The 93,808-nt window shown below is 62.7% G+C and carries 92 protein-coding genes, 2 tRNA genes and 1 pseudogene; 60 read left to right on the forward strand and 35 right to left on the reverse strand.

The window, feature by feature from the left end; all coding sequences use genetic code 11:
- A partial coding sequence (locus tag OBACDRAFT_RS02740) for a hypothetical protein (protein WP_043582584.1) occupies positions 1-256 on the reverse strand: 256 nt, incomplete at its 3' end.
- A gap of 189 nt (positions 257-445) precedes the next feature.
- Between OBACDRAFT_RS02740 and OBACDRAFT_RS02745 the strand changes: the two genes are divergently transcribed.
- Complete coding sequence (locus tag OBACDRAFT_RS02745; protein WP_043582585.1) at positions 446-3,541, forward strand: alpha-mannosidase; 3,096 nt, start codon at positions 446-448, stop codon at positions 3,539-3,541.
- A gap of 68 nt (positions 3,542-3,609) precedes the next feature.
- Here the strand turns inward: OBACDRAFT_RS02745 and OBACDRAFT_RS02750 are convergent, their stop codons facing one another.
- A complete protein-coding gene (locus tag OBACDRAFT_RS02750; protein ID WP_043582586.1) occupies positions 3,610-4,134 on the reverse strand; it encodes a nucleotidyltransferase in 525 nt (174 codons plus the stop codon).
- Entirely contained in the window at positions 4,101-4,328 is a 228-nt protein-coding gene (locus OBACDRAFT_RS02755; RefSeq protein WP_148101434.1) for a hypothetical protein, read from the reverse strand. The genes OBACDRAFT_RS02750 and OBACDRAFT_RS02755 overlap by 34 nt, the downstream gene beginning before the upstream one ends.
- A 95-nt stretch (positions 4,329-4,423) precedes the next feature.
- Between OBACDRAFT_RS02755 and OBACDRAFT_RS02760 the strand changes: the two genes are divergently transcribed.
- The 6 genes from OBACDRAFT_RS02760 (at position 4,424) to OBACDRAFT_RS02785 (ending at position 13,173) form a co-directional block, all read left to right on the forward strand.
- The gene (locus OBACDRAFT_RS02760; protein ID WP_043582588.1) at positions 4,424-5,563 is read left to right on the forward strand and encodes a GntR family transcriptional regulator; all 1,140 of its coding nucleotides are present in this window, start codon (positions 4,424-4,426) and stop codon (positions 5,561-5,563) included.
- Between the two features lie 116 nt (positions 5,564-5,679).
- Positions 5,680-7,338 (forward strand): beta strand repeat-containing protein, encoded by a 1,659-nt coding sequence (locus OBACDRAFT_RS02765; protein WP_043582589.1) that lies wholly within the window; start codon positions 5,680-5,682, stop codon positions 7,336-7,338.
- 78 nt (positions 7,339-7,416) lie between these two features.
- Positions 7,417-10,284, forward strand: a complete 2,868-nt coding sequence (locus OBACDRAFT_RS02770) for a glycoside hydrolase family protein (RefSeq protein ID WP_043582590.1) — start codon at positions 7,417-7,419, stop codon at positions 10,282-10,284.
- Between the two features lie 75 nt (positions 10,285-10,359).
- The gene (locus OBACDRAFT_RS02775) at positions 10,360-11,130 is read left to right on the forward strand and encodes a DUF1559 family PulG-like putative transporter (protein ID WP_052360945.1); all 771 of its coding nucleotides are present in this window, start codon (positions 10,360-10,362) and stop codon (positions 11,128-11,130) included.
- A 286-nt stretch (positions 11,131-11,416) separates the two neighbouring features.
- Complete coding sequence (locus tag OBACDRAFT_RS02780) at positions 11,417-12,541, forward strand: LacI family DNA-binding transcriptional regulator (RefSeq protein WP_081721776.1); 1,125 nt, start codon at positions 11,417-11,419, stop codon at positions 12,539-12,541.
- Positions 12,542-12,579: 38 nt separating this feature from the next.
- Entirely contained in the window at positions 12,580-13,173 is a 594-nt protein-coding gene (locus tag OBACDRAFT_RS02785) for a mechanosensitive ion channel family protein (protein ID WP_043582591.1), read from the forward strand.
- Positions 13,174-13,306: 133 nt separating this feature from the next.
- Here the strand turns inward: OBACDRAFT_RS02785 and OBACDRAFT_RS29220 are convergent, their stop codons facing one another.
- Entirely contained in the window at positions 13,307-14,833 is a 1,527-nt protein-coding gene (locus tag OBACDRAFT_RS29220) for a methyl-accepting chemotaxis protein (RefSeq protein ID WP_052360948.1), read from the reverse strand.
- Between the two features lie 350 nt (positions 14,834-15,183).
- On the opposite strand from OBACDRAFT_RS29220, the gene OBACDRAFT_RS02795 reads away from it, so the two are divergent.
- The 3 genes from OBACDRAFT_RS02795 to OBACDRAFT_RS02805 all read left to right on the forward strand — a co-directional run bounded on the left by OBACDRAFT_RS02795 (position 15,184) and on the right by OBACDRAFT_RS02805 (position 17,762).
- Positions 15,184-15,792 carry a hypothetical protein gene (locus OBACDRAFT_RS02795; protein ID WP_043582592.1) on the forward strand — a complete coding sequence of 203 codons (609 nt, stop codon included), beginning with the start codon at positions 15,184-15,186 and terminating at the stop codon, positions 15,790-15,792.
- Positions 15,793-16,047: 255 nt separating this feature from the next.
- Positions 16,048-16,124 (forward strand) — tRNA-Val (locus OBACDRAFT_RS02800).
- A 171-nt stretch (positions 16,125-16,295) separates the two neighbouring features.
- On the forward strand, positions 16,296-17,762 hold the full coding sequence (locus OBACDRAFT_RS02805; protein WP_052360951.1) for a hypothetical protein: 1,467 nt from the start codon (positions 16,296-16,298) through the stop codon (positions 17,760-17,762).
- Positions 17,763-17,918: 156 nt separating this feature from the next.
- Here the strand turns inward: OBACDRAFT_RS02805 and OBACDRAFT_RS02810 are convergent.
- The 4 genes and pseudogenes from OBACDRAFT_RS02810 to OBACDRAFT_RS27820 form a co-directional block, all read right to left on the reverse strand.
- Positions 17,919-18,641 (reverse strand): annotated as a pseudogene (locus OBACDRAFT_RS02810) (DNA adenine methylase); the annotation flags it as partial.
- A 146-nt stretch (positions 18,642-18,787) separates the two neighbouring features.
- Entirely contained in the window at positions 18,788-19,099 is a 312-nt protein-coding gene (locus OBACDRAFT_RS02815; RefSeq protein ID WP_043582594.1) for a hypothetical protein, read from the reverse strand.
- A 57-nt stretch (positions 19,100-19,156) separates the two neighbouring features.
- The gene (locus OBACDRAFT_RS02820; protein ID WP_043582595.1) at positions 19,157-19,660 is read right to left on the reverse strand and encodes a DUF4177 domain-containing protein; all 504 of its coding nucleotides are present in this window, start codon (positions 19,658-19,660) and stop codon (positions 19,157-19,159) included.
- 62 nt (positions 19,661-19,722) lie between these two features.
- Positions 19,723-20,046, reverse strand: a complete 324-nt coding sequence (locus OBACDRAFT_RS27820) for a hypothetical protein (protein WP_157836886.1) — start codon at positions 20,044-20,046, stop codon at positions 19,723-19,725.
- A gap of 88 nt (positions 20,047-20,134) precedes the next feature.
- Between OBACDRAFT_RS27820 and OBACDRAFT_RS02825 the strand changes: the two genes are divergently transcribed.
- The 40 genes from OBACDRAFT_RS02825 (at position 20,135) to OBACDRAFT_RS30490 (ending at position 52,306) form a co-directional block, all read left to right on the forward strand.
- A complete protein-coding gene (locus tag OBACDRAFT_RS02825) occupies positions 20,135-20,314 on the forward strand; it encodes a ribbon-helix-helix protein, CopG family (RefSeq protein WP_043582596.1) in 180 nt (59 codons plus the stop codon).
- Positions 20,311-20,559, forward strand: coding sequence for a hypothetical protein (locus OBACDRAFT_RS02830; RefSeq protein WP_043582597.1), 249 nt, complete (start codon positions 20,311-20,313; stop codon positions 20,557-20,559). The genes OBACDRAFT_RS02825 and OBACDRAFT_RS02830 overlap by 4 nt, the downstream gene beginning before the upstream one ends.
- Positions 20,556-20,699: a hypothetical protein gene (locus OBACDRAFT_RS27825; RefSeq protein WP_157836887.1), complete on the forward strand. Its 144-nt coding sequence runs from the start codon at positions 20,556-20,558 to the stop codon at positions 20,697-20,699. Before OBACDRAFT_RS02830 ends, OBACDRAFT_RS27825 begins: the two co-directional genes overlap by 4 nt.
- Positions 20,700-20,807: 108 nt before the next feature.
- A complete protein-coding gene (locus OBACDRAFT_RS02835; protein ID WP_043582598.1) occupies positions 20,808-21,671 on the forward strand; it encodes a hypothetical protein in 864 nt (287 codons plus the stop codon).
- Entirely contained in the window at positions 21,668-22,333 is a 666-nt protein-coding gene (locus OBACDRAFT_RS02840) for a DUF2786 domain-containing protein (RefSeq protein WP_043582599.1), read from the forward strand. Before OBACDRAFT_RS02835 ends, OBACDRAFT_RS02840 begins: the two co-directional genes overlap by 4 nt.
- Before the next feature lie 8 nt (positions 22,334-22,341).
- The gene (locus OBACDRAFT_RS02845) at positions 22,342-24,309 is read left to right on the forward strand and encodes a helix-turn-helix domain-containing protein (RefSeq protein ID WP_043582600.1); all 1,968 of its coding nucleotides are present in this window, start codon (positions 22,342-22,344) and stop codon (positions 24,307-24,309) included.
- Between the two features lie 76 nt (positions 24,310-24,385).
- Complete coding sequence (locus OBACDRAFT_RS02850; RefSeq protein ID WP_043582601.1) at positions 24,386-25,417, forward strand: AAA family ATPase; 1,032 nt, start codon at positions 24,386-24,388, stop codon at positions 25,415-25,417.
- A 38-nt stretch (positions 25,418-25,455) separates the two neighbouring features.
- On the forward strand, positions 25,456-25,794 hold the full coding sequence (locus tag OBACDRAFT_RS02855) for a hypothetical protein (RefSeq protein ID WP_043582602.1): 339 nt from the start codon (positions 25,456-25,458) through the stop codon (positions 25,792-25,794).
- 5 nt (positions 25,795-25,799) lie between these two features.
- On the forward strand, positions 25,800-26,060 hold the full coding sequence (locus tag OBACDRAFT_RS02860; protein ID WP_157836888.1) for a hypothetical protein: 261 nt from the start codon (positions 25,800-25,802) through the stop codon (positions 26,058-26,060).
- The gene (locus tag OBACDRAFT_RS02865) at positions 26,060-26,431 is read left to right on the forward strand and encodes a hypothetical protein (RefSeq protein WP_043582604.1); all 372 of its coding nucleotides are present in this window, start codon (positions 26,060-26,062) and stop codon (positions 26,429-26,431) included. The genes OBACDRAFT_RS02860 and OBACDRAFT_RS02865 overlap by 1 nt, the downstream gene beginning before the upstream one ends.
- Complete coding sequence (locus OBACDRAFT_RS02870; RefSeq protein ID WP_043582605.1) at positions 26,428-26,856, forward strand: hypothetical protein; 429 nt, start codon at positions 26,428-26,430, stop codon at positions 26,854-26,856. Before OBACDRAFT_RS02865 ends, OBACDRAFT_RS02870 begins: the two co-directional genes overlap by 4 nt.
- Positions 26,837-27,139 carry a MerR family transcriptional regulator gene (locus OBACDRAFT_RS02875; protein WP_043582606.1) on the forward strand — a complete coding sequence of 101 codons (303 nt, stop codon included), beginning with the start codon at positions 26,837-26,839 and terminating at the stop codon, positions 27,137-27,139. Before OBACDRAFT_RS02870 ends, OBACDRAFT_RS02875 begins: the two co-directional genes overlap by 20 nt.
- A 155-nt stretch (positions 27,140-27,294) precedes the next feature.
- Positions 27,295-27,786, forward strand: a complete 492-nt coding sequence (locus tag OBACDRAFT_RS02880; RefSeq protein WP_043582607.1) for a hypothetical protein — start codon at positions 27,295-27,297, stop codon at positions 27,784-27,786.
- A 71-nt stretch (positions 27,787-27,857) separates the two neighbouring features.
- On the forward strand, positions 27,858-28,586 hold the full coding sequence (locus OBACDRAFT_RS02885; protein WP_043582608.1) for a Pam3-gp28 family putative phage holin: 729 nt from the start codon (positions 27,858-27,860) through the stop codon (positions 28,584-28,586).
- Positions 28,583-28,786, forward strand: coding sequence for a hypothetical protein (locus OBACDRAFT_RS02890; protein WP_043582609.1), 204 nt, complete (start codon positions 28,583-28,585; stop codon positions 28,784-28,786). Before OBACDRAFT_RS02885 ends, OBACDRAFT_RS02890 begins: the two co-directional genes overlap by 4 nt.
- Positions 28,783-29,232 (forward strand): hypothetical protein, encoded by a 450-nt coding sequence (locus tag OBACDRAFT_RS02895; RefSeq protein ID WP_232766590.1) that lies wholly within the window; start codon positions 28,783-28,785, stop codon positions 29,230-29,232. The genes OBACDRAFT_RS02890 and OBACDRAFT_RS02895 overlap by 4 nt, the downstream gene beginning before the upstream one ends.
- 5 nt (positions 29,233-29,237) lie before the next feature.
- On the forward strand, positions 29,238-29,441 hold the full coding sequence (locus tag OBACDRAFT_RS02900) for a hypothetical protein (protein ID WP_157836890.1): 204 nt from the start codon (positions 29,238-29,240) through the stop codon (positions 29,439-29,441).
- Between the two features lie 202 nt (positions 29,442-29,643).
- Complete coding sequence (locus OBACDRAFT_RS02905) at positions 29,644-30,036, forward strand: hypothetical protein (RefSeq protein WP_043582611.1); 393 nt, start codon at positions 29,644-29,646, stop codon at positions 30,034-30,036.
- A gap of 40 nt (positions 30,037-30,076) precedes the next feature.
- Positions 30,077-30,337 (forward strand): hypothetical protein, encoded by a 261-nt coding sequence (locus OBACDRAFT_RS02910; protein WP_043582612.1) that lies wholly within the window; start codon positions 30,077-30,079, stop codon positions 30,335-30,337.
- A 24-nt stretch (positions 30,338-30,361) separates the two neighbouring features.
- Positions 30,362-31,024: a hypothetical protein gene (locus OBACDRAFT_RS02915; protein ID WP_043582613.1), complete on the forward strand. Its 663-nt coding sequence runs from the start codon at positions 30,362-30,364 to the stop codon at positions 31,022-31,024.
- 10 nt (positions 31,025-31,034) lie between these two features.
- Positions 31,035-32,618 carry a hypothetical protein gene (locus OBACDRAFT_RS27410; protein ID WP_043582614.1) on the forward strand — a complete coding sequence of 528 codons (1,584 nt, stop codon included), beginning with the start codon at positions 31,035-31,037 and terminating at the stop codon, positions 32,616-32,618.
- A gap of 4 nt (positions 32,619-32,622) precedes the next feature.
- Complete coding sequence (locus OBACDRAFT_RS02925) at positions 32,623-34,188, forward strand: phage portal protein family protein (RefSeq protein WP_112787756.1); 1,566 nt, start codon at positions 32,623-32,625, stop codon at positions 34,186-34,188.
- Positions 34,185-35,027 (forward strand): hypothetical protein, encoded by an 843-nt coding sequence (locus OBACDRAFT_RS02930; protein ID WP_043582616.1) that lies wholly within the window; start codon positions 34,185-34,187, stop codon positions 35,025-35,027. Before OBACDRAFT_RS02925 ends, OBACDRAFT_RS02930 begins: the two co-directional genes overlap by 4 nt.
- The gene (locus OBACDRAFT_RS02935; protein ID WP_043582617.1) at positions 35,024-35,626 is read left to right on the forward strand and encodes a hypothetical protein; all 603 of its coding nucleotides are present in this window, start codon (positions 35,024-35,026) and stop codon (positions 35,624-35,626) included. The genes OBACDRAFT_RS02930 and OBACDRAFT_RS02935 overlap by 4 nt, the downstream gene beginning before the upstream one ends.
- A gap of 46 nt (positions 35,627-35,672) precedes the next feature.
- Complete coding sequence (locus OBACDRAFT_RS02940) at positions 35,673-36,086, forward strand: hypothetical protein (RefSeq protein ID WP_043582618.1); 414 nt, start codon at positions 35,673-35,675, stop codon at positions 36,084-36,086.
- 56 nt (positions 36,087-36,142) lie between these two features.
- On the forward strand, positions 36,143-36,526 hold the full coding sequence (locus tag OBACDRAFT_RS02945; RefSeq protein ID WP_052360953.1) for a hypothetical protein: 384 nt from the start codon (positions 36,143-36,145) through the stop codon (positions 36,524-36,526).
- A gap of 44 nt (positions 36,527-36,570) precedes the next feature.
- Positions 36,571-37,497, forward strand: a complete 927-nt coding sequence (locus OBACDRAFT_RS02950; protein WP_043582619.1) for a major capsid protein — start codon at positions 36,571-36,573, stop codon at positions 37,495-37,497.
- Positions 37,498-37,507: 10 nt separating this feature from the next.
- Positions 37,508-37,954, forward strand: a complete 447-nt coding sequence (locus OBACDRAFT_RS02955; protein WP_112787755.1) for a phage protein Gp36 family protein — start codon at positions 37,508-37,510, stop codon at positions 37,952-37,954.
- Between the two features lie 57 nt (positions 37,955-38,011).
- The gene (locus OBACDRAFT_RS27830) at positions 38,012-38,509 is read left to right on the forward strand and encodes a hypothetical protein (RefSeq protein WP_043582621.1); all 498 of its coding nucleotides are present in this window, start codon (positions 38,012-38,014) and stop codon (positions 38,507-38,509) included.
- 47 nt (positions 38,510-38,556) lie between these two features.
- Positions 38,557-39,366, forward strand: coding sequence for a hypothetical protein (locus OBACDRAFT_RS02965; RefSeq protein ID WP_043582622.1), 810 nt, complete (start codon positions 38,557-38,559; stop codon positions 39,364-39,366).
- 150 nt (positions 39,367-39,516) lie between these two features.
- The gene (locus tag OBACDRAFT_RS02970) at positions 39,517-40,080 is read left to right on the forward strand and encodes a hypothetical protein (RefSeq protein WP_043582623.1); all 564 of its coding nucleotides are present in this window, start codon (positions 39,517-39,519) and stop codon (positions 40,078-40,080) included.
- Positions 40,081-40,083: 3 nt separating this feature from the next.
- Positions 40,084-40,974 (forward strand): hypothetical protein, encoded by an 891-nt coding sequence (locus OBACDRAFT_RS24890; RefSeq protein WP_157836891.1) that lies wholly within the window; start codon positions 40,084-40,086, stop codon positions 40,972-40,974.
- Positions 40,975-41,037: 63 nt separating this feature from the next.
- A complete protein-coding gene (locus OBACDRAFT_RS02980) occupies positions 41,038-41,760 on the forward strand; it encodes a hypothetical protein (RefSeq protein ID WP_043582624.1) in 723 nt (240 codons plus the stop codon).
- A 108-nt stretch (positions 41,761-41,868) separates the two neighbouring features.
- The gene (locus tag OBACDRAFT_RS02985) at positions 41,869-42,456 is read left to right on the forward strand and encodes a hypothetical protein (protein WP_043582625.1); all 588 of its coding nucleotides are present in this window, start codon (positions 41,869-41,871) and stop codon (positions 42,454-42,456) included.
- A 48-nt stretch (positions 42,457-42,504) separates the two neighbouring features.
- On the forward strand, positions 42,505-43,029 hold the full coding sequence (locus OBACDRAFT_RS02990) for a hypothetical protein (RefSeq protein WP_043582626.1): 525 nt from the start codon (positions 42,505-42,507) through the stop codon (positions 43,027-43,029).
- Positions 43,030-43,236: 207 nt separating this feature from the next.
- Positions 43,237-46,245 carry a tape measure protein gene (locus OBACDRAFT_RS02995; protein ID WP_043582627.1) on the forward strand — a complete coding sequence of 1,003 codons (3,009 nt, stop codon included), beginning with the start codon at positions 43,237-43,239 and terminating at the stop codon, positions 46,243-46,245.
- Complete coding sequence (locus OBACDRAFT_RS03000) at positions 46,242-48,071, forward strand: phage BR0599 family protein (RefSeq protein WP_043582629.1); 1,830 nt, start codon at positions 46,242-46,244, stop codon at positions 48,069-48,071. Before OBACDRAFT_RS02995 ends, OBACDRAFT_RS03000 begins: the two co-directional genes overlap by 4 nt.
- A complete protein-coding gene (locus OBACDRAFT_RS03005; RefSeq protein WP_052360956.1) occupies positions 48,071-48,673 on the forward strand; it encodes a hypothetical protein in 603 nt (200 codons plus the stop codon). The genes OBACDRAFT_RS03000 and OBACDRAFT_RS03005 overlap by 1 nt, the downstream gene beginning before the upstream one ends.
- Positions 48,670-51,960 carry a phage tail protein gene (locus OBACDRAFT_RS30485; protein WP_043582631.1) on the forward strand — a complete coding sequence of 1,097 codons (3,291 nt, stop codon included), beginning with the start codon at positions 48,670-48,672 and terminating at the stop codon, positions 51,958-51,960. The genes OBACDRAFT_RS03005 and OBACDRAFT_RS30485 overlap by 4 nt, the downstream gene beginning before the upstream one ends.
- Before the next feature lie 37 nt (positions 51,961-51,997).
- The gene (locus OBACDRAFT_RS30490) at positions 51,998-52,306 is read left to right on the forward strand and encodes a transposase (protein WP_043582634.1); all 309 of its coding nucleotides are present in this window, start codon (positions 51,998-52,000) and stop codon (positions 52,304-52,306) included.
- A 366-nt stretch (positions 52,307-52,672) separates the two neighbouring features.
- Here the strand turns inward: OBACDRAFT_RS30490 and OBACDRAFT_RS03020 are convergent, their stop codons facing one another.
- From OBACDRAFT_RS03020 to OBACDRAFT_RS03045, 6 genes are all read right to left on the reverse strand, one after another.
- Positions 52,673-53,965, reverse strand: a complete 1,293-nt coding sequence (locus OBACDRAFT_RS03020; protein WP_052360957.1) for an aminotransferase-like domain-containing protein — start codon at positions 53,963-53,965, stop codon at positions 52,673-52,675.
- Positions 53,966-54,028: 63 nt separating this feature from the next.
- Positions 54,029-55,045: a peptide chain release factor N(5)-glutamine methyltransferase gene (gene prmC, locus OBACDRAFT_RS03025; RefSeq protein ID WP_043582638.1), complete on the reverse strand. Its 1,017-nt coding sequence runs from the start codon at positions 55,043-55,045 to the stop codon at positions 54,029-54,031.
- 26 nt (positions 55,046-55,071) lie between these two features.
- Positions 55,072-55,899 carry a response regulator transcription factor gene (locus OBACDRAFT_RS03030; protein ID WP_043582639.1) on the reverse strand — a complete coding sequence of 276 codons (828 nt, stop codon included), beginning with the start codon at positions 55,897-55,899 and terminating at the stop codon, positions 55,072-55,074.
- Positions 55,900-56,109: 210 nt separating this feature from the next.
- Positions 56,110-57,324 carry a DUF1015 domain-containing protein gene (locus OBACDRAFT_RS03035; RefSeq protein ID WP_043582641.1) on the reverse strand — a complete coding sequence of 405 codons (1,215 nt, stop codon included), beginning with the start codon at positions 57,322-57,324 and terminating at the stop codon, positions 56,110-56,112.
- Between the two features lie 41 nt (positions 57,325-57,365).
- Entirely contained in the window at positions 57,366-58,091 is a 726-nt protein-coding gene (locus OBACDRAFT_RS03040; RefSeq protein ID WP_052360975.1) for a DUF2293 domain-containing protein, read from the reverse strand.
- 327 nt (positions 58,092-58,418) lie between these two features.
- A tRNA-Asp gene (locus OBACDRAFT_RS03045) sits at positions 58,419-58,495 on the reverse strand.
- A 252-nt stretch (positions 58,496-58,747) separates the two neighbouring features.
- On the opposite strand from OBACDRAFT_RS03045, the gene OBACDRAFT_RS03050 reads away from it, so the two are divergent.
- The gene (locus OBACDRAFT_RS03050) at positions 58,748-59,830 is read left to right on the forward strand and encodes a Gfo/Idh/MocA family protein (protein WP_043582643.1); all 1,083 of its coding nucleotides are present in this window, start codon (positions 58,748-58,750) and stop codon (positions 59,828-59,830) included.
- 101 nt (positions 59,831-59,931) lie between these two features.
- Here the strand turns inward: OBACDRAFT_RS03050 and OBACDRAFT_RS03055 are convergent, their stop codons facing one another.
- A complete protein-coding gene (locus OBACDRAFT_RS03055; protein WP_043582645.1) occupies positions 59,932-60,837 on the reverse strand; it encodes a PIG-L deacetylase family protein in 906 nt (301 codons plus the stop codon).
- A gap of 171 nt (positions 60,838-61,008) precedes the next feature.
- Positions 61,009-62,043, reverse strand: a complete 1,035-nt coding sequence (locus OBACDRAFT_RS03060) for a LacI family DNA-binding transcriptional regulator (protein ID WP_157836892.1) — start codon at positions 62,041-62,043, stop codon at positions 61,009-61,011.
- On the opposite strand from OBACDRAFT_RS03060, the gene OBACDRAFT_RS03065 reads away from it, so the two are divergent.
- From OBACDRAFT_RS03065 to OBACDRAFT_RS03075, 3 genes are read left to right on the forward strand one after another with little or no spacing between them, the layout of a single operon-like run.
- Positions 62,016-63,176: a LamG domain-containing protein gene (locus OBACDRAFT_RS03065; protein WP_157836893.1), complete on the forward strand. Its 1,161-nt coding sequence runs from the start codon at positions 62,016-62,018 to the stop codon at positions 63,174-63,176. The genes OBACDRAFT_RS03060 and OBACDRAFT_RS03065 overlap by 28 nt on opposite strands.
- On the forward strand, positions 63,164-63,934 hold the full coding sequence (locus OBACDRAFT_RS24895) for a type II secretion system protein (RefSeq protein ID WP_232766591.1): 771 nt from the start codon (positions 63,164-63,166) through the stop codon (positions 63,932-63,934). Before OBACDRAFT_RS03065 ends, OBACDRAFT_RS24895 begins: the two co-directional genes overlap by 13 nt.
- Positions 63,935-63,982: 48 nt before the next feature.
- Positions 63,983-66,784: an endo-1,3-alpha-glucanase family glycosylhydrolase gene (locus OBACDRAFT_RS03075; protein WP_052360961.1), complete on the forward strand. Its 2,802-nt coding sequence runs from the start codon at positions 63,983-63,985 to the stop codon at positions 66,782-66,784.
- A 37-nt stretch (positions 66,785-66,821) separates the two neighbouring features.
- Here OBACDRAFT_RS03075 and OBACDRAFT_RS03080 read toward each other — a convergent pair whose 3' ends face one another.
- The 6 genes from OBACDRAFT_RS03080 to OBACDRAFT_RS03105 all read right to left on the reverse strand — a co-directional run bounded on the left by OBACDRAFT_RS03080 (position 66,822) and on the right by OBACDRAFT_RS03105 (position 74,447).
- Positions 66,822-67,775, reverse strand: coding sequence for a LysR family transcriptional regulator (locus OBACDRAFT_RS03080; RefSeq protein WP_157836894.1), 954 nt, complete (start codon positions 67,773-67,775; stop codon positions 66,822-66,824).
- Between the two features lie 84 nt (positions 67,776-67,859).
- Positions 67,860-69,047: a biotin--[acetyl-CoA-carboxylase] ligase gene (locus OBACDRAFT_RS03085; protein WP_232766592.1), complete on the reverse strand. Its 1,188-nt coding sequence runs from the start codon at positions 69,045-69,047 to the stop codon at positions 67,860-67,862.
- Complete coding sequence (gene nadC / locus OBACDRAFT_RS03090; RefSeq protein ID WP_052360969.1) at positions 69,044-70,066, reverse strand: carboxylating nicotinate-nucleotide diphosphorylase; 1,023 nt, start codon at positions 70,064-70,066, stop codon at positions 69,044-69,046. The genes OBACDRAFT_RS03085 and nadC overlap by 4 nt, the downstream gene beginning before the upstream one ends.
- A gap of 132 nt (positions 70,067-70,198) precedes the next feature.
- The gene (locus OBACDRAFT_RS03095) at positions 70,199-72,187 is read right to left on the reverse strand and encodes a hybrid sensor histidine kinase/response regulator (protein WP_052360971.1); all 1,989 of its coding nucleotides are present in this window, start codon (positions 72,185-72,187) and stop codon (positions 70,199-70,201) included.
- Positions 72,188-72,283: 96 nt separating this feature from the next.
- Positions 72,284-73,222, reverse strand: a complete 939-nt coding sequence (locus OBACDRAFT_RS03100; RefSeq protein ID WP_043582651.1) for an HDOD domain-containing protein — start codon at positions 73,220-73,222, stop codon at positions 72,284-72,286.
- A gap of 277 nt (positions 73,223-73,499) precedes the next feature.
- Entirely contained in the window at positions 73,500-74,447 is a 948-nt protein-coding gene (locus tag OBACDRAFT_RS03105) for a phosphatidylserine decarboxylase (protein WP_043582698.1), read from the reverse strand.
- Between the two features lie 144 nt (positions 74,448-74,591).
- Here OBACDRAFT_RS03105 and ffh point away from each other — a divergent pair, with 144 nt between their 5' ends.
- Positions 74,592-75,950 carry a signal recognition particle protein gene (gene ffh, locus OBACDRAFT_RS03110; protein WP_043582652.1) on the forward strand — a complete coding sequence of 453 codons (1,359 nt, stop codon included), beginning with the start codon at positions 74,592-74,594 and terminating at the stop codon, positions 75,948-75,950.
- A 63-nt stretch (positions 75,951-76,013) separates the two neighbouring features.
- Here ffh and OBACDRAFT_RS03115 read toward each other — a convergent pair whose 3' ends face one another.
- The 5 genes from OBACDRAFT_RS03115 to OBACDRAFT_RS03130 form a co-directional block, all read right to left on the reverse strand.
- Positions 76,014-77,372: a sodium:proton antiporter gene (locus OBACDRAFT_RS03115; protein WP_043582699.1), complete on the reverse strand. Its 1,359-nt coding sequence runs from the start codon at positions 77,370-77,372 to the stop codon at positions 76,014-76,016.
- 222 nt (positions 77,373-77,594) lie between these two features.
- A complete protein-coding gene (locus OBACDRAFT_RS27835) occupies positions 77,595-77,741 on the reverse strand; it encodes a hypothetical protein (RefSeq protein WP_157836895.1) in 147 nt (48 codons plus the stop codon).
- A gap of 372 nt (positions 77,742-78,113) precedes the next feature.
- On the reverse strand, positions 78,114-78,881 hold the full coding sequence (locus tag OBACDRAFT_RS24900) for a cupin domain-containing protein (protein ID WP_052360972.1): 768 nt from the start codon (positions 78,879-78,881) through the stop codon (positions 78,114-78,116).
- A complete protein-coding gene (locus tag OBACDRAFT_RS03125; RefSeq protein ID WP_043582653.1) occupies positions 78,878-79,939 on the reverse strand; it encodes a Gfo/Idh/MocA family protein in 1,062 nt (353 codons plus the stop codon). Before OBACDRAFT_RS03125 ends, OBACDRAFT_RS24900 begins: the two co-directional genes overlap by 4 nt.
- 25 nt (positions 79,940-79,964) lie before the next feature.
- Positions 79,965-80,885: a DUF6807 domain-containing protein gene (locus OBACDRAFT_RS03130; protein ID WP_043582654.1), complete on the reverse strand. Its 921-nt coding sequence runs from the start codon at positions 80,883-80,885 to the stop codon at positions 79,965-79,967.
- A gap of 116 nt (positions 80,886-81,001) precedes the next feature.
- On the opposite strand from OBACDRAFT_RS03130, the gene OBACDRAFT_RS03135 reads away from it, so the two are divergent.
- Positions 81,002-81,925: an AraC family transcriptional regulator gene (locus OBACDRAFT_RS03135; RefSeq protein ID WP_043582657.1), complete on the forward strand. Its 924-nt coding sequence runs from the start codon at positions 81,002-81,004 to the stop codon at positions 81,923-81,925.
- A gap of 397 nt (positions 81,926-82,322) precedes the next feature.
- Here OBACDRAFT_RS03135 and ccoG read toward each other — a convergent pair whose 3' ends face one another.
- From ccoG to OBACDRAFT_RS03155, 5 genes are all read right to left on the reverse strand, one after another.
- Positions 82,323-83,747, reverse strand: coding sequence for a cytochrome c oxidase accessory protein CcoG (gene ccoG, locus OBACDRAFT_RS03140; RefSeq protein WP_043582659.1), 1,425 nt, complete (start codon positions 83,745-83,747; stop codon positions 82,323-82,325).
- 86 nt (positions 83,748-83,833) lie between these two features.
- Complete coding sequence (locus OBACDRAFT_RS03145) at positions 83,834-84,406, reverse strand: cbb3-type cytochrome c oxidase N-terminal domain-containing protein (RefSeq protein WP_043582660.1); 573 nt, start codon at positions 84,404-84,406, stop codon at positions 83,834-83,836.
- Between the two features lie 204 nt (positions 84,407-84,610).
- Complete coding sequence (locus OBACDRAFT_RS28825) at positions 84,611-84,769, reverse strand: hypothetical protein (protein WP_198529837.1); 159 nt, start codon at positions 84,767-84,769, stop codon at positions 84,611-84,613.
- A gap of 21 nt (positions 84,770-84,790) precedes the next feature.
- Positions 84,791-87,181 carry a cytochrome-c oxidase, cbb3-type subunit I gene (ccoN, locus tag OBACDRAFT_RS03150; RefSeq protein WP_043582662.1) on the reverse strand — a complete coding sequence of 797 codons (2,391 nt, stop codon included), beginning with the start codon at positions 87,179-87,181 and terminating at the stop codon, positions 84,791-84,793.
- 90 nt (positions 87,182-87,271) lie between these two features.
- Positions 87,272-87,682, reverse strand: coding sequence for a hypothetical protein (locus OBACDRAFT_RS03155; protein ID WP_198529838.1), 411 nt, complete (start codon positions 87,680-87,682; stop codon positions 87,272-87,274).
- 232 nt (positions 87,683-87,914) lie between these two features.
- Here OBACDRAFT_RS03155 and OBACDRAFT_RS03160 point away from each other — a divergent pair, with 232 nt between their 5' ends.
- Positions 87,915-88,388 carry a hypothetical protein gene (locus OBACDRAFT_RS03160; RefSeq protein ID WP_232766593.1) on the forward strand — a complete coding sequence of 158 codons (474 nt, stop codon included), beginning with the start codon at positions 87,915-87,917 and terminating at the stop codon, positions 88,386-88,388.
- Here OBACDRAFT_RS03160 and OBACDRAFT_RS03165 read toward each other — a convergent pair.
- Positions 88,373-89,278, reverse strand: coding sequence for a PocR ligand-binding domain-containing protein (locus OBACDRAFT_RS03165; protein ID WP_043582664.1), 906 nt, complete (start codon positions 89,276-89,278; stop codon positions 88,373-88,375). The genes OBACDRAFT_RS03160 and OBACDRAFT_RS03165 overlap by 16 nt on opposite strands.
- 113 nt (positions 89,279-89,391) lie before the next feature.
- Here OBACDRAFT_RS03165 and OBACDRAFT_RS03170 point away from each other — a divergent pair, with 113 nt between their 5' ends.
- Positions 89,392-90,429: a 2-hydroxyacid dehydrogenase gene (locus tag OBACDRAFT_RS03170; protein ID WP_043582666.1), complete on the forward strand. Its 1,038-nt coding sequence runs from the start codon at positions 89,392-89,394 to the stop codon at positions 90,427-90,429.
- 277 nt (positions 90,430-90,706) lie between these two features.
- Here OBACDRAFT_RS03170 and OBACDRAFT_RS26155 read toward each other — a convergent pair.
- Together OBACDRAFT_RS26155 and OBACDRAFT_RS03185 are read right to left on the reverse strand one after the other, a co-directional pair.
- Positions 90,707-91,470 (reverse strand): IS5 family transposase gene (locus OBACDRAFT_RS26155; protein ID WP_088179267.1). Its coding sequence is split into 2 segments (ribosomal slippage): positions 90,707-91,098 and positions 91,098-91,470, totalling 765 coding nucleotides; the frame shifts between segments, so codons are not numbered across the junction.
- 135 nt (positions 91,471-91,605) lie between these two features.
- A complete protein-coding gene (locus OBACDRAFT_RS03185; RefSeq protein ID WP_052360977.1) occupies positions 91,606-92,040 on the reverse strand; it encodes a hypothetical protein in 435 nt (144 codons plus the stop codon).
- 113 nt (positions 92,041-92,153) lie between these two features.
- Between OBACDRAFT_RS03185 and rpiB the strand changes: the two genes are divergently transcribed.
- Positions 92,154-92,594: a ribose 5-phosphate isomerase B gene (gene rpiB, locus OBACDRAFT_RS03190; RefSeq protein ID WP_043582670.1), complete on the forward strand. Its 441-nt coding sequence runs from the start codon at positions 92,154-92,156 to the stop codon at positions 92,592-92,594.
- A gap of 97 nt (positions 92,595-92,691) precedes the next feature.
- Entirely contained in the window at positions 92,692-93,594 is a 903-nt protein-coding gene (locus tag OBACDRAFT_RS03195; RefSeq protein ID WP_043582672.1) for a hypothetical protein, read from the forward strand.
- The last annotated feature ends 214 nt before the right edge of the window (positions 93,595-93,808 follow it).

Here is a 93,808-nt window from a genome sequence, read left to right on the forward strand (position 1 = left end):
AGGGTTGGAGTTGGGTGAGAAAGGCTTCGGGGGTGAGGACGCGGGGCGGGAAAACGGCTTGCGCGTGCGTGGCGGCGTGGGCGGCGAGGGTTTCGCGGAGGCGGCGGCCAGACTGGCGGGTGGAGGTGATGACGAGGGTGTCGGAGAGGTCGAGCGGGGCGTCGGCACGCCAATCGCGGGCAAGCCAGGCGGCGGCAGCCGGGGCCAGGGGACGGGTCCATGAGAGGGTGTGAAGGCGTGGAGCGGCGGCGGGCATGGTTGTGGTGGAAGGTCTGAAGGTCGAATGTCTGAAGGTCGAATGTCGAGTCCGGGCTTGGCGGCGGGCAAACGTTGCGAGGGGGATGCCCGGCCACGGGGGGGGGGGAGGGCAGGCTTTTTGCAGGCCAAGAACGGTCTGGCTATTTTTTCATTGGTTTTGCCTGCTTGCGGCGTCCTTTCTCTCACCATGCCTCATCCGTTCCAACTTCGTCCGCTCAATTTTGCCGATACGCTGCGGCGCATCCAGGCCGCCGTTTACCAGCCGGTCGCGCCGCTCGCCGTGGAGGCGTGGGTGACGCCGGAACCCGTGTCGTTCTCACAACGCCAGTCGGGGGCACATCGCGCGCTCAAACCGGGCCAGGCTTGGGGGAAATTGTTCGATTGCGCGTGGTTTCACTTCACCGGCACGGTGCCGGCGGAGGCCGCAGGGGCGCATGTCGTGCTCATGATCGACGTCAACGGCGAGGGGTTGGTAGTGGATTCATCAGGACACGCGTTGCAGGGGCTCACGTCGGTGAGCTCGACGTTTGAGCGGCAGCATGGCGAGCCGGAGAAGCGCGAGGTCGAGGTGGCGCGGACGGCGCGCGGCAGGGAGGGCGTCGATGTGTGGGTGGACGTGGGCAACAACGACTTGTTCGGCGAACTCAAGCATGGCGGCGCGCTCGCGCAGGCGGAAATCTGCATCCGGCACGACGAGATGAAGGCGCTTTTTTATGATTTTGAGGTGTTGAGCGAATTGCTGCCGTTGCTCACGCAGACGTCGGCGCGGGCGCAGCGGATCAAGGCGAAATTGTATGAGGCGGGCAATCTGCTCTCACGCTACACGGAGGACGAGGCCCGCGCGGCGCGCGCCGTGCTCGCGCCGGAACTGGCGAGGCGCGGCGGCGACGCGAGCCTGCGTCTCAGCGCCATCGGGCACGCGCACATCGACCTCGCGTGGCTGTGGCCGCTGCGCGAGGGGGTGCGCAAGACGGCACGCACTTTCGCCACCGCGCTCATGATGATGGAGCGTTACCCGGACTACGTTTTCGGCTCCAGCCAGCCGCAGCTTTACCAGTGGGTGAAAGAGAGTTATCCGTCGCTGTATCCAAAAATCAAACAACGCATCCGCGAGGGGCGCTGGGAGGCGCAGGGCGCGATGTGGGTGGAGCCCGACACGAATATCACGGGCGGCGAGTCGTTGGTGCGGCAGTTGCTGCACGGGCGGAGGTTTTTCCGGGAGGAGTTTGGCGTGGAGACGGACCAGCTTTGGCTGCCCGACGTGTTTGGCTACACGGGGTCACTGCCGCAGTTGTTGAAAAAGTCGGGTATCCGGTATTTCATGACGCAGAAGTTGTCATGGAGTCTGGTGAACAAATTCCCTCACCAGACGTTTTGGTGGGAGGGCATCGACGGCAGCCGCGTGCTTGCGCACATGCTGCCGGAGGAGACTTACAATGGTTGCGCGGCGCCGCGGGCGATCCATCGCGCGGAGCACAATTTTCTCGATAGCGCGGTGTGCGAGCAGGCGCTGCTGCTTTTCGGCATCGGCGATGGCGGCGGCGGTCCGGGTGAGGAGCATCTGGAGCGTCTGGCACGCGAGCGCAATCTGGACGGCCTTGCGCCGGTGACGCAGGAGTTTTCAAAGACGTTTTTCGCGCGGCTGGACGCCGACTCGGCGCGGGCGGAGCGGTATCCGTTGTGGCGCGGCGAGCTTTATCTGGAGCGTCATCAGGGCACGCTAACGACGCAGGCGCGCAACAAACGCTTCAATCGCAAACTCGAATACTTGTTGCGCGAGGTGGAGTTGTCCGCCGCGTGGGCGGTGCAGGCGGCGCAGGGGACGGAGGGGGATTATCGGTATCCGCAGGAGGCGTTGGATCACATCTGGCGCGAGGTATTGTTGTATCATTTCCACGACATTCTGCCGGGATCGTCGATCACGCGGGTTTACGATGAATCGCTGGCGCGCTACGCGATTTTGCAACGCGAGTTGGAAGCGTTGTTGAGCGAGGCGGACGAGGTTTGGGTGGGCGGCGGCGCAGAGGGGGAGGGGCGGGGGGCGGATGCTGGTGGTTCGCTGGTGGTGGTTAATTCGCTGAGCTGGCCGCGCCGCGAGTGGCTCAAGGTCGGCGACGGTGACTGGCGTTGGGTGAGCGTGGATTCGCTGGGACGCGCGCTGCTGGCGGCGGAGGATGCGGATGTCGCGCCGTCGGGCGTCAGCGTGAGCGTCCGTGTATCCGAAGATGGAAGACAGCTCGAAAATGAATTGTTGCGCGTGACGTTTGCCGCCGACGGTTCCATCGCCTCGCTCTTCGACAAGCGAGCCGCCCGCGAAACGGTTGCCCCCGGCGAGGCGTTCAACCGCCTCGATCTCTATGTGGACAAGGGCGACGCGTGGGACATTCCGATCGATTTTGACCAGCGTCCGCCTGTGCAGCCCGCGCTCGTGGCGACGGAGGTTTTTCAGGACGGCCCGCGCGCGGGCGTGCGTCATACCTACACGCACGGCGCGTCGCGTTTCGAGCAAGAGGTGTCGCTTACGTCGGGCGCGGGGCGGGTGGAGTTTCACACGAGGGTTGACTGGCAGGAGCGCGACCAGATGTTGCGCGCGCGTTTTCCGGTGGCGGTGCGCGCGCCCGACGTGGTGTGCGACATCCAGTTCGGCACGATCCGGCGTCCGGTGGACAACAATACGTCGTGGAATGCCGCGATGTTTGAAATCGCCGCGCACAAGTGGATCGACCTTTCCGAGCCCGGCTATGGCGTCGCCCTGCTCAACGACTGCAAATACGGCCATCGCGCCAAGGGGCATGTCATGGAATTAACGCTCCTGCGCAGTCCGTGTTATCCGGACCCGAAGGCCGATCTGGCGCGACATGAGTTCGCGTATGCCGTGTATCCGCACAGTGGAGACCATGTGGAGGCGCAGGTGATGCGCGCCGGTTACGAGTTCAACATTCCGCTGCGCGTGGTGGAGGCGCCGGCGACTGCGCCCGAGTCTGCGTTGTTGTCGTCTTCGTCTTCTTTGCCGGCCTGGTTGACGATCGATTCGCCCGCTGTGATTGCCGAGACGATCAAGCGTGGTGAAGACGGCGACTCCATCGTGGTGCGCCTCTACGAGAGCACCGGCGCGCATGTGCGCACGGCGGTGCGCTTCGGTTTCCCGGTGAAAGAGGTCGAACTGGTCAATCTCATGGAAGAGGACGCCCAGCCGCTGGCCATCACTCATGCCGCTTCAGGCGACGCCGTGGAGTTGACGTTCGATCCGTTCGAGATCGTGACGTTGCGGATCGAATCGTAGCAGCGGATGGTTGTGTGTGGTGAAAAAGGGGGGGGGGCAGCGAAACAGGTCATTGTGATGATTGAAAATCACAGTGACCGCCGGCCTTTTTCCGCGGCTTCGCGGCGTGCGTGAATCAATTGTTGAAGGAAACTGCGGTCCCAGGCGTCTTTTTCACGAACGCCTTGTTTCATTCGCAACATGAGATCTGGCCCGGCAAACGGGATTGGAACGCCCTCGATGATTTCGGTTTCAACGCCGTTTTGCGTTTCCTCGAACGTCACTCCGCAAGCCTCGGTCATGAGATCCACTGTAATGTCATCGTTGATACGCACGACCACCCATCTGGCAATGTCCTCATCCCCCAATTCACGGATCGCTTTGTCTGGGAGTATTTCGAGGGCTTTCTTGACGAGCGCCTGATTGGCGAGATCCCTCGCGATGAGGAGATCGATGTCTTCCGTGGCACGCACGAACCCGAGTCGGTTGATCGCCTGGCCGCCGACCACGACATACGCCACGCCGAGGCGGTTGAGTTCCCGTGCGAGGGAAATCAAATCCTGTCCGTTGGGCACACGAGTCAGGCCTTCGTTTTCGGAATCGCGGCTTTCCATTGGTTGGCGTCTTCGTGACTGGCAAATCGATACACGCCTTTGGGGTGGGCGTTGCGGCGTGGAAACTTGGCGAGGGTGCGTTGCAGCTTGTCGAAACGTTGCCAAGGAGTGCTGCGTAACTGGCCGATCACCTTGATGTTTCCCGATGTTTCCATGGGGAAGAGTCTTTCGCAGTCGCTTAGGGCGTCAAGCACTGGAAATAGAGTGAGGTTTTTCGTTTTTTGAAGTTTTTTCAATAAAACCTCACTTTTTTATTGAAAACCTCACTTCTTTCTGGAGGTGTCATGCCATGCCCACTTCCCCAACACCGACTGCTTCGAAGAAAGTCCGCAACATCCACGCCGACTTGCGCGAACGCGTGCTGGCTTGCGAATGGCAACAAGGCGACACGCTTCCGACCGAACTCGAACTCGCAGACCGCTTTGATTGCAGTCCCAACACCATCGCCAAGGCGATGATGCTGCTGGCTAGCGAAGGCTTGGTGGAACGCCGCGCCCGCGCGGGAACCCGCGTGCTCCGCAATACACCCGCGCCCACCTCCGCAAGCGGGACGGAAGAGGGCAACGGTGGTGTGGAACTGGATGCGTTCGCTTTCATCTATCCAAGTGCGCAACACGAAGGCATCTGGCGCACCGTGCAGGGATTCCAGGCGGCGGCGCATGAGTGCAACCGCCGCGCCGTCATGCTGACGACCGGCACCGATTATCGCAAAGAAGCTGAATACATCAGCCGCCTCTCCGAGTTTCACGTGCGCGGCGCCGTGGTGTATCCCAATGTCCTTACACCGGAGGACCAGGCGGCTTTTTCACAACTGCTTGTCTCGGCCAAATTTCCCATAGTGCTCGCCTCAGTCAACCTGCTCGGCCTCGGCTGCCCGGCGGTGACGGTCGATGCGTTTCACGCCGGATACACGATGACCCGGCATCTCATCGACCGTGGTCTCAAAAAAATCGGCTACTTTTCCAACCGCTCCAGCAGCGTTTCAATGCGCGACCGTTATCTTGGCTACCGCAAGGCGATGGAGGAGGCGTCGCTTCCGATGCCTGCCGAGTGGGTGTTTTTGGAGCCAACGATGCACCCTGATTTTGCCGACCCCGTGCGCGAACCCACGGAACTCGCCCGTGGTTATCTGGCTCAGGCACGCGCGGTTGAAGGCGTGGTGTGCAACACCGATTTTCTTGCGCTCGGCCTCATCCAAGCCGCCCGCGAACTCGGCATCAACGTGCCCCGCGACCTTCGCGTGACCGGCATCGACGACTACGCCCTCGCCAGCAAGGGCGACATTCCCCTGACCACCTATCACGTTCCCTACGAAACCATCGGCGCGAAGGCATTTGAAGTGCTCGCCGCTCGTGTCGCCAACAAAGGGACCGGCCCCGTATCGGACATTCAGATACGCGGCGAAATTGTCGTCCGCGCCAGCGCATAGAATATGCGGCCCATATCCTCCCCCCCCCCCCACCCCATACACACACGCTGCGCACACGATTTTCTCTCCTCTCGTTTTTTGAATCTCGTCCGAAAACCCACCACCCGAAACTTACCATGAAAACCAAAAACAACCTGTACACCTATCGGTATATTGCTGGCGTGTTTGCCATCCTCGCCGCTGCACTTCTCCCCGTTGCAATCCGCGCCCAGCAGACATGGACCGGCGGAGGCGGAGCCGATAACAATTGGTCCACGGCGACCAACTGGGACAGCGCCCCCGTTTTTGCGAACAATCCCACGCTTACGCTTACTGGAGCGGCTAATTATACCTCCAACGCCGACGCTGCTGTCACTCTCACCCGGCTCAACTTCAACCCCGCAGGCGGCAACGCCACGCTCACAGGTGAGGAACTCACCTTCAAAGCCGGTGCCGGCGGCACCACCGCTCTTATTTCTGTTGGATCGGGCACGGCAAAGGGCGATGTGACCATCAAAAACAATATCAAACTCCTCGGCACCGGGGCCATTCAGGCCAGCACCCGGAATCTCACCTTGGACGGCGATATCACGCTCACCACCGGCCAAGTGCAATTCAACGCCAACTCCGGCAAATCCATCACGATCAACGGAGAAATCTCAGGCACCACCACCACCCTCGCCTTTACCGGCCATACGGCTGGAACCGGACGCATTTATCTCAATAAAAACAACACCTACACGGGCAGCACTGCGATCTGGACTGGCGGGGTCGTCCTCGCAATTGATACGCTGAACACGGGCGGCGCATTCGGAGCAAACACATCCGCAGTGATGCTCGGCGCCTCCTCCGGCGCGACATTTACCCCCTCGCTCCTGACCGGTGCCAATGTGACGGTTGGCCGTGACATTCGTGTCGTGACCAACACCACAGGAACGACCACCTCGACCATCGGCGGCGAAAGCGCCCACGTTTCCACCTTTTCCGGCGATATCACACTCGGCACCAACAACGCCGCTGCAGCCGCCCTCCGGCTCACCGCCGCCGCCAACGGACGCGTCAACATCACCGGCGACCTCCTCCGCGCCACCGGAGCCACGGGCAACACCGACGCCGTCACCAAAGTCGGAGCCGGCATTGTTGCCATTGCAGGCGATGGCAACATCTACACCGGAGCCACCACGATCACGACGGGCACCCTGCTCGTGAACGGCATCCTCTCCACCATTGCAGGGGATGCGGCCGCCGTCACCGCCAACACCGGCACCACGCTCGGCGGCACCGGCACCATTGGACGCAATGTAAAAATCCTCTCCGGCGCGACTCTCGAACTCGGCGACAACTCCGCCGTCAGCAGCACCGGCACCGCTGCCCCCGTTGCCGCCCCCCTCACGATCAACGGCGACCTCAATCTCGCGGACACCGCCACCGTCAAGTTTGACCTCGGAGCGAACGCCGCGTCCAGCGACCAGCTCATCGTCAACGGCAGCGTCACCCTCGGCGGCTCCGTCACCTTCAACCTCACAGCGCTCTCCCTCGCCGATTTCGGCTCCAGCCCCGCCTACACACTTCTGAGCGCCACCGGAGGCATCATCGGAAACACCGCTGGCATTACCTTCACCGGCGTAAATTTTGGCAATTACAACTACACGCTGCAAATCGACGCCAACAGCATCCGTCTCGTATCCAACACCATGATACCTGAACCGCACGTGACGGCGCTTCTCATCGGCGGCGTATTCCTCGCCGGCATGATTGCGCTCCGCAGCATCCGTGGCAGGCCTTGCACCGCCTGACCGGAGCCCTCCCCCCCCCCCCCCTCCGCTGCCCAATTCTCCTCCCCTGCAATCGCACCGTTACAACGTGCAACGCACATGATACGCACATCCGCCACCCTTCTGGCAGCCATTGCCCTTGCGACAAACGTCTCTGCGGCGCCTCCCGAACGCTACACCCCGGAGCCCTGCGCCGGCATCAGTGCGCTCGTCTCGCAATCGACCACGCCGCTTTTCACTGCTGATTTCGCAGCGCCCGCCGCCGCGTGGATTGCGCCAGCCTCCCATCGCGGCAGCACCCTTCCTCAAGGCTGGCACGATTTCACCACGGACCCGAAAACCGAGGTGCGTTACAGCCGCCTCGTCGATGACGGACTCCCTATGTTGCACATGGTTGCCGGGCGCGCGTCCACCGGCAGCGAAGCCGCCGCCGTCGGCATCAATCTCGGAGACATCCCCGCCGGAACCGCCGTCAAAATCTCACTCACCCTGCGCAGCCCCACGCGCACGCCAGCCCGACTCCTCCTCACCACCCCCGACGCGGACAAACCCCGCTGGCAAAAAACCATCAACGGCAACACCGGCTGGCAAACGCTCGACTACAACTGGCGTCCCACCGCGCTCGTGACCGACGTCCGCCTCGCCCTCGCGCTCGAACGTCCCGGCACCCTCGATGTGAGCGCACTGACCATCGAAACAATCCGCGTCGAAGAACTGAAAAACCTCCTTGCCAGCACCCCCGCGTTTGCCGCGCTTGGCACGCAACCCAATGCCCTCCGCCACACCCGATTTCCGCTCGGCCTGCCCACCGGCTGGGCATATGCGCCCACCACTGCCGACGGCGAAGACCTGACCGCCGAAACCGACCCCGCCACTCCCGGCCCCACCGGCGCGCCCGCGCTCAAACTCACAACCCATGCCGACCGCGACACCGAAGCCGCCCTGGTTGGCGAACACTTCACGCTTCCCCGCTTCTGGCTCCGGCACACCTTTTCGTTATCCATCAAAGGAAATGCCTCCGGTTCGCTCAAAATCGCATCGGGCTTCGACACGCTCGCCACGAAAAAATTTACCGTGACCGAAGCCGGCGGCTGGCAACGCCTCACGCTCTACTTCAACCCGCGCGCGCTTACCGACAGCTATTTCGTGCAACTCGCGCTCACCGGCGAAGCGTGGATCGACGGACTGCGCGTGGCCCCAACCGGCGACGATGCCACGTCAGCCGCAACCTCGGCCAATTACGTCCCCTCCGCCCCCGCCGAACTCGCGCTTGCCAGCCCCGCGCCCGCACGCGTCACCTTCGCTGGCGATTCTGGCGATGCCGCCTCGCGTCGCATCGACTGGACCGTCCTCAGTGACCCTTCCGCGCCCCTGCCTTCCGGAGCCGTTCTCCGTGCAAAAATCGTCAACCTCTACGAACAACAAATCCGCCTGCCCGACACCCCCCTCCCCCCCCCCCCCCTCTCCGGGAAGACAAGCCATGCCGGCTCGTGGACGCTTCCCGAGTTCCCTTCAAAACCCTTTGGCGCACACCGCGTCGAAGCGTGGATCGAAGACACAAGCACCGGAGCGCGCATCGGCGCGCCCGACGAGATTATCATTTATCGCCTTCCGCGTCCCCGTCATTTGGATACCGACGCGCCCGACTCGCCATTTGGCACGCACGTCTATCCCTCGCACCGTCACCTTGCGATGGCCAAGGCCGCCGGCATCAACTGGGCGCGCCTCCACGACGGCGGCACCGTCACATTTACCGGCTGGTATTTTGCCGAAAAAGAACGCGGCCAATGGGCATTTTATGATCGTCCGCTCCAGCGTTACCGCGACCACCACATCATGATCCTCGGGCAACTCGGCACCGCGCCCGCATGGGCCTCCGCGCTCCAGCGCATCGGCCCGCGTTCATGGACCGACCGTTACTATCAGCCCGAAGACCTCGACGCCTGGCAAAACTACGTGCGCACCGTCACCGCGCATTACCGGGGAAAAATCCGCGATTGGGAAATATGGAACGAACCCTGGCTCTCCGGATTCTGGAAAAAGGGTCTGCGCACCGACTCCGCCGGGAGCACCGTCAATGACGCCGGGGACACCGCCCCCGAGGATTTTGCAAAACTCACGCAACGCACCGTTGCCGCTGTTCGCGCGGTTGACCCCTCTCTCACCCTCGTTGGACTCAACACCACCGCCGGCGGACACAGCACCAAGGGACGCAATTTTGCCGGTGATGACTGGACGCGCCGTTACGCCGCCGCCGGTGGCACGGACGGTCTTTCCGCCGTAAGCTACCACCAATACGCCTACGAAAACGCCGGTTATCCCGACGACAGCATCGAACGCGGTTTCAAAACCGCTGTCGGCCCCATCAGCGATGCCGCCACCGGACGCCCCGCCGTGCCGGTCTGGATGACCGAGGGCTCTGTTGTCCAAGGTCACACCGGCCCCGGTTTTTATTATCGGACGCTTCCCTTCGCGCCCTCCGTCGAGGAACGCGGCGAGGCCGCCTCCGACCGCCTCTTGCGTTACATGACCGCACTCCTCGCCGCCGGTGACGCGAAAATTTTCCTCTACGCGATGCACAAGCACGGACGTTTCGACAACGGTAACAAATACCGCGTGCTCCTCGGCGAGGACGGTTACCTGCATCCCACCGCCGTTGCCCACGCGGCGCTCGCGTGGCGCATTGAGGGGAAACCCTTTAGTCGCATCGTGGAACTTACACCCAACACCCGCGCGTATGTGTTTTACAATGACAACGCCTGGGCCGCCGTGCTCATTCCTCGCCCGGGCAAGGGCACCGCTGAAGCTGCTCCGTCCACGGTTTCGTTGCGCGCTCCCGGTGCGCTTGAGATCGCCGACCTCTTCGGCAACCCGATCCTGCCCGGTTCGCCCGCGCCCAATCGCGTTTTCTTTGTCAGTGGCACGGGAGCCTTCACCGAAGCCGCGCTCGTTCCGCTGAAACCTTGATACAGATCCAGAATTCGAATACACTCCAGACATCTCCATCCTCTCTCCCCCCCCCCCCCATTTTTTTCCTCCGTCATGAAAATAACGCCCCGTTTCCATCTCCGCACAGGTTTCACTCTTGTCGAATTGCTCACCGTGATCGCCATCATTGGCATTCTGGCGGCGATCATTCTCCCGACGGTTGCCACGGTTCGTTCCTCCGCGCGCGCCGCGCAATGCAAGTCCAACCTCCGTCAGATCGGCGTGGCGGCCATGATGTATTCGGCTGAGAACAAGGATCTGATTCTTCCCTACGCTTACGATGCCGAACAAGCCAGCACGCCCCTGCACCGGAAAAACTGGCCCGGACTCCTCCTCTCCTATGTTGGCGGGCGTTCACTAGGTAATAATGCCATTTCCAGTTATGATGAGATGCCCGTTTACAAATGTCCTGCCGTAACCGAAAGCGTTTTTGGATATGGACACAATGTTACCTACCTCTGCCGAATCTCAGGCGGCACAGTGACCCAACGCTTTGACATGTCGATGGCCGTGGCGCCCTCGCGGACGATATTGATCGTCGATTCCGGGAAAGGCATTGCGAGCTCCAGTCAGGAATGGCGTCCATACGCAAGAGCGGGTGGGAAAGATGGCAAAGGATTAAATGGCAATGATTTTGTCCCGGTTTTTCGTCACCGGGGGGGCACCTGCAACGCCGTGTTTCTCGATGGCCATGTGGCAGCATTCAAGGAAGCGGACACGGCATTTTCCAGCACGCAGCAGGCCAACAATCACGCCAGCGAGCACAAGCTCTGGAAGCTTGCTCCTGGAAACCAGCAACCGAACAAAGCGCCGGGTGAGAGTTGAACGCGATTCAGAGAACAACCCTATGGGGTCGGGCCGTCATTTGTTGATTCTCGATTTTCCAAAAAATCAGGGACAGGGGGGGGCAAGACAGGATTAGTGACGGGTTGTTACCATCCTTCATTTTCCGTTCGAGTTCGTTTTTCTAAAGACGAGAGGCGGCGGGCAACGTGGCTGGATAACTGATGGTAAGCAGTGGCATGACAATGTGTGTTTCTAAAAACACCATGCACCTCAACGTGGCAGTTTGCATCCGCAGGAATCTCCCGCAGGCTCATTGCGTTTTTCCATGCCAGACGAGTCTCCTGACGCCAATCCCTCCCGAACGCATGTCCCGGCCTCAACGCCTGCCATCGCTGCCGCCATTGCCAGTCGCGTGACGCTGGCGGACATCGCACGCGAGGCGGGGGTCTCGCGCGCGGCAGTGTCGTACGCGTTGCGCGGCGGCAAGGGCACGTCGGCGGATACTCAGGCCCGGATTCGCAGGATCGCGCGCGATCTGGGCTATCGACCGGACCCGGAGTTGACGCGTTTGATGATGCATCTTCACGCCGGTCGCATTGCGCGGCGCGGGGGCGGCGCGGCGCGGTTTGCGGGCAAACTGGCGTTGCTCAACCCGCATTCGGAGGAGCGGTTTGCCCGGCAGGCGGCGGCGGTGGCGGATTTTTTTCGAGGGGTGAGCACGAGAGCCCGTGAATTGGGTTACGAGACGGAGGAGTTTTGGTTGCGGGAGCCGGGACGTTCGCCGCGGCGTCTGGCGCAGATGTTGATCGCGCGGGGCATTCAGGGCGTGGTGCTGGGTTCGACGGCGCAGCATGGATCGGTGGTGGAGTTCCCTTGGGAAAACTTCGCCGCAGTGACGGTGGGCTACACGGTGGTGCAACCGGTGTTGCACCGGGTGGTGACGCATCATTATCGCAACACCCGGCTCGCGCTGGCGCAGGTGATGGCGAGGGGCTGGCGACGGATCGGTCTGGTGGCGGGACGGGAGGCGGAGGCGATCATGGAGGACCTGCATCTGGCGGCGTTCGCGCGTCATCTGGATTCGGTGCCGAAGGGCGACCGGGTGCCTGCGCTGGTTTTTGACAACAAGAAACTGTCGCCGGAGGTGCTTCAAACGTGGTGGCGGGAGCATCGTCCGGAGGTGGTGCTGTCCACGGCGATCGGAGTGGAGGATTTCGCGAAGGCGGGTGTGCGTGTGCCGCAGGATGTGCAGTTGGTAAAACTTCTGCTTTGGGGTGAGCGAGAGGGAACGTCCGGCGTGCTGCCGGGCTACGACCGTCTGGGTACGGCGGCGGCCGAGATGCTGGCCGGGCAACTGGCGCGGGGGGAACTCGGTCTGCCCGCCGATCCCAAGATCGTGCTGGTCGAGGGACGCTGGCGGGATGGGGTGAGTTTGGGGAGTAGAGTTTAGGGTTTGCAGGGAAGCGCGGGGTGGGCGGAGTTGGGAGGATGTTAAGCGAAATATGGAGTCATTTCCGTGAGATTGCAGACCGGGTCATCGACGGGCTGCCGGCTGTGTCGGTCATCGTGATACTGGCGATGGTCGCCCATATCCTGCTCAGGCGTGTGATCGGCTGGGTGGCATCGCGCACGGCGCCGACGTTTGCCCATCCATTGCGGTGGGGTGCCAAGATGCTGCTCATCACGGTCAGCTTGGTGCTGATCGTGAAGGCGCTGGGGTTTGACATCGGCAACATCTGGACCGCCCTGTCCACGGTGCTGGCGATGGTGGCGATCGGGTTCGTGGCGGTGTGGAGCGTGCTGAGCAATGTCTCCTGCACGATGGTCATCATGATGTCGCGCACGTTTGAGTTGGGCGACGAAATCGAATTCACGGACCCCGCCGGCGTGCGCGGGAAGGTGGTCAATTTGAACTTCGTTTACACGACGTTGCGCGACGAGGACGGGCGTCTGATTCAGGTGCCCAACAACATGTTTTTCCAAAAAATCATCAAGCGTCGGCGTGCTGGCGATGGCAGCGTGTCGCTGAGCGAACAACTGACGCGTCAGTCGGACGCAACTGTCACCAAGACTGGAGGATGATTTCCTTTTTGCCGATGTGATGTTGCGCAATGGCAGCGAGGGCGCGGGAGCGGGATGCCGACAGCACTTCACCCCATCAAGCAGGCGACGCTGCGGGGCGTCGCAACGGTTTTTTGGATACAATCGTTCCGGGCTACTTGTTCGCCGGCGTGCTCGTTCCGACGACGGTGGACTGAAGTTCGGCAACGAGCCGGGAGAGTTCCGATGCCTGCTCGTTGAGGCTGGTTGAGGCGGAGGCGAATTCTTCGGCGCCGGAGGCGTTGGCCTGAGTGACCTTGTCCATCTGGGCCACCGCCGTATTCACTTGGCTGATACCCTGGCTCTGTTCGTTGGAGGCGGTGGCGATTTCGGCCACCAGTGCGTCCACGTCGCGGGCAAGGGATACGATCTGCTGGAGCGAGTCGGCGACTTTGCCGGAAATGGCCACGCCGTGTTCGCTCTTGGTTACGGAGTCCTCGATTTTGGCGGAGGTCTCGCGGGCGGCCTCGGCGGAGCGGAGGGCGAGGCGGCGGACTTCGTCGGCCACGACGGCAAAGCCCGCCCCGGCCTCGCCGGCGCGAGCGGCTTCGACGGCGGCGTTGAGGGCGAGGATGTTGGTTTGGAAGGCGATTTCGTCGATGGTGCGGACAATTTTGGATATTTCGCCGGAGGAGGTCTTGATGGCGGCCATGGCGTCGCGCATCGCCTCCATGTCGCCCGCCCCGGTGTCGGCGGCCTGACGGGTGCGGGCGGCGAGTTCCTTGGCTTGGGTGGCGCTTTCGGCGTTTTTTTGCGTCATGCCAGCCATCTCTTCGAGCGCGGCGGAGGTTTCTTCAAGCGCGGCGGCCTGTTCCGTGGCACCCTCGGCGAGCGATTGGCTGGAAACGGAAATCTGTCCTGACGCATTGGATACGTGTCCGGCCCCGGTGGAGAGGCGTTCGATGGCCTTGCGCAGCGGGGCGTTGATGAACGCACGGTTGAAGGTCCAGAACGCGCCGCCCACCAGGAACAACACGCCGAGGGAAACATAGGCCATCATGCGGGAGGTTTCGGCGACCACGGCATCGTCGCCGATTTTCGTCTTCAATATGAAGGCGCCACGGACGTCGCCTTCCTTCATGTTTCCCATGGGAAAACCGAGCACGTCCTTGCCATCGCCGGTCGGGCTGAGGGATGGACTGCCGTGGCAGTCGAGGCAGCTCCTGGCGAGGCGCACGGGGCGGGCGAGGATGATCTCATCGCGTGAGCGGTCGTGGGAAAAATACTCCGGGCTCCCGGAGGCGAAGGTTTCGAACGCTGCGGCGTAGGCTTTGCTCACGTTGTTGGCGGGATTGCGCGCCTCGTGTCCCGGCGAGGCGGAGATGACGAAGTCATAGCCTTCCTTGGCGGCGGCTTTTTCAACTGATTTCCATGTGACGACAATGGGCACGATTTCGTAGAGATCGGTGTCGCGGTAGGCTTCCATCAGGCGACGTCCGCCGATTTGCTCGTGGGCACGTTTGGAGACTTTTTCGAGGTCAAACACCTTGGCGCGGTGCATCAGATCCATCGTCGAGGCGACTTGTTCGGCCTGTTGCAGGATGGTGCTCATCCCATCGTGGATGGCTTGGACGCGGTTTTTCGCCGCGAGGACGCGCACCGTGATAAATGCGCCGAGGGCCGTGATGGCGACCGCGCTCAAGGCTGCGAGTAAGATTTTTATGCCAATTCCAATTCCCCCCCCAATCCCAATATTCATGTGGATGCGTGTAAGCCGTGGACAAATCATGGATGAATGCGCATGGAGCCGCATTTTCCTTCGACACGAACGGGGCGAACTTAACAGGGATTTTACCAAGGCATCTTGTTTTGAATTATATTCCTTAATCGATCAGGCGTGCAGGATCTCTTAATGCGCATATTTTGCCATAACATGAATGGATATTGCCATTTTCACAGATGTGTGCATTGTTCTCAACCATTCCGCGTGCCCCTTGGTTTTCACCGAGGGGATTGTGGGAAAACCAATAACAACAAACCAATAAACAAACCATGAAACGAGTTCTCATTACAGCTCTCGCAGGGGTTTTTGCCGTTGCAGCCTATGCGCAGCAATCGCAAGCCACCGTTAGTACCAATAACGACAGTGCCAGTGTCTTCGGCAAACGCTATGTCGGCGCCGACTGGACCTACTACGATATCAACGATCAAAGCAGCTCCTACCAACTGGGTGCGACCTTCAACCAGCCGGTGCATGAAAACGTGGATGCCTACGCCAGCTATAGCTATGGCTGGGTCGGCGGCCACACCAGCCACGACAGCCAGCAGCTCTCCGTTGGCGCCAATGTCTACTTTGATATTGGCAACAACATCCGTCCCTTCGCGGGTGTGGGCATCGGCTACGCCTGGGGTTCGGAAAATAATGACGACTGGTTCTACACCGGTCGTGTGGGTGGTGAAATCACGCTGCTCCAGAACCTGAGCCTCCTCGCCTATGCGGCTTACACCGATGGTGGCAAAAACTACGGCATCGACGATATCTGGACGGCCACCGCGCAAGCCACCTACTGGCTGACCGAGAAACTCGCCCTTGTCGGCCGCGCCACCTACTTCGAGGAAGGTGACTGGGCCTACGCCATCGGCGCGTTGTTCCGCTTCTAAAGCGCTGAATCTTCGCACCGATCCTGTCAGGGAGAGGCTTTGTTTTCAGAAGACATCTTCTCCCTGCTTATCATCACGCCGGTCTTTTTAGACCGGCTTTTTGGGGGATGGAGCAGGGGGGGGGGGGGGGGGGGACGTGAGTGGCTGGAGACGGGATATTGGAGGGTAAAGAGGAACGAAAATCGGGGATGTTCGAAAACGATGTTGATTTGGTGGATCGGGTTCGCCACGTTCGCGCCCCTTTCCAGCAAAACCGGACGCCTAGCTCAGTTGGTTAGAGCACATCCTTCACACGGATGGGGTCACAGGTTCGAGTCCTGTGGCGTCCACCATCTTACCCCGAAAATCCCCGAAAAAACGTGAGTTGGGAGGGGGTGGCACTTCAACCATTCTACGAGCAGTGCCCGACCCTTTTTTGGGGGCCCGGTTGCAACGCAGATGCTTCAGAGCACGGTTAACGACCTGTCTCCGCAATATTGGGGGACACGTCCGACCTCATCGCCATGAAACCTAACTACCATTCCCATCGCCTGCTTGCGCTCGCGGCGTTCCTCGTGGCTGCCGCACCCCTCGTGCACGCCGCCGCGCAGCCTGATGCCACTACCTCCACAGCCAGCACCACGCCGGCCGATGCGGCCAAGCTCCCCGCCTGGCCGCACCAATTCCAACGCGACGGCGCCACCTACACCATCTACCAGCCTCAGATCGATTCCTGGTCTGGCGACAAACTCGTGGCCCGCGCCGCCGTCTCCGTCCTCCCGCCGGAAGCCGCCGCGTCTGCTTCAACATCGGACTCCGTCAAGCCTGCGCCCACTTATGGCGTGATAAAAATCACCGCCGACACCGAGACCGACCGCAGCGCCCGCACTGTCACCTTTGAAAAACTCACCGTTACCGACGTCAGCTTCCCCTCTGCCGCCGATCACGCCGCCGCGTGGACCGCCCAATTCCGCTCCCTCATCCCGCAGGAACTCCGTGGCATCTCGCTCGACCGCCTCGAAGCCTCGCTCGCCGTCATCAATGCCGCGCACAAGGGCGAGGATAACCCGCTGCGCAACGATCCGCCGGATATCCGGTTTTTCACTACGCCTGCGCTTCTCCTCACCATCGAAGGCGAACCGCAATGGCGGGCGGTCGCCGACACCAACCACCTCGAACGCCTCATCAACACCCGCGCCCTCATCCTGCGCGACAGTTCCGCCCAGCCCGCCCGGCTCCTCCTCCACTTCTGGGATGGCTACCTCGAAGCATTGTCGCTCGACGGACCGTGGAAAGTCTCCACCACCAAACTCCCCGCTGGCGTGGAAACCGCCGAAAAATCCGCCATCGCCGCCCACTCCGTGGACCTCCTCGCCGGCCAGCCCGACCCCAAGACCAAGGAAAAACCCAGCCTGAAAAAAAACAACATCCCGGCCATCGTCCTCGCCACCAAACCCACCGAACTCATCGTCCTGCAAGGCGAGCCCAAGTGGACCCCCATCCCCGGCACTGACCTCCTCTTTATCGAAAACACCCCCGCCCATGTTTTTAAGGAAACCAAGGACCAGTCCACCTACGTCCTCGTTTCCGGACGCTGGTTTGTATCCACCAGCGGCAAGAACTCCGGACTCGACGGTCCCTGGAAATACGTATCCGGTAAAAAATTACCGTCCGACTTCGCCTCCATCCCCGACGACAGTCCGCAGGAAAACGTCAAGGCTTCCATCCCCGGCACCCGCCAGGCGCAGGAAGCCGTCATTGCCAACACCATTCCCCAGACCGCCCAGATCGAGCGCAGCGCGAAACTCTCCCCGCCACCCGTCTACGACGGCGGCGCGCCCAAGCTCGCCAAGATCGACGGCACTCCGCTCCATTACGTCGTCAACACCGCCACCCCCATCATTCAGGTGGACGACAAAACTTGGTTTGCCTGCTACAACGCCGTGTGGTTCTCCGCCACCTCCGCCAGCACGAACCGGGGAAAGGGTTGAAAAGGGTTGAAGCGGGGCGAATGCGTCTGAAACAGGGCGAATCGTCACGCGGGCGGAGGAGAACGCAGGAAAGGGTCAGACATGGCAGCGGAGCAAGGGTCGCGGGCATCTCGCGGCCGATCCGCGAGACGCTTGCGAGGGAGCCGCGATGCCGGCCTATTTGGGCAAGATCACGAGTTCACGATAGCGGGCGTTGCGCTTTTTTTCGGCACGGCCTTCGATGCCGTTTTGCCGCGACACCGGAATGATCCGGCAACCGCTGAACAGGTCACGGGCTTGCGGGCAATCCTGATAGGTCAGGAGCCACGATCCGCGCAGTGTCTGCACGTGATGGGCAAAGGTGGCGAACTGTTCCTCACTCCATCCCGCATAGGCGGAGCCTCCAGCATCAAAATAAGGAGGGTCAAAAAAGTGGAAGGCTTCGGGGTAGTCGTAGAGAGCAAGGAAGCGTTGCCAATCCAGGTTTTCGATGGTGACGGTGGCAAGGCGGCGGGAGAGAGATTGAAGGGCCGTCAGGCGATTTTCCGGAAGAGATGCCCCGCGTGTGCGGGTGGGGGCAAAGGTGCGGCCAAGCCCGCCGAAAGAGAGCCGCTGGCAGACATACCAGCGGGCGACTCGCTGGATTTCGGTTAGGCCAGGCTGGGTAAGGTAATCATGGAAATCACGACGAGAATTGGGGACGGTTTCGATCTCCGTGATCAGGGTGTGGAGGTGGTATTTTACGACCCGATAAAAGGCAATGAGTGTGCCGTTGATATCGTTGATGACTTCCACCTCGGAGCGGGCTTTGGCACAGAAAACTGCGAGTCCGCCGCCGAAGACCTCGCAGTAAGTGCGATGCTCTGGAATGAGTGGCAAGAGGTGCTTGAGCAGCCTCGTTTTTCCGCCCGGCTAGGCGATGACCGGGCGCGGTTTGGCTGGCGCCGGCGTGGTGTCGTTTGGTACGTGTTTGGTGTTCACGCGCCGACTCTAACGGAGCGAGGTGGGGCGCGCATTGGCGCTCCGCTTTTGTATCAGGAATTTCTTTACTTATCGCCGGTGTCGCGGAGGCGATCAACTTCGGTAGCCTGAATGTAAATGACCTTGGGGCCGCGCCGCTCCCATTTGTCACGGTGAATGACACCACTCCGTAGCCAGTCATAAACGGTGCTCATTCCAATAGAGAGGGCGTGGGCGAATTGCTTGGGGCGCAACCAGACGACAAGTTCGCTATCGGGGACAACGCGGATGATGGGATTCCCCTTCGCATCCTCTCCGATGTTTTCCACGCGAGCCCGCGGAAACAGGTGCAACTGATGGAGGTTGTCCTTGTGGTGACGCTTGCGGGGGGAGGGCATTTGGTATGACTGAAATTCGGTCAGTTTGCTGACCGTTAGGGGTGGAGGTTTATCGCATTACTCGATCCAACCCTTCCGTCGTTTGAAAATACATTCATAACTCAGGCTCCCCTCACTCGAAGCACGTCTGGCAGATACCAGCTCCCATCCCTCTTTCCCATATTCATTCATGGCGGCCGAGAATCTGTAGTCGCTTGGGGACTCAATCCTATACTCCCACTTTTCAGCGGGCTTCAGCATAGGGAAAAATAATGCTCCGATGCCTATGAGGAGAAGAATAATGAGGAGAGTTCCCTGCTCCTTGGTTATCCCATTCGATGCTGTTATTGGCGATGTGATGCCTCCTCCGTCAGCTGGTCGCTCGGTCGCATAGCGCGTCAGGCGGTCCACATATTCTGTCGCCTTGCCCTCCTTCATCCCGAAAAGTTGCATTGTGTGCCGAATAGCAGCCGCCCGCCCATCTTCCTGACAAATCTGGAAGATGTCGGCATCGGCTCCTGTCAGTCCAGCAGGGACAGAGACTGGGGCAACAGGGGGAGTTTTTTCGTCTCCGGTTTTCATGGTTAGGTTGAGGTTGTAGTTTATTTTTGGTTACAGATGAAGGTGGATATGCAGGTGTTCGATCACGACTTTCTCGGCGTGGATCGCTTCAACGGAGCCACGGACTTTGATTTTTGGGGGGGGACGGAAATTTTGTCTGCCACGATCCCATGGTTATTCGTGATGGAGAATTTTACCTTTTTCGGCCCAGAATAAGGGGGGCGGGGCAAGACAAGGTCGTCGGGAATTATGACCCCTTCACGAGCCATTTTCTCGGCAATGGCATCTCGGATGAATTGGGATTGGTTTACCCGTTTTTTTTTCAAGTGAGATCGTAAGAGCGAAACGAATTGTTCGTCGGCATAGAACCCCACTGATTTTTGAGACGCACGGCGGTAGCTGTTCATTGTTTAAAATTGTTTAAACAAAATGAAAAAACTTCAAGGGATCGCTTGACAACTCTTTAACTATGTCGCGACATGTCGCGACATAGTTATGAAACCTAATCGAACGAACCAAACCTACATCGGACTCTGGATGCCGATTCCTCTTGTTAAGCAGGTGAAGGTGACGGCAGAGGCCCGTGAAAGCGACATGTCGAAATTCATTCGTGCTGCGATCCGCGAAAAGCTGGAGCGCGTCGCCCCCCAGAAGCTGCGGAAGGAGGCGGCATGAGCATGACCCCGAAGCAACGACTGGATGCCGCAATCGCGGTGACTCGCAATTACACGGAACACGAGGCGGCATCGGCACTCTACTACCTGCAAGGCGCGATGCAGGGACGGGCTCAGTGGCAGCCTTGCCATGCCACGGCGTTCGCAGCGGTGATGGAGACCGCCGTCAAGTGCGTGCGGGAACAACAGGAGCGGTTGCAGGCACAACTCACTGCCGAGCAGCAGGCGATGGGAGCTGCATCATGAACACTCCGCGCCCGCTCCTCCTACCCGATGATCCGCCGACGATCACGCTGCCCCGACGCACGCTGGCCCTGGCGTTCGCCAACGCCTTCGCAGCCGGCTTCCTCACCGCGATCATCGCCGTGATCCTCATCATGCTCTGACCCCGCCCCCATGTTTACCATTGCCCTCTTCTTCCTCTGGGCGGTCGACGCCATCGACGGCGACACCCTCCTCATCCTCTTCCTGCTCCACCTCATTTTCAACTAACCATGCCCGCCAAACCCTCAACCGAACTTACCCGCGAGGAGCACGACCAGCTCACCCGCTGCGAGGCCAACATCGAGCGCGGCCTCACCTCCATCGGCGCAGCCCTCAAAACCATCCGCGATAAGCGCCTTTATCGGGAGACGCATCACAGCTTCGATGTCTATTGCCACGAGCGTTGGCACAAGAGCAAGACATGGGCGACCTACCAGATCGCCGCCGCGATCTTCGCCGAGAAGCATCCAGAGGCCAGCGAGGCCGAGGCGCGGAGGCTCTCGCGTGATAGTTCGCATGAACAAAATTCGGTCACAAATGTGACCGATAAGGGTCAAGCAATCCCCGCCGCCACGCCGGCGAAGCCGACGAAGGCAGACCGTTACCGCGAGCAAATCCGCGCCCTGGCGGAGATGGACCGGGAGGCGCTGGACCGGGCGACGCAGCAGTCGATCGGCAAGCTGGCGGAGACGATGGCGAAGCGGGAGCAGATCAACCTCCACAGCCGCGAGAACAAGGGCAACAAGGCCCTGCGCGACGAATACGAACAGCGGGCGATGGCGAAGCTGGCGCCGGGCGCGCAGATGGCGCTGGCGCAACTGGAGGAGAACCCGGCCCTGTCGGTCTCCCGCGCCTACGTCGGCGTTTTCGGCTCCGTCAAGAAGGGCGACATCCGCGGCGACACGGACCACCTCGGCAACTTCCACGCTGGCCTCCGGAAGCTGGCGACCTCGTTCCCCCATTGGGAAAAATTCTCCCGCGAGGACAGGGCGCATTTCGTGCAACTGTGGGTGGCGTTGCGCTCCACGATGCCGAAGGCGTTCCTCGACGATCTTGAGGCGTTTGCGCCCGCCCGGAAGGGAGGCCGCTCATGAGCCCCGCCCTGCGCGAGAAGCTCGATAAACTGCTGGCGCTGGCCGATCGCGGCACGCCTGGCGAGGCCGCTGTTGCCTTGGAAAAAGCATGGCGCCTGTGCCGGGCGGAGGGCGAGGATCTCGACGCGATCCGCGGGCAGGCCGCCGCCGGCTCGCTGATCGAGCGCAAGGTATGGGAGGGCGCGGCATGGCGCGACGAGCACCGGCAGGCCGCCGCCATCGTCACCGAGTTTTACGGCGTCTCCGTGCGCCTGGATGCGCGCAGCGATCCGTTCGCTCGGCGGGAGCGCACCCTCTGGTCGTGCCACCTCACCGGCGCGCCGGCCGACGTGGATTTTTCTGAATACGTGTTCGGCTTCCTGCACCCGCATTTTGCGTGGTTGTGGACCTATTTTCGGGGCCGCAACCGGGACCGCTCCGCCTACATCGACGGCCTCGGCGCCGGGCTCTGGTCGGCGCTCACCTACGAGCGCGCCTGCCACGCGCCGGCCCCGGAAGTGCCGGAGGCGTTGGCGACGGCCGACGACGAGCCGGAGGATTGCCCCGCGCCCCGGATGCCCGCCGCCTTCTGGGCCGGGATGCGCGCCGGCCAGCGCGTGCGTATCCATACGCCCATCACAACCGGAGCCGCGCCTGCACCGCTGCCCGACGCCACCACCTGACTTTCGCCATGACACCCACCGCCGCGCAGATCGAAACCCTCCTTTCCGACGGCCTCTCCCGCCGCGAGGCCGCCCTCCGCCTCGGCTGCTCCGCGGCCACGGTGGACCGCGTGCTCGCCGGCCCGGCGCCGGATGCGAGCGCGGCGCGGATCGGGCGCCCGCCGGTGTTTACGGGCGAGGAACTGGCTGACGACGACGTGGAGCTGCTGCGCCAGTTGACGATCGCGGCGACGCCCACCGGGCTCGGCCTGGCCGGGCGCTACCGCACCGATCTGGCCTTCGAGAAGTGGCTCATGCACCACGCCCGCGAACGCTGCCCGGACGAGTTGGCGGAACGCATCACCGCCCGCCGCATCCCCGCTTCGCTCAAGGCCCGCGTCACCGCGCTGCTCAACCCCGACGCATGGTATCACAAACAAGGCCGCAAGAGCGCCGCCCTCCGCGCCGTGGCCGGCCGGCGCCGTGACACCGTGATCATGCCCGACGGGCGGGAGGTCGCCCTCGTGGCCGGCGACCTGTGGACGATGGACGACATGCACCTCAACATCCCCTTCTGCCTGCCCTGCGACGACCCCGCCGAACGCTCCGCGGCCCGCTGGGGCTGGCGCGTGAGCCGCGCCCAGCTCATCGCCTTTTTCGACATGCGCAGCCGCCGCTTCCTCGGCTTCGCCATCGTCACCCGCAAGAACGACGCCTACGCCGGCTACGACATCCTCTGGAGCATGGCGGGGATGTTCGAGGACTACGGCCTGCCCCGCCTGGGCATCTACACCGAACACGGCGCATGGGTCAGCGATCTGATAAAGGCGACCATCGCCGCCATCGACCTGCCGCACACCGTGGCCTCCACCGCCCGCGGCAAGCGCATCGAAGCCGCGTTCAACGAGCTCCAGGCGCACATGGCCGCGGGGCTGGTGCTGCTCCAGCGCGGGAGGGAAGCCGCCGGCCTCTACACCGCCGGCTTCATGAAACTCACCAACCATGACCTCGGGCGCCAACGCGGCGAGCATGAGGCCGCTAAAAAACTATGGCGCCAGCTCCGCGCCGGCATCCTCGACCCCCGCGCCGTCGGTGTGCTTACGATGGAGGAGATGGTGCGCTTCGTGGAGCAGGAGATGGTGGCGTATAACGCCCGTCCCCACGGACCCCGCGCCGCCCTCGCCGGCCGCTCCCCGGAGGCCGTCTGGGAACAGGAGATGGCCGATGCCGCGCCCCTGCGCCAGCTCACGGAGATCGAACGCTGGCGCCTCAAACCCGGCCGCTCCGAATGCTGCATCGACAGCAACGACATCGTGTGCCGCTGCGACCGGTTCACCGCCTCCGGCTGGCTCTACAGCCAGCCGCAACTCCATGCCGCCCTGCGCGGTCACAACGTGGAGGTGCGCTGGGCCGCCGCCGATCCCTCCCGCGCCGCGCTCTTCAGCCGCCAGAGCGGCACCCGCCAGCTCCCCCGCCACATCCTCGCGGAGTGCTCCCCCGAAGCCGTGGCGATGAACGGGTGGACGCCCGGCCAGTTGAAAAGCCTCGTGCAGCCGGGGGATTTTCTGGGGTTTACCCGCCTGATCGGCGAGGCCCCCGTCCTCGACCTGAGCGGCCGGCGCGGGCGCGGTCACTTCGAGCAGGCGCGCGAGCAGCGCGAATACCTCCGCTGGTCGCGCTACGGCTTTGTCAGCCTGGCAAAGGCGCGCCGGATGCGCGTGGACGAACACCACGACGGGCGCGGCAACGGCGTGCGCATCGACCGCGAGGCATGGGCGGAGGAAGTCCTCGCCGGCGTCGAGCGCGTCACGCCCCTCCCCCCCCTCCCTCCTTCCCGTGGCGCGGGCGTCCCGCCCGCATCAGCACCCGAAGCGGGCGAGACGCCCGCGCCACTCACATCCCCCGTGCGCATCACGCGCACCGCCCCCGCGGCGCCCCTGCCGGCGCCCCGCGCCGAGGTCGCGGAGAGCCTGCGCTCCTTCCTCTACGACGATTGACCCAATTTCGCCGCACTCCGCGGCGCGCCGCCGCCCGCCGGAAACCGGGCATATCCAAAAATAAAATACAAACCCGATGAATACCGACACCGAAAAAACCAACGCCATCCCGGCCGAACTCGACCGGCTGATCACGCGCATCGACTGCCACCAGACGAACCTCAAGCTCAGCGACGAGGCGTTCGTCAACCGCTACAAGGACCAGTTGCTCACCGTCGACTCCTGGGTGCGCACGCTCAAACGCCGCGCCCCGGACCGCCTCACCCCCCGCAACTACGAGAAATGGACGTCCCGCCTCCGCCGCCTCGTCGCCCGCATCGACGGCACGGAGATGCAGGAGACGGTTTACGACCTGCCCTTCGTCCGCCATGCCGTGCGCACCTTCGAGCGGCTCCAGGGCACCACCACTGACCGCCGCGTCGGCTGGCTGATCGGCACCCCCGGCACCGGCAAGAGCGTGGCCTTGCGCCACCTGCGCCGCCTCTCGCCCGCCGACACCGCCCTGGCCATCGTCGACAAGAACTGGTGCGACAACCGCACCGCCATCAACACCGGCATCGCCGAGGCCCTCTGCGTCACCGTCGAGAAAAACGCCGGCCTCACCTGGCGTCGCATCATCGAGCACCTCCAAGCCTGCCCCACCACGCTGCTGCTCGATGAGTTCCACGAGGGCGGCGTGCTCCTCATGAAGAGCGTCAAGTCGCTCATCAACGCGGCCCCCGGCGCCCGCGTCATCGTGGCCACCATCCCGACCGCCTACGACAAGCTCATCGCCGGACGCACCGATGAGATGATCGAGGCGCAGCAGCTCCTCGGCCGCACCCTGCGTCCTCTCCGACAGGACTGGCGAGAAGGCCTCGGCTCCGGGGACATCCTCGGCTACCTCGACGCGGTCGTCCCGGAATTTGACGAGGCCACCCGCCACGACCTCGCCGCCACGCTCGGTCCCCGAGTAAACCGCACCTACGGCCTGCGCATCCTGGCCGACACCATCGAAGTCGCCCGCGGCGACGCCGAGGCGTCCGACCGCGACCTCACCGCCGACGCCATCATCGCCGCCTTCGCCCTGCTCACCAAGGACGGACGCCCCGAAGTCGCCCGCCGCTAACCACGTATCCAACTACTAACTACCCGCTACTTTTCCCGATGAAAAAGCCCACAACCACCGAAGATCTCGCCCACAAAATGAGGGCGCAGCTTGTCCAACTCTACGAAGCCGCCTGCGAGATCGACTTCCCCCGCGGCTCTGATGTCGCCTTCCGCGACGCGCTCCAGGCGCGCATCCGCCTTGGCTGCGCCGACCTTGTCCACGCCCGCGCCGGCGATCAGGGCCAGCTCATCTCCGTCGCACAGGACGTGCGTCTCTATAAAGCCAACGCCGGCGTGCGTAACCCCGATGACTCCACGCTCACCTTCCGCGTCGAGCTCCAGCGCACGCTGGGGAAATTCTTCGACCTTCAAGCCGCCATGAAAGGAGGGTCTTGATAATCATGGCACCCTCCGACCACACCCCGCCCCCGCAGCGGCACACCTACATTGAACAACATTTCTCCTCACTGGAGGAACTCAAAAACATCGATGTCACGCACCCCTGCGATCTCGTTGTCATAAAGCTTGCCCATGAACTGGCCAAGTCGATGCGCTTCAAAGGCAGCATGGCGGGCAATGTCCGCTCCACGGTCGGCCCCGTCATCTTCACCCTCTCCCTTAAGCTGGAAGCGAACCCCGACTTCACGGAAGGAGGCGTGTAGTGAAAAATAAGATACGCAAAGCCCGTCCCCGCGTGCGCTGGATCGTCAAAATCAACGGACTGCCCACCAAGCGTGCATGGATGCACATCGTGAGGACGGGGCATTCGGTGGACACTCATGTCCCCTGTGCCCTGCCACCTGTTGACCCGACCACATACGGTGGCGCGCACGCGCACCGCGACGCCCTCCGCGCCGCGGCCCGCACCCTTCGCGTCAACCATTACATCATGGACAAAACGTCGATCACCGGCGACTGGTTCATCCAAGATTCCCCATGGGCAAAACTGTTCGCACGACAGTTGGACGTGAACGTCGAGCGGGTCAGTGTTTCCCCCCCCTCGCCCGTCGGCAATCAGGAGTCCGCCGCATGAAGCCCATCGGCCAGCTCCTCGCCGATCCCGACGACCCCGCAGCACGCGCACAACGCCTCGCGTCGGCGGCGCACGTCGCCCGCCTGGCATCCGCCGCCGACCCCGAAGACCCGCCGGAGCCGCGTCGTTACCGCGTGCGTCTCGCCATGCAGGCATTCCGCGAGGCAGCGGTGGAGGCGATCTGCGCGTCCGATGCCGTGGCGTCCGCCCTCGCCCAGGCCAACGATGGATCGACAATAAAACCCGGCCTGCTGTTCCACACGATCTACGTCCCCTATGCGATCGAAGTCTGGCGCTGGGGACAGTGGCACCCGCTGGCGTGCGACCCGCCCGCGCCCCCGACCATCACCCGCGAGGTTCGCGAAAAGACCGACCGCTGGGCCGCGGAAAAAGAGGCCAAAGGCCATGCTCAAACGACCCCGTAAAGACGATCCCGACCAGATGACGCTCTTCGCGTTTTCGCGGGTGGAGCGCACCGGTGTCGATGCACAGGGCAACGCCACCTTCCGCGTCGTCCCGGATGGTGCGCCGACGGGATGGATTCGCCCCGGGCATCTTGCCCGCATCCTCGGTTTTAACGTGCGCACCATCTACGGCTGGATCGATTCCGGCATCATTCCTGCCGACAGATGGGAGCGCCGCGGCCCCAAGAGCATCTTCATCCTCGCCAGCGAGGCCGCCCGCCTCCGCGACACCAGTGACAAGTAACCAGATACCCGATACACCATGATCCGCATATTCCAGGAAAGAGAAATCACCGCCGCCGTTTTCACTGTAGCCGAAAAATAATTACGCGAAAGTTGCGAAAGACGAGAGACACGCGAATGCGTGTCTCTCTTTTTTTGTTTAGACTGCTCGGCGTTATGCCAACGCCAAAAGAGGAACAGATAGACGCACCCGTTGCCGGTGTCTTGGACACAAAGGTCTGGCTGCATCAGATCATGTCCGAGGTCGCGCAGGATGCCGGTCACGACATCGCATGGATTTGCGAGCGCAGCTCCGATCGGGCGCACTGCGATGCGCGGGCTGCCGTGTGCTGGCTGGCGCTCAGTCTCGGCTGGCCGTCCACCCTGTCGCTATTCCCCCACGCCACCCCCTCCACAGCCATCGCCTCCCGGCTCGCCCCGCTCTTCGGCCTCTCCAGGGAGGCCGTCTATTCGATCATGCGCAAGGCGCAGGACTGGCACCGCTACGACCGCAAATTCCGGGACCGCGTCGAAGCCCTCCGCACACGCCTCACTCCCAATCTCCCGCTCGCGGCTCCGTTGAAGCACTCAGTCGCACGAGTGTATCCGACCAACAATGACAGCATTCCGCGGGCGGGCACCCTCTCCCCCATCGTCCCCATCCCGTAACCGGCTGCGCCGGTAAATCCCAAAGCCCAAGCAACCAAAACCCAAAGTCCAAAAATTCCGCCCACCGCATCATGAACAAAGACCTCTTCCTTAAATTGCTCCGGCAAGTCCTCACCTACGGCGGCACCGCGCTCACCAGCGCCGGCGTCGCCTCATCGGAGGAAGTTGCCACCGGCGCCGGCGCGCTCGTCACGCTCCTCGGCGTCGTCTGGACGATCTGGAGCCGCCAGCGCGCCAAGTCCGCTGCGGCCGCGCAGGCTGCTGCGCAGGCCGATCCCGCGCACCACACGATCGGGATGCCGCCTGGCAATCTGCTCATCCTGTTTTTCCTTGTCCCTACAATGATGTGCCTGCTTCCCGGTTGCACCAGTGTCACCATGACGGATGACGCTGGTGCCGTCACTTCCGGGAAGCAGGCCGACTGGGACACCATTCATCATCTCGCACGGAGCGGGGCCAAGTATGCAGTGGTCGCCATCCTCGACAAGCATCCCGGTTACGTGGACAGCATTGACGCTGTCACGGACAGCCTCGCCGCTTTGTTCTCTGGTATCCCTACTTCGGATACTCTCACGAAAACCATCAACGTTATTGCGCCGGAATTGAGCGAAGCCGACACCGCGCTCATCGCCTCCGTGCTCATTGATGCGTGGGAACTCTACGCGAAAAATACGGGCAACCCCGTGCTGATCCCGACGAGCGAGCATGTGCAGTGCCTCGTGGTCGCGCTCACGGAGGGCATCGACGCGGGGATTGTTCTCCACCTCACCACTCAACCCGAAACCTCCGACGAACAATGAGTATCACCGCTGTCATTGGAAAAGTAGCCGACGCAATCAAGGCGGGCATCGACTGGTCGCTCGAAAAATTGCGCCTGAAAAACAGTCAGAAGATGCAGGCCAACGCCGAGGCCAAGACCGATCAGAGCATCAAGGCTGACGCCGCCAAGACTGTCGCCAGCGGCGATCTGAAAAAAATCCAGAAAGCCAACGCCGAATGAAAAACGAACTGACAGATTTTCTCACGCGGAGACGCGGAGGCGCGGAGAAGACAAAACGATGGAATTGTCCCCGCCTCTTTTCCTCTGCGGCTCTGCGCCTCTGCGTGATCCACTTCGCCCTGCTGGCTCTCATGCTCAGTCAGCCGGCCTGCACCAGCACCATCACCCCCACGCCCGTCACGCCCGCCCGCGCCTCCTACGACGGCGACGCGCAGACCAGTGGCGTCCTCGCCATCACCGACGCCGGCTTCGTAGTCACGCCCCGCTGGAGGGAGCGTTACAACCTCGCCATCGCCCGCCACGGTGCGGAGTGGCGCCCGGCGCTCGCCGCCGACCACGGCGTCGTCGCCCGCACCGACGGCACCTACCTCGCCAGCCGCGAAGCGATGGAAAAAGCCATAGTCATGTTTTCATGGATACGCATGGGGAGGGCGCCCGCGCAATGAACCCCGTGTCCTCAGTCACTGGCATATACCCGATCATCGTCTCCGTTTTGGCGTGCCTGTTTGTCCTCTGGCTCCTGTGCCGTCCGGTCGGCACCTCCGGGGAGGAGCGGCTGGCCGCCTCCGTCGCCTTTTGGCTGGGCCTCGTCGCCGCCATCCTCGTCACCGCCGGCGTCTGGCTCGGCTGGCTCATCTACACCCTTTGCACGTGACCCCCCGCCCACACACACACTTTTCCGCGTCCGCCCGTGTTAAGAATAGGGGTATTCATTGGGGCACTACGGCGGGCGCGGAATCCACCTCCGGCGAAAGCCGGCGAACACAACAGGCACCGCATAACCTCCCCGGCCCGATCCTCCTTTCCGGGCCGGCGAGCAAATTTCCGTCAGTCTGAAAAACACCATTTGCCACCACATGCCCGTCAACCTTCCGACTCCCTCGTCCGACTTCCTTGCCAACTGGCTCTGGGCCGCGCTCGCGTTCCTCTTCGCCGGTCTCTATATCTGGAGCCACTTCCGCAAACCGCGCAAGACGGAGCTTGATCAGCCGGTGGACATCCGGTTCGCCAAGGAGTTCGCGTCCAAGAAAGCGGTCAATCTGCTTTTTGCCGAACAGAACAAGCTCCGTCTGGAACTGGAGCGCAAGCTGGCCGAACAGCGCGTGGAACTCATGGACGCCATCGAGAAAAACCGCGCTGAGCAGAGGGAGGACAACCGGCAAATTTTCGACCTCCTACGCACCCTCACCGCCGAATCAAAGGCCACCGCCGCCGTCGTCGAAAACATCAACCGCAAAATCACCCCCTGACCTTTTCCACCCGCAACCCGTAACCGAAACCCGAATACCAATGAACGGCACATCACGCGAACTCCGCTGGGAAATCCTCCGCCTCCTGATCGCCCAGCACCCCGGCACGCTGACCTTTGATCAGCTTTTTTCCGCCCTCCGCGCCAACGACGAAAGCCTCACCAAGGTCGAACTCCTGACCGCGCTCACCGCCCTCACTCGCCACAACCTCGCGCAACGCGTCCCCGGCGACCTCTTCAAGCCCGAACGCTACCGCGTCACCTCCGAAGGCCGCGCCACCTTCGAGAGCGGCGAGAATTAACCTCCCCCCCCCCCCCCTCAAACGATGGCCCTGCACCAATCCAAGATTTACCGTGCCCTTGGCGGCGACCTGAAGCTCCTGGAGAAATTCTGCGAGCGGATGGACGCCGGCGATTCCGCGCGTGCGCTGGCGAATTGGGTGGAGGAGCACGCCTTCAACGCGAAGGCATTGCCGCTCACCGACCAGAACATCACGGATTTCCGTCAGGGCTGGTTCGCCCGCTGGCAGGCGCGCCGGTCAACGGCCGCCGCCATCCGCGAACGTGCCGCGGCCGCCCGGCAACTCACCCGCGAGGCCGCAGCCGGCGGCGCGTCGATCACCGAGGCCGCGCAGTTGCAGGCGGCCGACATGCTCACCGAAGTCCTGGAGACCTTCGATGTCGGCATGCTCAAGGCCGCGCTGATCGAGAAGCCCGGCCAGTTTTTGCAGGTCGTCAAGACCCTCGCCGGCCTCGCCCGCAGCGAGAACGAACGCAAGGCCCTCGCCCAGCAGGCGGAAAAACTCGCCGCTGATCTCAAGCTCCGCGACGAGCAGATCGCCACGATGCGCCAGACCCGCGACCTCGTGAAAAGCAAACTGCGCGAGCAAATCGACGCTTTGAAAAAGGCGATCGCGCAAAAAACCGGCAGCGCAGAAGGCCGCCAGCGCATGATGCAGGCCGTCGTTGACACCATCGACTCCATGTAGTCACGCCGCCATGACACCTCCCCCCGTCAAACCACTTTTCCGCCTGCGCGATTATTCCCGCGTCCTCATGCAGCGCCGCGACCTGCGCATGATGCTTGCCCTCTGGCGCCGGCAGAGCGGCAAGACCACCACGCTAGCCCTGCGTGCCCTGCGCGAAATGGCCGCTCACCCTGGCCGCCTCATCACCTTCGCCTCTGCCTCCCTCCTCGTCGGCCATGAAGTCATCGAGAAAGAAGCCCACCTCTTCCGCGAGATTCTCCGCCACGTCCAGTCGCAGCAGAAAAACCCGATCGTCGCCGAGGACGCCCACGGCCGCGACGTGCTCGCCGACGGCACCGACGACGACTTCGCCGCCGCCTTCGAGAGCCGGCGCATGGTCGTAAAGCTCTGGCACGACGACACGGTTTACTCCCGCACGCAGGTCATCGCGCCCAACCCTGCTACCGCCCGCGGTTTTACCGGCTCCGTTATGATCGACGAGTGCGGCCTGATCGCCGACTTCCGCGGCGTCTGGGATGCCATGATCTACATCATGTCGTCCGATCCTTCGTTTACGTGCCTCCTGGCGACGACCCCGCCGATCGACGACAACCACTTTTCGCACGAACTCCTCCTCCCTCCGCCGGGCATGACCTTCGATGTCAACCCCGCCGGGCATTGGTATGAGTCGACGGCCGGCCTCACGATCCATCGCGTGGATGTTCATGACGGCATCGCGGCCGGCGCGAAGCTCTACCACCCCAAGACCGGCGCAGTCCTGTCCGCCGAGGAGGACCGCCGCCTCTCCCTCGATCGCGAGTCCTGGGATCGCAACATGGGGCTCAACTTTTCCGCCTCCGGCACCGCGGCCTGCTCCCGCCTCGCCCTGGAACGCGCCCAGAGCCACCCCCTCTCGCCCACCTGCACCGCCGTGGATGACGGCGAGGAGCCGCCGGCCGACTGGATCGAGCATCTCCGGCCCGGCCTCGACACCGCGCTCGGCCTCGACCTCGGCACCACCGAGGGAGAAAAGAGCAACCCCACCTCCCTCACCGTCGCGCAGCACGAAACTTCCGCCATCGCCAATCGCCTCGTCTGGCGCTGGAAGACCAAAGACCCGGCCATCGCCAACGCCCGCATCGAGATGATCGTCAAGGTCATCTCCGCCCGGCTTGGCCGCGCCCCCCGCGCCTTGTGCATCGACGCGACGAGCGAACGCTATTGGGCACTCATGCTCCAGGCCGCCTTGCGGCACCTGATCCGCATCGAACTGATCATCGGCAGCGAGCGCATCATTCATCAGGGCCAGAGCTTCACCATGAAACAGTATCTATCGGACGGATACGTAAATGATCTGGACGACGGACGTGTTGCCCTGGCCGCCTCCCGCTGGCTCTTCGACGATCACCGACTTGTCCGCAAAGAGCGCGGGCTATACGTCGCGACTGTCGCCTCCGATGGCTGTCACGCCGACTCATTCGACTCCAATCGCCTCGCCCGCCACGGCCTCATCGTCCCCTCCGGTCCCCAGACTAATTTCATTCCCGTCGAAACCGGCACGGCCGGGCGCGTTTCCCGCGCTCTGGCCAGCCGCCGTGAAGGAGGCTCGGCATAAAAAAATGAACCGTCACGCCCTCGAAATCTTCAACGCCTGGCGCGCCCAGTTCAACCCGCTGCGCGGGCTCACGATCGCGCGCGGCGTCAATCATCTGGAGGAGGGGATGCGCGGCATGTTTGCCGATCTGCAATGGCTCTACCGCGCCGTCGAACGCCGCGATGCCACGCTGCGCGGGCTCAAGCGCCTGCGGCTCGCCGCCATCGGCAAGCTCGATTGGAACATCAAGACCAGCGAAGACTCGCCCGCCGCCCGCGCCCAGGCCGCGACGCTCACGGCCGCCTACGATGCGATCGATAACCTGACGGCCGCCATCCGCTTTCTCTCACTGGCGGAGTTTCGTGGCTTCGCCCACTTGGAGAAAGTTTACCGGGGAGACAATCCCGCCAACCCCGTCATCCACCTCGAACCCGTGCCCCAGTGGTTCTGGGTGCGCGCCCACGACTCCGCTCCTTGGGAATACAACGTGTCGAGCAACATGGTGAACCGGGGCCGGCCTATCGACCCGGCCCACTTCATCATCCGCGAAGTCGAAGACCCGATCAACGAAGTGGCCCTCATCGCTTACATCCGAAAGCTGCTTTCGCAGAAAAACTGGGACGGTTTTGTGGAGATTTTTGGCATCCCCTCCGTCTTCGTTGTCATGCCTCCCAACATCCCCTCCGAGGAGGTGGATAAATACATTGCGATGGCGAAGGCCGTGATTGCGGACACGCGCGGCGTGCTGCCCAACGGTGCCAGCGTGACGACGTTGGAGGCCGCCGGTGCAGGTGGCATGACCTTCAAAGAGCATCTCGACTATCAGGACGCGCAGATCGTGCTCGCCGGCACGTCGGGCAAGCTGACCATGCTCACCGAGTCCGGCTCCGGCACCCTCGCCGGCGGCGCGCACCAGGACACGTTTGACACGCTGGCCGAGGCCGAGGCGGCCGAGATCAGCGAGTGTTTTCAAAAACAATTCGACAAGCCCCTGCTTGCCCGCGCCCACCCCAGCGAGCCTGTCCTTGCCTATTTCGAGCTGGCCGCCGAGACGAGGGAGGACACCAAGGCGATCCTGGCCGACGTGCTCAACATCACGCAGGCCGGCGGCGCCGTGGACTGGGCGCAAATCAGCGAGAAGACCGGCTACACGATCCAAGCCCCAAGCTCCCAGCTTCCAGCTCCCCCCCCTCCCCCCCCCGCAGAAAATGCGCCACAAGCGCCGGAAACCCCGCCGACCGCCCCGACACCCGCACCCGCGCCCGAACCCGCTAAAATGAGCCCGCAAGACGCCCGCAAACCCGCGCCGGCCGCAGAACCGCAACCGCCCGCGCCGGTTGTCGCGCCCGATGCCCTGCTCGACGCCATTCGCGAGACGCTCGCCGGGCGGATCGACGCGGCCAACGCCGAGGACTTCGCGCCCGCGCTCGACCGGCTCGATGCCATCGCCGCCGCCGGCAGCGATGACGAGGCCAGCGCCCTGATCCGCGCCTGGCTCGACGACTTCCCCGCGTTCGCCCGCCAGGTTCTCGCCAACGACAATGCCGCCGAGGCGCTCGCCAAGGCCGCGGAGGAGGCCGCCGCATCATGAGCCGCCCCGCCGTCACCCTCGATTTTTCGCCCGATCCGGCGGAGCAAGCCCGCCTCGCCGGCAAGCGCCTCGTCACGACCGATCTGGACAGCGCGCAGATCGCGGCCCTGCCGCGTGCCGCCCGCGAGGCCGCGTTTTTCTCCGCCAAGGTGCAGGATGCGCGGGTGCTCGCCACACTGAAGGCCGAGGCGCAAAAGGCGCTCGACCTGACCGGCAATGACAGCCGCGCCGCCTTCGTCGCCAACATGCGCAAGCTCATCGGCGGACAGCGGGGCAACGTCGCCAACCTCCAGGGAGATTCCGGCCAGCTCACCGACATCACGAGCGGACGCCGGCTCGGCCTGATCTACGACCACCAGCTCACCGAAGCCCGCGCCCGCGCCACCTGGCTGCGCGAGCAGACGCCCGCCCTTCTGGACGAATACCCCTGTCAGGAGCTCGTCCGCGTCCGCGCCTCCCGAAACCCGCGCGGCGACTGGCAGGAACGCTTCCTTGCCGCCGGCGGCAAGCCATCCCGCTCCGGACGCCCGATCGCCCGCAAGGACGATCCCGTGTGGAAAAACCTCTCCCGCTTCGGCTCCCCGTATCCTCCCTTCGACTACGGCTCCGGCATGGGCGTGCGCAACGTGGACCGCGAGGAGTCGATCGCCGAGGGCGTCATCGCCGCCGGCGACGTGATCGCGCCCACCGCCGCCAGCCACGAATGGGAGGTCGAGCACGAATGGCATGACGCCGACCCGCAGACGAAAGACCTGCTGCTCGACTTCATGCAAGAGCACTTCGGCAACGCCGTCCGGTCCACCGCCGACGGACGCCTCATCCTGAAACCCCGCCCATGAAAATCGACCTGCAAATCATCGACACGGCCACTGCCCGGCTCATCAAACTGAAGGCGGGCTTGTCGGAAAAAGCGCGCGCCGACCTGATGGAGCGGCTCGGCCAGCGCACGGTCGAGTTTTTGAAAGATCACTTCCAGCAGCGGGAAATGAGGGGCAACAAGCGGGGCTGGCCCTCGCAACACACCTGGGCGCAGATCGCCGATGCCACCCGGCTGGGCGAGGTGACGGACGACACGGCCACGATCCGCATCCCGAGCCGCATCCTGGCGCACAAGATCACGGGCGGCACGGTGCGCCCCGGCCCCGGCAAGCGCTACCTGGCCATCCCCCTGCGCGCCGCCGCCTACGGCAAATCTCCCGGCGGCGGGCAGGTGCCGGGCCTGTTCTTCCTGCGCACAAAGGCGGGGCGGCAATACCTCATGCGCAAAGGCGCGACGCGCGGTCCCCGCAAGGCCGCCCTCTCCCCCTGGTATCGGCTCGTCACCTCCGTCACCCACAAGCCCGATCCGCAGGCGCTCCCCTCGTTCGCGCCCCTGCGCGCCACTCTCTCCGCCCGCGTCAACGCCTGGGCGGAGCAACTTTCCAAGGCCGAAGGCTGACAGGCTGAAGGCTGAAACCGGAACACCGAACACACCACCAAACACCATGGCAGATGAACCTGATAAAACCGAAACGCCGCCCCCGGCCCCCGCGCCGGAGCCGGCGAAACCCGAAGCGCCGCCTCCCGCGCCCGCTCCCGAACCGGAAAAGAAACCCGAGGCCGCGCCGCAGTGGGCGGTCGATCTCGCCGCCGTCGTCACCAAGGTCGCCGAGGCCGTCGCCGCGCTCAAGGCAGCGCCGGCCCCCGCGCCCGCCGCGCCGCCGCCCGATCCGGACTACCAGCGCACGCACCAGCCCGGCGCCGAGGGCTCCAAAGGCCCCGACTACCTGAAGGGCGGCGCCGAAACCGACCAGAAACGCGACGCCGCCGTCGCCGAATACCAGGCCGCCCACCCGGACGCCTCTTTCGAGCAAGCCTGGGACGCCGTCCGCGCCGCCAAACCCGAACTTTTCACCTGAACACCACGCCCGGCCCCGCCGCCGGGCAACGTATCCAAACCACCAACACACGCACCATGAGAGTCAAAACCAACGCCATCCTGCACCTGACCACCGCCGTCGATTACGCCGGCAAGGAAGGGTATTTTGTCAACGCGGACGGGGCCTTCCCCGCCGCCGCTGCCGACACGCCCCTGGGCGTGATCGCCGAGCCCTGGGACGACCAGTCCGCCGACATCGCCATCGGCGGCGCCGCTTCCGGCACCTACCTCGTCAAGCTCGGCGCCGCCCCCGGCGCCGTCATCCGCGGCACCTTCCTCCAACTGGAGGCCGGCGGCACCGTCAAAGCCGATACCGGCGCCGGCGCCCGCACCCTCGTCGCCCGCGCCCTCCAAGCCGGTGTGGCCGGCGACCTCATCGAGGCCGTCATCATCGCACCGCAAACCATCCCCGCCGCGTAACCGCCATCCTGTATCCAAATCTCAATTCTTAATTCTTAATCAAAATGTCACGCACCTCCGCAGCCAACTACAACGGACGCCTCACGTCCTACGCCACGGGTTTTTCCCAAAAGCCGCGCGAAAACGGCATCGCCGATTTCGTCTTCCCCAACGTCCCGACGGGCACCTCGCAGGGACAGTTCAAAAAATACTCAGGCAAGAACGCCTTCCAAGTCGTGGACACGCTCCGCGCCCTCGGCGAGGCTCCCAACGCGATCAAGTTCGAGGCCGACGACGGCGTCATCAACTGCCGTCCCCACGGCCTCGAAATCCCGATCGACGACGCCGAGCGCGATGCGGCCGGCGACGAACCCAACGCGGAGCACGCGCTGGAGGAGGGCAAGGTCTCCACGCTGATCACGACCGCCCAGCTCTCCCGCGAAATCCGCGCCCAGGCGCTCATCGACAGCCTTGCCCCCGTCGATGGCAAGGGCGTGTGGAGCGACGCCGGCAAAGACCCGATCATCGAGCTCGATGAGCAGATCGAGGCCATCGTCACCCAGACCGGCATGATGCCCAACCGCCTCGCGATGGGCTTCCCCGCCTGGCTCAAGCTCCGCCACCACCCCAAAGTCATCGCCCGCCAGCCGGGAGCGGCCAACATCGGCCTCACCACCGCCCAGCTCAGCGCGATGCTCGCCATCCCGCTCCAGATCAAGATCGGCACTCTCAGCCGCGACACCGCCAAGTGGGGCAACGCCAAGAACGCGCAGCAGATCGTCGGCGCCAAGGTGCTGGTCTTCATCGGCAACGAGACGCCCACGATCTACGATCCGAGCTTCGGCAAGACGTTCACGACCCGCCGCGGCAACGTCGAGGCCGTCAACGTCGTCCGCCACGAGCGCGCCTCCTCCGACATCGTGCAGGTGAAGTGGTCCGAGCAGATGCAGGTCATCTACACGGAGGCCGCCCGCCTGCTCGCCCTCAGCTGACCGCCGCGCCATGTGGGTTCCTGTCACAGAGCAGTCGATACTGTCGAAACTCTCCTCCCCGGAGCTGAACGCGCTGCGCACCGCGGCCACGGCTCCGGGGCAGGGGGACCCGCTGGGCGAGGTCATCGCGCAGGTAGTGCGGGAAGTGCGCGGGCACGTCGCGGCCTGCAAGGCCAACCGCCTCGGCCCCGCCGGCACCATCCCGGACGAATTGCTGGGAGCCGCCATCAACCGCGTGCGCTACGAATTGGCCACCCGCCTGCCCGTAACCACGCTCCTCACCGAGCCCCGCATCGCCGCCAACGACCAGGCCAACACCCTGCTGCGCGACACGGCCGCGTGCCGTTTTGCCCTCGAACAGCCCGCCTCCCCGGCGGACGAAAAACAATCCGTCATCTCTCCCGCCTGGTCCGCCCGCCGCCCGCGCTACACCCGCCGCGACGAGGACGGAGCCTAAGCCCGGCTGCGCCGGGCAAATCCTAAACAACGGAAAATCCCAAATTCTCAAACAGTCATGATCGAACCAGAACAAAAACTCGCCGTCGTCGCCGACGCATTTGCCGCCCTGATCGCGGCGGACCCGTGGCTGTCCAACCCGGCGCTCCCCGTGCCCGTGCTTACCGAGCGCAAGGGCGACATCGAGACCGATCTCGAACAATCGCTCAACAACCTCGGCCTGGCCGTGGCCGTCGTCATGCCCGATGCCGAGGATGTCGTCACCACCGGCAGCACGCTCTCCCTGCGCGTGCGCCTGGTTGCCCAGGTGTGCGAAAGCGTCCTCGGCAACCAGTCCGCCTGCGAAGTCGCCAAAATCCCCTACCGGCCCGCCCTCGCCGCCGTCGTCCGCATCATGCTCGCCGTCCACCAGAAGCCAAACGGCCTCGGCCCGGTCCGCGACCGCGTCCCCGGCCTCCACGAGTTCGCCCTGCCGAAGGTGAAGCCGTTCCAGCTCGTCCCCGGCGACGCCCTGGTCACCTACCACGTCACCGCCCACACCACCATCCGCCTTTAACGCCGGCGCCCGCCGACACGTATCCAAAAAACCAACACACAATAAAAATGCCACAGAATATCAAAAACCTGCACAGCCTGACCGCCGAAATCGTCGGCATGTGCAAATTCTACTTCTGCGAAGGCGTCTATGCGCGCCCCGCAGCCTTTGCCAAAGGCTATACCGACATGGGCAACTTCCTGTCGATGGACACCAAAAACGAAGTGACCAAAATCCCCGTCCTCAGCGCGGACGAGGGCATTGTCCGCGAGACCCGCAACATTTCCGGCCAGATCAAGGCCGGCTATGACCTCAAAACCTGCGAGATCGCCGACAGCCGCAAACTCAAGTTTGCCCTCTTCGGCACACACCTCGATCCCGTCTCCCAACTGGCCATCGCCGACCAGGAGATCGATGCGCTCCCCTTCTCCGCGCAAGCTCCGGCCCGGCTCAATGTCATGTATCCCCTCCTCCGCCAGGGGAAGCTGTTGCGCGAAATCACAGCCGTCACCCTCCCCGGCATGACCGAAGGCGCCGACTTCATTGTCGACATGAAGCGCGGCATGATCCGCTTTATCAAGCCTGACACCCTCCCCGCGGTGGCCATCATCCCGACCGTCAGTTGCCCCGTCATCAACGACGCCAGCCCGCTCCAGATGAAGCGCCTGACACCGCTGAAAAAAGCAACCTGGCACGGCTTTGGTCGCATCTACGTCATCGACCAGGATGAAGTCCAGTCCACGGCGATCGGGCACGAAGACTTCGAGTGCGACATCTCCCTCAGCTCTCCGTTCAACATCACGGGCGATGCGGTGGCGGAGATGAAGCTCCTCGTCTCCATCGGCGAAGACGTCGGCGAAATCATCTACCGGGACTGACCGCGCCCAGCGCGGAAATTCCAAACACCGGAAAATCACAAATCCCAATCACAAACACCAAAACACCGCCCGCTTATCCACAGTTCCACAACGCCATCCCCTTTGGGATTTGCTCGTTTGGAATTTGGGATTTCGCGGGTGACAACCCTCATGAACCTCTCACCCGAAACCTTGCAGCCCGTGCCGCCCGGCTACGTCCCGTCGCTCGGCGCGTCATCCGGCACGATCGTCGTTGTCGGCGTGTCGGCGGCCGAGTTGCGCCTCTACCAGCCCGGCGCGGCCGAGCCACTCGTCACGCTCGATGCGTGGACGCCCAACCCGGCCACCGGCGCCTACACCGCGACGCTGACCCTTGCGCAGGTCGACGCGATCGCCGCGGCCGGCCCCACGCTCCATTGCCAGATCAACGGGGGACCGACCTTCCACGTCAAAAACTCCGGGAGCGGCACCGGCCCCTCTAACCCAGGCTCCGGCGGCAGCAACCCCGGCCCCGGAGCCGCCTACACACGCGAAGAAATCGACCAAAAGCTCACCGACATCGTCGCGCCCGCCGGCGGCGAATACCGGCTCGTCGGCCCCCACGGCGAGCGCGTTCTCTACGTCAAGCGTCCCGGCGAAAACACCTTCGTGCCCGCCATCGGAGGAGGGCAAGGCGACATTGCCGCCATCGCCGCCGGCGCGCCCGTCGAGATCCATGCACAGGAGGAAATCTAAGTCATGAGAAAACCACTACAGTCCAAGGGATCTCCAAGCTCCAAGCTCTTAGCTCTCAGCTTTCTGCTCTTAGCTCTTAGCTTTTCCGCTCTCAGCTTTTCCGCGTCCGCTCAGGCTGTCACCGCCAGCACCACGGCCGTCATGGTCAACGACGCCGGCGTCGTCGTCTGGCCGCCCAACTTATGGACGGCCAATGCAGCCAACTTTGCCTCGCCGACGCAGGGCGCGAAGGCGGATACAGCCGTGCAGGCCTGGTATAACCTGTTGGGGGTGGATACGGGGGTTACCGGGCGCCCGCAGGCCATCCGGTTCACATCGGGGGCGTCCAGCTACCACATCACCCTCTATGCCCCATCGTCCATCCCCACTGGCGGCTACAGTGTCAGCCTGCCTACCAAAGGAGGCACGCTCGCCCTCACAAGCGACATCCCGGCCGCCGCGCCTGTCGGCTGGCTCGTCTGCACGATCCAGATCAAGACGGCGCCGGGCGACACCTGGACTGATTTCGAGTTCAAAATCATGACGCAATCCGGGGGCGTGATCACCCTGCACCTCTACTACCACTCCCCCGATCCGGGGCGTTCCGTTGTCAGCGGGCAGATCGGCACCGTGGCCGGCGTCTGGTTCACCTCCTCATCCACGACGGGAGACTCTCGGCTGTTGCGCAAACAGTCCTCAACGCAGTCCATCTGGCAGCAGATCGGCGGAGGGAGCAACACCACCACCAGCGTCATGATCGCCGTGCCCGTGACCGCCATCATTCGCCCCGACAACGCCGGCCTCTTCGCGGAATACCTCCGATTCTCCCCCACCGATCACGAAAAGGATTCCTCCGGTCGCAGTGTCTGGCGTCTGGCCGATCTCCAATGGCGCACCGTCCTCCCCAACCCCTGAACCCATTCCCGCCTCTTCGGGCGGGTGTTTGTAATAAAAACACCAATACAAAGAAAACCACACATGAAAAAACTCATGCTCCTCATCAGCGGACTCGCCCTCGGCGCGTCCCTTGCCACCGCCGCCACTCCGGCGCAGGTGGAACAAGCCAAGGCATTGGCCTCCTCCCGCAATGCCATCACCAAGATGCCCATCAGCACGCCCGCCGAAAAGGCCGCCCGCAAGGCGGCCGTCGCACAATGGGATGCCGCCAACGCCGAATCGGTCGCGGCTCTCATCCCCCTCGTGGATGAACTGCCCGCTGCCAGCGGATCGTTCCTCATCAAATACACGCTGACCGCCCGCAACACGGTGGACGGCGTCATCGTCTCGCCCTTCAAGCGTGACCCCGCTGACCTCGCGTTGGCGGCCAAACTCAACGCCCCCGGTCTGGACAGGGTGTTCTACTATAAACACTACGCGACCGCCGAGGAAATCGCCGCCCTGCCCGGCGGCAACTCCGCCGGTATGGCCGACGCCGTAAGTCAACGCACGCTGCACCTCGATGCCCCCGACTTGCTCGACGGCTACTTCACCCGTTGTTTGGCCGAGGGTCTCTACCAGCGGCACTACAACAACTGGTTTGATAACAAGGTGGCAAATCTGGTGATCACCAAAAAGGATGCCGAGGCCGCACGCCTGTGCAAGGAGGAGGCTTTTGTGCTCAACCAGAAGCACCCCGTCAAAACCCCCGCCCTCACCGAGCGGCTCAAAACGCTCAGAGGCGGTCAGCAACTCGCCGAGTAACCATCACCTCACGCGGAGGCGCGAAGACGCGGAGAGTATCAGATCACGAGAACTCCGCGCCCCCCGCGCCTCCGCGTGAGACCCATCATCCTTCATTATTCAAATCCCATGTCAGAAACCACGAAAACACTCGCCATTATCGCCACCGTCGCCGCCGCCGGCATCGGAAGCGTTTACATCGCGGACCAACTATCGGAGCCCGCCGCCGTCTCAATCGTCGCGGAAAGTGGCGCGGGCGTCCCGCCCGCCTCTGCCGACCCAGGCCCCTTTGATGAATTGGACAAAATGCTCAATCCGTTCAGGGAAATCGACGCCGTCACCAAACCCACGCCTCCGGCCCTCCCCCCCCCCCCCCTCCCTGTCGAGGACATGCGCGCCGCACTCTACCGCAACGCGGCAGTGGACGCCCGGCTCGCGGAGTCCATCATCGCCGCCTTCCTCGATCGCGCCCGCCTGCAGCAGGCCGAGGACATTGCGATCTCGCAACCCGTCCCCCTGCTCCCCCCGGCGCTGCCCAACATCACGATCATCGAGGAGGCGACACGCCTGGCAAATATCCTCCGCGCCGCCGGCCTGCGCTACGTCCCCCGCTACGCTCGCGGCTCCCCCGCATGGGTTCGATTCCAACAACTCACCTCCGACCCCTTCACCACCGACGCCGACCTAACCGACTTTTACCGCTCCCTCGCCGCCTGACCACTGGCTCCCAGCTCCAAGCTCATAGCTCCCAGCTCCTTTCCCATCATGTCCATACCACGAACCATCAAACAAAAATCCATCGACGTCCCGCTCACAGACGCCCCCCGCATCGGCCTCGAAGAAGGCACGATCATCACCGTCCGGCGGATGGCGTGGAATCCCTTCCGCGATTTCCTCCACGAATTTGGCGCCCATTTCGGCTCCGCCCTCCTCATGTTCGCCAGCGGGAACGGAGAAAAGATCATCGCCGCCGTCCCGGAGATGATCCTCAACACCGGCGTCCTGCTCAACAGCCTCCTCATCGGCAGCACCGATCTGACCCCTGAGAAGGTCGGCAAGCTCGATCCCGTGGACGCCCTCGACCTCGTCAAGGCCGCGTGCGAAATCCACGGAGGAGACGAGCTAAAAAACTCCTGGGCCGGCGCGAAAGCCAGCGTCGTAAACCTCGCGGTCGCGGCCGGCCTGATTCAGCGGACGACGAACAATGGGGTTTCGTTTATGCCCTTCTTATCGAAGCCGGCTACAGCGCCGACTACCTCGACCGCTGCACCCTCTGGGACATCGACCTGATCATCCGCCAGGTAACCGCCCTCCGCGAGCAGCGTGCGGCCGCCATGCGGCGCTCCCGCTGATCAGCGGCGGTTATCCAGGTCGTGTTTCAGCCACAGGATATACTTCACGGCCGCCCAGACGATGGCGGCCGCGCACACCGCAAGAAATCCGAGATACATAAGACCGGTTGCCATAACGCAGCCATTAAAAAGTCCCGAGCCCTGCATGGCAACCTCCAATCAGATCGACATCCTGCTCAAGGTCTCCGCGGACACCGCCGCCATCCGCAAGACCCAGTCCGAGATGCAGGGCTTCCAGACCCGCATGTCGGCCTTCTCTTCCAAGCTGAAAGAAGGGCTGGGGCTCGCGGCAGGCACGCTCGCCCTCGGAGGCGCAGCCGCCGGTCTCAAGGCGCTGGGCACCGCCGCCGCGTCCTTCGTTGCCGACGGCGTCCGCTTCAACGCCATGCTCGAAGAGCAGCGGCTGGCCTTCACACACCTGACCGGCAGCGCGGAAGAGGCCACAAAGCGCGTCGCCGAACTCCAGCGCCTCGCGGCCGAAACCCCCTTCGACCTCGCCGCCTGGCGACAGGCATCCGTCACCCTGCAAAACCTCGGCGGCAACGCCCTGGCCGGGCGTGACGGCCTGCGCCTCGTCGGCAACGTCGCCGCCGCCACCGGCCGCCCCCTCGAACAACTCGCCCAGACCATCGGGCGGCTCCACGCCGGGCTCACGACAGGCGGCTCTGTCTCCGACGTAACCACGCAGCTCCAGCACATGGGCGCCATCTCGATCGAGGCCAAGCAGCGCCTCGATTCGCTTGCCGCCGCCAAGATCGCCGGCCCCGCCGCCTGGGCCGAAGCCACCACCGCCCTCGGACGCTTCTCCGGCGCGATGGACCAATCCCAGCACGGCTGGGATGGCCTCATGCGCCAGATTTCCGCATCGTGGGAGGCCACGAAAGGCAAACTCACCGAGCCCGTGTTCGAGCCCATGACGCAGGGAGTGCGCAACCTCGCCACGGCCATCGGCCTGCTGCCCACCCAGGCGCAGGCCGCCGTCAACGCCATCCGCGAAGCCGGCGAATCCCTCGGCAAGGGAGTCGAGACCGTCACCACCGCCACCCTCCCCAACCTCCGGGGCGACCTGCGCTCCCAGCGCGCCGCCGCCCGCCTCCAGCTCGCCAACCTCAACCAGCGCCGCACCAACGCCGGGATAACCTTCCTCGGTATCGGAGGCGAGGATACACAACTGAAGGAACAAAAAGCCACCCTCCAAAAAACCATCGACGAACTCTCCCTCAAGCTGGTCGAGTTCGACGGTCTCACCAAAGCCTCCTTTAGCAAAACCCGCGATGAGGTCCTCGCCCGTATTCAGGAAATCGAGACCGCCACCGAAAAAGTCCTGCGTTTTGAGGATACTCCACGCGGCCGTCGCTCCTACACAATGACCGTGCCCAAGGCCCCCGACGCCAAGGAGGCGGCGGAGTTGGATCGCCTCAAAAAAGCGCTGGAGATCGATGATGCCCGAGCCAAGGCCGCCGCCGCCGATAACCCCACGCCCATCGAAGCGCGCGCCGCGAAAAACGCCGCTGAGGCCGAGGCCGAAGCCACCCGCGCCGCCAACGCCCGCGCTGTCGCCGCCGCGCTCAAGACAGCCCGCGACAACGCCGCCGAACTCACCGTCAAACTCACCGACAACGACCTCGCTGCCGCTGCCCTCGCCAAAGACTTCGACCGGCAGGCCGCCCTCCTCAAAACCCGCGCCGCCGCCGCCGAGACAGCCTACCAGAAGGACATCGCCACCGCCGCACTGGCCACCACCGAAGCCGAGAAAAAGGAACTCCGCGCCGCCGCAGAAAAAACCCGCCAGGCCGCCCTTGTCCCCATCCAGGCCGCGCTGGCTGAAGTCGAAAAAAAGCGTGCCGACAGCCAGCGCGAAACCCTCGCCGCCGGGCAGCAGCTCCAGCAAAACATCCTCGACCAGATCACCCGCGAACGCGAGTTACTCGCCCTCCGCGAAGACATTTCACCGGCGCAAAAAGCCGTGGAATATGCCCGCCTGCTCACCCGCCAGCAGGCCGTCCTCGCCGAGGTTATCCGGCTGAAAAAAGAAGAGTTGGCCCTCGCAGCCAACCCGCTGGATCGCGCCCGCATTCAGGCGGAAATCGATGCCGCGCAGCACGCGATCGACAACCCCTCTGCGGCCACCCGGCCCGCCGGGTCGAAGATCGTGGAGCAGCGCAAGGACGTGGCCGATATGCAGTCAGGCTCCAGCCTTGCCCACTACAACGGCGTCGGCGAAGGCATCGAAGGCGGGATGCTCTCCCAACTCCAGCAGATCGGCACCCTGGGCGACCAGACAGCGCGGACCTTCAGCACCGCCGCCGACTCCATGCGCAGCAGCCTGGGCGGCGCGATCAGCGACATGATCCTGAAAGGTGAATCTCTGAAGGATGCGATGGCCGGCTTCGGCCTCGCCATTGCCCAGTCCTTCATCAACGCGGGCGCGCAGATGCTGGCCGACTGGATCATGCAAAACACGGTCATGGTCGCGTGGAAGGCACTCACCGAAACCAAAATGACCACCGCTGCCGCCACCGGAGCGGCCGCGCGCACCGGGATCGTCGCCGGCGAGGAGGTCGCCGCCACGGGCGCCAAGGCCGCCGGCACCACGGCCCGCACCGGTTTCTCGCTCATGGAGGCCGGGAAAAACATCGTCACTGCCGCCACAGGCGCAATGGCCGCGATGGCCTCCATCCCCTGGGTTGGCCCCGTCCTCGCCGTCGCCGCCGTCGGTGGCATCCTCGCCCTCGGCGCAAAAATCCTCGGCGCCTTCGCCTCTGGCGGGCTGATCAGCGGCGCGGGCACCGGCACCAGTGACGACAACCTCATCCGTGTATCCGATGGTGAATACGTCATACGCGCCGCTGCCGTTGACCGCTACGGTGTCGGCATGATGGATGCGATCAACGCCGGCGCGCTCGACCTCGCCGCCGGCGTCGAGTCCATCCCAGCCCCGTTGATCCGAAGTGGCGCGGGCGTCTCGCCCGCCTCCGGTGCATCCGCCGCGTCCACCTCGCAAGACTCCCGCGAAATCCACATCACCATCGCCGCCGGCATCGTGAACGACAAAGCCGACGCCATGCCCTGGCTCCAGAGCCGCGAGGCAATGGTCCGCATGATCCTCGACACCGTTTCCACAGGCAAAGCAACCATCGGTATCCCGTCATGATCCACCAGACACAACACCTCGGACACAACCTCACCCTCATCCTCGACAAGCCCGATTGGAGCCAGAAGATCGAGATCAAGCATCGCATCGCCGACGACATCGAGGAGGGCCGCACCGGGCGGGAGAACCGCCGCCCCCGCCATGCCGAAATCCGCCATGAAATTACGCTCACCTATGCGCTCGACCCCATCGATGCGCAGGCATGGCAGACCCGGTTCGCGTCACCACTAGATGGATACATTGGCATTCCCATGCCGATGGACCGTCTTCCGGCCATCGACTACGGCGAGCGCATCTACAACGCGAGTTACACCCTCGCCCTCCCCGGCGGTCCCGCGCCCACAATCCACGTCACCGCCGGGCTCAACACCGCCGCCTTCCCCGCCGGCATCCTCCTCGCGCCCCTCTTCGTCGGTCGCCTCAAGTCGAGGCCCGTCTTCAAGACGCTGACCGACATGCACGCCCGCGTCACGCTCACTCTCCTGGAGGAAAGCCCCTGGGCCTTTCGCATCGCACCCGCCACCCCGTCCGGCTCCCCCCCCCCCCCCCTCGACTGGCCCGAACCCGTCACCGCCAACTGGTCCACCAAGCCCGAGGACTCCACCTCCGACATCCTCGACTTCACCGCCATCGGCAACGCCCGCGTCAAGTCGGTCGACGGACAGGAGGGTGTTGTCCGGCGCGCGCAGAAATTCACCGCCACGCTCGACGGGCGGGAGCAAATCCGCGCCCTGCTCGCCTTCTTCCTCGCCCGCAAAGGCCGCGTCGAAGCGTTCACTGCCCCCTGGCTCTTTCGTCCTTCCGACGTGGATACAGAGGCCGTTCCACACGCCACCCGCGCCCGCTTCGCCGACGACACGCTCACGCTGACATGGCTCACCGACGAAGCCGCCAACGCGAAAATCTCCCTCCTGCAGGTGCCGTGGGAGATCAACACGCCCGCCGGTGAGGCACCGGTGCAGCCCGCCGAGGCGTATCTCTACCGCTTCGAGGCCGACGTCCCCGGCGTCCCTGTGGTGTGGCGCTACACCGATTGGGAGCACGACCTCGCCCGCACCGAGAACGGCGTGATTGTGAGCTACAAAGGCGACACCACCGGCCTGATCGAGCACGACGGCATCACCCAGACCAGCGACCTCGGAGACAAGGCGACCCGCATCATCATGTCGGCCAATGTCCCCGGCAACCCGCTCGCCCTCGTCTCGGCCAACGGCATCGACGTGCCGGTCACAATCGAAATCTACCGCTGCAACCCGGCCAATGCCGAAGGTGCCGCGCTCGTGTATTCAGGCAGCCTCACAGAAGTCTCGGAGGACGGCGGCAAACTCACCGCCGAAACTCTCGTGCTCGGCGGCCTGCTCAGGGTAAAAGTCCCCGGTTTTGTCTTCTCTCCGTCCTGCAACCACCGTTTTTGCCGGGCCGGCTGCACGCTCGACATCGCCACATGGACACTCTCCGGCCTGATCGTCGGCCAGGTGGGTAGCGAACTCACCGCCCAGATCACGGGCAATCCGAACGGACGCCCGCTCTCCGGCGACTTTTACGCGCGCGGCGTGCTCATCGCCGGCGCGGGCGAAGGCTGGGAAATCCGCCAGATCGTGCGCAACACCCACCTGCCGGACGGCAAGATGAAATTTGTATTGAAGGCTCCACTACGCAACGCCCCCGCCGGCCTCGCCGTCACCTTCCGTCCCGACTGCGACGGCAGTATCTCCGCCTGCCAGGCCCGGCAAAATTTCGTGAACTTCGGCGGCCATCCTCACATGGGGCCGGCCAACCTCTCCATCCCCCAACGCCAGACAAATACCTCCGGAGGCAAAAAATAATGAATCCAATCCGCCCCTGGTTCCTGCCCGACGCCCGCCGTGACGCCGTCGACCGCATCGCCCGCTCCTGGGAAGGCACACCCTTCTTTCCACACGCCGCCTCACGCGGGAAGACTGGCGGCGTGGACTGCGTCAACTACGTGCACGAAGTCCTCGTCGAGACCGGCGTCATCCCCCGGCAAACCCTGCCCGACTACACGCTCGACCACGCCCGCCACAACCCGCACAGCCAGCTCCTCCGCTGGCTCCTCGCCGCCACCGCCGGACCTGAGCCTGGGTTCGGCGAAAAGACGCTGATCCTCGTGCCCCCTCGCGGCCACATCCTGCCCGGCGATCTCTTCGCCATTCGCACCGGGTTGCTCGACCACCACCTCGCCGTGGCGATCCACCACGCACAGGTGGCCCACGCCATCGAGGGCGCAGGCGTCACCTTCACCGACCAGGACGACTGGCGTCTCCAAGAGCGCATCCTCTACGTCGCCCGTATCATGGAGGTGCGTGGTCAGGATGTGGAGCAGACTGCCCCCGTGGGGGCATCGACTTCGATGTTGGATGTTGGACGTTCGATGTTGGATGTTCGCGAAGAGGAGGCCGCCACATGAGCATGGCCGGAGGACAGACCGCCGCCGCCAGCGCGGCCCCGAAAGTCGCCGGCATGTCCGCCAGCGACACCTCCAGCAACGAGCAGGGCGTCCCCGTCCCCTGGTGGATCGGACCCGACTGGCGGCCGCTCACCTGGATCATTTCCGAGGTCGCCAACCACGGCTCGAAGGAAAACAAAAAGTCCAGCAGCGGCTTCTTGGGCATGGGCGGAGGCAGTGCCGTGGTCGGCACCTGGTTTTGGGGTGACGTCGCCGGCATCGCCGGCGTCGGGCTCCTCGATCGAATCGAGGGCATTGAGATCAACAACGAGATCGCCTGGGAGGGTCAAATCCTGCGTCCCGACAACCCCGGACACCCCGCCTACTGGCGCGCTGAAATCATCCTCTTCACACCCGTCCCGGCAAAGATCAGGGGCAAGGCCGTAAACAAAGTTTACGTCTATTGGGGACGGCCCGATCAACCCGTTGACGACATTTTGCTGGGCACTCTCCCCGTTCCCCATCCCGCCTATCGCAACCAGGTCGTCGTCATCGGCAAGGGCCTCTATTTCGGCGAAAACGTCAACTCGGTCCCCAACATCCGCGTGCGCGGGCGGCGCACCCCGCGACCACCGATCGGCAACTTCCCCCGCCAGCTCCACAAGCAGGGCGAGTCGATCGTCGCCGGCATCCTTGAGCTGTTCACCCATCCGATCTGGGGCGCTGGCATTCCGACAAAACACTTCACGGCCGCCGAGTGGGAGGCGCTCTCGGCCGACATCCTCGCGCGCATCGGATGCCACGCCCCCACGCTTGATCGCGCCACCCCCCTCCTCGACGTCGCCCGCAACCTCCTCTCCTACATCGACGGCTGGGCGCGTATCCGAAATGGCATTATCACGCCCGGAGCCTACCCCCACACTGGCGCGATCCCCGTCCCCCTCGCCGCGCTCACCGACCACGACTTCACCAGACCCCTCCGCACCACGACCACCGCCCCCGCGTCCACCGTCAACGAAGTCATCGTCACATGGCGCGACGGCGAAGACTCCCTCGCCAAAAAGCCCGCCCGCGCCTCCGCCGCCGACAGCATCGAGGCGCGGCGCTCCTCCGAGCCCGTCACGGTCGACATGCCCGGCATCATCGACGCCACGCAGGCAGCAGCCTTCGCCGCCCGCGCCGCCGCCGTCGCCGCCGCCGGCACACTCAAAGGCTCCTTCACCGCCCGCCGCCCCCGCGCCACCTTTGCGGACGGCTCACCACTCGCCGCCGGCGACAACGCCCGCCTCACCAGCACCGCGCGCGGCATCGACCGCATCATCCGCGTCACCAGCCGCACCGATCCCTGGCGCGGCCCCGTGCAGATCGAGTTTGAGGCCGAGCGCGGCATGTTCGCCGCCCTCCCTCCCGTCGTCCCCGACATCCGGCCCGACTTCGGCAAGCAGATCCCCGACGAGATCACACGCCTGCGCATCTGGGAACTCCCCGCCGCCCTCTCCGGCCAGTTCGCCCCGCCCGAAGGCTCCACCATGCTCGCCTTCCTCGCCAGAAAGCCCCTCTCGCGCGCCAAGGACAACCCGGACGTGACCGGCCAGAGTGTCATTGGATTCCAATTACAGGAGTCCCCGTCCGGCGCGACCTACGACATCCAAGGCACGCAAACCACCTGGGCCGCCGCCGCGAAACTCACCACCGCCATCACCGCCGCCGCCGTCACCGTCACCATCGACCTCGATGCGCAAAACCTCGACCTCGACTCCTACATCGGGCAGAGTGCCGCGCAGCAGGCCAACAACACCCTGCTCCTGATCGTCGGCACCGAGGTCATGAGCGTCGGCACGGTCACGCTTAACCCGCAAAACGGCCTGCGCCGCACTCTCGCCGTCCTGCGCGGCCGCCTCAAGACCACCGCCGCTGCAGCGGCCGTCAATGCCGACGCCTGGCTCGTCTTCGCCGAGGACATCACCGCATGGTCGCACGCTGATTGGCTCCCCAACTCTGAACGCTGGTTCAAACTGTTGCCCTACACCCCCGCCGCCACGCTCAACGCCGAGGACGCCGATCCGATCCACTATCACTTTCTTCCCCCGCCCCCGTCGCCGCCCGCCGCCACGCCTCCCGAAATCGAGTTCCACACCTACTCAAACACCGTGGAAACCGGCCGGCCGTTCAACATCTCCGCCACCATCACCGCGCCATCCGAGGACATCAAAACCGTCATCACCGCCCTCATCCTCCTCAACGCGGACGGCACGGACGGCCCCGAACAACTCCTCCTCGTTGCCACGCCCCGCGCCGATCAACGCGCCACCTTCCCCGTCAACCTCCTGCCCACCTGCCCCACACTCGGCGACTACGTCGTCGAAATCCGCGTCACCAACGACGACGACCAAGTCTTCGCCGAACGCACCTCCACCATCACCGCCGGCGAGCCGCAGCCCGTCTATTCATGGGGAAATTTCACCCCGTCCATCACCACCACCGAAAACGTCAGCTACTCGACACGCATGGGCCGCTGGGACTCCCGCTCAGGCTGGTGCCGCATCCATCTCCAACTCGTGGCGATTGGCGCCACAGGCACCGACAACAACCTCCTCACGATCAACCTCACGCAGGCAGGCATCCCCCAATCCGCGTGGCCGACGCAGCGGTCCGACATCACCATCGACGGCAACATGTCCTACAACACCGTCGCCCTCCTCAGCCCCATCACCAAAGCCGGCATCTGGGGGACTTGCCGCGCCGAATACCTCACCGGCATCAGTGACGACACCGTTGCCCCCCTGCTGGTCCACGCCTCGAACGGCCTCCACGCCATCCTCTTTGCTGACCAAGGCAACAGCATCACCGGCATCCGCAATTCCGCCTTCGGAAACACCGAGGACACCCCCTCGCTCCTCGACATGACGTGGTTCATTCCCGACCCCAACACCCAACCCGCCGCCCCCATCCCCTACTTTGTCCCCTCGCCGCCGGACCTCCAGCAAGACAACATCACTTACACCCAGTCCAACATCTATCCCCCCATACGCACCCGCCTCCTCACCATCAGAGTCCCGCAAGGCTCGACTCTTGCCGGCTGCCGGCTCGTCGTGAAATCCATCGGTGTTGACGGCATGGTGACGACCACGCGGATTGACCGTACCTTCACCGCCGCAGACGGCGACCAGGTTGCTGTGACCGTTGGCTGGAACCACAGCATGACCGGCGCACTGAACACCAAGGCCAAGATCGAGGCCACGCTCTACTCAGCGTCTGGCATCAAACACGTTTATACCGGCAATGTTTACAGCATCAGAATGTCTTAAGAGGCATTTAACGAGCCCCCTGCGCCCCCCACGCGCGGTGCCCGCGGACAGTCCGCAAACCTCGCCACCCGACCCTTTTCATTTCACCTCTCCCGACCCTTTTCAGGACTTTCCCCGGCTCTTACTGGACTCCCGCGGCATCCTCCAACTCTACCGCCTGCGCTGGCAGATCGAACTGGCTTTCAAACGCCTCAAATCACTCCTGAACACTGGCCACGTCCCAAAAAAAGACCCCCTCAGCTCCCGCTCATGGCTCCAAGCCAAATTACTCACCTGCTTGCTCATCGAAAAATCCCTCCTCCAATCAGAGGTTTTTTCCCCCTGGGGATTCATCCTCCCTGACTAACTCCAGATGGACTGAGTTTGTCTTCGCTCGCGATTGTCTCCTCTCTTGTCTGGCCATCCCTCTCTCCCTAAGCCTCTTCCTTCTCTGCGGCCATCGCCTACGCGGTTCCCTCGGCTACCCTCCTCGCAAGCGCATCCCCCACCGTATCCTCATCAAATCTTAACATGTTAGCGCTTATAGGTCGGGAGACCCGCCCTCCTTGGAACCGGTTCCGGGGATGTCGGTCGCTCCGTTCCCTCGATCTCCGGCCAATTGAAAACTCCAAGATTCACTGATAAACGTCACATTCAGCCGGACAGACCTCCGTGTCCTCTGTGTCCGAGCTCCGTGCCCTCTGTGATCTGTTGCGGGTTTTAGGATTTGGTTTCAGGGCTTGGCGATACCAGTGACATTTCGAGCCGCCCGGACAAAACGCCTGCCAGCTTCGACGAGGGCGTCGCCGGAGAGGACGCCGTAGCTGAGGCGGATGTGGTTGTGCGGGGCGGCGTCGCCGTAACACAGGTCGCCGGGTACGTAGAGGACGGCTTCGCGCAGACAGGCGCGGCAAAATTCGGAATCCATGCCGGTATCCAACGCGTCAGGCGCGGTGAGCCAGAGATAGAGGCCACCAGCGGGCGCGGTCCAACGCCAGCCGTGGTCGGCGAGCCCGCCCGCGACAAGGGTGTCGTGAAGAAGGTGCATTTTGGCCGCGTAAGAAGGGCGAAGGACGGCGAGGTGGTTTTCAAAGGCACCACTGGCAAGGGCGTGTTCGCAGATGGCTTGGTTGAAGTTGGCTGTGCCGAAATCTTGATGGCCTTTCGTGTGCAGCATGGCGTGGAGCCAGCGTTCGTCGGTGCATAGGCCCCAACCGGTTTTGAGGCCGGTGGAAAAAGTCTTCGTGAGAGTTTCGAGATAGAGACGCGGAAAGGGCGTCCAGTCCGGGAGCGCGAGGATGCCGGAAACGAGCGGAGGCTGGTCGAACCAGAGGTCGCGGTAGGCGGCGTCCTCAATCACGGGCACCACGCAATCTTCCGCAACGAGGGCGGCGGCGAGGGTTTGTTTTTCGACAAGCGTAAGGCTGCGTCCGGAAGGGTTGGAAAAATACGAAACGAAATAGACGGCTTTGAGGCGGGCGCGTTCACCGTTCGCATGAAGGCCGCGCAGTGTGGCGCGAAGGACGTCGCCATCGACGAGGCCGGTGGTGTCGTCAACGGGAATGGAGAGGGCGCGCACGCCCATGCCGGCCAATAGTTCGAGGAAAACGAAATAGCTGGGGCGATCCACAAGCACGATGTCGCCCGGTTCACAAAGGGCCTGCATCGCAAGGTAAAGAGCCTGCTGCGAGCCGTTGGTGATGAAGATGCTCGCGGCTGCGGCATCGACGGCGGAAGTGGCGGGAACCGAATCTCTGGCAAGGAGGCGGGCGGCGAGGTGACGGCGGAGGGTGGGGCGGCCTTGGTTGGTGCCGTATTGAAGGAACTCGGGATCGGCGGCGTTTTCGCGGGCGAGGGTTTTTATGGCGTCGCACACTTCAGCGAGCGGCAGGGTGCGGTTGTCGGTGAAACCGGCGGCGAGCGAAAGGAGTCCGGGCGTCTGGAGCGCCATCGTCATGAGGCGGGTGATCTGCGGCGACTGCGCACGCTGGCCGGCGGCGGAAAGGACGGGGGACGTGGGTGGCATGAAGTGTGTGTCGGAAGAGGAGGAAATTGCAGGGGGATTTTTTAAATACCGCGCACGGCAATGTCAGCGCCAAGCGAAGAAGAAGCGTTCGCGTCCGGCGAGATCGGGGGCGGATTCGTGACGGGCGTAACCGCATGCGGTTGCCAGAGCGCGGAGCGCGGGGTGCTGGGTGGGGCCGGTTTCGAGGGCGAGGAGGCCGCCGGGGACGAGGCGGGCGCGGGCCTGGTCGATGAGGGTGCGAAGGTCGGCGAGGCCGTCGTCCGGCGCGACGAGCGCGGAGCGCGGATCGTGCAGGCGGACTTCGGGCTCGGCAGCAGCGGCCTCGGCGTCGGTCAGGTAAGGGGGATTGGATACAATCAGGTCGAAGAGCGGCGCGGCGCTTTGCGCCGAACGTCCAACATCCAACGTCGAACGTCCAACATCCAATGCGGTGGATGAAATGTCGGTGTCGGTGGCGGCGGGGGGGGGGGGGGGGGGGAGGGCGGAAAACCAGTTTGACTTTACGAAAGTCACGCGGGCATCGAGCGCGAGGGCGGCGGCGTTTTCGCGGGCGAGGGCCAAGGCGTCGTCGCTGGCGTCGAGCGCGGTCACGGCGGCCTTCGGGAAATGCGTGGCGAGGGCCAGGGCGATGGCGCCGGTTCCTGTACCCAAGTCGAGGATACGCGATGGCGCGGCGACGGAAGGGGGGGGGGCGCTTTGCGCCGAACGTCCAACATCCGATGCGGTGGATGAAATGCTGGCGCGGGAGGGGTGGAGTTTCGCGATGATGAGTTCGACGAGGTATTCGGTTTCGGGGCGGGGGATGAGTGCGCGACGGTCGGTCTTGAGGGTGAGACCGCACCATTCGACGGTGCCGAGGATGTGTTGCAGGGGTTCGCGGGCTCCGCGACGGCGGACGAGGGGACGGATGAGGTCGAGTTCGCTCTCCTTGAGCGGGCGCTCGAACTGCATGTAGAGTTGCATGCGTTTCAGTCCGAGCGCGTGTCCCACCAGCCACTCGGCGTCGAGCCGGGGCGTTGGGACGCCTTTGCTGGCAAAAAACGCCGTGGTCTTCGTGATGATGTCGAGAATGGTAAGCATGGAGGGAAAAAGCGGAAACGCCGAGATCAGCGGACGGACGGGGAGGAGGGAGGCGGCGGGGGCGGTTCGGGTTCGTAAATAAAACCCACGCCATGCACGGTGCGGATCGCGTCGAATGCCGGGTCGGCAATCGAATCGCTCGCGCCTCCCGCGCCTCCCGCACCGTTCGCGCTGGCAGGCGTCTTAAAAAGGTCACGCACTTTAACGATGTATTGATCCAGAGAACGGCTGCGCACGTTGGCATGATCTCCCCATACGGCATGGATGAGCATTTTGCGCGTGATGACCACGCCCGCGTGTCGCTTGAGGCAGGCGATCAGCCCAATCTCCTTGCGTCCCAGTTTTACGATTCGCCCGTCGGCGAACTGGATTTCGAGTCGTTCGGGATTGATCGTCGCCCCGCAAAATTCGAAAGGCTCGTCGCTCACCGCCACGTTTTTCGTGATGGCGCTGTCATCGTCCGCCGGGCGTGTTTCCGTCCGGCGCAGCACGGCGCGCACCCGGGCCACGAGTTCAACGTAACTAAAGGGTTTCGTGACGTAGTCGTCGCCGCCGAGTTCAAGGCCTTTGACTTTGCTTGTTTCGAGTGTGTTGCCCGTGACGAAAATAACCGGCGTAGCGATGCCTTGCGAGCGCAGTTCTCCGATCAGTTCAAAACCCGTTTTGTCGGGCAGATTGATGTCGAGCAGGATCAGGCTGGCGTCGTTGTCCGCCAAAAACGCCTGCGCCGCCGCCGCACGCAGGCACACCTGCGTCCGCATTCCCGACTCCTGAAGGAAGCTGGCGATCAACTCCGCCAGGGCGGGCTCATCCTCCACGACAAGGATCAAGGGCTGGGGGGCGTCCGTGTTCATGCAATGGGGCGCGGGCAAGGTGTCTTCGTTGGGTATGGCATTTTTTGTATGGAGAAAACCGATGCGTACGACCGGGCCTTGTCAAACGAGAGTGAGAAGACGGGAGCGCGCGCCGCGCCAAGGATAAGTCCAAGGCACGTGCGCGGAATTGCGAACGTCGGCGTCGCTGCGGAGGCAGACGTGGCGGCAAGGGGGGGGGGGGGGGGAGGCTCAGAAGGTATGCGTGACGAGGCCGGAACGCAGCTTGGGTTCAAACCAGGTGCTTTTCGGCGGCATGATCTGGCCGGCGTCGGCGATGTCCATGAGTTGGTCGATCGTCACCGGATACATCGAAAACGCCACTCCGCCCTCGGTGTCCACGCGCTTCACCAACTCCGCGGTGCCGCGGATGCCGCCGACAAAGTCCACGCGCTTGCTCGTGCGCGGGTCGTCGATGCCGAGCACGGGGGCGAGGAGTCTGTCTTGCAGCACGCTCACATCGAGGCGCGACACGGGGTCGGCGTCGGGCGCGGCCGCGCAACGCAGTCCGTACCATTTGCCGCCGAGGTACATGCTGACTTTGCCGACGGCGTCGGGCGCGGGGTGGGCGTTTTCTTCGAGTCCGAAGGTTTTTTTCACTTCGGCGAGGAACGCCTCGGGTGTGCGTCCGTTGAGGTCGGCGACGATGCGGTTGTAGGGGAGGATCTTGAGTTCGCTGGCGGGAAACAGCACGCAGAGGAACCAGTTGTAATCCTCCGCGCCGGTGTGTTGCGGGTTGCGTTCGCGGCGCAGGCGGGCCACGCGGGCCGCGCTCGCGGCGCGGTGATGTCCGTCGGCAATGTAGGTGACGGGAACGTTGCCAAAGGCGGCGATGAAGTCCGCGCCGCCTTCGATCCGCCAAAAGGTGTGCCGGATGCCGTCGGGGGCGGTGAAGTCGTTTTGCGGGGCGCGCTTGACGGTGGCGTTAACGAGCGCGGTGACGTCGGGTTGGTCGCGGTAGGTGAGGAAAACGGGGCCGGTGTTGGCGCCGAGTGTGTCGATGAGTTTGGTGCGGTCGTCTTCTTTGTCGCGGCGGGTTTTTTCGTGTTTTTTGATGAGTTCGGCGTCGTAGTCCTCGACGTTGCAGAGGGCGACCAGTCCGCGCTGCACGTGCGCGCCCATCTGTTGCTGGTAGATGTAGAGGCTGGGTCCGGTCTCGCGCACGAGGATGCCGTCGCTCTGGAGTTTTTGGAAATTGGCGCGAGCCCGGGCATAAACGGCGTCGCTATAGGGATCGGTCCCGGCGGGCAGGTCGATTTCGGCGCGGTCTACGTGAAGGAGGCTGTGCGGCTTGCCTTGGGCAAGCGCCGCTGCCTCGGTGGCGTTGACGACGTCGTAGGGAACGCACGCCACCTCGGCGGCGTTTTGCGGAACGGGAACGAGACCGGTAAGAGCACGAATACGCATGGGAATGGAAACCGGCCATGCAACAGGACACGCCCGGCGCGTCAAGCGAGGGACGAGAGCATTGCAGGCGGGGATGCTGGGAAGGTCCGCGTCTGCATCAGTGCCTGCGCAAGCGGACAGCGGGCGGCATCGATGTCGCGTCCCTGACGGTACTGGTCGAGGAGTTGCGTGGAGCGCCGGGCCAGCATGCGCCGGACTTCGCGGCGACGACCCGCCACGCGCGGGATCGTCATGTGATCGTAGGCGGTCGTCTGGTGGCGCATCCAGGCGATGGTCGCCGCCTCCGCGCGTTGCTCGACCGGAATGCGCTCGGTGCGCGCCACCGTCCCGCTGCCCACCGGCACGGCATGCGCAGTAATCGCCCGGGCCATCGCCGCCGCCTCGTTCGCATAGCGCGGGGCAAAGGCAAGATAGCGGTGCACCGCGGCGTAAAACTCCTTTTCGTAATCAGCCTGTTCGGCGGCGCGCCGGGCGCGTCCGGCGTCGAGTTTTTTCTGATACGCCGGGTCCGCGCGTTCGATGTGCAACTCCGCCCGCAGAGCCTCAATCCGCGCCGCAGGAGCCCAGATGCCGCGCGAGAAGCGCTTGTTGCCCTTCACTTCGATAACCGTCCACGAAGGTCCGTCTGCCTTGATTCGCCGACTCAACGCGGCGTCGCCCGGAGGCAACAGCGCCCACTCGGATGGAATCGGCAGCAACACACCGCCGGAGGTCTGCACATGACCCGGTTTTTGACTTATGCGAACTTCACGCGTTTGCGATGGCACGGCGGGAAAAAGCACCACCGGCGCCGGCTGGCGCAAGCCATTCCTCCACCGCGCGTGGCGCGACCATCGCACAGGATCGGAGCACCTTGGGGACCGAATTTCGGGACGGAATAGGACAGATACCACTTCTTCGGGTTCTTTTTTCGCTTCGGATCGAATGAGTGGACCGCCGATTCTCGTAGGGGAAATGTGCTGGCAACTGGCTGGCAGCAAAACCCGCTAACAAGCCGAAAAACGGCCACCCAAGCACAAACCCAGAAAACACCCGCACCCGCGGATTTACCTATGAGAAAGGCCCGCTTCGAGTGAAGCGGGCCTTTTCAAAACTGGCGGGATGGACGGGACTCGAACCCGCGACCTTCTGCGTGACAGGCAGACGCTCTAACCAGCTGAGCTACCACCCCGGAATGGGAAAGGGCGCTGACCGTAGAAACCGGGACTCCTCTGTCAAGCGCGGTTTCGGAAGTTTTTCGGAAGTTTTTTTCATTTTCTGAATTTCGTCCGCCAACGCCCATGTTCACTATACGAAACTACACTCAACCGCGGATACAGGCTTGCGGTGAGACTGTTTGCAGGACGCATTCACTCGCTCCGCCTCCTCTGCCGGAGTTTGTTCCCACCGAACCTTTTTTGACGTTAAACCTATCCACCACACCATGGCCCACCAAAAATCAGACGGCATGAACTACGCCCCCCAGGGCAAACCCAGTCCCGTTGTCAAACCCGGTGAATTCGTCTTCGCCGCCACCCATCTCGACCACGGTCACATCAACGGCCAGTGCAACGGCCTCATCGAAGCCGGCGCGCAACTCAAATGGGTTTACGACGCCGATCCGAAAAAGCTGGAGGATTTCCGCTCCCGCTACCCGCAGGCCAAAGCCGCCCGCTCGCTCGACGAAATCCTCGACGACAAGGACGTGAACCTCGTCGCCGCCGCCGCCATCCCCAATCTCCGCGGCCCCCTCGGCTGCCGCGTCATGGAAGCCGGCAAAAACTACTTCACCGACAAACCCCCCTTCACCACCCTCGACCAACTCGACCAAGCCAAGGCCACCGTCGCCCGCACCGGACGCAAATACGCCGTCTATTTCAGCGAACGCCTGCATGTGGAGTCCGCCATGTTTGCCACCGAACTCGTGCAACAAGGCGCCATTGGCCGCGTCATCCAAGTGATCGGCCTCGGCCCCCACCGCCTCAGCAAAGCGAGCCGCCCCGACTGGTTCTTCAAAAAGGAACAATATGGCGGCATTCTCTGCGACATCGGCAGCCACCAGTTTGAACAATTTCTGACCTTCACCGGCGCGACCGACGCCACCGTGACCAACGCCGCCGTCGGCAACTACGCCAACCCCGACACGCCCGAACTCGAAGACTTCGGCGAAGCCAACCTCGTCGGCGACAACGGCGCCACCAACTACATCCGCGTGGACTGGTTCACCCCCAACGGCCTCGGCACCTGGGGCGACGGCCGCATGACCATCCTCGGCACCAAGGGCTACATCGAATTGCGCAAGTATCTCGACGTCGGTCGCGAAAAGAGCGGCGACCACGTTTACCTCGTGGACGACAAGGGCGAACACCACCTGCACGTCGCGGGCAAGGTCGGCTTCCGCTTCTTTGGCGAACTCATCCTCGACTGCCTCAACGGTACCGAGAAAGCCATGACACAGCGCCACACCTTCAAGGCCGCCGAACTCTGCCTCCGCGCCCAGGCCGCCGCCCGCCGCCTGACACCCTGACCGCGCAACCCGTCCCCCCCCCCCCCCCCCCCCCTCGCCAACCGGCCTGTCCGCGCCCGCATCGAAAAATGCGGGCGCTGTTTTTTTTCTCCTTCCGTCAGTCAAAAAAACTTCGCCAGCCGCCCGCGCACATCGGCGGCGAAACGCTCGATGTAAGCCTGCGCATAAGCGGCCACATCCAGCGACGCATCCGCCACCAGCGGCGTCAAATCCATCGCCCACGTGATACCCTCAAACGCATCCGTCGCGTGTGAGGTGTGATACGTCGCATGCGCCAGCCGCCGCCCTGCCGTGGCAAGGTCATAACGTTTGCCGCCCGAAATCTGCGAATCAAACACCCCCACGAGCGCCGCCGCGACGTTTGGGTAACGCCCCGCGTCGAGCACCTGTTTGTCCGCGTCGAGCATCCAGTCGAGATCACGCCACACCTCGCAACCCAGCACACGCTTCGGACGCTTTTCAGCCGGCAGCGCGCGCAACGCGCGTAGCGAATGCGCCAATACAGCAATGTGCGTGTCGTGCTTGTCCGCCGGCTGGTGCAGATAAACCACCTCCAACGCCGACGCCGTCTCGAAAATCTTCACCAAATCGCCGTGAACATCCGCGTTGCCGCGGTCCTTCACTGCCGCGCTCGGATGCGCCAGTTGCACCTGCACACTGTAGTCGCCAACGAAAGCCGCCTTGCGCTGCTCATGACGCCGCACGGACTGCATCCGCGCGTCATCAAAATCTCCATACAACCCCGTGCGCGGACTTCCCGCGCCGTTCGTGACCACCACGCCGCTGAACCAGCGATCATCGCGCCCGAAACACTCCGCAATGCCTGGGTAGGCCATGATCTCGATATCGTCCTGGTGAGTCGCCACGCACAGATGCGTGGTGCGCGCCAGCGCCGCCTCGACCGTGAGGCTGGCGGCGGAACCGGAGTTCGCGTCGATGCCCGGAATCGAGGGGGGGGGGGGGGGGACAGGGATAAAAACATCGACATCGGATCGTGCGAATTTCATGGGAGCAAAGCGGAAGAATAAAACATTCGGAGCATTCTTTTTAACGGGAAGAATCAACCACAGAGACACAGAGGCAAGGAGGACAAATCCACGAGTATCTTTTTAACCGAACCACACCTCTGTGTGCTTCTGTTCCCGATGCATCTATGTATTTACGGTCAAATTTCATTTTCAGCGTTCCCCGCTCCGTGGCGGCGCCGTCTCACCATCCACCCACACCCCCGGCAGCGACACCACCTGCGGATGCGCAGGCAGCCCCATCTCGTTACGCATCAGATACCCCCCAAGAATATCCACCGCCGTTATTCCAATGTTTCTCACCATTTGATCAATGCCGGCATGATGCGCCCACCGCCCCTCGGTCTGTTTGTCCAAAACCGCGAATGCCAGATCACCCGGCACCTCCACACCCGCATTCTCCCTGAGAAAACTCAACGATTCCGCCAACTCCACGCCCAGCAACACATCCGGTTTCCATCGTTTGTACCACGTCAGCATCCGCTTCCTGTTCGACGGTTCCATCATCGGCGGGATATGTGCACTTTTCGGCAGGTATCGGAACTGGCATGACAAGAAACCGCCCAACCAATGATTGCGCAACCGGTCATCCGTCCACTGTTCCATGACCAGCGCCGGACGCCGGTAACCCAGCCGCCGCAACTCCCCCAACGCCAGATGCACCGACTGCATCTTGTCGTTTATCACCCGGCTCGTCTCCGGCCACAGGCACGAGTATCCGATGGCCACGCACGCGAAATGCTCCCATTGCAACTCCAACCGTCCCCCTGGCTCCATTTGCGGACCGATCACGATGCCCCGCACGCCGCGGTTTCGCAACACTCTCCCCAGCCGCGCCTCCGTCATGTCCTCATCCACGGTGTAGTGTTCCAGTCGATACCCGAGTTCCGCCGCCCGCGCCTGCGCTCCCTGAAACTCACGAAAAAACGGAGTTTGTTTCACGAGTTCCTCCGGGCTCAATCGTGTGACAAATCCCAGCGATTCCATCCGCTTTGCCGACCGGTTTCTCCGCAAATAATCCATCAGCCGCGTCACTTCCGGATTCTGCTGATACCCCAGTTCTCGTGCCAGAGCCTGAATGCGTCCCCGTGTCGCCACCGACACGCGGGGATGATTGCGCAACGCCATCGAAATCGTCGCCACCGAGACATTCGCCGCCCGTGCGATTTCCCGAAGTGACGGGGGCACTTGGGTGCCCGATGGAGGCGATGAGGTTGATGTGTTTACCAAGCTCGATGACATGCAGCGAAAAGACGACCAAAATTCTAACTGTTAAGCAACGCCGCAGTTGCTCTCCGAATACGACAATATCAATCAATGCACATCGCCTTCGCTCCCGTGATTCAGTCATGCGGAGACCGTTAACCATCAATCCACCAAGCATCATGAACTTATTGAAAAAAATCACCACGTTCCCGGCATTTCAACCCAATTGGACCGGACGTCATTGCAACGCTGCTTTCCTTTGGGTCGTTTTCGCTATTTTTGCAATGCCATCAGACGGCATTTCAGCAGTCACAATTCCCGCGCCACTGCTTGATTACAGCTTTAACGCGACGACGAGCAACGCTGGTTCGCTGAGCAACGCGGATCTCACAATTTCAGGAGGCGGAGGGAATGCCAAAATTGGGGCCGACAAATCCGGCGTTTCCGGGCTGGCGGGCGATTACGCGTTTGTGACCGCAAACACCAGCCACGGTTCAAATGGCGGAACCGGTGTTGCGCAAAGCACCACGGCAGACCTGCCGGAACTCTCCTCTTTTACGATAACCGGCTGGTTCAAAACCAGCACGGCCATCAATAATGGCGGTTACCTTTTTGCCTCCGGGTCAATCACACTGCGGACAAACTCCGTGGACATCTCGACCGGTTGCCTGAACCTGAGCGTTGAGGGCAAAAACAGCGGACGCACCTCCCTAGCTCTTCCCAATCTGTATGCGAACACCAACCAATGGGTTTTCTTCGCCGTGACGTTCAATGGGGCGCAGGCTTCATTCTACCAAGGCGACACAGTCACCGGCGTATCCACGCGTTCCAACCTGACCCTCGCCAACGACTCGTTCGACCCGGCGGCAGGAGTGCTCATTGGAAACAACGGAAAAACCGTTTATGCCGATACCCGCGCTTTCGCTGGCAGCCTTGATAACATCCGCTTCTTCGACTCGGCCCTGTCGATCGAACAACTGGAAAAGATTCGAACCGCTGACACCCTGAACCAAAGCCTCGCCAGCCTTAACATTCCGGAACCCGCATCCGTCACTTTCCTGTTCGGCACGATTGCCATCCTCACCCTTGCCGGACTGAAAAGATGGAAAGCATAGAGGACTCCCCCTCCCCCCCCCCCGCCGCCGCATTCCCCATGAAAAACAAAGCGACAAAACACCCTTCCGACAGACGAGGCGGAGTCTGTCGGAAAAACACCAGTGAGCATCGTCGCCCCCCGCTAGCCGCCGCATTCACGCTCATCGAACTGCTGGTGTGCATCGCCATCATCGGCATACTGGCTGGCCTTGTCATCGCCGTGGTTGCGCCCGTCCGCATAAAAGCGCGAACCACACAATGCCTCTCCAACATGCGACAAGCCGGCGTCGCGTTTTCGCTCTACGCAAACGACACCCACAACTTGCTGCCTGTTCAAAAAACCGACGCCCTCGGTGTCAAAAACGACGCCGGTTGGGTTGCGCAAATAAAACCCTATTGCGACTACAAGGTGTTGCTCTGTCCCGAAAGCAAGGCGCCGTATCCAAGCGCCAGCTACTACTACAACTCCTTCGCCTCCACTTTCTCACTTTCCAATCGCGGGCCAGTGAGTCAGTCCGAGGCGGCGGCGGCTCCGGCGCGCTACATCCTGTTGCTCGACGGTCGCCTTAACATTGAAACACCAGGCATGGGTTCCTACATCATCACAACCGTGGATGCAGCCAGCGCAGGCGTGCGCCCGCACCCATTCGGAGGCGAACGCAACGGAGGGCGCACGGTGCTGTTCATGGACGGACACGTGAAACTCGTCCGCGTGTATCCGACAAACACACTCAACTGGAAACAACTCCAATGGCCCAACGGCGCAGGCGGCGGTTAATAAAAATCCGACCTGTTGCGTCCTCCCCCCCCCCGCATTTCGATTAGCATGAAACTCACCCAATGCCTTTTCGCGTCCACACTCGCCGCGTGTTTCGCCGCCCCCCCCTCGCACGCCGCCGAAGTCGCGGAGCAACCGATGGTCTGGGCGCATTACACACCCTGGCACACGCCGCTCAATTCATCAATCTCCGCGTATTCGTATTACAACTACCCCATTTTCCACTCCACCGGTTTCGAGAAAAACGACTACGCCGCCGAGTTCCAGCAGGCCAAATCTCAAGGCATCGACGGCTTCCTTGTTGACGTCGTTTTTCAAAAAAAAGGCCGACCCGCCTTTGACGACTTTGTGCGCAAAATGCTGCAAGCCGCCGAAGGCTCCGGCTTCCAGATCGGCCTCTGCCTCGACGTAAAAACCACCGTTGAAACCCAAGTCCGCGAACTCTCCCGAATGCTCTCCGATTACGGCGCGCACCCCAATTACCCGCGCCACAACGACCGGCCCATTGTCGCCACCTACACATGGGGAAAATGGACGCCGCAAGACTGGGCCGACATCCGCGCAGGACTCCAGTCCGCGGGACACAACATCCATCTGATCGCCAACGTTGACCCCAATTACGCGCAACTGAAACGCGACTGGCTCGACTCCTACGCCCCGCACTTTGACACCGCCTACAGCTTCGGCCTCGCCGGCATCAACGGCATGCCCCGCCAGCAAATGGCCGACCTCATTGCCGACGCCGCCCACGCTCACGGCAAAACCTACATGGCGACCCTTTACCCCGGCTACTACGGCGCATGGCTCAACGGACGAAACGATTTTTACCAACCCCACCGCGGCTTCGATCAACTCCACGACACCTACCTCGCCATCCGCCAAAAACGCGACCACTGGCTGCACTTCACCACATGGAACGACCACGACGAAACCAGCGTGCTCCCCATGCTTTTTACCCCCGCCAATCCCCGCATCACCAAAGCCTACAGCGATGCCTTCAAGAACATCCCGCCCACATCGACGAAACCGGAAATCTGCCTCGCCTATCACCGCGAAGAAATACCCGGCACCCTGCTGCGAATCGAAGCCCTCACCCTGCCCTCGCTCGCCCCGCATCCGACCGCCATCGTGAGCGGCCACCTGCTCGACCAGACGGGAAACCCCGTCGCCACACTGGAACCCCGGACACTCGCAACCCGCCAGTTTGACCGCGCCGAATGGCTCATCCCGACCGGCCACCTCGCCCACACGCCCGCGCTCACACCAAGGATCACCATCGACAGCCGCAACCCCGGCGACGTCGCCCACACCGCCAGTCTTCCACCCATCCTGCTCGTCAACGGTTGGCATCAAAACACCGTCACGGTAAAAGTCCCCGTCAATGAGTGCATCGACATTCCCAATACACTCACCATCCGCTCCAACACGGACACGCCAGAAAACGGACTCTTGGACGCCGAGATTTCATTCGCCTATTCCAACGCCACCACGGTCCCCCATGAGGCGGACGAAATCGCCAGCATCACCCTGTTTCGCAACGACCGTCCTCTCGCAGTCTTCAATGCAACGACCGAGGGGAAACACTTGTTTAACCTCAACATTTCAGGGAAAGCCGGCTGGGAAGTGAAACTCGAAGACGGAGCCATACTGAATGCCGTCCGCAAGTTTTCCGAAAAAAACTCACCCACATTTACCTGGCACGCAGGAGGCGCTAAATCCTCACCGACGCCGATCCAACTCCCCGCGGGACTCCTCTGCTCCATCACTCCCAACACCCAGCTGACCCTTTCAGTGAAGGGAAACGAACCACTCACTCTGACTGCGCAAGACCTGAACAAGCGTGAACTCATCCAACTTAAAAACCTCACCATCACCGCCTCGCCAGTCGATGCCACAGTCCAAAACCACGCCCCACTCGCGGAACAAAACGGGCACCACCGCATCACGATCCTGACCCGCCCGCCCCGCATCTCCGATATGTTTTATGTTCGTTACGAAACCACACGCGGCAAAGTCGCCCTGTCGCGCATCGTGCACCCCTTCTCACCGACTGGAAAAATCGTACCGGCAAACCTGATACAAACATCCATCAATCTGGAAACATCTTCAGGCGGCACCGGCATGCCTGGGGAAAACGAATACCTCACCCCCCGCGACCAAATCCCCTTTGCCTCTCCAGTCGTCATCAAAACCCGGATACCGCTGGAAACCGTGCGCGCAGGTCGCTGGACATTTGACAACGCAGGCAGCGATTCACTCGGCGACATGCCCGTCACCATCCCCCCCGGCATGTTGATCCCCGACGAAAGCGGAACCGGCAGCGTGTTGCAACTGGACGGCAGCCATCCGCTAAAAATGCGCCTTCGCACCTGGCCGATTGGCAACACCACTGTTGATTTCCGACTCAACCCGGCTCCCGGCGTCACCAAGCCGCAATCCGTCATTGGCCGCTCCGGCTGGAGTGATGCAATTAACATCAACCTCCTGTCAGACGGTCGCGTTGAAGTCGTGCGTGATGGGGATAGGCACAAAAATGTTCGCAAAGAAACCTTGGTCAGCAAAACCCCGCTCGTATTCGGAAAGTGGACACGCTTGCGCGTCACCAACGACAGTCTCGCCTTGCGCATCTACATCGATGGACGGCTTGATTCGGAGTCTTCCCTATCGCCTGCCCGGAGTTACGGAAACTCCACTTGGTACATCGGTGGTGGTCACGAAGCCGGAATCAAATCCGGATATGCCAATTACCGTGGCAAGATCGATGACCTGACCGTCTGCGGCGCGGCCTTCGCTCCGGACGATCCGGATTTTCCTTCGATCACCCATGCCACTGACGGTGGAAAATTCTGACCATCTCCATCTGCCGCCACTCGTCATCGCATCGTGCTCACTCCCCTGCCCCGCCCGCCTTCGCTGCAATTTCCTCACCATCCTGACTCACCAATGAATGCATCACCTCGCGGCAAATGCTGAAAAACAGGCTCTCCGCGAAGTTCAGATTGCGCCCCTTCGCGTAGAGCAGCCCCCAGCGACGCCGCAGTTGCCGCCGCCCCAGAGGAAGCGCCGTCAGGTGGCCACGCTCGATCTCCGACGCCACCACCCAGCGCGGCAGGATGCCCACCCCCATGTCCAGATTCACAAACCGTTTGATCGCCTCCTCGTTCGCAATCTCGATGAACGGCTTCAGCGTCAGCTTCTCCTTCCGAAAATAATCCTCGATCAACGCATACGTCTCCTCGTCCGCCTCCGAGATGATGAACTTGCCGTCCGGAACCTCCTCGCGCGGCACATGGCGCTTGATGGCCCACGGATGCAGCGGATGCACGATGAATTGCAACGTGTCCGCCGCCAGAAACCTGAACTCCAGCCCGGCGCGGCCCGGCGTTTCAAGCGTCACCGCAAAATCGATACGATCCGCCGCGATGGAGTCCGCCGCCTGCCGCGCCGTGCATGGCTCGATGCGGATCGTATGATCGGGAAAACTCTCGCGGAACTCCCGCAGCACCGGCGGCAGAATGAACTGGCACGCCGTAGTGGATGCTCCGATACGCACACGCCGCTGCCCCGGGTCCGCGATCGCTCCCGCGCGCGCCCGCAACGACTCCATCCCCGCCAGGATCGCCTGCGCCTCCGGCAGCAGCGCCTCGCCCGCCGGCGTCAGCTTCATGCTCCGCGATGTCCGCTCAAACAACACGCATCCCAGGTCCGCCTCCATCGCCTTGAGCGCATGGCTGACTGCCGATGGCGTCATGCGCAGTTCATTGGCAACACGGCTCATATTAAGCAGCCGCGCCAGCATCACATAGAGGCGTAGTTGATGGCTTTCGATTACAGGTTGCATGCTGGGTGGAAGCCACGCCAGAAGCAGGTTGAAGTCCAAAACCCACACGTTCCGCTCATCTTTGAATTTTACATCAAGCTGGTTTTAGGGAACTTCACATTTCTGGCTTTTTTCCAGCGTCACTTCGCCCGCGCGGAAGCGTTCGATGCCGCCCATCGGCGTTCGCACCAGCAGGCAACCTTCATCGTCCACGCCCATCGCGGTTCCGGGGGTGCGCGTGTCGCCCTGCAACACCGCCACGGGGCGGCCTCGGAGGAGGTCGTGCTTGTTCCACAGGTCGGCAAAGGTGTCGCGGTGCGCGTCCGCGACAAATTGTTCGTATGCCTCCAGCACGCGCGCCACCAGCGCGAGGGCAAAACGGTTGATCTCCACCGGCACGTTGGCGTGCTCCGAGATCGACACGGCGCGCGCCGCAATCTCCGGCGGCCAGCCTTCGGGCGGGGGTTGCAGGTTGAGGCCGAGCCCCAGCACCAGGTCGCGTATCTGGTCGGCGTCCATCCGCGCCTCGGTGAGAATGCCCCCCGCCTTGCGTCCGTCGAGCAGCAGGTCGTTGGGCCACTTGATCCCGATCTTCGCCGCTCCCGCCGGCCCCGGCGCGATGCGGCAAAAATCCGCGACGAATTCGCAGATGTTGACGCCCATCCACAGGGAGAAGGGTTGCATCCGCGCGGGCTCCACCCGCGGGCGAAATCCAAAACTGCAATACAGGTTGCCCGCCACGCCGCTGTGCCATACGCGCCCGAAGCGTCCGCGGCCTTTCGTCTGCCGTCGCGCCATCACAACCAGCGGCGCGGCCTCGCCTGCCGTCAAACGTCGCGCGGCTTCGTCGTTGGTGCTGTCCACCTCGTCGAGCAGGTGGAGAGAGGCAAATGCGGAATTGGCGGCGGGTGTTGCGGAGGTTTCGCATTCCGCATTCCGAAGGGCTTCGATCAGCGCCGGGCTCAGTCCCTGCGAATGCGGCGCGAGTCGGTAGCCTTTGGAATGCAGGCTCTCGAAAACGACTCCTTGCTCGCGCAGTTTTTCCATGTGTTGCCACACGGATACGCGGCTTACGCCGAGTTCACGGGCGAGGGTTTCGCCTGAGACGACGTCGGGGGCGGCTTGGAGCAATGCGCGCAAGATCACTTGCTCGGGACGCACATCCGGCGTGGCGCGGGCGTCCCGCCCGCTCTGAATCAGAAGATGAAAGCCCAAATCCCCCTGAAGCGGGCGGGACGCCCGCGCCACTTCGGAAGCGGGTGGGACGCCCGCGCCACTTTTCCCAGTGCTCACGCCCTGCCCTCCCCTTGCGCTGCGTCTGTCGCGTCCGCGGGACGCCAGTCGAGCCCGATGTCCACCCAGGTGCTTTGATGCACCGGCGCGCCCGTCGAGACAAAGTCCACGCCGAGCCGCGCGTAGTCGGGCAGGTTTTTGAGTGTGATGCCGCCGCTCGCCTCGGTGAAGGCGCGCCCGCCGATCAGGGCAACGGCTTCCGCGATCCGGGCCGGCGGGAAATTGTCGAGCAGGATGACGTCGGCGCCCGCCGCGAGCACCGGCGGGATTTGGTCGAGGCGGTCCACTTCCACCTCCACCGGCAGTTCGGGCGCGTGCGTCCGGGCCCGCGCCACGGCGGCGGCAAGGTCGTCGTCGGAACCGAGCAACGCGAGGTGATTGTCCTTGAGCATCACGCGGTCGAAGAGGCCGAGCCGGTGGTTCCAGCCGCCGCCGCAGCCCACCGCGTATTTTTCCAGCACGCGGTAGCCGGGCGTGGTCTTGCGCGTATCGAGCAACCGGGTACGCGTGCCGGCGTTGCCTGCGTCGGCGTTGCCCGCAAGCGCGTCGGCGTAGAGTCGCGTCTGGGTGGCGACGCCGGAGAGACGTTGCAGGAAATTGAGGATCACCCGTTCCGCCGCCAGCAGCACGCGCGGGTCGCCTTCCAGCGTCGCCATGACGCCGCCGCGCGCCACCCGGTCGCCATCACGCACGCGCAGTTGCGCGCTGGTTCGTCCCCCCCCCCCCCCCCCCCCCCCTGCCCTGCCGTCATCGGCATATACCGACAGGATCAAGGGCAGCAGGGGCAGGCCGCAGGCCACGATTTCCTGCCTCGCCACCAAATCCGCCCGGCCTGAGCGCGGCGCAGTGGCGAGCGATGCCGTGGATTGGTCGCCCGTGCGCGCCGGTTTGCGCAGCAGGCCAAGGCCCGCGAGGTCTTCGTCGCGCGCCATCACGACGAGGCGGCGGAGGAAGTCGGGATCAATCTCATCCCACTGAAGGCGTTTGGCGAGGGCAGCGGCGGTGGCGGTGGTGGACATGCAATGGCAACGTGCATCAAGAGTCGCCCCGGCGTGAAGCTGAAAACGCAACGAGCCGGAGATACCGGGATACTGGGTCTTGACGGAATTGCGGCGCTCCGCGCCGTCGGCGGGTCGGGAGACCCGCCCTCCTCAAAGAACCGTCTCGCCGTCGAGCAGGGAGCGCAGGCGGCGGCTCAGAACGCCGAGGTCACACGGTTTGTCCAAAAACTCGACAGGGCCGATCTCGCGCAGTTTTTGCCGCGTCTCCGGCATGAGGCGTCCGCTCAGCACGATGACCTTGGTGGTGGGGCGTTCGCGCCGGATCGTCTTGAAAACGTCAATGCCATGCACGCGCGGCAGATTGAGGTCGAGCAGCACGGCGTCGATCGGCAACGCGTGGTCTTCGACCGCCTGCACCGCCTCCGCTCCGTCCAGCGCCAGATGCACCGTGTAGCCCTGCTCCTCAAGCAAAGTGCCAAGCAACATGCGCAAGCTGGCCTCGTCCTCCACGACAAGGATGTTTTCGCCGCCCGCCCTTCCCGGCTTGCCGCCCGCCCCGTCCGCCTTTGCGTTCTGCGCCGCGCGCCCGTCAGCGGTCTGGATGATGGAGGCGTGGCCGGCGTCATCGGGCAGGACGGGCGAACGCGTGGCCAGGGGCAGGTAAATGCGAAATTTCGTGCCTTCGCCGGGAGCGGTGTCCACGTCGAACAGGCCCTGATGGTTGACCACCACACCATAGACCACGGCCAGGCCGAGGCCCGTGCCCGCGCGCGCCTGCTTGGTTGTGAAAAAGGGCTCGAAAATGTGTTCGCGCACCTCGGGCGTCATGCCGGTGCCGGTGTCGGCCACGGTGATCTCCACGTAGTCCTGTTTTTCGTCGGCGCGCAGGACGGCCAGTTCCGATCCGGGGACACGCCGGGTGGCGAGGGTGAGAGCGCCGCCGTCGGGCATGGCGTCGCGGGCGTTGACGCAGAGGTTCATCAGGACCTGCTGCAATTGGTTGGGATCGGCGGCAAAGGTGGGCAGCGCCGGGTCGAGTTGCTGGCGAAACTCGATGGTGCGGGGAAAGGTCTCGGCGAGCATTTGAACGTGCTCGCCGATGAGCTGGTTGAGATTGATGAGGCTGTAGCTGACCTCGGCCTTGCGGCTGAAGGTGAGGATCTGACGCACGAGGCCGATGGAGCGCTGCGCGGCGTTGTACGCCTCGCGCAGGTAGCGTTGCAGGGTCTCGTCCGCGGGGCCTTGCGTGAGGGACAGTTCGATAAACCCTTTGATGATGGCGAGCAGGTTGTTGAAATCATGCGCGATGCCGCCGACCAGCGTGCCGAGGCTTTCCATCTTCTGCGACTGGCGGAGTTGCTCCTCCAGATGCTTGCGCTCGGTGATGTCCACGCGCAGGCAGAGCAGGTGGGTGAGTTCGTCGGCGTGGTTGCGTATCGGGGAGACCAATACGTTTTCCCACACGTCGGGGTTGCCCTTGTAGGAGGTGTGCAGTTCGCCGCGCCACTGGCGGCCGGCGGCCACGGTCTCGCCAAACTGCCGGTAAGCCTCCTCGGTCGGATGACCTTCGCGGAGCACGCGGATGTCGCGCTCGAAGACTTCCTCCAGCGTGTAACCGGTGACCTGGGTGAAGCGCGGGTTGACATACTGCACGCGCCCCTCGGGTGTCGTCATGACGATGGAGATGGGAGCCTGCTCCACGGCTTGGGCGAGCTTGGAAAAATGCTCTTCACCGAGGCGCCGCCGCGTCACGTCGCGTCCGATGGAGCGCACGCCGAGCGGGTGGCCGCCGGCGTCGCGCAGCAGGGTTTCCTCCCATGAGATCCAGCGCCAGCCTTGAGCGGTGTGCCAGCGGTGCTCGCGGACGATGTGGTAGGGCGCGGCATTGATACGGGTCGCGGCCTGGCGCCAGCCGGCCACGTCGTCGGCATGGACGAGGTCACCCAGCACGAGCCCGGAGCAGTCGGAGATGCGGCGTCCGAGTTTGCGGGCAAAGGCCGAGTTGGCCGCGAGGACTCGCTCCTCGATGTCGTGGACCACCGCCAGTTCCAAGCTGTCCGCCCACGGTTCCACCCAGGGATCGGTCTCCTCATCCGAGCCAGGGATGCCAGCAGCCATGTAACCAAGGGACTTGCTCATGTTCGTGATCTTCGCGGAATAATGGGGGGCGTAGACGGGTTGAATGAAGGCGTGGTCAGAGGGTGGACGGTGGAAAGAGCGGGGGCGGGCGATGCGTCAGATCATGCCGCTAAGGATGAAGGGCAGGCGTTGCACACTGTTGGATAATGCCGCGCGAGCCAAGCGTGAAGCGCGTTCGCCTTCGCCGTAAAGAATACGCCAGCCGGGCAACCGCTCCCATTCGTCGGGGGCGAGGGAGGGCACGTTTTCAAAGCCGCCGCGGATGCCGGACTGGCGCACAAGTTGATCGGCCACCTGCACGGCGGCGGCGCAAAAGGCGTGTTCGGGCGCGGATGCCGGGTCGTTGTGGTAGAGCACGGCTTCGACCACTTCCTTGGAGAGTTGGTGGCGTTGCAGATAATAGCCGCCGACGCGGGCGTGGTCCCAGCCGATGAGGGTGCGCTCGACTTGACAGACTTCGGCGGTGTCGGCGCAGGCGCGCACGGCGATTTCGGCAAACTCGTCGGGAAATGTCGTGGCGAGCACCACTTTGCCAACGTTGTGCAACAATCCGATAATGTAGTCCATGTCGTCGTCGATGGAGAGCGTGGTGGTGCTCAGGATCTCGCGCGTCATGATGCCCGAGCCGATGCAGTGTTTCCACAATTCGCGCCACGGGAGGCCGAGCTTGGATTCGCCGATGCGTTGCATGTCCTCGATCACCGGCGTGGCCATCGACAGTTCACGTATCTGCCGGATGCCGAGAAAGAGCACCGCCTCCTCGATGTCGTTGACCTTGGCGCTAAGGCCGAAAAATACGCTGTTGACCATGCGCAGGAGGCGGGCCGTGAGCGAGGGGTCGCGGCGGATGACCTCGGCGATTTGCGCCGTGTAGCTGCGCTCGGAGTTGACGACGCGCTCAAGGTCCTTGTTGACGCTTTGCAGGGAGGCGAGTTTGGGGCACGCGTCGATGCGCCGCCGGATTTCATCGTCCGTGTACGGTGCCCCGTGAACGGCGGGAGGGGAGTGGGTTGGAGCCGGGTGAGAGGTCGTCATGGATGTCGTGCGCGCGATTTTTTTCTGGTTTCCTAATCGGAGCGCCGTGCGGGAGGTTTAGCAGAATGCAGGTTTTGCATGAAAAAACCGGCGCAAGCCCGGGGACGCCGCGACAGGGTCAGGTCCACCGGTCCGCTTTATTGCGCGCCCCGACTATGCTGGCAGGACAGGTGTTCGCCCCTGCGTTTTGCCAGCGGCATCCTCGGCCCGGAGCGGCCAATGGACGCCGATGAAGTAATTTTTATCCGATCCAATCCGATCCGATCCAAAGGAGCCATCACGCCCGGACGCCCATGCGGTCGCCCATGCGCGCGTAAGTCTCCACGAACGCCCCGCTCTGCTCCACCAGATCGTCGTCAAACCGGATGCGCCCCCGCTGGAACAACGTAATCACACACGAACCGCCAAACGCAAAAAAACCCTTCTCTGCGCCCTTTGCCACCGGCCTCCCCGCCATGAACGTGTTGCGAATCGTGCCCACGCACGTCGCCCCCACCTCCAGCATCGCCACGCGCCCGCCTCCCGCCGCGCCCGCCGTGCTCGACCTCCCCCCCCCCCCCCCCCCCTGGGGCGCAGCAAGTTCGATGAGCGTCAAGGCGCGCTTGTTTTCCACCAGTCGCAACACGCGCGGACGCAGCGCAACCGGACTCACCGAGTAGAGCACGCCATTGATCAAACGCGGCTCGCCCGGCGTCCCCGCGACGGGAAAGTGAAAACGGTGATAATCCACCGGGCACAACCGCGAGATGACCATTGATCCGCCGGCGAACTCCCGCGCCAGCGCCTCGTCGCCGAGCAACGATGCGAGCGTGAACTTTTGCCCCTTCACATAAAACCCCGCGACCTCGTCCACATTGGGAAACACAAGATGACGCCCGTCCGCCGGGAACACCGCCACATCGTCCCCCGGCGCAATGGGACGGGCGGACGGCTTGAGCGCGCGGTAAAAAAACTCGTTAAACGTGCGAAACTCGGTCGGCTGACGCGCGAACTCGTCCACATCGAGCCCGTAATCGAGGATGAACGGCAGCACCTTGTGTGCGCTCACGCGGCGGTTCATCCGCCAGCCATACCAATGCGAGAACCAGGCGCGCTTGAACAACAGCCACGCCGCCAGCCGTCCCACCCGTGTTTCATAGGCCCAGCGCAGCCACCTCTCGCCGTAAATCTGCTCGGTCAGCACTTGGCGGGCGTAGCGGTCATAATATCGGATCGGTTGAGACATGCGGCCATGAACATCCAAGAAGCCCCCGCCCGCGTTCAACATCGAACTGACCCTCCATAGATTTGCATGGATTCGCGCGCCCGGCCCGGTTCAACTCTCCGCTTTTTCCCGTCACACCGCCACTCTCCTTTATTTTCCACCGTCATGTTCGAGTCCCTTACCGACAAACTCTCCAACGCCCTCCGCCACCTGCGCGGCGTGGGCAAGCTCACCGAAGAAAACATGGCCGAGGCCCTCAAGGAAGTGCGCACCGCCCTCCTCTCCGCCGACGTTCACTTCAAGGTTGTCCGCGAGTTCGTTGACCGCGTGCAGCAACAAGTCGTCGGCCAGGAAGTCATGAAGGGCGTCACCCCCGGCCAGCAGATCGTCAAAATCATCCACGACGAACTCGTGCGCCTCCTCGGCGAAGGCACCACCGAACTCTCCGCCGCCCGCCCGCTCAAAATCCTCATGGTCGGCCTCCACGGCTCCGGCAAGACGACCTCCACCGCCAAGCTCGGCAAACTGTTAAAAAAACGCGGCTACAACAAACCCTTCGTCGTCGGCTGCGACATCTACCGCCCCGCCGCCATCGACCAACTCGAAATCCTCGCCAAGCAAGAAGACCTCGGCTTCTACTCCGACCGCGTTTCCAAGGACGTGCCCGCCATTGGTGCCGCCGGTCTCGAAGCCGCGCGCGCCGCCGGAGCCGACGCCATCTTTTTCGACACCGCCGGCCGCCTCCAAATCGACCAAGACCTCATCGAAGAAGTCAAAAAACTCCGCGCCCGCATCCAACCCGACGAAGTGTTTCTCGTCGCCGACGGCGCACTCGGACAGGAAGCCGTCAACGTTGCCAAAGCCTTCCACGAAGCCGTGCAGTTGACCGGCCTCATCCTCACCAAGCTCGACGGCGACGCACGCGGCGGCGCGGCCCTCTCCATCAAAAGCATCACCGGCGTGCCGATCAAATTCGTGGGCACCGGTGAAAAAACCGCCGACTTCGAATCCTTTTATCCTGACCGCCTCGCCTCGCGCATCCTCGGCATGGGCGACGTCGTTTCGCTCGTGGAAAAAGCCAGGGAAGTCATCGACGAAAAGGAAGCCGAGCGCATGTCGGAAAAACTGCGCAAAGCCGACTTCAACCTCGAAGACTTCCTCGCGCAGATGCAGCAGATCAAGAAACTCGGTTCCATGCAGAGCATCCTCGGCATGATGCCCGGCATGAGCGGCATCAAACTCGATGACGACGCCGAAAAGGCGATGAAACGCACTGAGTCGATCATCCTCTCCATGACGCTCAAGGAACGCCGCAAGCCCGAGATTCTCAACGGCAGCCGCCGCATCCGCATCGCCAACGGCGCCGGGGTGAAAGTCTTCGAGGTCAACCAGCTGATGAAGCAGTTCCAGCAGATGCAGAAGATGATGAAGATGATGAAAGGCGGCGGCGGCAAAAAGATGATGCGTCAGATGCAGGCCATGCAAAAACAAGGCGGCCAACCCGGCGGACGCCGGATGTTCTGACGGACCGCCCAAGGAGCGGCGGTTAAAAAACCGCCGCTACGTCGCAAGCGTCGCGTAATACCATTATCCAAGAAAAATCCACCCGCCCAACAGCAGGATGGGCAGCAGCACGGGCAGGCTGTATTTGAAGACGTATCCAAAAAACGTCGGCGTGCGGATGCCTGCGCTGTCGGCGATTGATTTGACCATGAAATTGGGGCCGTTGCCGATGTAGGTCATCGCGCCAAAAAACACCGCGCCCAAGCTCACCGCCACGATCAGGTTGCGCCCCGTCGGGAGGTCACGCATCACGTCGAGCACATGTTTTTCAGTCGTTTCCTGCCCGGTGAACGCCTCGGGATGATCGGCTTGGATGGTCGTTTCGGCCAGACGCAGGAACGTCGCGTAAGTTGGCGCATTGTCGAGCACCGCCGAAAGGCTGCCGGACGAAAGGTAGTAGGTGATGGGCTTCTTGATGCCAAATTCCTGCCCATGCTGGTCAATGTAACCGAGCGCCGGGATCATCGTGGCAAAAATCCCGACGAACAAAAACGCGACCTCCTTGATCGGGCCGAAGGTGAATTGATTGGCCTTGTGGATGCGTCCCGGCGTGAGCACGAACGAGGTCGCGGCGGACGCCACCATGATTAACTCGCGCAAGTGCGGGAAAAAATCGTCGGAAATAAACACCGCGCCGATGATGATCGCGAGGAAAACCAAGTTGCCCCTCCCCTCGACCCGCACCGACTCCGGCGGGTGCGCAATGGATTCCTGGATACGTTTGGACGCGTGGTTGAAGCCGCGCCGGTCATAAACGTAAAACACCGCCAGCAGCATCCCGATGGTAAACACCCATTGCACCCACACGTGTTCGAGCAGCCAGAAAAACGGAATCCCGCGCAGGTAGCCGAGAAACAGCGGCGGGTCACCGATGGGCGTGAGCGCCCCGCCCGCATTGGACACCACAAAAATGAAGAAAATGATGTGATAGGCGCTGATGCGGATCTTGTTCATCCGAATCCACGGACGGATCATGACCATCGACGCGCCCGTTGTACCGATGAAGTTGGCCAGCACCGCGCCCACCGCCAGGAAGATGACGTTGGTGATTGGCGCCGCCCGGTCCCTGATGCTGATGTGTATCCCGCCTGAGACTACGAAGAGTGAACCGATGAGGCAGATGAACGACAGATACTCGCGTCCCGTGTGCAGCGCCGTCGCTCCGCCGCCAGGCATGAAGAACAGATAATAAATGACGACGAGCGCGCCGAGCCCCACTGCGACGACGGCATAGTATTTTTCCCACAGATGTTTGATCCTTGCCGGTGACAGCGGCATCACTGCGATGAGCAGCAGGAGCAGCCCGAAGGGCAGGACCATCCAGAGCGGCGTGTTGACCGCTCCGGCCGGACCGGAGACCGAGGCAAGGGGGACAATGGACATGTAGGAGGACAGAATCATACGCTTGATAAATGACGGAGTCGCTCGCACTCAACCGCGCCGCCTCTCCTTGTGCGACGTTTTTTTCGCTTGGAGGGCGGGTCTGGGTATTCGCGTGCTTCGTGGGCCCCCCCGGTTTTGGCAAGGCAGGGCGCGGCGCGGGGTTCGCCGCGGGTGTAACCGGGAGGGGTGAGGGAATTACGAATGACGAATTACGAACTGATGTTACGCGACGGAGGATTGGCAGAAAAAGTGGCGCGGGCGTCCCGCCCGCACGTAGGGGCGTCGCTTGCGACGCCCGCGCACGCCGGACGGATTTACCGAATACCAGAAGAGCAGTCGCAGGCCGAAACGTAGTCGCGGGCTTCGCAAGCGAAGCCCCTACAACGGAGTGGCGCGGGCGTCCCACCCGCATCAGGTGCCTCTCCGCGCCGTCCGGAAACAAACCGGCGGCGTTTTGCTGCCGCGCCGTTCACGGCCAGGATTGCCGGGCCACGCCGGAGGCGGGCGAGACGCCCGCGCCACTTTTGATGCCGGCGCTCCCAGGCGCTGACGCACCAGAGTTGCCCCCTCCACCACTTCTCCTCTCCGCTAAATGGATACCCGAGGCCTCCGAAGACTATGCTGGATCGCCCGACGCACCGCTGCCGTCGTTCGGGCGCAACCGTGTAGTATCTGCCCCATAGTTCTTCTGAGGTTGGTTTATTGTTCCAACCCTCACCACCTCTTCCCGGGACTAAACACCTAGGCTGCGAGTTGTTCCAAGCGGAGCATGGGACGAAGGACGCCGCACATGCCCAACGCCTCTTCGCTTCCACCGCGATTGATGAAAACATCGGGGCGAATTTCAGGCAGGCGCGGGAGCAAGGCGAGGCGGGCGCTTGTGTGGTCCGCCCAGGCACGCGGCCCTTGGTCCACTTGCGCTTGCAAGTCCGCGGACTTGGCGGCGATGGCGGCGCAATGGCACGCGAAAAAACGCTCCAGTTCGGCAAAATAGGCCGGGCGATCCTGCGTCCACAACGCCATCAATCCCTGATAACCGCGCACGGCGGCGTCGCGACGGTCGAGCGCGCCGGCCAGTCCGTAGTGACGCGGCAATGACACGAGTTCGGCGAAACGCGACGGCGCGGCATCGACTTCGGGACCGAAATAAATCCGAGCCTCGCCGCGCTCGGCAAGGCCGGCGTTGCCCATGATGCCAAGAATCACCAGCACATTCTCGGACACCAGGCGGTGCATCACCAGCGGCGGGAAATGCACATAGTCACCGGGCGCCAGCGCAAGTTCACGAAATCCGTTTTCGAGATCGTGAAACTCGACGCGACCGCGACCGGAAAGCACAAAATAGCCCTCGTCAGTCACGGCGTGAACATGCGGGCAACCCGAACACACGCCATCGGGCGCGGGGCGTTGCGTGTAAACATGAACCTCCGTGAGACCGATGCCGCCAATGAGTCCGGCGGGCAGCGGCGGTTGCGATGGCCCGGATGATGATGATGCGGGTGTATTCATTGTGCGGTGACGAGGGTTTTCTGCATATCGGCGTCAAGTTCGCTGCGTGCGACGGTGCGTTTTTGGGAGATCGAACGCACCAGCAACTCGCAGGCCGCCATGGTTTCCAGATTGTGACGCACACTGATACCGGGCTCCACCCCCGTTGTGATCCATGCATGGAAATCGCGCAACAAGTCGTCCAGCTCTGCCGAGACGACGGGCGTGATGACACTGAGAGGACGTGAACCGAACTGCTCCGTCGGGCGCGTATTGAAACTCAGACTACTATCACGCAAAAACAACGCGCCGCGTTCGCCGTGCAGTTCGATGTCATACGTGCTGCGCGCCGCATCATGCGTGTGCAGGTAATGCACGCGCGTGCCGTTGTCGAAGACGAGATGCGCGGAGGTGTTGGGGTCGTCGCGCGTGTAGGGCGACCAGGCTGCGCGCCATGCGTGCGCGGTGACATTCGCAATCGGCCCGAACCAGTCGAGAAGCGTGTCCATGTGGTGACACGACATGTCCCATATCGAGGCGTAGGGATAATCCAGCGTGCCGACACGCGGGCGCACCCGTTGCTGGCTGAACGAGACTTGATGGACCGGTCCCAACCACGCCTCGAATGACGGATCGCGCAGGGCCCGTCGGATGGTGAGTTCGACAGGCTTGTAGCGGTAGTTTTGCGCCACGGCAGCGATGGCCCGCCGTGCCTGAACGAACGCGGCGCACTGGCGGGCGGAATCCCAGTCCGGCGCCATCCCTTTCTCGACCAGCACGGGCAGTCCCGCCTCGATGGACTGTCTGACCATCGGGACGTGAAATTTCGTCGGCGTGCAAATGATCACGCACTCGGCCCCGCTTCTGGCAAGCGCGTCGCCGAGATCGGTAAAGCAGGACGAGGCGGGCAGCCCCGTCCGACGGCGCGCTTCTTCGAGGGCGGTTGGGTTGATGTCGCAGAGTGCGTGCGAAACAAAACCGGTGGACGGCGTCGCGTGTTCGATGGGCCAGAAACCGCGGTTGGTGACGCCAACGTGCAATACTTTGAGTCGAGGTGCGGGAGGAAGGGGAAGTGTCATGATGGAAACAATACAGGGATGTGATTCAGGCGGCAGCGAAGGGCTTGCGAAACCCGGCGGCGAGCGCAGCGGCTTCGTCGGTATTCCAGAGGCCGTCACGGTAAAGCAGACGGTAACGGAAACGGAGTGTCTCCCCGGCGCCTGCGTTCAGCGATCCGTGAAACAGGAATGCCGCGTTGATGAAGGTGAACCCATTCGCCGACTTCGCATACCACGGAACCGGCGCAACAGGATTTTCGGGATGATCGATCATGCAAACCGACACCCGTTCGTCCGCCCCGCCATCCATGCGTCCCTGCATCACGACCCACGGATGCGGGTCACCGCTGATCGACGGCACGGTTGTCCCGTCGGGCAAAAGAAAATCGACCCCGTGCATCCCGCGTGATGCCCGCAACGAAAATCCACCGTAACCTCCCCACGTGGTGAAAGGCGTGCGATCCAGGATCACGTCGCGCAAGGCGCGCAGCGAGATATCCCAGTCCACGAGTGTCACGCCATCATCTTGTAGTTTAGAATAAACTACACGCGATTCATCCATCACCGCCTCACCCGCCGGCGAGATCCATTGCTGCGTGTGCATGATGCGCGCCGCGTCCGCCGCCACCGGCTCCAAAACCGGCTGCCCGGCGTGCGTCACCTGCCGGCCAAAGGGCGCACGCTCCTCCCAGAAATTGTCCTTGTTGATGAATTTGATCGTGAACCACAGGCCGCGATGCCACACATGGTCGGACATTTCCCAGCCCGTGAGCACGTGTCCGCGCGGTGTCACCAGTGGATGGATACCCGGTTTCGGCGTGTCCGGATTGTAACGATAGGTGATGGAACGCGCGTCGCCCGGAGTGGTGGCGGCGATGCGAAGCGTGTCGTTCCAACTGGATTGCAGGAGAAGCGGCGTATGGGCGGAGGGGGGCCTCGGGTTTGATAAAGAGCTGGAGATCGTCATAGAATCGGTTGTGTGACGCCCCGATCATAGCTGGAACGCGAACAGGCAGCAATTGACAGAAAAGGCTTTTCAATGGACTTTTTTGCGCATCCGACCTCCCCCCCCCCCCCCCTGCCATGTCACAACTTTTCGTCAACCTGAACACCCCCGCCCGACTGCCCGGCATCCTCACGGTGCAGCAACCGGAAGGTCCGTATTACGGGCGGGTCATCCATGCGGAATCCAACCACTACACGCCGCCGCAATCGCGGCGCTCGCCTCCGTTCGTCCACAACCATTACCACATCGTGCTCGTCACTGCGGGGAGGGGATTTTTTGAGATCGAGGGGAAAAACTGGTCCGCCACGCCGGGCGAAGTTTTTTTTACGTCGCCCCGTCAGTCGCATCAGTTTCTCAACTCAGGCCGGGATACGACGCGATATGCGGAGGTGACGTTCGAGTTCGTGCATCCGGGTTCGGGTTCGCCGATAAAAATGCTGGGACTGGACTTTGCCGGGTTGTTGTCCGCATGGACAAACCTGCCTTGCGAACCGGTACTGTCGCGCCGCTTGCCGAAAGCGCTGGCTCGCGTGCTCGCGGGGAAAATCGAGGCGCTGGTCAATCGCGGACGTGCCTCGCCTCAGCCCGACGATCTGGAACTGGGCGCCCTGCTGGCGGAGATTCTCACGGTCGTGTTTCGCAACGTGTTCAGGAAGGAGGCAGCCGCGCCGGACAAGATCGACCAGGTGCGCGATATCATTCGTACACGCTATCGTGAGGAGTTGCATCTCACGACGCTGGCGAAGGACGCCGGGCTGTCGCCTTCGCATCTTTCGCGTCGGTTCAAGGCGCGTTTTGGACGTTCGCCGATCAGCTATCAACTGGAGTTGCGTTTGCAGAGCGCCTGCGAGTTGCTGCGCACTCGCGGCGAGTCACTGGCGGAGATCGCGGCGGCGGTTGGGTTTGAGGATGTGTTTTATTTTTCCCGGCTGTTCCGCCGACGCCTGGGTGAAGCGCCGGGAAGTTTTCGCAAGGCATCGCAATCGAAAGGGAGGTTCTGAAAATACATTTTTAACCGCGAATGGTCGCGAATGAACGCGAATAAAAATACAATAGAGTATTTTCGGTTTATTTTGTCTCACGCAGAGACGCGGAGAACGCAGAGTCAGAAAAATGCAGTATTTGTAATTTAATTATAATTAGTCACTTGTGTCTTCTCTGCGCCTCTGCGTCTCTGCGTGAGTTCTTAAATCTTGCGACAAATTGAACCGACAATGCTCTACCATAGCCAAATAATTATGCATTCCATCGTCTTTCTGAATTCGCGTTCATTCGCGACCATGTCAGACTGTCGCTGCGCTCGGTACGCGGTTGGTTTGTTGGATTGGGAAAAGAATTTTTAGAACATCCCGAAAGTTTGAAGTGGCGTGGCCCCCCCCCCCCCCCCCCCTCCCTTCCCTACTTTTTTTCTTCGCGGAGCAATTCGGCGTCGGGACCGATAAATTCGAGTTCACGTTCCAGCGTGAATGCCGCGTCCTCGGGTTGCACCTGAAGCCGGAAATTGAACTTGCCTGCATAGGCGTCGCGGCTGACTTGCAGGATGAAGGGCTGCACGACCTCGGCGAGTGGGGCGACTTCAATGCCGCCTTCAAAACCAAACTGCGCCAGTCCCTTGTCCGTGGCGGGCGGGAGCGGATGCGCGGTGACGCGGAATCGAACGGGGACGGTGCTTTTGTTGACGATGCGCACGAAGTATTGATTGCGCACGGTGTCAGGCGTCACGAAGTAGGGCGCGCCGGTCATGCGGGTAACGGACATGGCTGCCGGGCGGACGGTGGAGAACGCAAGCGTGGCGGCCATGGCGCCAACGAGAAAAAGTATCGCGTAAATGACTACACGCGGGCGCAGCCAGCGGGTGCGCTGCCCGGCAAGGCCGTTGGTGGAATCATAGCGGACGAGGCCGCGCGGACGCTTGAGTTTGTCCATCACCTCGTCGCAGGCGTCCACGCAGGCGGAGCAGGCGATACACTCGATTTGCAGTCCTTGGCGGATGTCGATGCCGGTGGGGCAGACCTGGACGCAGCGCTGGCAGTCGATGCAGGCTCCGGCGTCTGGTGTTCCGGGACGTCCACGCGGTTCGCCGCGCTTCGCGTCGTAGCCGATGACAAGCGAGTTGTCGTCGATGAGCACGGATTGAAGGCGTCCATAAGGGCAGATGATGAGGCAGAGCTGTTCGCGGAACCAGGCGAAGTTGAAATACAGAATGCCGGTGGCGATGGCCACAAATACGAATGATCCCCAATGCGCACCGGGCGCGCGTGTCATCATGGACCAGAGTTGCGGGAGGGAAACGAAGTAGGCGAGAAAGAGGTGGGCGATGCCGGCGGAGAGGAAAATGAATGTAGTGTGTTTTACGATACGTTTGATGATTTTGGTGTTGGTCCACGGCGCGGCGTCGAGACGGCGGCGGTCCACGGCATCGCCTTCGATCCAGCGTTCGACGCGGCGGTAAACGTGTTCGAGAAACACGGTCTGCGGGCAGGCCCAGCCACACCAGACGCGTCCGAGGATGGCCGTGATGAAGAAGAGCGTGAAGCCGAGTCCGGTGATGCCAAAGAACATCAGCCACGCGTCTTGAAACGCGAGGGTGCCGCCGAAGAGGTGGAAGCGGCGGGAGGCTACATCAAGGAACACCGCCGGGCTGCCGTTGATGGGTATCCAGGGAAGCGCGAGGTAAAACGCGATGAGCAGCCAGCCGGTAATGCGACGCAGGCGGGTGAAGCGTCCGCGCGCATCCGCCGGATGCAGAAACAACCGCGAGCCGTCATCACGAATGGTGGTGACGGAATCGCGGTTGGGGCGGATTTTTGGGTCAAAGGTCAAAGGAGTAGCGAGTAGCGGGTAGTGAGTAGCGAGTAGTCGGAGTTTTGGCGCGGGGGGGGGGGAGGATTGGCGGTTCGGGATGCTCGCTACTCGCTACTTTCCTTGTGATGCGAGAGGATGAAGGCGGCGGCTTCGGCGACTTTTTGCGGGCCGAGCTTGGGGCCCCAAGCCTCCATGCCTTTTTCAATGACACCGTTGGTGATGGTGTGGACGACTTCGGTGGGTTTGCCGCCGTGCAGCCATTCGTCATCGACGAGGTTGACGCCGATGCCGCCTTTGAGGTCGGCACCGTGGCAAGCCACGCAGTTGGTTTTGAAAATGGCTTCGCCGGACTTCACGAAGGCCGGGTTGCGGCTCATCTGCCAGAGGGCGGCGTCGTCGAGTTGGGCGGCCCCGGAGGAGAGGCGCACGGCCTCGATCTGCTGCATGAGGGCGGTGACGCGCTGGCCGTCGGTCTGCTGGGAAAAGTGCTGGGTGGCCATCCAGTAAACGATGGCAAACACGATGGCTCCGTAAAAGGTGAGGAGCCACCAGTTGGGGAGGCGTTTGTCATACTCCGCGATGCCGTCGTAAACGTGATGGCGAATGGGGCCGTCGAGCTGGCCGGGCGGCGGCGGATCGGAGGAGGGAGGAATCATGGTCGGGTCGTCGTAGGTCATTTATGGTAGGGAGGTCTCTCCGAGACCTCCGCCGGGCGTGGTAAGATGATGCGATACTTGGTGGTGGGTTGAGCGTGGTTGCGGAGGCCTCGGACGGAGCGCAGCAGCGCGGAGATGGCATCGCCGAAGGCGATGGCCCGAAGGGCTGCCCTCGGCAGAGGGCACAAAGGCCTCCCTACCAGGATAAAAATCAAGGTGGGTCGGTCAGTCGTCGTTGAGCGGGAGGTGGGCAAGGTGGTCGGTTTTCTCGCGGGTCATGCGCAGGGCGCGCCAGGTGATGGGCAGGTAAATGGAGAGCGCCGTGATAAAGGCGATCACGGTGAGCAGGCTGATCCAGTTTTCCAATACAAGGCGGCGAAACATGGGGGGGGGGGAGGGATTCGTTTACGGTATCAGCGGAGCAGGAGCGGGGGCGGCGTGTTTCACGGGTTCGTAGGAGCCGAGTTTTTGGAGATAGGCGATGAGGGCCACGATCTCACGGTCGGGTTGGGTGTAGAGTCCCTTTTCCTTGAGGCGGGCGGCGATGGCGGTCTCCTGTTTTTCAACCTGGGCCTGAATTTCGGAGTCGGACCAGTCCGGGAAAGGCACGCCGAGCTGGCGCTGCACGGCGATCTTGCGCGGGAGGGCGGCGGTGTCGGTCGTCTGCTCGAAGAGCCACGGATAGGCGGGCATGTTGGAGCCGGGCGACATGCGGGGATCGCGCATGTGGTTAAAATGCCAGTCGTCGGTATATTTGCCGCCGACGCGGGCGAGGTCGGGTCCGGTGCGTTTGGAGCCCCACTGGTAAGGGTGATCGTAGATCGACTCGCCGAGGCGGGAGTAGTCGTCGTTCACACCGGCGCGTCCGTAGCGCATGATGTCGGGCACGAGGGTTCTTATCATCTGCGAATGGCAGTTGTAGCAGCCTTCGCGCACGTAGATATCGCGCCCGGCAAGTTCGAGCGGGGTGTAGGGGATTTGCAGGCGGTCCTCGACGTTTTGAGCGCGGTTGGCGATGGCGGCGGGGATGATCTGGATCATGCCGCCGGCGGCGACGGCGATAAAGGTGAGCACGGTGAAGGGCGTGGCGTGGACGAGGAGCTTGTCATACCAGCCGGCCCACTGGCCGCCGCGTGTCTCGAAGTGCATCCAGGCAAGGATCACGCACAGGATGGTGCCGAAGAGGCCGATGAGCTTCAAGAGGTCGCCGCCAAACATCCACACGCAGGCAAAGAGCGCGCCGAGGACGGAGAAGATGAAAGGCGGGTTGAGGAACGTACCAGAAATCCCGATACGCCCGCCCGCGGCGGCGGCGGTGGTTTTGTCCTCGACGAAGACCCTGATCGAACCGTTGACCGGGGCGGCGCGCCAGATGGTGCGACCGATGTTGTAGATGAGCAGGAACCAGCCAATGAGGTAAAGGCCGCCGCCGATGAGGCGGAAGAGCATCATCCAGCGGATGGCGAGGAGGGTTTCGACGAAATTGGAATGGGCGAGGATCGTGCCGTTGTCCGTGGTGGCGTTGAGCATGAGGCCCTGCGTAATGCCGCTGGTCCACATGGCGGCGACGTAGAGGAGGATGCCGACCGTCCCGAGCCAGAAGTGAAGGTTGGCGAGAGATTGGGAGTAGAGGGGCTTGTTCCAGAGGCGCGGAGCGAGCCAATAAAACATGCCGGCGGCCATGAAGCCGTTCCAGCCAAGCGCGCCGGCGTGGACGTGGCCGATGATCCAGTCGGTGTAGTGGCCGAGCGCGTTGACGGACTTGATCGAGAGGAGCGGGCCTTCGAAGGTCGCCATGCCGTAGAAGGTGACACCGGCGGCGAAGAATTTGAGGACAGGATCGGTGCGAAGTTTGTGCCACGCGCCGCGCAGGGTGAGCAGGCCGTTCAACATGCCGCCCCACGAGGGCGCCCAGAGCATGAGCGAGAAGGTCATGCCGAGCGTCTGGAGCCAGCCGGGGAGCGCGGTGTTGAGCAGATGGTGCGGGCCGGCCCAGATGTAAACGAAGACGAGTGACCAGAAGTGAATGACGGAAAGTTTATAGCTGTAAACGGGCCGCTCCGCCGCCTTCGGCACGAAGTAGTACATGATGCCGAGGATCGGCGTGGTGAGAAAGAAGGCCACGGCGTTGTGCCCGTACCACCATTGCACGAGGCCGTCCTGCACGCCCGCAAAAATCGGGTAGCTGTGCGTCCACGAGGTGGGCAGCGAGAGGTGATTGACGATGTAGAGCATCGCCACGGTGATGATCGTCGCGATGTAAAACCAGATGGCGACGTAGAGGCTCGGCTCGTTGCGGCGGGCGAGCGTCCAGAAAAAGTTCACCGCAAAGACGACCCAGATGAAGACGACCGCGATGTTGATGGGCCAGATGAGCTCAGCGTATTCCTTGCCACGCGTGAAGCCCATCGGGAGCGTGATCGCCGCCGCCACGATGATGAGCTGCCAGCCCCACATGTGAATCGCGGAAAGCGCGTCGCTGGCGAGTCGCGCCTTCACAAGGCGCTGCGTGGAATAATAGATGCCGGCAAACATCATGTTGCCGACGAAGGCAAAGATCACGGCGTTGGTGTGGAGCGGACGAAGGCGGCCAAATGTGAGATATTGGATACCGTCAGCCTTGAAGCCGCCAAAGGTGATCCATTCGAGAAACTTGCCATTCATCTGCCAGAAGTTGAGCTGCGAGGCCACGATGACGCCGACAAGCATGCCGACCGCCCCCCAGATGATGCCGGCCAGCATGAACTGGCGGACGATCTTGTCGTTGTATTCGAGCGTAACAGTGCGTGCGGCCATGGTTGTGGTTTTCGGAGTCTGTTGGGTCAGTCGGTCTCGATCGGGTCGGAACAAAAATCAGCAAGGGTCATGGGGAAGGCAATCCCCGCGTCAGTGCGATGGCGGAAACGCCGTGGAGCAAGCACGGGCGTCGCCCCCGCCCTCCCCCCCTGCCCTCTTGCGACGCTCGCAGGAGTTGCACGAACCATTGCCGCGGCACTCTTCCTTCGCGCCATGCGCGTGCGTGTGGCCGTGGCCGTGGCCGTGCTCGTGGTCGTGGCTGGCGCAGGAAGTCCGGGGCGGCGGGGCACCGGCTGCGGCCAGGCGGGCGGTGCGCGCAGCAGCGGCGGCCGCAATGTCGATGACCATGGGCTCCGATGAAGGCTCCTCCTCCGCCAGCGGCAGCAACGATTCGCTTTCCGAACTGCTGAAGCGGCGGCGCGTCTGCTCCCGCCAGAAAAAAATGATGAAAGTAACGGTCAGACAGAGGCTGATAACCAGCGTGAGCGGGATGACGTTCATTAATTACGAAAAGCGGTTTTTATAGAGTCGATGAAGACTGCTTAATGGTAGCGCAATGAAACGCCAGCCTCTCCGCGAGGCTTGGCCGCCCTTGTGCATTTTTTGCTTCTGCTGCGAAGGCCACCCGGCAAATCCGCCAAACCCTTGCATTGTTTCCCATCGTTCCAAAATCCGCGCAACGCTCGCCAAGTGATGCGAGGCATGGACTCGCGGGATGTGGCACATTGTCATTATGCACCATACCCTCATCGTGGCACTCCTCGCCCGACGGAATTTCCTGCGTGCCCGCTGGGAGGGGAAATTGCGGGCACTGCCCCCGTCATCGGCGCTGGCCGAGCCGGATGCGCTGGTGCATCTCATGGGCTGGACCCTCGAACAATTTTATCAGGAACTGCAACCCACCGGACGCCCCCCCCCCCCCCCCGATCCAGAATCCCCGCACTGTCCCTGCGGCATCAACCCGCTCATTGCTTATTTCGTGACCGGCGAGGCCGCCGTGCTTGAGGAAATGCTCGACCCGCAAGGCCGCTGGATCGCGCTCGAACCGGACCAACGCATGGAGGAAATGGCGCGCGCACGCGCGGCCATCCGGCGCGTCGCGGCCAGGGAAATCGAGTCGTTCTGCGCCGTGTGCCAGCATCGCAAACGCCACGCCTCCGACCGTCGCGCCCACCACGCCCCGCAAGCCGCTCACGCGGGTTTGTGAATGCGGTCGCGGTAACCCGTGGGAGCTTCGCCGGCGATCTTGCGAAACACGCGGTTGAACTGCGACAAGGACTGGAAACCCACCTCGAACGCCGCCTCGCTGATGCGCTTGTGCGGATTGAGGAGCAGGTTTTTCACTTTTTCGACACGCACGCGCGCCAGATAGTCGGTGAACGTCATGCCCGTCGCCTTCTTGAACATCTTGCAAAAGTAGAAGGCGCTCATGTTCACCGCCCGGGCCACCTCGTCGAGTGAGAGATCGTCGGAATGATTTTCCGAAATGAAAGCGCGGGCCCGCGAGATGGTCGGCGACTCGGCGTTCTCCTCGCGGACGGCAAGCTGGTTGCTCAGCGTTGCCAGATGCTGCGCAAAGATCGTCAACAGGCGCACGATCGACTCATACTGGCGCTTCGTGACGACGCGCGTCTGGAAATACGCCTCCTCCAGTTTTTTCAGGTCCACGTCGGTGCCCCATTTCAGGATCTGGCGCGTGGTTTTGGCGAATTGCTCCTCATCGGGCTTGTGGAGCAGGATCTGCCCGGTTTGCAGGAACGCCACCAGGTTTTCCCCCACGCGGATCGGCACGGCGGAGTCGCACAGGCCGGCGAAGCACTTGAGCGTCTTGGGCTCCATCTGCGCCTGCTCCTCCACCTTGCGCTGCAATTGCAGGCAGGCGGCGCAGGTGTGATTGGACTGCGCCATCAATGCGCAAAACGGATTTTCGTTGGGATCATCGTGGTGGGGAAGGTCGAACGCCTCGATTGGACGCAGGTTCAACGGCAGGCCGGTGGTATCACGAAAGGCCTGCTCGTAGTCGCGGTAAATTTGCGACCGTTTGAGCTGATCGACTAGCTCACGACTGCGTTTGACTGGTGTGTCTGTTGAAGACATGAAGGATCAATGCTCGTTTTTTGGCTAAAAATGCGCAACAAAATCTGCACATTTGAAGACAAATGCCACGCCATCTGATAGGCAGACCCATGCAACCCTAATACCTCCCGCACGTGAAAATTGCTGTATTTAGCTCAAAATCGTATGACCGCCGCTTTTTCGACGCGGCCAACACGCTCCACCGCCACCAGTTAAGCTATTTTGAAGCCCGGCTGACGCGCGAGACAGCCCCCCTTGCCCACGGCTTCGAAGCCGTGTGCGCCTTCGTCAACGACCGGCTCGACTCCGGGGCGCTCGCCCGGCTCAGCGAGGCCGGCGTCAATCTGCTGCTCCTCCGTTCCGCCGGTTACAACCACGCGGACCTGGAAGCTGCCGCCGACCTGAACATCGTCGTCACGCACGTGCCCAACTACTCCCCCCATTCCGTGGCCGAGCATGCCGCGGCCCTGATGCTCGCGCTCAACCGGCGCATCCCCCACGCCTTCGTCCGTGTGCGCGAAGGAAATTTTTCCATCGAGGGACTGCTCGGTTTCGACATGCACGGCAAAACCGCCGGTCTCATCGGGGCCGGACACATCGGCGCGATCACCGGACGCATCTTGCAAGGCTTCGGCTGCAAAGTTCTCGCCTACGATCCCGCGCCGTCGGAGCAGGCGGTCGCCGCAAATTTTGAATTTGGCATGCTCGAAGACGTGATCTCGGCCTCGGATATCGTTTCGCTGCATTGCCCGCTCACCCCCTCCACACGTCATCTGATCGGACGCCTCACGCTGCCGTGGTTCAAGCGCGGCGCGATGCTGATCAACACCAGTCGCGGCGGGCTGATCGACACCCGCGCCGTCATCGAATCACTGGAAAACGGCCTCCTCGGTTCGCTCGGCATCGACGTTTATGAGGACGAGGCGGAAATCTTTTTCGAGGATCACTCCCGGCAAGGCTTGGGCGACGACGTCTTCTCGCGCCTCATCGCCATGCCCAACGTCCTCGTCACCGGCCACCAGGGATTTTTTACGGAGGAGGCCATGCAGACCATCGCTGAAACGAGTCTCAAGGCCGCCACGGATTTTGCCGCCGGCCGGACCTGCGCCCATGTGCTCACGCCCGCCAGCGCCGCCGCCGCCGCCAATGGCAGCCGTCCCGCCACGGCGTAGAGAACAACTACTGGGAGGTTCTAAAAATTGCACAGAAGGTAACGAAGGAAACGAAGACAATCAATTGAAGTGGAATTTTTGTTTTTTTAGAGCAGTTTCATTTAAACTGTAGCCATTTGATACTTGGTAGGGAGGCCTCTCCGAGGCCTCCGCCGTGCGTAGTGTGAGAATGCGAAATTCATAGGTAATTGGAGCGTGGTTTCGGAGGCCTCGGAGAGGCCTCCCTACCGCCAAGACAACGGACACAACTCAACTGAAAATGCTCTAGAGCGTGTAGTCACGAGATTGAAGCCCAGAGGATGGCACACCTGAATTGGACGGCAGCGAGGAAAGAGGAGGCTCGTTTTGCGTATCGGGTTGCGATGCCGCGCCATTGCTTGAGTCGTAGGAATGCATTTTCTACCAGATGCCTGATCCGATAAAGATAAGGGTCATATTCGCGTTGTTCTATGCGATTGGTCTTTGGAGGAATCTGCGGGCAGATGCCTGCGGCCTGCGCCATTTCGATGATGGCGTTGGTGTCATATCCCTTGTCGGCGATCAGATGGTCTGCGGCAATGCCTTCAATCAACCTGCCAGCCTGTGTGCAATCAGCCGTGGAACCCGCTGTAACAATGACTCGCACCGGCATACCATGCGCATCCACGGCCAAATGTAGTTTGGTGTTTCGCCCCCTTTTGTCAGACCGATCGCCTCGTTTCCACCTCTGGCTCCCGCTGCATGCGGATGGATTTTGACATGACTGGCATCAATCATGAGCCACTCAAAATCGGGCTCGTTCATCAGTTCCGACAACAGGCGCTCCCAATGCCCCTTGTCTCTCCAGCGACAAAAACGCCTGTGCGTGTTGCCCCACCCTCCGTAATCCTCTGGAAGATCCCTCCAAGGCGCACCAGTGCGTAAAATCCACAGAACCGCGTTGAGGAACTTGCGGTTGTCCTCCGCCACCCCTCCCCACGCTCCTTTCCTTCCAGGTAGCAGCGGCTCCAGAACGCTCCAAACTCGGTCCGAAATGTCGTGACGGTGTTGATCTTTCGCCATGCTGACATTCTCCATCACAAAAAAACTCAGTCAATCTTATCTCGTGACTACACTCCCTAGAACAAATTATGCTCCCTGTCTTCATCTTCGTTTTCTTGGTTATCTTCTGTGCAAAAATGAATTTTCAGAACCTCCCTACTCTTGCAGTTTCTCGACAGCGGTGACGATGCCACGATCGAAGACCACGCGGAGGCGATCGTCGTTGCGGTCGCTCGATGTGGCGATGCCCGAGCCGACTCCCACGCCCACGCCACTTGACGAACCGCCTGCGATGCCAATGCCAAAACCAATCGACGGACGACTGCTCTGCCAGGCCCACACCTCCGTGGTGCCCGCCGCGGTGGTCCGGGTGTAAGCCCGGTCGGGCTTGCCCATCGCCATTGTTACCTGCTCCTGGGTGAAGCCCGTGGCCACCTCGCCCGCGCGGATTTTTTCCTGAAGCTCCACCGGCCAGGTATCGAAGGCGGCTTGATTTTTCGCTATCCGCGACGACGGGCTCGAACACGCTGCCAGCAACGAAATCAGAGCAGCCAGCGACACCGTCCTCACGACTGACGCAAGAGTTGACATGGGTTTGTGGTGAGAATTCATGGCGACAACGATAACACGATCGACAGTCCTGCGCCAGTGTGGATGGACTGACTTCCTTTTCGTTTCCGCTTCCCGCGCCAAACCAATCATTCATGAAAACCTTCAGCATCGCCATCGGTTCCGACCACGCCGGTTTCGCCTACAAGGAGAAAATCAAGGAAGCCCTTCTATCCGAGGGACACACCGTGCGTGATTTCGGCACCTACTCGCCCGCCTCGTGCGATTATCCCGATTTTATCCGTCCGACCGCCGAAGCCGTGGCGCGTGGCGAATTTGAGCGCGGCATCGTGCTTGGCGGCTCTGGCAACGGCGAGGCCATCGTGGCCAACCGCATAAAAGGCATCCGTTGCGGCCTATGCTGGAACGAGCAGGTGGCGGTCTGGAACCGCTCGCACAACGACGGCAACGTCCTCTCCCTCGGAGAGCGCACGGTGACTCTCGAAGAAGCGCTCAAAATTGTGCGCGTGTGGCTCGCCACCGAATTCGAAGGCGGACGCCACCTGCCGCGCATTCAGAAGATCGACGCTGCATAAACGGAGCGAAGTTTCCCCACTGGAGGGCGGGTCTCCCGACCTATACGCGCTAACATGTTGTCTTTACATGGGAGGAGGAAACGGGTAGATAGGTGGGATGAAAAAGACATGGATGACGGAAGAGTGGGGGCTGGTGAAGGGGCTGCTGCCGGAAGGGTGGGAGGTGGCGGCCAGGGAGCAAGGAGCGTTCAAGCAGGCCAAGGGGATAAGAACGGCGGAGGAGTTGCTCAGGCTGATATTGATGCACGCTGGGAGCGGGCTGTCGTTGAGGCATGCGGTGGCGAGGGGGGCGGCGGCAGGGTTGCCGGAGGTCTCGGATGTGGCGTTGCTCAAGAGGCTGAGGAACGCGGAGGGTTGGCTGAGGTGGATGAGCGTAAGGTTGCTTGAGCAGCAGGCCGGACAGCCGAGGTGGTCGAGATTGCCGGAAGGGTGGACGGCGGTGGCGGTGGACAGCACGACCATAGAGGAATCCGGAGCAAGCGGAACGGACTGGAGACTGCATTATGCGATCGGACTGCCCAGCCTGTTTTGCGAACAGGCCGAACTGACCGACAACAAGGGGGGCGAAAGTCTGTGCCGTTACAAGGTGCGCAAGGGGGATTTGTTTTTGGGCGACCGGAATTTTTGCCGAGCCCCGCAGATCAGGCATGTGATGGATCATCAGGGGGCGGTCCTGTTACGCTGGCACAGCACCAGTCTGCCCTTGTTTGACCAGCAGGGGCATGCGCTGGACGTTCCCGCATGGCTGGCCCAGTTGCGTTCCCGTCAGTGCTCCGGACTGCCCGTCTTCCTCAAGGACGGCACCGCCTTGCGCCTGTGCGCCCTTCGCGTCAGCCCACAGGCCGCCCAACGCGAACGAGCCAAAATCAGGCTCAGCGCCAAAAAAAACGGCCGCAAACCCTCCTGCCAGTGCCTGTGCATGGCTGATTACATTGTCGTTGTCACTTCCCTGCCCTCCTCTTGCCTGGCACGAACCGGGGAAAGGGTTGAAAAGGGTTGAAGCGGGGCGAATGCGTCTGAAACAGGGCGAATCGTCACGCGGGCGGAGGAGAACGCAGGAAAGGGTCAGACATGGCAGCGGAGCAAGGGTCGCGGGCATCTCGCGGCCGATCCGCGAGACGCTTGCGAGGGAGCCGCGATGCCGGCCTATTTGGGCAAGATCACGAGTTCACGATAGCGGGCGTTGCGCTTTTTTCGGCACGGCCTTCGATGCC

This window comes from Geminisphaera colitermitum TAV2 (genome assembly GCF_000171235.2).
Lineage (GTDB): Bacteria > Verrucomicrobiota > Verrucomicrobiia > Opitutales > Opitutaceae > Geminisphaera > Geminisphaera colitermitum.

Excerpts from the sequence above, each read along its gene's own strand:
- OBACDRAFT_RS02870 (WP_043582605.1), top strand. The coding sequence starts at position 26,428 with ATGAAGCCCATCGGCCAGCTCCTCGCCGATCCCGACGACCCCGCAGCA.
- prmC (WP_043582638.1), bottom strand. The coding sequence starts at position 55,045 with ATGCTTACCATTCTCGACATCATCACGAAGACCACGGCGTTTTTTGCC.
- OBACDRAFT_RS03030 (WP_043582639.1), bottom strand. The coding sequence starts at position 55,899 with ATGAACACGGACGCCCCCCAGCCCTTGATCCTTGTCGTGGAGGATGAG.
- ccoN (WP_043582662.1), bottom strand. The coding sequence starts at position 87,181 with ATGGCCGCACGCACTGTTACGCTCGAATACAACGACAAGATCGTCCGC.
- OBACDRAFT_RS02845 (WP_043582600.1), top strand. The coding sequence starts at position 22,342 with ATGACACCCACCGCCGCGCAGATCGAAACCCTCCTTTCCGACGGCCTC.
- OBACDRAFT_RS02895 (WP_232766590.1), top strand. The coding sequence starts at position 28,783 with ATGAAAAACGAACTGACAGATTTTCTCACGCGGAGACGCGGAGGCGCG.
- OBACDRAFT_RS02835 (WP_043582598.1), top strand. The coding sequence starts at position 20,808 with ATGCCCGCCAAACCCTCAACCGAACTTACCCGCGAGGAGCACGACCAG.
- OBACDRAFT_RS02750 (WP_043582586.1), bottom strand. The coding sequence starts at position 4,134 with ATGGAAAGCCGCGATTCCGAAAACGAAGGCCTGACTCGTGTGCCCAAC.
- OBACDRAFT_RS03080 (WP_157836894.1), bottom strand. The coding sequence starts at position 67,775 with ATGCAACCTGTAATCGAAAGCCATCAACTACGCCTCTATGTGATGCTG.
- OBACDRAFT_RS02985 (WP_043582625.1), top strand. The coding sequence starts at position 41,869 with ATGTCAGAAACCACGAAAACACTCGCCATTATCGCCACCGTCGCCGCC.
- OBACDRAFT_RS27830 (WP_043582621.1), top strand. The coding sequence starts at position 38,012 with ATGATCGAACCAGAACAAAAACTCGCCGTCGTCGCCGACGCATTTGCC.
- OBACDRAFT_RS02970 (WP_043582623.1), top strand. The coding sequence starts at position 39,517 with ATGAACCTCTCACCCGAAACCTTGCAGCCCGTGCCGCCCGGCTACGTC.
- OBACDRAFT_RS02990 (WP_043582626.1), top strand. The coding sequence starts at position 42,505 with ATGTCCATACCACGAACCATCAAACAAAAATCCATCGACGTCCCGCTC.
- OBACDRAFT_RS02930 (WP_043582616.1), top strand. The coding sequence starts at position 34,185 with ATGAGCCGCCCCGCCGTCACCCTCGATTTTTCGCCCGATCCGGCGGAG.
- OBACDRAFT_RS02770 (WP_043582590.1), top strand. The coding sequence starts at position 7,417 with ATGATACGCACATCCGCCACCCTTCTGGCAGCCATTGCCCTTGCGACA.
- OBACDRAFT_RS28825 (WP_198529837.1), bottom strand. The coding sequence starts at position 84,769 with ATGTTTCGCCGCCTTGTATTGGAAAACTGGATCAGCCTGCTCACCGTG.
- OBACDRAFT_RS03050 (WP_043582643.1), top strand. The coding sequence starts at position 58,748 with ATGGCCCACCAAAAATCAGACGGCATGAACTACGCCCCCCAGGGCAAA.
- OBACDRAFT_RS03035 (WP_043582641.1), bottom strand. The coding sequence starts at position 57,324 with ATGCGTATTCGTGCTCTTACCGGTCTCGTTCCCGTTCCGCAAAACGCC.
- ffh (WP_043582652.1), top strand. The coding sequence starts at position 74,592 with ATGTTCGAGTCCCTTACCGACAAACTCTCCAACGCCCTCCGCCACCTG.
- OBACDRAFT_RS02780 (WP_081721776.1), top strand. The coding sequence starts at position 11,417 with ATGCCAGACGAGTCTCCTGACGCCAATCCCTCCCGAACGCATGTCCCG.
- OBACDRAFT_RS03005 (WP_052360956.1), top strand. The coding sequence starts at position 48,071 with ATGAATCCAATCCGCCCCTGGTTCCTGCCCGACGCCCGCCGTGACGCC.
- OBACDRAFT_RS03165 (WP_043582664.1), bottom strand. The coding sequence starts at position 89,278 with ATGTCTTCAACAGACACACCAGTCAAACGCAGTCGTGAGCTAGTCGAT.
- OBACDRAFT_RS02765 (WP_043582589.1), top strand. The coding sequence starts at position 5,680 with ATGAAAACCAAAAACAACCTGTACACCTATCGGTATATTGCTGGCGTG.
- OBACDRAFT_RS03020 (WP_052360957.1), bottom strand. The coding sequence starts at position 53,965 with ATGCCACCCACGTCCCCCGTCCTTTCCGCCGCCGGCCAGCGTGCGCAG.
- OBACDRAFT_RS24895 (WP_232766591.1), top strand. The coding sequence starts at position 63,164 with ATGGAAAGCATAGAGGACTCCCCCTCCCCCCCCCCCGCCGCCGCATTC.
- OBACDRAFT_RS03155 (WP_198529838.1), bottom strand. The coding sequence starts at position 87,682 with ATGAACGTCATCCCGCTCACGCTGGTTATCAGCCTCTGTCTGACCGTT.
- OBACDRAFT_RS03145 (WP_043582660.1), bottom strand. The coding sequence starts at position 84,406 with ATGACCTACGACGACCCGACCATGATTCCTCCCTCCTCCGATCCGCCG.
- OBACDRAFT_RS02980 (WP_043582624.1), top strand. The coding sequence starts at position 41,038 with ATGAAAAAACTCATGCTCCTCATCAGCGGACTCGCCCTCGGCGCGTCC.
- OBACDRAFT_RS02880 (WP_043582607.1), top strand. The coding sequence starts at position 27,295 with ATGCCAACGCCAAAAGAGGAACAGATAGACGCACCCGTTGCCGGTGTC.
- OBACDRAFT_RS02850 (WP_043582601.1), top strand. The coding sequence starts at position 24,386 with ATGAATACCGACACCGAAAAAACCAACGCCATCCCGGCCGAACTCGAC.
- rpiB (WP_043582670.1), top strand. The coding sequence starts at position 92,154 with ATGAAAACCTTCAGCATCGCCATCGGTTCCGACCACGCCGGTTTCGCC.
- OBACDRAFT_RS02965 (WP_043582622.1), top strand. The coding sequence starts at position 38,557 with ATGCCACAGAATATCAAAAACCTGCACAGCCTGACCGCCGAAATCGTC.
- OBACDRAFT_RS03195 (WP_043582672.1), top strand. The coding sequence starts at position 92,692 with ATGAAAAAGACATGGATGACGGAAGAGTGGGGGCTGGTGAAGGGGCTG.
- OBACDRAFT_RS30485 (WP_043582631.1), top strand. The coding sequence starts at position 48,670 with ATGAGCATGGCCGGAGGACAGACCGCCGCCGCCAGCGCGGCCCCGAAA.
- OBACDRAFT_RS02935 (WP_043582617.1), top strand. The coding sequence starts at position 35,024 with ATGAAAATCGACCTGCAAATCATCGACACGGCCACTGCCCGGCTCATC.
- OBACDRAFT_RS02910 (WP_043582612.1), top strand. The coding sequence starts at position 30,077 with ATGAACGGCACATCACGCGAACTCCGCTGGGAAATCCTCCGCCTCCTG.
- OBACDRAFT_RS02940 (WP_043582618.1), top strand. The coding sequence starts at position 35,673 with ATGGCAGATGAACCTGATAAAACCGAAACGCCGCCCCCGGCCCCCGCG.
- OBACDRAFT_RS02745 (WP_043582585.1), top strand. The coding sequence starts at position 446 with ATGCCTCATCCGTTCCAACTTCGTCCGCTCAATTTTGCCGATACGCTG.
- nadC (WP_052360969.1), bottom strand. The coding sequence starts at position 70,066 with ATGTCCACCACCGCCACCGCCGCTGCCCTCGCCAAACGCCTTCAGTGG.
- OBACDRAFT_RS03105 (WP_043582698.1), bottom strand. The coding sequence starts at position 74,447 with ATGTCTCAACCGATCCGATATTATGACCGCTACGCCCGCCAAGTGCTG.
- OBACDRAFT_RS03100 (WP_043582651.1), bottom strand. The coding sequence starts at position 73,222 with ATGACGACCTCTCACCCGGCTCCAACCCACTCCCCTCCCGCCGTTCAC.
- OBACDRAFT_RS24900 (WP_052360972.1), bottom strand. The coding sequence starts at position 78,881 with ATGAATACACCCGCATCATCATCATCCGGGCCATCGCAACCGCCGCTG.
- OBACDRAFT_RS03160 (WP_232766593.1), top strand. The coding sequence starts at position 87,915 with ATGCACCATACCCTCATCGTGGCACTCCTCGCCCGACGGAATTTCCTG.
- OBACDRAFT_RS02885 (WP_043582608.1), top strand. The coding sequence starts at position 27,858 with ATGAACAAAGACCTCTTCCTTAAATTGCTCCGGCAAGTCCTCACCTAC.
- OBACDRAFT_RS02925 (WP_112787756.1), top strand. The coding sequence starts at position 32,623 with ATGAACCGTCACGCCCTCGAAATCTTCAACGCCTGGCGCGCCCAGTTC.
- OBACDRAFT_RS02820 (WP_043582595.1), bottom strand. The coding sequence starts at position 19,660 with ATGAAAACCGGAGACGAAAAAACTCCCCCTGTTGCCCCAGTCTCTGTC.
- OBACDRAFT_RS03115 (WP_043582699.1), bottom strand. The coding sequence starts at position 77,372 with ATGTCCATTGTCCCCCTTGCCTCGGTCTCCGGTCCGGCCGGAGCGGTC.
- OBACDRAFT_RS03075 (WP_052360961.1), top strand. The coding sequence starts at position 63,983 with ATGAAACTCACCCAATGCCTTTTCGCGTCCACACTCGCCGCGTGTTTC.
- OBACDRAFT_RS02795 (WP_043582592.1), top strand. The coding sequence starts at position 15,184 with ATGAAACGAGTTCTCATTACAGCTCTCGCAGGGGTTTTTGCCGTTGCA.
- OBACDRAFT_RS02950 (WP_043582619.1), top strand. The coding sequence starts at position 36,571 with ATGTCACGCACCTCCGCAGCCAACTACAACGGACGCCTCACGTCCTAC.
- OBACDRAFT_RS03135 (WP_043582657.1), top strand. The coding sequence starts at position 81,002 with ATGTCACAACTTTTCGTCAACCTGAACACCCCCGCCCGACTGCCCGGC.
- OBACDRAFT_RS27820 (WP_157836886.1), bottom strand. The coding sequence starts at position 20,046 with ATGAACAGCTACCGCCGTGCGTCTCAAAAATCAGTGGGGTTCTATGCC.
- OBACDRAFT_RS03130 (WP_043582654.1), bottom strand. The coding sequence starts at position 80,885 with ATGACGATCTCCAGCTCTTTATCAAACCCGAGGCCCCCCTCCGCCCAT.
- OBACDRAFT_RS02890 (WP_043582609.1), top strand. The coding sequence starts at position 28,583 with ATGAGTATCACCGCTGTCATTGGAAAAGTAGCCGACGCAATCAAGGCG.
- OBACDRAFT_RS02860 (WP_157836888.1), top strand. The coding sequence starts at position 25,800 with ATGGCACCCTCCGACCACACCCCGCCCCCGCAGCGGCACACCTACATT.
- OBACDRAFT_RS02915 (WP_043582613.1), top strand. The coding sequence starts at position 30,362 with ATGGCCCTGCACCAATCCAAGATTTACCGTGCCCTTGGCGGCGACCTG.
- OBACDRAFT_RS03000 (WP_043582629.1), top strand. The coding sequence starts at position 46,242 with ATGATCCACCAGACACAACACCTCGGACACAACCTCACCCTCATCCTC.
- OBACDRAFT_RS03125 (WP_043582653.1), bottom strand. The coding sequence starts at position 79,939 with ATGACACTTCCCCTTCCTCCCGCACCTCGACTCAAAGTATTGCACGTT.
- OBACDRAFT_RS27825 (WP_157836887.1), top strand. The coding sequence starts at position 20,556 with ATGAACACTCCGCGCCCGCTCCTCCTACCCGATGATCCGCCGACGATC.
- OBACDRAFT_RS02840 (WP_043582599.1), top strand. The coding sequence starts at position 21,668 with ATGAGCCCCGCCCTGCGCGAGAAGCTCGATAAACTGCTGGCGCTGGCC.
- OBACDRAFT_RS02815 (WP_043582594.1), bottom strand. The coding sequence starts at position 19,099 with ATGCCCTCCCCCCGCAAGCGTCACCACAAGGACAACCTCCATCAGTTG.
- OBACDRAFT_RS27410 (WP_043582614.1), top strand. The coding sequence starts at position 31,035 with ATGACACCTCCCCCCGTCAAACCACTTTTCCGCCTGCGCGATTATTCC.
- OBACDRAFT_RS02760 (WP_043582588.1), top strand. The coding sequence starts at position 4,424 with ATGCCCACTTCCCCAACACCGACTGCTTCGAAGAAAGTCCGCAACATC.
- OBACDRAFT_RS02955 (WP_112787755.1), top strand. The coding sequence starts at position 37,508 with ATGTGGGTTCCTGTCACAGAGCAGTCGATACTGTCGAAACTCTCCTCC.
- OBACDRAFT_RS02785 (WP_043582591.1), top strand. The coding sequence starts at position 12,580 with ATGTTAAGCGAAATATGGAGTCATTTCCGTGAGATTGCAGACCGGGTC.
- OBACDRAFT_RS03095 (WP_052360971.1), bottom strand. The coding sequence starts at position 72,187 with ATGAGCAAGTCCCTTGGTTACATGGCTGCTGGCATCCCTGGCTCGGAT.
- OBACDRAFT_RS03185 (WP_052360977.1), bottom strand. The coding sequence starts at position 92,040 with ATGTCAACTCTTGCGTCAGTCGTGAGGACGGTGTCGCTGGCTGCTCTG.
- OBACDRAFT_RS02805 (WP_052360951.1), top strand. The coding sequence starts at position 16,296 with ATGAAACCTAACTACCATTCCCATCGCCTGCTTGCGCTCGCGGCGTTC.
- OBACDRAFT_RS02995 (WP_043582627.1), top strand. The coding sequence starts at position 43,237 with ATGGCAACCTCCAATCAGATCGACATCCTGCTCAAGGTCTCCGCGGAC.
- OBACDRAFT_RS03055 (WP_043582645.1), bottom strand. The coding sequence starts at position 60,837 with ATGAAATTCGCACGATCCGATGTCGATGTTTTTATCCCTGTCCCCCCC.
- OBACDRAFT_RS02825 (WP_043582596.1), top strand. The coding sequence starts at position 20,135 with ATGAAACCTAATCGAACGAACCAAACCTACATCGGACTCTGGATGCCG.
- OBACDRAFT_RS02875 (WP_043582606.1), top strand. The coding sequence starts at position 26,837 with ATGCTCAAACGACCCCGTAAAGACGATCCCGACCAGATGACGCTCTTC.
- OBACDRAFT_RS02830 (WP_043582597.1), top strand. The coding sequence starts at position 20,311 with ATGAGCATGACCCCGAAGCAACGACTGGATGCCGCAATCGCGGTGACT.
- OBACDRAFT_RS02945 (WP_052360953.1), top strand. The coding sequence starts at position 36,143 with ATGAGAGTCAAAACCAACGCCATCCTGCACCTGACCACCGCCGTCGAT.
- OBACDRAFT_RS02905 (WP_043582611.1), top strand. The coding sequence starts at position 29,644 with ATGCCCGTCAACCTTCCGACTCCCTCGTCCGACTTCCTTGCCAACTGG.
- OBACDRAFT_RS24890 (WP_157836891.1), top strand. The coding sequence starts at position 40,084 with ATGAGAAAACCACTACAGTCCAAGGGATCTCCAAGCTCCAAGCTCTTA.
- OBACDRAFT_RS02855 (WP_043582602.1), top strand. The coding sequence starts at position 25,456 with ATGAAAAAGCCCACAACCACCGAAGATCTCGCCCACAAAATGAGGGCG.
- OBACDRAFT_RS02775 (WP_052360945.1), top strand. The coding sequence starts at position 10,360 with ATGAAAATAACGCCCCGTTTCCATCTCCGCACAGGTTTCACTCTTGTC.